Origin of the sequence: Schlesneria sphaerica, assembly GCF_044336245.1 — a bacterium.
Classification (GTDB): Bacteria; Planctomycetota; Planctomycetia; order Planctomycetales; family Planctomycetaceae; genus Schlesneria; species Schlesneria sphaerica.
The window spans coordinates 7,058,842-7,161,244 of sequence record NZ_CP172346.1 but is presented as its reverse complement, the minus strand read 5'-3'; the positions used below and the strand labels follow the sequence as shown (position 1 = coordinate 7,161,244).

The following is a 102,403-nucleotide window of genomic DNA, read 5'->3' as shown; positions in this document are numbered from 1 at the left end:
CCGCCTCTTTTTTTCGCCATTCATGTCGTTTGTTTCCGATATCTCGATCTTTTGAAATCAACCTTACCAGAGGGAACCTATCATGAGCATTCCTACGATCGCCCCTCAGAAGTTGTCCGATCTCATCGACTCAGGCGCTGCAGTCGAGTTGATCGATGTGCGGACGCCAGTCGAGTACCGCGAAGTCCATGTGAGCAGTGCCCGGAATGTCCCGCTCGATCAGTTGAACGCCGCACAGTTCGCTGCTGGTCGCAGCGACACAGCACCCCTGTACGTCATCTGTCGGTCGGGCAGTCGTGGCAAGCAGGCGTGCGAGAAATTACTGGCAGCGGGGTGCACGAATGTCGTGAACGTCGAGGGGGGCACGCAGGGTTGGGAACAGGCGGGCTTGCCTGTGATCCGCGGGAAAAAAGCCATCTCCCTGGAACGTCAGGTTCGCATCGCGGCGGGACTCATGGTGCTGACGGGATCAGTCCTGGGGTATTTCGTCAGCCCGTACTGGATCGGGCTGTCCGCGTTCGTCGGAGCAGGGCTCACCTTCGCAGGGATCACAGATACCTGTGGCATGGGCATGCTGCTCGCCCGGATGCCCTGGAATCAACTGCCCAAGTCCTCACCGACGGAGGTAACAGGTAGCGGGGCCGCGTGTGCCCCACCGAAAAAGTGCTGCGGATAACTGGCCGCATAACTCGAGTCACACGTCACAGCCTCACTTCGGAAGGACGAAAATCATGCTTCTCAAGTACTTCTACGACAAATCGTTGGCTCACGCGTCTTACATGGTTGGCTGTCAGCGAACCGGTGAGGCGATTGTGATTGATCCCGGCCGTAACGTGGAACCCTATCTCGAAGCCGCGGCGGCTGAAGGTCTGCGGATCACCGGATCTGCTGAAACACACATTCACGCCGACTTCGTGTCGGGTTCCCGAGAACTGGCCGACCGCGTTGGTGCGAAGCTCTACCTCTCCGACGAAGGTCCCGCCGACTGGAAGTATCAGTTTGCGGATCAACACAACTCACAACTCGTCAAAGATGGCGACGTGATTCGGGTCGGCAAGGTGAAGCTGGAAGTGCTGCACACGCCCGGGCACACCCCGGAACACGTCTCCTATGTGCTGACCGACGAAGGGGGTGGAGCAAATGTCCCGATGGGAATCTTCACTGGCGACTTCGTATTCGTCGGCTCGATTGGTCGCCCGGACCTGCTGGAGACGGCGGCAGGCGTGAAAGGGAGTGCCGAGACCGGAGCAAGACAGCTGTATCACTCGATGCGGAAGTTCCTCGATCTGCCCGACCATCTTCAGGTCTGGCCCGCGCACGGGGCGGGTAGCGCCTGCGGTAAAGGACTGGGCGCGATTCCCTCCAGTACGGTCGGCTATGAGAGGCTGTTCAATCCCGCCTTGCAGTTCAAAGACGAGCAGAAGTTTGTGAATTACATCCTGGCGGATCAACCAGAGACGCCGTTCTACTTCGCGGTGATGAAGCGGGTCAACAAAGAGGGGCCGGAACTGGTGCGAAACCTCACACCGATGAAGTCTCCCGCGGCCGATCTGCTGCCGAAAATCGCTCGGAGCGGACAGACGATTGATGTCACGCCCTCCGCGGAGTTCGCCGCAGGCCACGTTCCCGGCACGATTAACATTCCCTTAAACATGCTCGCTCAATGGGCGGGGTTTATTGTGGACTACGAGAAACCGCTGCACCTGGTTGCCCAGCCCTCAGCGTTGCCCGAGGTCCTGAACAGGCTCCGTTCGATCGGGATCGACAATGTCTGTGGTTCGTTCGATGCGGCCGCAGGGAAAGCGGCGGGCCTGCGGACCGAGTCGTACCGCTCCGAAACTCCAGACCAACTGAAAGAACGAATCGCCAGCGGGGAGGTCAAGCTGTTGGACGTGCGTGCGGCGACCGAGTTCCAGGAGGGACACATCGCCGGTGCCGAGCACCGATTTCTGGGCAAGTTGCTGCGTGAGATTGAGACCATCGACCGCACACGTCCAGTCGTCGCGCAATGTCAGGCCGGTGGACGCTCGGCGATTGCGACGAGCATCCTGCAACGGGCAGGCTTCGACGTGACCAACATGTCCGGTGGATACAACTCCTGGCGGAGCGCCGGACTGCCGGTGATCCGGTTGAATTGAGACGAGGCGTACGCGCAGTGATCTCCCCACCCATTTGACACTCCCGGTCAAGGAGCGAGCTCATGAACACAGAACGACACAACAGGGTGCTGGATTCCAGCACCATTCCCACAACCACGCAAGCGACCTGCAAAACAGGGAGCTGTCGGACGGGTATCTGTTCCCCGTGCCTGATTGTCTGGGGGCTGGCAATCGTCTGGCTGATCGTGAACGCCCTCTGGGAGAGATTCCAATGACGAACACAACGGAAACAGCCCGCAGTACGGAACTCCGAGAAGCGAATTCCTGCATGACACTGGGCGCTGGGTTGGGAGCGATTGCAACGGCCCCCCCCTCATGGCCGGGGTGCCCTGTCCACTCTGCGTCTTCATCGGCCCAGCTCTCTTCGGATTTGGTGTCTGGAAACGGATCGCCTCCCCGAGAGGTGCATGTGGCGAGTCGGTGAATCATCCGTCGGCTCCCGTCGAGTCGGAGACGGTCAGTCAAACAAAGAACGCGTGAGCGGAATGTTGACGAGAGTCAGGAACACATTATGGCACCACTGAGCTTGATCTTCGGAGCGGTGGTTGGCCTCTCACTGGGGCTGACCGGTGGCGGCGGGGCGATCTTCGCGGTTCCGTTGCTGGTCTATGGACTCAACCTGAATCCACGTGAAGCAGTCGCGATTTCGCTGGCAGCAGTGGGGGCAACGTCTTTCATTGGCTTTCTTCATCGGTGGAAACTCGGAGAAGTCGAACTGCGGACCGGACTGCTGTTCGCCATCGCCGGAATGGTCGGTGCCCCCCTGGGAACCTGGATCGCCAGCCGGATCCCCGAAGCGATTCTTCTGTTGGCCTTTGGGGGCTTAATGGTGTTCGTCGCCATGCGACTCTGGCAACAGGCATCCCATCCGGTTCTTCCTCCCGCGGTTTGTCCGGTTCCGGATCAAGAGGATGGCCCCACGTGTCGGCGGGATGCAACCGGGGCATTGATCCTGACCTCACGATGTACCGTGCTGCTGCTCATCGTGGGGGTGCTGACGGGAATCCTGTCGGGACTCTTCGGAGTCGGGGGCGGATTTGTGATTGTCCCTGCCCTGGTCCTGTTCAGCGGCATGTCCATCCATCGCGCTGTCGGTACGTCTCTGATGGTCATCGCCCTGGTCAGTGTGTCCGGCGTCGCTGCTCAAGCGTGGGCTGGTCGGGTGATCGATCCGGTCGTGACAGCGTTATTCGTCGCTGGTGGGATCGCCGGGCTGTTTGCAGGTCAGCGGATCGGTCGGCGATTGTCCGGTCCCACGCTCCAGAAAGTGTTTGTAATCGCCATTCTCGCCGTCGCCGCGTTTGTCATCGTGCGAAACCTCATTGCCTGACAATCGAAACAGGAGCCATGCGATGTCCAAAATCATTCACCATCAGATCATCATTGTCGGCGGCGGCACAGCAGGTATCACCGTCGCCGCACAGTTAACGCGGGACTGGTTCCGTCGCCTCGACGTGGCCGTCATCGAGCCGTCCGACACGCACTATTATCAACCGCTGTGGACGATGGTGGGAGCGGGACTGGCGAAGAAAACGGTAACCGAACGTAGGGAAGGGTCGGTGATCCCGCGCGGCGTGACCTGGCTCCGGGATGCAGTGGCAGAGTTCTTTCCCGATCAGTACATGCTTCGGACTCGGGATGGCAAGACGATCACCTATGACTGGCTGGTCGTGGGAGCGGGCATCCAGATCAACTGGGACAAGATTCCGGGTTTGAAGGAATCAGTGGGCAAGGGTGGAGTCTGCAGCAACTACTCGTATGCAACCGTCGATTCGACCTGGGAAGCCATTCGCTCGTTTCGGGGAGGCAATGCCGTGTTCACCAATCCCTCGGGAGCCGTGAAGTGTGGGGGAGCGCCGCAAAAGATCATGTACCTGGCTGACGACCGATTTCGCGAGGCCGGTGTCCGGGACAAGACGAAGATTACCTTTGCGTCGGCACTGCCACACATTTTTGCGGTCGAACCGTATCGAGCCACGCTGGAGGAGGTCGCGGCCCGCAAGGAGATTGACTGCCGATTCCGCCACGAACTGGTCGAGGTCCGGCCGGATTCCAAGGAAGCGGTGTTCAAGAACCTCGATACGCAAGAACAGCTCACTCTTCCGTATGATCTGCTGCATGTTACCCCGCCCATGGGGCCGCCCAAGTTCATTGCCAGCAGTCCGCTGGCTGACAAGGAGGGTTGGGTGGATGTGGACAAAGATACGCTGCGACACACGCGTTTCGCCAACGTGTTCGCCCTGGGGGATTGCAGCAATCTCCCCACCTCGAAAACCGGCGCGGCGATCCGCAAGCAGGCTCCCGTGGTCGTGACCAATCTGCTCGCCGCCATGCGCGGGAAGCCGTTGTCCGCGAAGTACGACGGCTACACGTCCTGCCCGCTCGTGACAGGCATCGGCAAGCTTGTCCTGGCAGAATTCGATTACCGCAAGCAACCTGCCGAGACCTTTCCGATCGACCAGTCGAAAGAACGCTGGAGCATGTGGATTCTCAAGCGTTATCTACTTCCCATTTTCTACTGGCATGGCATGCTGAAAGGTCGCATGTAGATCGATGAGCACCTTCATTCTTGTCGTACCTGATTCATGCACCGGGGAAAGCCGCCGATGGACCGTCACGAGCACTGGAATTCGATCTACCGAACGAAGAGCGTAGCTGACGTCAGTTGGTTCGAGTCGGACCCTCAGGTCTCTTGGGAACTGATCAGCTCGGTTTCTTCCACGCCGGGTCGTGTCATTGATGTGGGAGGCGGGGCATCACGACTGGTTGACCGCCTGGTAGCCAGTGGCTTTGAGTCTGTGACCGTTCTCGACATTTCGGAGATCGCGCTCGAACGCGCCAAAGCCAGACTTGGGAAAGCGGCTTCGCACGTCCATTGGATTGTGGGCGACATCTGTCAGATCGCACAGCTTTCACCCTGCGATGTCTGGCATGACCGAGCTGTCTTCCACTTTCTCACGGAACAGGAAGATCGACGAAAGTACGCAGCATTGGTCACTCGGACGCTACGGATCGGCGGCCACCTGATCATCGGAACATTCGCCGTTGATGGCCCTGCCAAATGCAGCAGCCTGGAAGTCTGCCGATATCATGCAGCCTCACTGGCTCGCGAACTGGGACCGCGATTCAAGCTGGTACGAGAACTGACGCACCAGCACATCACTCCGACGGGTAAGCCTCAGCAGTTCTTCTTCGGCGTGTTTGAACTGCTGCCGCAAATGGACGACGTCCCGGTGACATCGGAACAATCTTCGTGATTGGTCGGGAGAAAGTGTAAGATTTCAAAGTCCGCGTGTTTCTGAATGGTTCGGCTAACATTCAGCGGGGTGAGTGATGAGCGAAGAAGGGGAGGCGGGCTCATGTCTACTGTTAGCATACGGTATATGATCAACGATGTTCCCGCCGCGATTGAATTCTACACGCGGCACCTCAAATTCATTCTCGAACAGGATGCGAGCCCGGCTTTTGCTTCTGTAAGCCGTGATGGGGTACGGCTGCTGCTGAGTGGGAAGGCGAGTTCCGGGCGACGGGCCATGCCCGATGGTCGCGAGCCGGTGCCGGGAGGATGGAACCGGATTCACATTCAAGTCGAGGATCTCGCCGCTGAGGTTGCTCGGCTGCGTGCTGCCGGCCTGAATTTCCGCAACGAGATCATCACCGGGCCAGGCGGTTCGCAAATCCTGCTGGATGACCCCTCAGGTAATCCTGTGGAACTATTCCAGCCTGCGAAGCCGAAATGAATGGATTGCCAACGATGGTCTCTCTCGTCCCGATTCCCGCGATGAGGCGGTTGGTCTGTGATTGAAAGTGGCTGCCTCTGCCGCTTTGTCGCAGCGGTGCGAGCGGCGAACGTTCCTGAATGAATCCTTCCCCAATCCCTCGGATCGGAGGCTCTTGCCTGCTGACAGACCACCGGTCACCGGCTCCGCCGAACACAGCGGGTACATCGAAACGAGAGCGAGGGTGCCAAAGGTCCATACTACGAAAAGCCCACAAACGGAAAAAAAAGGGCTGAACCCCGGAACTCATCTCCGACGGGGTGCTTTTCCCCGTGGATTCCTCATCAACCGTGTCATGGAGCGCCACTCTGACCTGATTCGGAATCATGCGAGAAAAATGTCGAGTACGTTTGCTCTGCTGGACGGGTTCCAGATCACCTCCGGTTTTGGGTTGGATGGGAATGAGACTCGTGCTTCATCGAGTGCGTCAACAGGAGATGCTGTGTCTCTCTTGATTTGATCCCTGTATTACTGCTGTTGTCTGATCGGTGTTGCTCCGTGGCTTAGTTGATTTGCTTGAAGCGAGTGAGGATGGCAACTGCTTCGGGAAGGACGGCACGCAGCGTGTGCCTGCGACTTTGGCTGACCTTCCGCTCATTCACGGGGAACCTGCTCACCTCTGCGGCCCAAGGCCCATCCTGTCGCCATCGATATGACCACGAAACACGGCATCAGATAGACGAGCAGGATACCGAGTCCTATATTCGCTCCTCCTCCTTCACCCGGCAGTCGAACCCAGATGTCGTACAGAAACAAGCAATGAAACAGCGCGATGGGAATCGCTGCGCCGATCGCCGCTGCGATCGCCTTTCTCGTACACCGTTGATGGGAAACCAACACGATGAAGAACAGCAGGGCGAAGGGGGCAGTGTAAAGCACAGTTGCAAACGTTGACTCGGTTTGCAGTCTGACGACGAAGGCAATTATGCCCAGCGACAGAATCATCGCCATGTGTGTATCCTGCACAGAATCGGTCGGGATGTTTTTCGTCGTCATGATTGTTTCAGAGTCAGAAAAACTGGCAGCCTGTGATCACACCGTTGACACAGATTGCTGACACGGATCTAAGACGAGTGAATTCCCTGTCCCTTTTGCTGCTGTCGTTTTCGCCTGATCCGTGGCACCTGTCTGACAGGGCCAGCGCGTACTAACTCTTGATTCCCATTAGTGTTTTGAGCATCACGTTATCATCCCACCCACATCTTCTGCGGTTCATGGCGACGCTTTTCTTGTTTTGCTGTTGCTTGAGCAGCGAAAGAGTATGTCGGTTGAGCCACGCCATGTTCTCCCGAAGTTGCTTTTCTCGGATGCGGGACTCGTCTTCTCGATACGTGACATCCAAGGTCCAGTGGCAACTGTTTTCAATCGACCAATGACTGCGAACGGCCTTGGCAAAGCACTTCACTCCCAAGGGGAGGCTACTGATAAAATACCGGATGTCGACGGTTTCCTGGGCGGATTTCAAAATCGTAGGCATCAGACAGCGAGTTCGGGCGTGACGCAAGTTGTTTGATGGAAGAGTTCTTCTGCTCTCCCTGCTTTGATCCATGCTCGGATTCGGATGATCGTTTCCGCGTTCTCCCGTAGCCAGTAGACGGCATTGCTTTTGACACGCAGGTTGATGACGCGACGAACGGCGCTCTCGATGGCACCACTGCCGATCGGCAGCTGGTGATCGCGCGCATGAGAATAGTCCATGCGACGATTAGTCAGTCCGTTCGTGATGAAATAGTTCAACCAGGTCTTCTGGTCTTTCGTCCTGTGCGAGCCCAGTAGCGATCGAATCTCATCGACCACTGCCCCGATCTCTCCCCGCCAGAGGCGTTTCTTTTGAGTCGTCAGCCAGCGCGACTTGCGACTTCCCGTGAGCGACTTACTCTCGGCAATCTTGCCCAGGTATTCCATCGCGTGCCAGAAGTCGATCAATTGCTGGACCTTTTCCTCAAGGAGTCCCAGCGACTTGATCAGCTTGGGGATCCGCCGCCAGATCCAAGTGGCGCCATCCGCCACGAAGAGGATGCGAGCGGCTTCCGTCAAGTCGAGCCCCCGCAGGTAGGCCAGCAGTAATGCGAACAGTTGGTCACACGAACCCATGGTGCCGTCAATGACGGGGGCGAAGTCGCTCGCCATCCGGCCCTCTTCATCCACGGCATAGATGATGAAGAGTCGTGGTTCACGCCATTTCGGTGAGAATCGCTTGCGCCCCTTCTTCGTTTTGCCTCGACGTCGCTCCCGCAAACGGACACGCCCCCCATCCATCGACACCACAATCCGTCGGCCCGACACTGTTCCCGTCGCGGTCATTGAACCGAGGTCGGTCATTCGCCGAAGTAATTGGCCCATTCCCGCAGTCACCGTTCGCAGTTGGTTGACGGAGATGCTGATCCCTTCTTCGGCGAGCATCGTCACCGCCTCATCATAGGATCCCAGCAGTGCCGCGGCTTTCGCCATCCGCGTGCGGATTTGTGGGGTGTAATGACCGGCAATCCCCAGCAGCATCAGCATCGGAAACAAACCCCGACGACTGTTCCCACCCGATTGGCAACGGTGGTAATACGTCACCATGAGTGTTACGGCGACGTTACCTGGAAGATGAACTTTCTTCTGGCGAATTCCCTGAGAATGGTAGGTCCTTGGCAGTGACTTGATAAACTGCCGTTCCTTCAATCGCAGCTCGCAAGAGTGAGTTGCCCGAATCAAGTGAAGACCCAGGCGGAGCGATGCCAACTTTCTGCCCAGGGCGGCATACTGCTGCTCACACTTCGTCACGTCGGCAGCGGAGAGGAGATCGACAGTCATCCCCCAATCCCGCAGTTCTGCTTCGACGACACTCGCCTCCGCTTCCAGTCGTTGATATTCTGCGTTCATCCGTGAATCGCTCCCTGAAAAAACGTTGTGGTAAACGCTCTTTACAGCGATTCACGGACTTTCTCATACCCCAATTTCTTGTCCATCAATTCCCGACAATTTCAGAATCCGCCCCGGTTTCCTTGCCTCCACGATCGACCATCGAGATGACCGCCCCTAACGTCTTCAGTGACGCCCAGCGATCAGCACCCGCAAGAACATCTGGAATGGGGAGTTGCACATAGGTACGTGTCTCGGTGCGACCATGTCCGGTCTCCGTCGTTGTGTGCCGACGAGCGTCCACATCGGCAAAATCCGTTTGCATCTGTTCTTCGAGATAATCCGTCGCTGCCTGGTACAAGGATCCTTGATTCCCTTTCAGAGCGAGAACATAGTCGGCCTTCGCCGCAATGATCTGTTTGGCGATCGCTGTCTGGGTTCCCATGGCGTCGATCGTAATGATCGCGCCTCGGAGATCGACGAGTTTCAATACCTCGGGAATCGCCGTGATTTCATTCGACTTCTCGTCAGTCGCGACTTGCCCAAGGCTCAAGCCCATTTCGCTGGCCCAGATGCTGACAGAATGCAGAGCCCCCAACCCCTTCTTCCGGTCATGGCTGCGGCGTAATGTTTTGCCGTCAATCGCCAGCAGCAATTGATCATGATCCAGAACCTCCGCCGCTGCGGCCCGTAAGGCCTCCAGCCATTGCGTGAAGCACGCCTGAAAGGCGCCGGGGTTCAACGACATCAGCACTCGACGAAAGACATCCTTGCGAGGAATACCCTGCGGCAAGTCGAGCAGACCCAGCAGGAAGTCCTTCTTCAGTTCTGCCCATTCCGCGATTCCCGTAGGGCCACTGCAACCACCCAGCACGGCCATGATGGAGATCACGATGACACTCACGAGGGGATGCTTCTGATTGATGGAAGAACGAGGATCCTCGAGCTCCGCGAAATACGGAATGATTTCATCCAAGCTCAGACGAACGCTACCAGAGTCTTTCTTCGCCATGATCCACCTTAATGCCGCAGCTCGCTTCTTGTCGCAAACAATCGCATCAAGGTATGATGATTAGACCCCTGGCGCAACTTACCCCATCTTACCTATTTACCGCCGAGTGAGCGCTGGCCCTGACCTGTCTGACCCCTGATTAAATTTCTTTTCATCTCATCTGGTCGTTAGTTAAACCACGCCGCAAAACCAAAAAACTGACCACGGAAGACGCGGCCCAGGTTCTCCCAGGTTTCCGGTGTCGAGAGGGGTCCCCGTTCGAGGTAGGGCCGGACACCCGATCCCTGAATCAGCAGTATGAGATCAAAATCTCGCGGTTCGGCAAAGACGCGTTTTAGATTGATGCCTCGTGTTCCTTCCGGAATTTCGCGGTTCCCGCCGAACACTGATGCGTAGTCCCGCCAGAAGGGGACGAGTTTGCGACCTTCGAGGAGTTCTTCCATTTCGATCAGGACGGCGTGCCAGCCATCAATGATTTCGCGGGTCACCGGAATCCGCAGTACTCCCTTTTGTTGGGGGTTTGGTAACCATTCGCGATCGTCATCGGTCTCGGCCTGAATCAGAGCCCACGATTCGCGCGACATTCGAATCATTTCAAGCAGGTGTTGTCGCGCGGATTCCATCCGGGGGGGCTCTTTCAGCGGCAGGTTCAGCAAGTGGATGGCGGTGATGAGATCCATGAACTGCCAGGTCTGGTCTTTACCTCCGACAAGATCCAACGGTTCGGTAATAGGCTCCGAGGAAATGTGTCGAGGGTAGATCAACTGTCCCACATGATCAAAGAGGCGCTGATGATCGTAGGCCAGGATCATGTCGCAGAACGCGGCGATAAAATGGCAGTAACCCCGCAGCCATAAGACGTCACCATTATCAAACGCGACGGAGAGATCGGGAAGGGCCGCAATGGGACCTCGTTGATTGACCGCGTTAAACAGCTGCAAAAAGGTGGTCTGGTCCTCTTTCTTTCCGCTGCCAATCAGGTCTAATCGGATCGTGTTCAGGTCGAGTTTCAGTTTGAATTTCTGCTTGAGATCGACTTTCGCCAATTCCGCTTCCGCCTCGATCAAGCGTCGTTGGAAGTCGGCGATAATTTGTCTCACTTGTTCATACCGGACCTCGTCCGGTTCTAGGTTCACCGGGACGCGCAGCCGGAGGACTGGCAGATTCCGGATGTTGCCACTCATCGCCCCGAAGCGGTATTGCTCCTGTCCCAGTTTTTCGATCGCGGAAAGGACCTGGACGACACCCAGACCGAAACGTGCTTGAGCCTCCTCTGGCTCGGCCTTCAAACGCATTTCCAGATCCGCCTGAGCCGCGGCGAGGTGGCCCTGTTGCAGTTGGGCATTGAGCGAGCCCGAAAGATCTTCAGCGCCGAAGACGAGCGACTCGCTTGCAAGCACGCTCAACAGCAGAAAAGAGACCGGCCACAGATATCTGGTGTGCAACATGACGAATTCCAACCGAGAGGAGAATCGAACGACTCAGCAGGTAACAAGTCCCAGGTAGATTAAGCGGTTTTTCAATTCCTTGTGACAACTGTTACCTTCGCCAACTGAGCCGAGTTTGCGTCGAGTTGAACTTTCTTCAAAAATCGAGCGGAAGCCTCGATTCTAGATGTACGTCTGCGCACAGTTACAGGAAACTGCTATCCCCAGAACGCTACGGCGATTTTGCTTCACCAGCACCACAATTGATGCGAAGGTGCAAGTTACTTCACACCCACCGGGACACTGCTTTTTCTACATCGCACCCACACAAAATAGGCTAATCCCGCATTCGACTTTTGTCGCAAGTGTCCCCGCATCCGCCGCAAGTCATCGGCCGAAAGCCAGGTCGGAACAGTAGAGTTCCCAGATTCATCAAATGGCCCAACCAATGCGGGGAATCTGGCAGCCACGTTTCCAAGGAAATTTCAGGAGCGGGCACTGTGCGACCGACATCAACAGGAGGGAATACGGAGCCCTGCATAGCCTGCCCCCATCGAATCGCCGAGAGCGCTCCCTGCCTTCAGGGCGGACAACGATCCGCCGTTGCCATTCTCCGGGAATGCCGTTGGCCGTGAGCCAAAACTTTTTTGGCGAACGGAACACAGAACCGACGATCGGGGGGAGGGCGGTCAAGTCCGGCGGGAGTGGAGGGCACAGGTCTGCACAAGTGAGGCCCTGCGAACGCGGAAGACGGGTAGGTGCTGCTCCCGTCAGACTTGACGGGCCGGGGGAGCACCCACAAACGTCTGAACAAACAATTGCACCGTCAGGTGTCCAATTAAGACGAAGCCGTCTGCACCAGAGGGCGGCAGGGGTTTACATCGGCCTTGCGACCGCGGCGATAGCGCGCAGTCGCGGCCTTGGGTGAGGTGCCAGAGCAATTGCGGATTAAGTGGCACTTGCCTTAGGCATGGATCTCGTCAAAATCCTTCAATAATCACAACAGTCTCAAATCTCACGAGCATCAGGACTTTTTTGACGTCGTAGGTGGAGCAAACACCGTCGATTGGACGCCTCACTTGCTCCGCGTAACGAATCGACGATTTTGTCAGGCTCCTGCCTCTATCATGAAAGTTCGCGGCTTCGCTTTTAGAGAGTCGATATCGAACTCTCTGAAGACATCGCCCATGAGCGTACGATCCAGCAAACACCATGGAGTTGTTTTTTCCATCCCGTTTGCTTTCACATTCCTGGCTATGTGGCTCATCAAAACTCCCCAACGAGGGCTGAGCTGTCGGTGGCCCCGAGACGATGCTGTGCAATTGCCACCGACCACATAACGGTCGAGCAATCGGTCAGACCACATTATCAATTCCACCTTCTGCTTTGGCTTCAGGATAGGAGCTACTCGCTTTCGAATATTGGAGACTAAATTGTCGATCGTCTCGAGTTTTTCGGGTGCTTTGGTGTGAAGGACCACCTCCTTCGGTTGTGGGAAGCCTTCCGGTCGCACAAATGCCGCTTCGACGAATGCGACGGCAAAGTCTGTATCGTTTCCTTCGCCTCCCAAGATATACGGTGTTACAAGCCACAGGAACTCAGAATGAAGAGTAAGCTTCCGCAGCACGAGGATCTGCTTATCAATTCTCATTGGCAATTTTGTTTGCGAGGACACACCACGCCAGAAGCCGTTATCTGAGACTTCGTCAAGATTTCGAATCGCAGGGCTTACTCGTCGAAATCGCTCAAAAATAGGCTTGCATGCAATGATACGGTCAATTGATTCTACGGAGTTGGACGTGAGGGCTTCCATGACCCATGAAGCATCGTCAGTTGGCGATCCGGGCGAAGAGGGGCGAGCTACTAGCAAGGATTCGAGCTCTTGCAAGAAGCCCTGAACCAGATTTCTCGCTGGATGATCTTTATTTGCCTTGTTTTTCGCCCAGTTTTGCGCTTCATGATACCAATGGCCTTCACAGAGATTTGAAATCACAATCCGGCAAGGATTGTTTCGAGGAAACAATTCCCTTGCCATTTCGCATAATTGCTCTTGCCATCGATGAGCGTCAGCATGCGATTCTGCTGAAAAGACTGATGGAGTAAAAGAGAATTCACTCAGCATCGGAATCCCCTGTGGTGAATCGCTCGTAGAAGTCGATCTCAAAGAAATCGTCTGGCCACGGAAGAACGAAGTGCCCGCCAGAATCAACCTCGTATTTCCGAATTCTTGTGTGCCCTTCTTCTTGTGAGACGTGATAGACGATCAGGTCGTCGCTTGCCAATTCAAAGCCGTCGGGAGCACAGCGTCGTGATGTTTCTCGAATTCTCCGCAGCACGCGGAGAATCAGGTGTTCGCTGTGCGTTTCAATAATTAGTTGATTGTTCGGCCGACCGTCTTCATCTTCACCGACCGAATCAATGAATAAATCCCCAAGCTTTACCTGAAGGCGTGGATGCAAATGAAGTTCGGGCTGGGCGATGGAAAGTAGTTTGCTACTGAAGTTAACGCAGGCAACAACTACCGGGACAAGCTGTGAAACTCCAGTCCCAACCTGCGAAGGAGGCAAGTTCGTTTCACTTGCCTTCGTGCCACCGTATTTCGTTGGAATCGGTCGAAGGGTGACATCGCGAGCACTGGACGAACTTAGCTTGTCGGCGAGCAGCGGATCATCCCTCGAAGCGTCCCACTCCGAGGCAGATAATATGAGTCGTTGCACAACCTCAATTCCGGTGTCGAGCTTGTCGGATCCCAGCCAGTCGTTGATCTCATCAAGTTGGTCCTGCTTCAAATATGCCAACTGATCCCAGGCGGCCTGCCCATTTAGCCAGTCATCACGCCCAGGCGAAGGCTGAGGACGAAAAAGCGGCGAAGGAACGATTCGCATCGGTCCCAAGCGCCTATGGTTTTTCAATTCGTTATCAACTGCCTGCAGCGATGCGGAAATTGCGATGTTGAGACTTAGAGCGAGCGGTCCATCGCCGTCATCAAGTCTCGTTCCGTCAGGATTGTGGCAGTATCCAGCGACAAGGGGAGGTTCAGTGGGCAATGGAAGGATTTGGTATGCACTAACCGAAAAGCTTCTCTTTCCGGCGCGCTTGACGGAATCGGATAGCACTGGATGGTCGGTATCGACCTGCCATTCAAATTCCGAGATTGTACCGTCAGCGACACCCGGACCGGAGATTTTGACAAGTTCGCGTCCATTGACTCCGAGGGACACTTCGCGAATTGCAGCAACGGGCACCAATGTGTTTTGCGAATACGCCGATTGTTTCTGAATCGTGACTAGTACCGTCAAACTCGTCGCATCCTCCGTTCCACCAAGCCCTCCCATGGAAAAGAACGATGGCATTTTTGCGTCAGCGATTCCCGCACGCGTCGCTTTTTTGAAGTCTGAAGTGTAAGTAAGAAAGTCGCTGAAGTAGTCGAAGTCATCCTCGTATGAATGAATCGTGATACCCAGAGTAATCTGCCGACTCCAATCCTGCCCATGAATGACGTTGTCTATACTTCCAACACGTTCCGTTAGGCGGCGTTCAATTGACTTTCCGCGTCGTTCGTGCCTTTCGAGCAGAATTTCTTCCAGAACATTGATTGCATCGATAACCGTACTCTTGCCTGCCCCGTTCGTACCAAATAGGAGAGTAAGAGGCCGGAGTTCGATCTCCACTCGCTCACTGATCCCTTTGAAGTTTTGAATAATGACCCCAGAGATCATTCTATGAAACCTTTTGTTTGATTCGGGCACTGTGCTCGATTGGGAAGGGCAGCATGGCAAAGTTTCTGCGTCGCGGCGGATCATAGCCAAAAACGTCGCGATGGTTAGCGAAACCGAGAAGATTTCGTGCGGATTTCATTGGTCCATCCGGTTTTGGTGTGGGTTTGGTAGGATTTTTCAATTTCCGAGCGGGTGAGACGATGCAGGATCGGGAATTGTATCAGCAGATCTTGGGGTTAAGAGTCCCTGGACGGTGTCTAGCGTCACCTTGAATATTGAGCAGTTACGGGTTGAAGTTCATGTCGAGCATCCTTCGGGGACGCGGTTTTGCTGTCCGGACTGCCAGCAAGAGCTGGGCTGCTATGACCATACCGAAGAGAGTCAGTGGCGACATCTGGATAGTTGTCAGTTCAAGACGATTTTATTAGCCCGGATTACTCGCGTTGAATGTCCCGTTCACGGTGTGAAACAAGTCCGCGTCCCGTGTGGGGGAATGTCTATGGGGACATTGCTCGTTTGCAGTGAGCGGCGGCATGGTCGGTCGGTGCAATGCCTTCTCTTGCGCCTGTCGGGCTGCTTCCTGGTAATGGATTACGGCCGGGCGGCACCAAAGAGAATCGGCACAGCCGGGCGCGGGTTGGGGTGCGGATCCGTTTTTGCGCAGATTCCTCAGCAGCACCTGTCATTGCTGGATCCGTCAGAAACGATCGCTTAATCTCGAGGGATGCGCCGTGCGGAACTCGTGTGTCAGGCGAAGACTCGCGATGCTCGCTGCCGTCGTTGTTCTGGCTCGGCTGATGTGACCGCGTGGGAGCACGATCGGATGTGGTGGGCCTGGGAAGTGGTGGAACCTCCGCCGTACTCCGCGACCGGTGGAAGACTGGTCTTGGATCTCAAATCCAGCTTGGCCGGAGCTTCTTTGAGCTGATGAGATCTCCGAATCCGCTCTCCTCGCAGAAATTGCTTTACCTTTCAGCGTAAGGAGCGAAGTTGGCTCTTGTCGTCATCGGCGGAAAGTCTTGGTCGTGGCGGCAGACTGCCATCTCCACGACGTCGCGGGCGTGTTGAGTGCGGTGGGGAGGCTGGAATCGACTCGGCAGTGAAAAAATTCAGAAAATTCAGCCGGTCAATTTACCGGCTTCGAGACGTATGAAGGTGACACGCTTAATAACTTTGATTGGGTGCATGAGGGTGAATTGAGCAACTGTCCGAAAGATTGACGGTTTGAGAGTTCTGATTGTGGCGGAATCTGCGGAATCGATCGACGTCAGGGACCGGCACGAGGAATTCGTGACGCTGCTGATGGCTGCCCATGACAAGTTGCTCGGATATCTGATGTCGCTTCTTGGAAGCTGGCACGATGCCCAGGATGTTTTGCAGAACTGTAGTCTGCTGATGTGGAGGAAATTCGACACCTACGAACCGGGAAGCAATTTCGTGGCGTGGGCCTCAACGATCTGCCTGTACGAAGCGAAAAACTTTCGACGACATGTCGCGCGTTCACCATTGAAGTTCGACGATGACCTGCTCGCGACTTTGGCCACAGAACGAATTGCGGATCTGGATCTGCAGAAGCGAAGGATCGCCGCGCTCGAATTGTGTCTGAACAAGTTGGGCAAATCCGAACTCGAACTGTTGCACGCATCGGCGAAAGAATATGGCGGCATTGTCCAGATGGCTGCACAACTGCAGCGAGCCCCCCGTACGCTCTATAATAAGCTGGCCGTCCTCCGGCGTCGCCTGATGGAATGCGTCCAGCGAAGACTTCAGGAGACTGTACGATGAAGCCCGAACAGCAAAAGCGGCTCATCGAACTCTTCGACGCGTCCTCGCTGAAGAGAATCGCGGATGACGAACACCAGGAATTACAGGACGTGCTGCGTAGCGACCGGGAAGCACGTGAGCTTTGGTTTCTCTATCAGGACGTGGAACTGGGGCTGAAACGCTTTACACAGATCCAGGGGACGATCGACGGGCAGCATAGTGTCTCTCCGTCCGAACGAGATAATTCGAGCAGCACAGAGGCTGTGACCGAAGGACATTTGCGAACGAATGTTTCTCAAGTATCGCGACTCGGCACGCGTCGTTTGATCTCAAAAACTCTGCTGGTGGCCTGCGTGGGATTGGTCACAATCGCAATCTACATAGGGAGTCATTGGGCCCATCTGGAGCCTGCCGATCGGGGTCGAATTGCGGGGGCATTTCCAGGTTCATTTACGGTCAAATCACCGACCCACAATGCCACGTTCACGGTGCCCAGCGAATCAGGCAAATTGATCGCGCTGCACTTTCTGCTGAAGTCAGAATGCCCCTTTTGCCTGAAGCTGACGCACGACTATTCCCTGCTGGCTCGTTCGGAACAGGACGTCGTTCATCTGTTTGTCAAACCGGACAGCGACGAAGAGATCAGGGAATGGGCCGGAAAAATCAACCTTCAGGACCTCGACGGTCCCCCCGTCATTTACCGAGACCCGGATGCACGACTTGCCGACGAATTTCAGATTCCTGACGGCTACCAGTTTCACGGTCAGTCGATGCACTACCCGGCACTTGTACTGCTCGATCGGTCAGGCCATGAGTTATTCCGCTATGTGGGGAAGGACAATACCGACCGCATGCAGCCGGAAGCCTTTGTCAACAGACTCTCGATGGTCACAGGCCAAGAATGAACCGAATGATGCGAGGATGATGCGCGAGACGACCATCGGACGCAGGGATTGTATCTAAGGAACGGGAGATTCATTCATGACAGCTTATAGCCGTTACCTTGTTGCAATCCTCTTCGTCTTTGGGGTTCAAGGAGACCTGATCTCCGGGGAAACCCCCGATGCATTTCCGCATCTGGTTCCTCAACGCCTGCTCGGCCTGGTTCATGCGCCGGAAGTTCGTCAAGAACTGAAGTTGTCGGCAGAACAGGTCGAAGACCTGGAAAAACTGCTTCGTGAACTCGATCTCACATGGTTTCGGTCCCGCAATCTTTCTCCCCAGGAACAACATCCCGTCGTGCACGAACTGGAACGAAAGGTGTGGGAATGGTTCGGAAAATCGACATCCGAATCACAACGCCAAAGATTGCAGCAACTGGAGTATTACGCTCAGGGGACCCGGCTTCTGCTGCGACGTGACGTGGCCAATCAGATCAGACTCTTCACTTCTCAGCAACAAAAGCTGGCTGAGTTAGCACGCGTGACAGACGAAGCTCAGATCGCTCTGGGGCGGACTCTGGCTGGTGACCCACAAATCAAAAAGTTGCAGGCGAAAGCCGACAAGGCTGCGAAGTCGGAACGCGATGGGATTGCAAAGATTCTGCGACCAGAACAGCAACAGCAACTCAGGTCGTTATTAGGTGATCCCTTTGATCCAACCCGCCTGAGAAGGATCTACGCGTTGGCTCCCGAGTTCGTGCCGGTCCAACACTGGATCAACTCGAGCCCACTGACGATGCAGGAACTTCGTGGCAAAGTCGTCCTGGTCCATTTCTATGCGTTTCAATGCCACAACTGCCACGCCAACTTCCCCGTTTATCAGCGATGGCAGAAAGAGTTGACCGGGAAAGGAGTGGTCCTGATCGGCATTCAAACACCGGAAACGAAGCGAGAACGAGACACAGATGCCGTGACGAATGCAGCGCGTGAACGCGAATTGATGTTTCCCATCCTGATCGACCTGGATTCCGCAAACTGGAATGCATGGGGTAACACGATGTGGCCTTGCGTCTATCTGGTGGATAAGCAGGGCTATATTCGAATGTGGTGGGCGGGTGAGCTGAACTGGAAAGGGGCGACTGCGGACAAAACGATCGAAGCCGCCGTCGAAGCCCTGTTGAAGGAAGAGTGATGGCGGGGATTGAGTCAGCGTCGACAGTAGCCTTCGCTCAGGCGTGATTTCGATTCTTTACCCATTTCAAACAGAAAAGCAGGTGACACCGGTGTCCCAACACATGAGAACTCATACGCTTGTTGCTCTCGTACTCGTATTGAGCAACATGGCAAGTGCCGCCAACCCCAAGGACTTTACCCTTTACTCGCCGACTCATGACAAGACATTTCGATTGTCTGAACACAAGGGCAAGATCGTCGTCCTGCACTTCCTGCTCAAGACCGAGTGTCCCTTTTGTCTGAAATACACCCACCAGTACGCGGAGCTGGCCGATAAGAACCCGAATGTCATTCACCTGTTCCTGAAACCCGACAGCGACGCAGAGATCAAAGCCTGGGCGGAAAAGCTGGATGCCGAAGACCTGTCGAAGCTTCCTGTCATTTATCGCGACCCCGATGCCAGCCTGGCAACGCAGTTCGGCATCGCCGACGGATACAAGTTTCACGGGCAAACGGTCCACTATCCGGCACTCGTCGTACTGGACGGGAATCACGAAGAGCTTTTCCGCTACGTCGGAAAAAGCAACGCCGACCGCCTGAAAACCACCGACTTCGTCAAAAAACTAGCCGGTACAAAGGGACCACAGACGGAAGCGATCCAGAAGGACTGACAGTCCGATTCGAACTCTTCCAGAATGAAAATTCTTCGACTTGTGGGACAAATCGCAGAACCGCTGCCTCCGCGAATTTTCTGAATGGTTCAGCTAACATTCAGCGGGATGAGTGATGAGCGACCCGCCTGCGAAGCGGAAATGAATCGATTGCCAACGATCGTAGTTCTCGTCTCGATCCCCGCGTAGAGACAGTTGCTCTGTCATTGTCAGTGGGTGCATCGGTACCTATATCGCGGCGTTTCGCGCTGCGAACGATTGAGTGACCCATCCGATTCTCACCGCTATCGAACCCGCGTCGGAACGGGCACTTCAAGGTCAATTTGCTGATCGTCCTCATTCCAAGTCAGGCGCAAAGGTGACCGGGCAGGCCTGCGATAATCACCGGGCCACGCCAAGTAAATCTCGCCAGCAGATTCGACGGTGAATCTGTAGTCCCCCGCTTCCAGCGAAGCACCTTCCAGCGAACCACTCTGACGTAATTCGAATTGGCCGTCGTGGGCAGAAATGGCAAAGGCGACAGGCGTTTCGTCGACGCTGTCCTCATCATTCATGCGATAGATGGAAATGTGAACATCGCCCACTACGTCACCTCCCGCATGGATGATTCCCGGGGTGCCACCTGGGATCTCGCGGGGTTTTCCGCAACCGGAAATCAGCAGGCCCCAGGTGATGACCGCAAACCGCAAACCTGTTTTCATAAGACAATTCCTCAGATTGAAAAACACGCTCCAACAGTCCTGCTAGAACTCGCCAACATTCTCTCCGCCATTGCGTGAGAACAGGGCTCGCCAGACGCTGAGGTCGATGCTGTTGGACACGAACCGGACACTGCCGTCGGCCAGTGAAACCTGGGTTCCGCCGGCATGGGCACTCCGGCTGCTCGAAAGCAGATCGCCGTGGAACGAGATGTCTGGATTCTTGCTATTCGGAGTGAAAAACCCGTTGACGAGCGTGTGAAAACTCGTTGTCCGAATCCATGATCCCGCTCGGGTGCCCAAATATCCCGTAGCTGCAGTCGCGGCGAGGTCTTCTGCCATGCGACCACAGGGTGAACCACCCCCACCGGCCCGTCGCATCTGTCGTTGAGGATCTGTGAAAACGGTGGTTGAGACCGTGTCTCGTCCACCAAATAACGTCTCGGCCATAAAAATGGTATTGCTGGTTCCGTCCGTGATGTCACGAAATCGCGTGCTCACACCGCGCCAGAAGAGCCCGTTGGGTGCCGGAGTTGAGGTGGCGCAATAGTTCAGATTGTCTCCGGAACCGACATTGACCATGTAGTTCGTTCCAACCCACTCCACCCCACTATCGACGAGGACGGGATTGCCACTGTCAGATGGGCAGAGAAAGACCTCAAGCCGCCGATTCTGAATCCCCTGCAGAGCAGGGTTAAGTACGGTGTTCGGTCCACTTCCCAGCATTAAAGGGAGATTGAAGTTGATCAGGTTGCTGAGGTTGCCCTGGTCGATATAGGGAAGTAGCTGAGCCTGGGCGGAATAGCCGGTGCTGTTGGAAGAAATCAGCGGAAGGACGCGGTGAGAACTTTCGTAATTGTGCAGGGCCAACCCGAGTTGCTTGAGGTTGTTGCGGCACTGCGTGCGACGCGCTGCTTCGCGAGCCTGCTGGACCGCTGGCAGCAACAGAGCAATCAAGATTGCAGTGATCGCAATCACGACCAGCAGTTCGATGAGCGTGAATCCGTGCAGATTCCGCAACCAACGGGGACGAGTCATACCAACCTCCTAAGAAATAAAAACATCTGAGGGCGGCTCGGAGTGGTCCACCATAAGTCACGATTCGCCATAGACACCCCGCCGTCGAAATGATCCTATCGCCCCAAAATCGCTTTTGCAACTCTTGTGCATTTAGATTTCATATGCACATACATTGCATCTTGATTTCGTTGTCGTTAAGCTCCGGCATGAAATAAGTCGGCAAGCGGCCAGCAAGCTTTTTGTTCGTCCTCATCCGTTCGGATTGGCAATGCCGACGACGGAAGCCGACGAAGAGGCCTCATGAACGTAGTGCAGATAATGACATTTTCAGTCGTCGTTCCGGTCGCCCCGAGGATTAAGGGGTAGAGAGCGACCGCGGGCTGGCGAACCTCCTTTGTTCTACCGACGGGGTCAGGGGACGAGGCCGCGCACCGCGCTGCAGTAGTTCCTCAAGCCGGGAATTCCGACTCGCACTGGCCGCCCTCAATGAAAATCTGCTTCCGGCCCTAAGCAGCCCTGCGCCTTCACATGCAACCCATAACGTTAATCCTGGAGAACTACTCGATGAGATCGAATCTGCGAAGTCAGCGCGGCAAATTGACGGGCTTTCTCGTGCTGACGGTGATGTCCACGTTCTGCATTGCGTCGAGCACAGCCGCTTCAGGCCAGCCGGAGCCCATGACACGGATCGTCTGGCAGGATCGGGACAGGAAAACGCTGATGTGGGGAGATCTGGTCAAAGCCGGAGCGAGCCTGATCCTCAAGCCGGGAGGGCCTGTTCATGGTTTTCCCAAGCTTGACAAGGAACGTCACGAGCTGGTGCAGATGGAGCGCATTGGAAATTTCTTGCTTGTCGGTGTACGGGATGATGATAGCGGGCAATTTCTCAGCGGGTGGGTCGCAATTGATCTGGGGGTTGACGAGATGCCGCACGGCGATCATTCCGATTTCACCTATCGCAGTCCCCCGCAGGTGCTGGCCAGTGTACTCGACCAGTCTCAGGGAAATCCGGCCCACCTCTATGTCTACGACAAGGCGTTTTACCTGGCAAATGACAGTCTGTCCGGTTACACGCGGCTGACTCCCGCACAGTTGACGGGACCTGCCGACCAGCGGAAGGGAACATTTCATCGCGGCGGCGGTGCGCACATCACACTGGCCGCGGTTGATCACAAGGTGGGATATGGAACGTGGATCCCCGGCGGAGGTCCCGATAAGGGCCGAATCGATGTTTCGGATCTGACAAAAACCGGCGACGACTCAATCGCTTATACATTCCATCTGCCTGTTGGCGGACTCCATGGTGCGGTTGCCAACTCTGGCCGGATCTTCTTCGCCCCATCCGATGGTGTGTACTGGGTCGATGCCGACCTGGAGCTGAAGCAGAAGGCAGAGACGGTCGTCATCAATCACCTCTCTCTGGGAAAAGACAAGGATTCCGATCGCCCGTTGCGAACCGGGGCGTTTACAAATCATCGGAACTGGGTGCTATTTACGACCGGCGCGTTGGAAAACTCGGCTCTCTGCCTGCTCGACGCCGCGGCTCCTCAACCCGCGATCGTCACGTTGCCGATTTCCGTATCGGATGGGCTTTCACTGGTCACGCCAGAGGCCTTCGCAACGGCCGGAGGAAAGCGCTATGCCTTTGTATTTCAGAATCGAAAAGAAGGTGCCGTCCAAGAGAAGCTGACAATTGTTGATCTCGATCCGAATGGAGACCGGGACTTTGCCGATGCGGCGATCTCGAAAACGATTGATGTCGGTCCCAGCCGTGTAGAAGGACACTACGGACATCACACGATCAGTGTAGACGATGATGCGAAGTTTGGATTGATCTCGAATCCCGGCAGCGGTGAAGTGTGGCTCCTGTCGCTGGCTGAACTGAAGATCGTCGGCAAATACAAAGTGGGGGGGATGCCAACCAAGTTGATCGTTGTCGGCGGAGAAGAGAGCAAGCACTGAGGGGGCTTTCCGCTCGCTCTAATGAAGCAGGCTGGGAGAGGGACGAGGAATCCAGCAACGGAAGTTCCGCTCAAAAAATCGCGGGGTTACGCATCTCAGCTCACAGCCTGCTGGGACCGTGGACAGGCTCCGATGCCGCCCCGACAGCACCGGGGAACTCGCATTACTCAAGGGGCCTGCGCCGGCTGCTTCAACAGCTGTCAGCACCTCCTGCAAGCAGAGTGTCAGAATTCGGACTCTCTCTATTTTTAGGAATTGGCACCCAGTTCCTGCCTCTCCACTTTGTGAATGTGAAACGAAACCAATGCTGTGGACGATTGCCAGAAAGGAACTGAGCGAACTCGGGCGCGATCGCTCCGTCGTGGCTGTACTGGCAACCTATGTGATGATGTTGTCTATCAGTTGTGCGGTGTCTCAATGGATTTGGGCAGAACGAGCCTCTGCCCAGGCGTCACGGCAGTACGCGGCGCGCGAGGACTGGCTCAACCAGCCGACGCAAAGTCCTCACCAGGCCACTCATCGTGGGACCGTTGTCTATAAATGCCCCTCTCCCTTGGCAGGGGTCGATTCCGGTGTCGCCCCCGAACTGGGAACAGAAATTCGGCTGGAAGCTCATCAGCGCCACGAGACGGTCAATTCGGCGAGAGATAACCACGTCAGAATGCTGCGGCTCGATTTTATCACGCCTGCGTTGTTGCTGCAGGGGGTATCGCCTCTGGTGATCATTCTGATCAGCCACGGTCTCATGTCGCGCGAGCATGAGCAAGGGACCTGGGGGCTTCTCGCCAGCGTCGGCCTGACTTGGCGGAAGGCCGTGTTTGGCAAATGGTTGGCCGTGTATTGCGTCGCGGTTGGACTGAGTACTCCCGTCCTGCTGACGTTAATTTCAACGGTAATCTGGTCTCCGCGAGGAATCGAGATGTCGTCACAGGAGCTTGCTGTCCGTGCGGCTGCTCTCTACGGATCGAACCTGCTCTACCTGGCAGGTTGGTGCGCGGTCGGCACGGCATTATCGGCTCGCTTCTCTGCAGGGACATCGTTCGTGCTGTTGATCTCGTGCTGGGCAATCTGGACGCTCATCCTGCCACGTCTGGCAGTCGACCTGGCCGATTCGCGTTTTCCACTTCCCGACGAACACAGTCTGCGTGATTCCCGTGCTACGGCAGTGCGGCAGGGGTCCGACGGCCGTCATTCCCTGCAGGAATTCAATGCGGCTCTCGAACAGGGCCTGCTTCAGAAATACGGCGTAGCGAAGTTGAGTGACTTACCGATTGACCTCCGGGCGGCTCGCCTGCTGGCCGGTGAAAAGTTTACGAATGCACTGGACGATCGGGCAGAGAGACAGATCAGCGAAATTTTTCAGCAGCAGTATCGCGTTGTCGAAGACCTGGTCTGGTTCTCTCCTTACCTGTCAATCCGGTCGATTTCTTCCGCACTGGCCGGCACAGATCGTGGTCATCACGACACCTTCATCAACGCGGCCGAGCAATATCGCAGGGCATTCGTTGAGTCGATGAATACTGCGGAAATGGAACGGCAATTTCCTGGAACTGATGCGGCAGCGGCAAGAGCCTTTTGGAGTCAGGTGCCTGAGTTTCAACAGCACTTTCCTTCTGCAACAACTGTCCTGAGCGCCCACCGTCGGTCATTGGCAGGACTGTTCTTCTGGTGTCTCGCGCTGGCGATGCTCGCGTTACTGCTCCCACGAGGGGGACTGTCTTGAAAGTTTTCGCTGGCATTACGACCGAACTGAGACGCGAATGGCATCTGGCGGTCTCAGACCCCGCTGTACCGGCAACTCTGGGCGTGGCAGCGGTGTTGACATTGCTGGCCCTGCTTTCGGGAATGCTGCGCACTCAGGAACGATGGGAGCGGCAACAGATTCTCGAGCAGGAAAACGTGCAACTGCGTGCTTTTTTGGAGTCCGCTTTTGATGACGATTCCACTTCAAACAGGGAACTAAGCGGGCTGACGCAGGCTCAGCAGGATCGTCGGTCAGAGTTGCAGATGTCTGCCAGATCCGCCGATCTTCTGAGATTCACGGGAGGCCATTGGCGTGCAATGCTTCCCCCTTCCGTGCTGGCAGGGCTGTCGACTGGTGCCAGTGGCGAATGGCCCGATCATTACGACCATGCCGGATCTTCAATCACTGTCACGGTGTCACGAACGATGCGCACCAGTCCCATCCTCGCCGCGGTGGGAACATTTGACCTGACGTTACTGATCGGTGCCATACTCCCTTTGGCAGTGATCGGCCTGACTTACAACGTGGTTACTGCAGATCGGGAACTGGGGCGCTGGGATCTGATTCGCTCGCAGGCGACATCAACGTTCCGGCTCGTCGTCATACGCAGTCTCATCCGTGTTACCGCAATCGCCTTGGTCGTGTTCTTGTTGACGGTCTGCTGGATTCTCATCGCCCCCGTCGGCGACGTTGATCGGGTCGCGATTAGAAACATTGCTCTCTGGGGCGGGTGGCTGTTTGTTTATCTTGCCTTCTGGGGGGCTTTGGCGATCCTGGTCACTTCCTTCAAGCTTTCGTCATCCGGAAGCGGATTGCTGCTGTTGCTGTGTTGGTACGTGCTGGTCCTTGCGGTTCCATCCGCTGTGGAGCATGCGATCAATACTCGCTTTACACTGCCACGTGCTTCGGATCTCATCGCCATGGAAGCCGACGTCAGAAAGCAGCTCGAACAGGATGTGGACGTCGTCTGGGCCGAATTCCTGCAACGCCATCCTGGCATCACGCTGGACGAGGACGATCCTCAACGGAAATTCGTGCTGCGTGATCTTGCTCTGATCAAGGCCATCCGGACTGAAGTCCATCAGAGAACGGAAGAGTACTTTCTTAAATTTCGGCAGCGCGAAGAGCAATTAGACCTCTATCAGATGCTCTCGCCGCTGCTCGCCTGGCGGACAGCGGCTGATCAATGTGCAGGAACCAGTCTGCGCCACTTCCTGGGGCTGGCACGTGAGACAGCTGCATTTCACGATCGTTACCTCAGTCATTTCGAGACTCTATCGCTTGAGGGTCGCGAGCTGATGCTGACAGATATACGAGGACTTCCGAGGTTCCAGGTCAAGAATCTTCCGTCGCAGCTGGATCAAGCCTCCTTGCTGTTGTCGGCAACAACTCTGTTGCTCTGGACCGTGATGGGCGGTTGGACGAACTGGCAAATGATGCAACGAAGTGACCGAAATTAACTGTAGAAAATCCAACATGCTGGAAGCCCGAGAACTCACCAAAGCCTATCGCTCACATGTGGCGCTGAGCCAACTGAATCTGTGCATTCTACCGGGCGAAGTCTTTTGCCTGCTGGGCGCCAATGGCGCTGGCAAATCGACCACCATCAAACTGTTCCTGAATTTCATCAGCCCGACTTCTGGTGAAGTAAAGATCAACGGCCTCAATCCCCGGGCCCATCCCGCACAGACCAGATCCTGGCTCGGCTATATTCCAGAACAAGTCTCGCTGTATCCTCGCCTGTCAGGGATTGAGAATCTGAGATATTTTGCTTCCCTGGCGGGAGAAAGCAACCTGCACCGTCAGCGACTATCAGACGCATTGAAACAAGCGGGGTTGCCTGAAAGTGCGATCGATCGAAGAGCAGCCGATTATTCGAAGGGAATGCGACAAAAAGTCGTGATCGCCCTGGCACTTGTCCGTCGCGTTAAGGGCCTGTTACTGGATGAGCCGACCTCAGGGCTCGATCCTCAAGCGGCACACGAGTTCTCGCGAGTCCTGCGTCAATTGAGCGACGAAGGTGTGGCAATCCTGATGGCCAGTCATGACCTCTATCAAGTTCGCCAGCTCGCCTCACGAATCGGCATTATGCGACAAGGCGTTCTCGTCGAAACATTCCAGTCAATGGACGTCAGTCATTTAGAACTGGAGCAACGGGCACTGCAGTTGATGAAATAACGCAGTTGATTTGCCAAAAGGCGCATCGCTTAATGGATTGAGGCTCGTGAGTCATCCAGTGGGTCGGTTGGATGACCAGATGGCATTGGAAATTCAGTCGGCCGGTTTGTCGTCAGTCTTTTGAGTCTGGACGATGGGGTCGATTCCCCACCAGAGCAGGGCACCAACGATGACGATGGCGCCGGCGACGGCCAGGCTCATTTTCCAGCCAAGAACTTCGCCGTAACGTGCAGCGAACAGGGCTCCCAGCCAAGGAGTGATATAGGGCGAGATTGTTCCCCCCAGGTTTCCGACGGTATTCATCAGGCTGCCAGTGATACCGCCATAACGACCGCCCAATTCCACGGAGGTTGTCCAGAACGGGCCTTCGCAGGCTCCGATCAAGGCGGAAGCGATCGCCAGTGAGATAAAAGTGAGTTGAGGATCGGAGGTGATGAGGCCCAATTCGAATACGGCCCCGCTGGCAATCATACCGATGACGGGAACGATGGCCCGCCTGAGCCGTGGCGAAAGCGATTGCGGAACCAGGTCCGTAAGCCAGCCACCGCAGACCATGCCGATACCCATAGCACCCGTAATGATCGTCGAGTAGTCGCGAGCAACAGACTTGTCCAAATGTTGAATCGTCTCGAAGAAGTATTGAATCCAATAGAAGAACAGATATTGGAAGTAGCCGTACGCTCCGTAGCTCAGTGCGATACAGATGACACTGCGCTGCAGCAGGACCGGGGAGATCTTTCCAAGCGACATGGTCGGACGCTTCGTTACTGCCCGATGAGCATCCGTGTTCTTGTTCGGACGTGTGCTCAGTGTCCAGATGAGTGTCACGATCAGCGTGACAAAGCTCGAGATAATGAGGGCCGTTGACCAATCGAAGTTGTCAATCATTGATCCCATCACACGGTAGGTCGATGCGATCCCAATGATCGCCCCGAAGGTGACCAGCCCGTTGGCGAAAGCCCGAGATCGGGGGGCGACACGTTCACACACCATCGCTGCGGACGCGGGATGTAGAGGAGCATTGAAGATTCCAAGGGCTGAACGGATCACAACGAGACTCGTCCAAAGAGCGAGCGCGTCGCTTTGCAGAGCAGACACTGCGGCATTCAGTCCAACGAAGACGACGGAGCCAAAGCCCCAGAACATCAGGGCGGCGCGAGCCCCATATCGATCGATTAACCAGCCACCAGGCAACATTGCCAGCGTGTAAGAAAGCAGGAACGCAGAATAGACCAACCCCATCCTTTCCGGGGTGAGCCCATATTGGGGAATCAGCCGTTCGCTGCCGATGACAGAAATGCTGATGCGATTGAAGTGTCCGCAGGCGACAACCAGCATGAGCAGTGGAACTGTTCGACGCAGACCATCATTCGTCGCCGTGGATTCTGTCAAGGTTACAGTCCAATGGTCGTCACCCGTCGCGGCCTGATAAGCCGGAACGGGCGCGACATAAGGTTAACGGCAAATTCTGCGGCACTCCATTCGAGGGTTCGGCGCGACAGGATCCGATCTGCCGCGATGATCCGCAATCATGCTCGTTGCTCAGGCTGGCAGCCAAAGTGACTCAGCACATTGTGCATCAAGTTCGACCAACTCGGGTCGCTTGCAAGTGTTGAGCCAGAGTTAATCGAACCGGAATGGAAGACGTTACCTCCACCGGGTCGGTCCCACAAAATCATTTCGGCAGCCGCGGTGAGCGGAGGCAGTTTGTCGGGCATCACAAGCCGTTGGAAATAGTCCCAGGCGAACGCGATCTTTTTCGGATCGGCAAAGCCATCCGCGAGTAACGTCATTCCCGCGGGATCTTCTGTGGGTTGAGTGCCGCCGTGAGGCGCTGCTTCGACCAGGTATTTGGCCATCGTTGAAACTCGCACGTCCCCTTCGTGACCGATCGGTTGTGGGAACGGCTTGCCAGGTGTACCGCCGAACGTGTCTCCGGCCTTCAGGTTCAGCGGTCTTGGTCCCTTGAAGAGGAAATGGTCAGGATTTCGGACGACGTAAGGACCGACGCCGGGCCAGCCAACCCCTTCGAGCGAGAAATATTCCAGACCGAACAGACGCCACGCCGGGAAGCCGCATTCTCGTGACATGCCGCCGCGCTGGCCGTCATGGCTGTGCCAAAGCTCGCCCCGTCGTTCGGCCGGAATCGCTGAGCCCGGTGCGTCACACTTACGACACTCCATGACAGTCGTATCTTCATTGAACGACACGCGCCAGAAGGCGGTATTCCCGGACAGGACAACGGCGTTGCCTCCCCGATCGAGATACCGGCCCATCGCGTTCATGGCTTCAAACGACCAGTATTCACTATGCCCGACGACGAAGACCGCCTGATATCCGTCGAGCAGATTCGGATCGAGATGCAGTTCGGCATCCGTCAAGACGTCGTACGAGTAGCCCTGCGTTTCCAGCCAGACCTGAGTAAATCGGTCCTGCCGACTCAGATGGCTATAGTCCCACTCTTCAGGCCCCATCAGCACGTACGGACCGACAACCGGCCAGGGCATGCGGAAGCCGAGTTGATAGGTTCCCTGTCCAGCACGATGAGGTCGATAGAAGCAATAGGCTGGAGGATCACCTTCACTGTTGGCAAAACCATTATTTCCGATCGACTTCTTCAATCCCTTCCAGCTGGGGCTGAACGACGTGGCTGAATAGGCCTTCCAGCTATTCGTTGCGCAGATGAGAGCGATGGGGGCTTTCGCGCGCGAGGCAGCCTTGTTCACAATGAAGATGGTGTGATAGAGCCGCTCTTCGCCGTCCAACTGAAAGCGGATCCGTCCGACATACATCCCCGAGCGCGCTGTCGCCGGTATGCGATACTCATGCGACACATCCCATCGGCAGTCGAACAAGTCGTCGGACGACAATCTGAGGCCATGGCCTCGCTTGGGATCTTTGAACGGATCATAAGTTCCGAATCGCTCGACGGCCGCATTGAAGCTGGGGCCGCCAATCATCCACGTTCCAAGATTGACGATGCGAGCATTTCGTCCGTGTCCACTCGAATCCGCGACCAGATCGCCACGTTCTTCGTCTAAACGCCAACACGCCAGCAGTTCCGATCCGGTTGGAGCGGTCAGGCCTTGCGCCGCCACACGCGACGCGATCTCAGCAGCGGTAAGCGACTTTCGATAGAGTGCGGGCATCGCGATATCGGCATCGAGCAGGGCCGACGCGCGCCCGTTCTGGCCCGAGGCACCGACCCGCAGCGGCGCCGTTCCCGGACGGAACGTTCCCGAGTGCTGCCACTCACTCACTTTTACGCCATCGACCCAAACCTGCTTTGTTTTGCCGTCGTACTGGGCGACAACGTGGTGCCATTTATTTTCGAGCACCGAACTGGGAGTGTTGTCGGGATAGGATTTCAGCCCTTCCGGGTTAATCACCATCTTAAGTTGATCCGGCGGGGTCGTATGAAGTTTTTTCTCGTCGTAGACACCACCATCGCCCAGATAAAACCCCAGTGAGCCATCTTCGTTGACGAACAGTGCAAACCCGCAGGCATCTGCGTCGTCGAACTGGCTGACGATTGCCTGCCGCTCCAGGGTTCGCCACCGCTTGATCCACAGTTCGATCGCGAATTCCGACAACTCTGTTTTGGCATCCAGCGGTTTCTCGACCGCGAGATAAGATCCGGTATGGATCGCCTGCACGGCTGCAGGAGACGAACCGAAGCTGTGAAGCACCTGATCACGGGACGGGCTATCAACATCCGTCCCCAAGCGACAGACCTGCAATTCATAGGGATAAGAACTGCTCACGTGGAAGCGGATGATTTCGCCCGCAGCAACATTCACTTTGTCCGTATAAGCATGAACCCCGTCCACGATCTGTGCTCGATGAGGCGGAATCGCTTTCGATTCGGCTTCACGTTTTGGCTGCGAGGCCGCCTGTGCGGCATTTCGCTCTGTTGCGTTCAAGCCGGCTGACGCCAGGACACTGCTCGCAACGGCGAGGAACTCACGACGCGTTGGATCGGACATTCGTTGTCTCTCTTAGTGAGGAATTCAAAAGTCAGAAGGTGTAACTGTGGTGGGATTCGTGGCCGTCAGGATGCGGAGAGATCAGCAGGATTCCGCATTAGGAGATCGATTGGATTGCAACATCAGGTAAGAATTCCATCAACAATCTCACCATGCACATCGGTCAGGCGAAAATCGCGCCCGGCATAGCGATAAGTCAAACGCTTATGATCCAGGCCGAGCAGATGCAGGATCGTGGCGTGGAGGTCATGCACATGAACCTTGTCCGCCGTGGCGAAATATCCATAGTCGTCCGTTTTCCCCCATGTCAGCCCCCCTTTGACACCGCCACCCGCCAACCACATGGTGTAGCCGTGCGGATTATGGTCACGACCATCGGCTCCTTCACAGGTGGGAGTACGGCCAAATTCCCCCCCCCACACGACTAGCGTGTCGTCCCAAAGGCCTCGCTGTTTCAGGTCCGTCAACAACCCGGCGATCGGTTTGTCGATGGCATGCGTCAATTGAGTATGATCTTCCTTCAACCGGGCATGAGCGTCCCAGCCGCTGAGGTTGCACTGCACGAAGCGGACACCACGTTCGGCGAATCGCCGGGCGAGTAGACATTGCGTGCCAAACTCGGCCGTTGCGGGATCCTCGAGTCCATACAGTGCGTGAGTCGCTTTTGATTCCTTCGTCAGATCCTGCATCTCTGGTGCTTCGGTCTGCAATCGGTAAGCGAGTTCGAAGGAAGCGATACGTGCGTCCAATTCGCTGTCAGGCCCGCGTGAAAGAGATTGGCGGTGGTCCATGCCTGCGATCAGTTCGATCTCCATCCTCTGAAGATCGCGGCGAGCACTGCCGTTACCGATGAAGGGGATTTGGGCTTCTTGTGGTTTCAGTCCATAGTATCCCAGGGGAGTGCCCTGGTACGCGGCGGGAAGAAACGCCGATCCAAAATTGTTCGCCCCGCCTTGCGAAAGATCCTGGCAGATCGTGACGTAACCGGGGAAGTTCTGGTTTTCTGTTCCCAATCCGTACGTGATCCACGATCCCATACTGGGGCGAACAAAGGTGTCGGTTCCCGTATGCCATTCCAGCACGGCACCTCCATGACGGGAATTGGAACAGTACATCGAATTAATCATGCACAAGTCGTCTGCATGACGCGGCAGTTCAGAGAACAGGGAACTCATCCACATCCCGCTTTCACCGTGACGTTTGAAGTCGAACGGCGTACCAACGAGATTTCCCATGCGATTGGGGAATGAGACGACTCGGGGGCGACTCTCGGCGGGCAACGGCTTTCCACTGTCTCGGGTGAGGAACGGCTTGTAGTCGAACGTATCCAGATGCGATGGACCGCCGAACATGAACAGCATGATCACCCGTTTGACGCGTGGGGTGAAATGAGATTCTTTCGGCGCAAGAGGGCCCTCCGAACCGGATGCCTTTTCGGCCAGCATGGCGGATAGCGCTAGACCACCAAATCCAGCTCCCATGCCCGACAACATATCACGTCGAGACCAGACAGGCTGGCAAGGTATTGAACGAGGTTGATGCTTCATGTCTGGTTCTCCGTGACTCTTGCTATGTCAGCCAATGCATCTCGGAAGACGCGAGAGAGTTTTGAATTGAGCAGAGACTTTGGATTGATCGAGAGTTCATCATCGTTTTCAGCAGCCTGCCAAGCAGCAGTCGCGGTGACATGTTTCTCGGTTCAGCGGGTAAGTTTGAGAATGAGGTTCCGTTTAATTGATGTAGATAAATTCGTTGGAGGAGAGCAGTGCACGACAAAGCCCTTCCCACGCAAGTTTGCGCCGGTCTGCTTCGGATTCCGTCCGTAGAGAGCCTGCTAATTGATACTGTGTCAAAAACCGGGACCACTGCTCTAGCTCGTCATCATCCGCAGCACGGCAGAACAGTCGCTGGCAGAGCTGCTGCAAACGATCGCGATCGGATGGCAGAGGTTCCGCGGTGATGGTTTCGCCCAGCTTCCGGGCCGCCTGATGGACGAGTTCCCCATTCATCATGAAAAGGGCCTGTGATGCGACGGTTGTCGTCGCCCGATCTCCGTTCAGGATTGCAGGGTCCGGGTAATCAAACGCCTGGAATACGTCATAAACAGCTCCCCGCAACACCGGGAGATAAACACTGCGACGAGTCGATTGGTAAAGTTCAGGCTTTCGGGCAAGTCCCCCGAGAGACAGATTCTGGAACGGCGTTGATTCCATGGCCGGTCCCCCCATGCCAGGGTCAAGTAACCCACTCACCGACAGCAGCGAATCACGCAGCACTTCCGCTTCCATTCGCTGTCGCGATCGATGCCACAACAGTCGATTATCGGGATCGAGCTGAGCTGCTTGCTCATTCCTGGCGGTGCTCATCTGCCAGGTCTTCGACAGTAGTATGTGACGATGTAATTTCTTTAACGACCAGCCCTCTGCGATGAACTGGCGTGAAAGAAAGTCGAGTAGCTCGGGATGACTCGGGGTCTCGCCCAGCTTGCCGAAGTTATCAACGGTGCGGACCAAGCCCTGTCCGAAATGCCAGCGCCAGACGCGATTGACCAGGACGCGAGCGGGAAGGGGGTGACTGTCGCTCGTCAGCCATTTCGCGAGTTCCCAGCGTCCGCTCGCTGATGCGGTGATCGGAAGTGTTTCATCGCTGGCAAAAATCGATGGAAAGCGGCGTGGGGCCGCGGCGCCGCGTGTCAGATGATTTCCTCGTAAACGGATTTCAAGGTCACCGATCTCTCCTTCCGTGACGGCCATCGCTTTGGGAATGAGGGCATATTCTTTCCACACCTTATCGAGTAGGTTGGCATGTGCCGTTCGCTCTTCCGGAGTCATCACGAGCGTATTACCATTCACAAGCGCATTGTCATGGCGATCAGCAATCTGCTCTAAATCTTCCAATCGCAGCGCCGCTTCTACACTACCTAGTCCCGTGGTATTCCATTTGGAATCGACGCGGAATGTGATCATCGTCTTAGTGCTGTTGAAGATCCCGGCCAGAGAATAATAGTCACTCAGCGAAAGTGGATCATATTTATGGTCGTGACAACGTGCACACCCCATTGTCAGTCCCATCAAGACACGGCAGGTGGTATCAAGTTGTTCGTCGACAATGTCGAGTTGCTGTTTGATAGGATCGTCCTCAGCCAGCATTTTGGGACCGATCGTCAGAAACCCGGTCGCGACGATCAATTCATCACGCTTCGACGGGTCACTGCCAGCCAGAATGTCTCCGGCTAACTGCTCGTGAATGAAACGATCGAAAGGCTTGTCCGTGTTAAACGAACTAATGACGTAGTCTCGATATCGCCAGGCATCGGAGTAAGCGAGGTTGTCGTCCATTCCATTACTGTCAGCGTAACGCGCCACATCCAGCCAGTGGCGTCCCCAACGCTCTCCGTACAAGGGAGGCTCCAGCAGGCGGTTCACCACGTGCTCGAATGCATCAGGTCGATGATCATGCAGAAACGCATCGACTTCCGCAGGGGTCGGGGGGACGCCTAACAGGTCGAGAGTGACTCGGCGCAACAGCGTACTTTTGTCGGCACCGGCGGCAGGCTTTAGCCCGGCGACATTGAGACGCGCCAGGACGAAACGATCAATCGGAGAGGCCGACCACTCAGCATCGCCAACTTCGGGCGGATCGACTACTCGAATCGGCTGAAATGCCCAGAACTCGCGAGCCTCTTGATTCCACTGATCTGGTTCGTCAGTGGCCTTTGCGGCAGCAACAACCTTCGCCGATCCCGGCCAGGGGGCTCCCATTTTGATCCACGCTCCGAGAGCATCGATCTCGGCTTGTGGCAGCTTCTTCTTCGGAGGCATTGCCACGGCGCCGTCGTGCTTCACCGCAAACATCAGCAGGCTTTGCGACGGCTCACCTCGCGTCAATGCGGGGCCCGATAGCCCCCCCTTCAGTAATCCTTCCAGAGAATCGACCCGCAGGTCCGCTTCTCCCTTGCAGGAATCAGGACCGTGACATTCGTAGCAGTGCTCAACCAGCAAAGGCCGAACTTTTGTTTCGAAGAATCGAAGACCAGCCTGGTCCTGGCTCGGCTCGCCGATGGAGTCTTCTCCGCGAACAGAGGCACTACTGATCGCCGCAAGTAAGATAATGATGTAAGGGGTAATGCACTTCATGTAACGCCTCCGCAGCGAAGCTGGGATTACTGTCCGATCGTTCCGAACGTTTTTCGCAACTGCAGTTGCAGAGACCGTTCGCAATGATCACGCATTGCTGCTTCGGCTGCATCGACATCGCGAGAACGAATTGCTTCCACGAGCTCCGCGTGCGTGCGGTTAGGGATGGGCAGGGCGTCGTCCTGTGCTTCGTCAATCGCGAGCAACCGTACGAGATGACATGACTTGAGCGCGATTGGCAGTGATGGGATGCCCGAGTTTTCTGCAATCTGCAGATGAAACAGCAGGTCTTTCTGCCGAGCTTCAGTGAGATTTTCTTCCACATCCACCAGGCGATCGACTTCCTCTGCCATCGCCTGCAGTTCGTCGAGCTTGCGGCTTCCAATCTGGACCGTACAACGGCGAATGGCCTCACATTCAATGGCGATACGCAGAACGTGCTGACTTCTGACGGTTTCCGCGTCGAACCGCTTCACGCGTGCGCCGTAGTTCGGCTCGAAGTCGACAAGCTGTTCGTGAGCCAGCTCGCGCACGGCTTCCGAGACCGCGGCGACCGTCACACCCAGCGATTTGGCGATCGGTCGCAAGGTCAAATGGGTTCCCGCCGGAATCCGACCGTCCAGAATCTGTTCGCGCAGATCCAAAAATGCCTGCCGAGATTTGGTCAACGCTTCGACCGGAAATTTACTTGTCATCTACAACCTCCCGATCGCTATTTCTTCAATTGAAACTGCTGTTCGAAAAACTCGAACGTCGCCTGTTCGGCCTGATGCAAATGGGCCCCTGTCAGTCCGTGTCCGCCTCCTTCGATGGGAACCAAGTGTGTCTCGACCTCGGCCGACAACAGACGCTCGTGGATCCAGACAGACTGTACGAACAACACGTCCTGATCCGCTGTCCCATGGACCAGCAGCGTTGGCGCTGCGTTGGGAGTGACCCAGAACAGCGGACTGGCACGCACATGCAGTCGTCTCGTCTGAGCGGTCAGGTCCGCTCCTAGAAACCCTTTAAATGCTTCTGGCGCTTCTTTCCAGACACCGTATTCACGAGTGAAATCACTCGCCTGCGCCCACGCTGCGACGCAATTCACCTTGCTCGACTGATCGAGATGTGTGTGATCGCCGACGAACTCCTGAACGTCATTGGTAACCGCCAGGAACTGAGACAGATGCCCCCCCGCCGAACTTCCCATCGCTCCAATTTTGTCTGGATCGAGTCGATATTCAGCCGCATGAGCGCGTAACCAGCGAATTGAGGCTTTGCAGTCATAAATATGCGCTGGCCAGCGATGCTTTGGTGACAACCGATAGTCGATCGTTGCTGCAGCGAAACCGCGTGCCGCAAACTTTCGACAAAGGTCGTCATAGTCCTCACGGCGTCCCCCGGAAAATCCTCCTCCGTGAATGCAGACGATGACAGGAAAGGGGCCGTCCCCTGAGGCAGGTCGCGCGAGATTTAGCTTCAGTGTTTCGTCAGCCACCGTGGCGAAAACAATGTCGGGAGTCCACCTGACCTGTTCGTTCTCTGCCGACAGCCCAGAGCGGCTGAGAGCGAATACCGCTACGATGCAGGTAATGAGCCGAAATTTCAGCAACGAGTAGCAACGCCGTCGCATGATGGTACCTTAACGAGGGGGAGGGGCGAGCAGGCCCATCGAAGTCGCACAGCGACTGATCATCTGATGGCCAAAGGCATCGATTTGACGAGCCAGCCGATGCCGCACAGGCTGTTGATCGAGTGACCAGCGCCGCGCCAGGATCTCACGCGATGCCGTCACGAAATGGTTAATCGATTTCTCAAGGTACACCAGCGTCGGCAGGATTTCGTTGTAGACCGTCGTCGCTTCCGCTTCGCGTCCCGCACGGAAATGGTCATAGATACGGGACGTACGATCGACCGTTTCCATGCCTGGAATGATCCCGACAGCACCGGCTCGCAGTTGGTCGATCATGTCGAGTCCGGCGCGCCCGACGAACAGTTGGAAGACACCGTTCGTCTCGTTCATGAGTCGCGACGTGACCTCGGGAGTGTCTTCCGTCTTCAGCACGGTGACATTCGGATGTTGGCGATGAAGTGACACCAGCCCGGCTGGTGTTAACTGGATCCCCAGGTAGATCGCCGCATTCTGTACGGCGATGGGCAGGGGAACGGCGTCCGCCACGGCACCGAAAAATCGCAGCAATTCCAGCTCAGAAACGTCACTGACAGGCGGGGGTTGAAGGATCAGCCAGGACGCGCCCAACTCGGCAGCGTAGCGTCCGAATTCGATCTGACCGCGCACGGTGTTCTCACCGATGGTGACGGAAAGTGGCAATCGGCCGCCGAGAGACTCCGCCACAGCGGCCAGTGTCTCAAGCCGTTCCGCGGTCGACAACTTGTTGACTTCGGTCCCTAATCCCATCACACCGAGACCGTGGCAGCCACAAGCCACAACCAATTCCACTTCTCGTCGCATGATCTCAAGATCGACACGATCGTCAGGCAGATAGAATGGCAACAGCATCGGATAGATGCCATGGAATTTATCACTCACGAACGGAGATCCTTTTTACTTGAGCAGAAATTCGGCAATCGCTGCTTCATTGAGTTCCACACCCATGCCGGGCTGATCAGACAAGGTAATGTGCCCGTCGTGGGCAACCGCATCTCCGACGAACAGCTCGGACAGAAACGTGTCGCCATCACGGAAGTCGGGGGGCAGGTATTCCGACAGAGGTGAATTGACGTGCGACATGATCAGATGCTGGTTGTGGTAATTCTGCGAATGAGGCACGACCGGCAACGAATAGGCCGCAGCCAGAGCCCAGACTTTTCTCGCTTCGGTCACGCCGCCAACGCGATTCACATCCAACTGAACATAGTCGACGCAACCGCGCGTGATCAGTTCCTTGAACCCGTAACGAGTAAACTCGTGCTCACCCCCAGCGATCGCCGTGGTCGTTGAGTTGCGAATCCGAGCGTACCCATCGAGATCATCCGGGGAAATCGGCTCTTCGACCCAGGTGAGATGGTAATCCTCCAGCATGCGGATCATTTCGATCGCATACTGAGTCGTCCACCCCATGTAGGCGTCCCCCATCAGATCGATGTCGTCGCCAATCGCATCGCGAATGGTGCGGACCAGTTCGGCATTCTTTCTCATGCCTGGTCGACCGTCCTGAGGGCCATACCCGAACCGCATCTTCATTGCCGTAAATCCGGCATCAACATATTGGCGAGCGGAACTCGCCAGCCGATCCAGATTCTTGTCGGCGTAGAGCGCACTCGCGTAAGCGCGGATCCGTTCCCGCGTTTTACCACCGAGCAGGTTGTAGACCGGCTGCCCCATGGCTTTACCGAGGATGTCCCAAATCGCGATATCAATACCGCTGATGGCCTCGAGAATCAGGCCCTTGCGGCCGATGTTCAGCGTTGATCGATACATCAGCTCCCAGTTGAGCTCGGTATCGAATGGATTTCGACCAATGATGAGCGGGGCGAGCAGTTGCTCTACCGCATCCGCCATCGCCAGGGAACCGAGTCCGATCGCGCCGAGACCATACAGGCCGTCATCGGTCGTGACGCGCACGAGAACGTGGAAGACGGGATCACGTCGCAGATCAATAGGGACATTGAACACCCCCGCGCCACGCTCCCTGTTGCTCTTCCCCTCGTCATAGAGCAGATCGAGCGAACTGGTACACCACCATTCGAACGATTCAAAGTCCGGCTGCCTGATCCGCAGCGCCTCAACTCGTGATATTCGCACTCTTGCCACCACAATAAGAATTTTGTTCGAACAGTGTTTGAACATATCCTAAAAAACTTTTATGCGATGTCAATCGAGCGGGGGCAACGACATTCCCTTGTTTTGTCAGGCGCAGTTCCCTCGCGTCCCGTACTCGTTTAGTGGGGAGCAAACTCTCGACGGCAGCAGAACGGAGAAAGCAGGCCACAGGTATCAAGTTCCAATGGATCAAACGACGCGTTTCCAGATACATCTGCGAGCAAGCATCAGCAGTCCTCACATCCTGTTCCCTTGTCGCTCGCTTCAAGCTTGCCCCTCGTGCTCGTGAAGCGGAATCCGGTCGCCCGCTTTGAACTGTTCGAGTCTGCGAAGCTGAAATGCTCGGCTTGTCGACTATGGTATGTTTCGTCCCGCTACCCGCGATGAGGCTGAGGCATTGTGACTGGCACAGGGTGCATCGGCAGCTTCGTCGCAGCGGTCCGCGCGGGGAACGTGCATGAATGAATCCATCCCAGATCTCTCGGCCAACACATCGTCCGCAGGATCACACCCGCAACTGAAACGAGAAGTGGGCGTTCTCGGGGCCACTATGATGGGCCTAGGTTCGATTATTGGTACGGGAATCTTCGTGAGTATCGGGATCGCCGCCGGTGTTGCGGGTCCCGCCTTCATCTTGTCGATTGCGGTCGCCGCGTTGGTCGCAGCCTGCAACGGCCTCAGTAGCGCACAGCTCGCGGCCAACCACCCGGTGAGCGGCGGAACTTACGAATATGGCTATCGCTGGCTGCATCCAAGCCTCGGTTTTATCGCCGGCTGGATGTTTCTCTGCGCCAAGACCGCCTCGGCGGCGACAGCGGCGTTGGGATTCTCTGGCTATGTTCTTCATGCACTTGGTCAGAACGAATCCACCTGGCTGGTTCCACTTGCCTTAGGAGTGGTGACTGTCGTGACCGTTCTCGTCCTGAGCGGCATTCGCCGATCGAGCATCTCAAACATCGCAATTGTCTCTGTGACGTTGATTTCCCTGATCTACTATGTGATCGCCGGATTGCCGTCTGCATTGGCGTCAGGAACGACTCACCTGACTCCCTTTTTTTCACCGTTGTCCGACACGGCGTCCCCCGTCTCCGGGTTTCTGCAGTCATGCGCATTGATGTTCGTGGCCTACACCGGCTATGGAAGAATCGCGACATTGTCAGAGGAAGTTTACGAACCCCGTCGCACGATTCCGCGGGCCATCATCGTTACGCTTCTGGCTTCGATGGGACTGTATCTGGCCGTGGGTTGGGTGAGTATGGCCTCCGTCGGAGTCGACCGATTGGCCGCAGCCGGAACTTCCAATGCCGCTCCCCTGGAGGTCATCGCTCGACAATTCGACGCTCCATATGCTTCCCTGGTCGTAGCAGCAGGAGCCGTCACGGCCATGTTCGGGGTATTGCTGAACCTGGTTCTGGGGCTGTCACGCGTTGTCCTCGCCATGGGTCGGAGGAGGGATATTCCCTCGTTCTTCGCCCGCGTCACCCTCCTCGAGGCGACACCCTATCCCGCCGTGATTCTTGTCAGCGTGCTAATTGCAGCTCTGGTACTGACTGGTAATATCAAAACCACCTGGTCGTTCAGCGCCTTCACAGTGCTGATTTACTATGCCATTACGAATCTCGCTGCGATTCGATTGACGGAAGACGAGCGACTATATCCTCGTTGGATTTCCTGGCTGGGACTATTGTCATGCCTCTTCCTCGCCTTCTGGGTTGAGCTCCGAATTTGGCTGGTCGGTTTGGCACTGATCACCGGCGGCGTCGCCTGGCATTGGGTGGCGGCACAATTGAAACGCCGAACCGCCGAACGTGACGGGACAATTTGAGGGACTCTTCGAGGCAATTGCAGAGCACAGAGAACTCGACTTTGGAGACCGTCGCCGGCGTGCAGTTGCATATTGCAGCCGGATTGACTTGAGTAGAGTTTATGTTCAGCAGGAAACGATTCTGATTCTCGCTGTTGTCCTGTCGGTTGACCATCAATCTTTTTGATCGGGAGACATGATCCGCTATGGCCACTCATCAGAACGAAATCAAGAGACGGGAATCTGCAGCACGCGCCGCCATCAAACGCGCCTACGGTACACCTGACGATGAATTCGGAGCAACGCTGTTCGTGTCACATCATCTGGAAGAATTGGATCCCTCATACTGGACATCTCATTTTTCTACGACGCGACCAAATGCGCAGCAGATCCTGGAAGCTCTGGTTCTCCGGTCGCATTGGGGCGGAGACGATGAGATCGATATGTTTGATTTCACACTTCCGGGCGAAGTGACAGACTACGCCGTCTGCGTCAGTTTTGATGAGTCGGGAAAAATCATTGAGATCACCATGGAAAGTTGATGCGATCCTCGTGAGCGAAAACCACCACAGTCGGTCCGACTTGCGCTGGCGGGCCTGATCTTCGACGTCGCGTCGGTCCGGGACAACATTAAGCGGGAACATACGTCAGTCTGATCGTGCCGTCGCCCATTTCTTCACATGTGACGAAGCGGAGCGGTGGACGCGGTCCTGCAAAGAAGGGTTTGCCGTTACCGAGTACAACAGGGTGCAAGTAGAGGCGATATTCGTCGATCAGGCCGAGTTCAGTCAGGCTTTGGGCCAGATTCGGTCCGGAGACAGAAATCTCGCCGGTGTGTCGAGTTTTGAGCTCGCGCATGACGGTCTCCAGGTCATCTGAGACGAGCGTGGCATTGGGACCGACGGACTTCAACGTACGCGAGACCACCCACTTCGGTTGCCTGCGCCAGACGTCAGCGAATTCCTGTTGATCAGAACTCCACTCTGACCGGTCTTCGTCCCAATACCGCATCAGTTCATAGACATGCCGACCATAGACACTCCCGGTCAGACCTCGAACGTGCTCTACCCAGTGACGAAAAAGCACGGGACCGGTTTGCATTTTCATGTGGTCGACGTAGCCGTCCAGGGACTGGTTCATTCCGTAGACAAATTTCGCCATGACTTCCCCCGGGGAACAACTCGAAAATACTACACTATTCAAACCGCGTCGGGCCAACTCAAGATTCCCCTGGTCTACAGGTCGAGAGAAATGGCTTGAGACTGATGATACGATACAGTTCCCGCAGCGATTTCAAGTTCACCGGCGCGAAAGCCTGGTATAGGTCGTGATCGAGCGGCTCACCAGTCTGTTCTCGTCTTTACGTGAGCAATCCGCCAGATCTGAATTCCGGTTTTCGTGTCTACCGTAAGTCGTGGCGCAGGCACGAGTCCACTGGAGCCAAACTGCTGACAGGAACCTTTCACGTGTACCATGGCGTAGCGTGTGTACTGAGTGATCCGATCGGTATATTCCTGAACGCGGAACTTTCACTTCAGGTCGCGGTCTTTCCTGCACGGTCTGGCCGCCATTTGCAACCAGTCTCGCCTGAGTGTTCAATGGTGTCTCCATGTCGAGGAGACTTGTTTCCGCGACATCGCTGACTCTCACCCATTTCACCTAATCACCGTCTCAACGTCTGAAACGACCGCCCCAGGGAAAGGAACGCGGCAGATATGAAAACGCTACGTCAGATTATTTCCGGTGTGCACCCGCACTGGGTTGGTGACGGGTTTCCTGTCCGGAGTCTGTTTTCCTATGCCGAGAGCGACCGGTTCGATCCGTTCCTGCTGCTTGATTACGCCGGTCCACACCACTTCGCGCCGGCTGAAGCCCCTCGTGGTGTCGGGGAGCATCCGCATCGTGGATTTGAAACCATTACGATCGTCTACCAGGGGGAACTGGCTCATCGCGATTCGTCGGGCAGCCAGGGGGTAATTCAGGCAGGGGACGTGCAGTGGATGACTGCCGCCGCGGGCGTTGTCCATGAAGAGTTTCATAGTGAGCGGTTTACGCGCGATGGTGGTACACTGGAGATGGTTCAGCTCTGGCTTAACCTTCCCGCGAAGGACAAGATGTCTCACCCGAAGTATCAGGGCCTGGTCGATTCAGAGATTCCCCGCGTCCTGCTGCCGAATGAAGCCGGCACCGTACGGGTGATTGCGGGGACCTTTCAGGGGACTCGCGGTCCCGCGCAAACATTCACCCAGGTCAACGTCTGGGACGTACAACTGGCTGACTCGAAGCAAGCCGAGTTATCGCTGCCTGAGGGGCACACCTCACTGATGATTGTGCAGTCAGGCGTTCTCCGTATTGACGGCCAGCCCATCCACGCTGCGGAACTGGCCGAGCTTGAACGGGCTGGAAGCGAAGTTCAAGTTGCGGCGGAATCAAGCGCTCGACTGCTGGTGTTGACGGGGGAACCGATCGGTGAAACGGTCGTCGGGCAAGGGCCGTTTGTGATGAATACGCGAGTGGAAATCACTGACGCGATTCTGGACTACAGAAATGGACGAATGGGGCACCTGACTTGACGGCTGAATTGCCGTGACGTTGTGTATCGCGAAAAACCAGGCGGATGGGAAAGCAGGAGAGGATTCGATGAGTCGACGATCAGCGTTAGCGCTAACAATGGTGGCGTTGGGGTGCGTCTCAGGCTTTGTCGGGGTCCTGTTGAACGCGAAGGATGTCCCGCAAGACAAGCCACGATCAGATTCGGAAACACATGTAGACGGATCTGTCCTGCCGTTTCCACCGACACCCTCTGCTTCTACCGCCGGACTGACGATTCAGGATTCGCTCCATAAAAAGAGAGTCGAACCGAAGCGCCTTTCTGTCGAGGCACCGAATATTCTGATCATTCTGATCGACGATGTGGGCCCGGGGACTCCGTCCACTTACGGTGGCGAGGTCAACACACCGACGCTCAGCCGCGTGGCAAAAAAGGGAATTTCCTATAACCGGTTTCATTCCACGGCGATGTGCAGTCCGACGCGGGCATCACTGCTCTGCGGGCGGAATCACACTCGCGTGGGGAATGGTCAGATTGCGGAGTTCGCGAATGATTGGGACGGGTTTAGCGGATTGATTCCTCGATCATCGGCGACCGTCGCCGAAGTGCTTCGGTACTACGGTTACAACACGGGTGCATGGGGCAAATGGCACAACACGCCGGCGCAACAGACATCGGCGAAAGGCCCGTTTGATAACTGGCCAACGGGATACGGATTCGAGCACTTCTACGGCTTTCTGGCTGGCGAAGCATCACAGTACGAACCGAACCTGATGCGGAATACCACGGTCGTTAACCCTCACGAACTGCACCGAAAGGACTACCACCTCACGGATGACATCGCCGAGGACGCCATTGGGTGGTTACAGGAGCAACAGGCACTCGCCCCCGACAAACCGTTCTTCATGTACTGGGCTCCTGGTGCAGCACATGGACCACATCAAGTCGCGAAGGCGTGGGCTGATAAATACAAAGGAAAATTTGACGACGGCTGGGACGATTACCGTGAGCGAGTGTTCGCCCGACAGAAAGAACTGGGCTGGATTCCGCAGGACGCCCGGCTCACCGCGCGGCCCGAGACCCTCGCCGCGTGGGATTCAATCCCCGACGACGAGAAACCATTCCAGCGGAGACTCATGGAAGTCTTTGCCGGATTCGCTGAGCACGCCGACTACAACGCGGGACGTGTGATCGATGAAATCGAAAAGCAAGGGAAGCTCGACAATACGCTGATCTTCTACATCTGGGGTGACAATGGGTCGTCCGCCGAAGGCCAGAATGGCACCATCAGCGAATTGCTGGCCCAAAACGGTATTCGTACTGAGGTTTCCCAACATATCGATGAGCTGGATGAACTCGGCGGCCTTGATGCACTCGGCTCGGCGAAAACCGACAACATGTACCATGCTGGCTGGGCATGGGCGGGCAGCACTCCGTACAAATCGACGAAGCTGGTCGCAGCACACTTCGGAGGGACGCGTCAGCCCCTGGCGGTGACGTGGCCCAGGAAGATCGCGCCGGATGCCAAACCCCGTCCCCAGTTCCACCATGTCATCGACATCGCTCCGACAATCTACGAATTGACTAATATCGTTCCCCCCCGGGTAGTCAATGGTGTACCGCAGGATGAGTTTGATGGAATCAGCATGGCATACACCTTCGCCGATTCGAAGATAAAAGGGCGGCGGACGACCCAGTTTTTCGACATCATGGGGAGTCGTGGAATCTACCATGACGGCTGGTTCGCCTGTACGTTCGGTCCCCGCACCCCCTGGATTCCTGGATTGCCGAAAGGAATTGACAAATGGACCCCCGAATCGGATATCTGGGAGCTTTACAATCTGGAGGAAGACTGGACTCAAGCCAATGATCTGGCGGCGGACCTGCCAGAGAAAGTCGCTCATATGAAGAACATGTTTCTTGTCGAGTCGACTCGAAACAAAAACCTGCCGATCGGAGGGGGCTTGTGGACGATGGTCATGCACCCCGAAGACTTGCCGATGAGTCCCTTCCACAGTTGGACGTTCAACGGTCCTTTAACTCGCATTCCCGAAGCGACGGCTCCCAAGCTGGGAGCACTTCCCAGCAATGTTGTCATGGTTGTCGATGCGCCAGAAAACGCCGAGGGAGTCCTCTACTCGATCGGAGGCTTCGCGGGGGGCCTCACCTGTTTCGTGAAGAATGGTCACCTGCACTATGAATACAACTTGTTCATGATTGACCGCACCCGCATCAAGTCAGAAGCGAAATTTCCGGCAGGGAAGGTGAAGGTCGAGGTCGAGTCCCGACTGACGGCTCCTCGCCCCGGTTCGCCGATGGATGTGACACTCAAAGTGAATGGCAAGACGGTGGCACAAGGGCGCGTACCACAGACGGCGGCTGTCGGCTTTACCGCGAATGACTGTCTCGACATTGGTGTCGACTATGGCTCGCCAGTGTCGAAGGACTACTACGACCACGCTCCGGCAAAATTCAGTGGGACTGTCGAGAGAACAACTTTCGAGTATGTGAAGGAGTAAACAGGCTGAACCGCTGAGCCCTGAGGAGACAACGGGAAGCTGCCCAGGACTCATGTCCCCTCGATACCTCCGCTTGAATTGTGAGGAAGGTGCCACGAAAGGCGGATAAACGGAATGTGGCATTACAGTTGCCGCAAATCTGCGGAACCGTAGCTCCATCTTCCCTGAAAACGCCCCAAAGGCACGGGGCCGCTTCTGAGAAGCCTCGACCGCACTTCCAGCAGGAGGGACCGCCCCGTGACTGATGAACACAAACGCCCGGCCTCTTCGACGATTGCGGTGGTGTTATTGTGGTTACAAGGAGTCTACTTTGCTGTGTTCGGCGTCTGGCCGCTCATCAGTATACGGACGTTTAAACTCGTCACCGGTGAGAAGACCGATCACCTTGTAACAGGGCTGGAGGCCGACCACTGGCTCGTCATGACTGTTGGATTGCTGATCACTTCGATCGGTCTGGTGCTGATTCTGGCGGCCTGGCGTCGTCGCGAATCTCTGGAAATCGTGTTCCTCGCGATGGCGAGTGCGATCAGTCTGGCCGCAATCGACTTCATCTACGTGACTCGAAGCGTGATTCTTCCGATTTATCTCGTCGACGGCGTCATTGAGATTGCGTTTCTGGCCGGCTGGATCGCGTATATCGTAACGCGGTCGCGCCAATTCAGAACAACCGGGAGCCAGGATAGTTCCGCATGATCATTCGTCTGAGTAGAAACAGAACGATGAGATTGACAGCTTTCCACCAGAGAAGCCATGAGGTCAGGATCCATGCTTCAATGACGTCCGAGATTCCGAAGAGGACAAAAGAAAGTGCGTAGGGCACCTCCATTGGCGAGCGCCTGTGAATCTCCCAGCGACGAAACACAAGAACGGCAAAAATCAACCAGGCCGTCGCTTCGACGAAGTTGAAATAGTGGCAAGCAATTTCACTCAGCATGAACGGACTGCCGGGTGGGCGTTCCCATCGCCACCATGTTTCCGACCATAAGACACGCAGTAGATCGATTGGTAGCATGCGGCCCTTCCCATCATTGAGCAGGTGGAACCTGCGATCAGCGCTGACCGTTTCGACCTTCCTGGTGAATCGAGCGGGAATTGGAGGGTACGAGGAACTGCGAATCTGCGGAAGCTCAGTCAAATTCTGCTCGTGCGATCAGTAGCGAGCATGTCTTTGTTCCCTTAAATTCACCGCATCCACATCTCAACTGTCAGTCGACACAGAACCTTCGATGACAACGTCGCAGGAAAGGGGCCACATCATGCGCGCGCGAATTCACTGGACTGCTCTCCTACTTCTGCGAACCTGCCTGCTATGCCACTGTGTCCCAAAGGACGCTCAAGCACAGCCGAAGAGCGACGCAGTCACACCAGGCGAAGCACGAGCAATCGCGAAAGAGGCGTACATCTATGGCTTTCCGCTGGTGGACAATTATCGCGTCCTGCACTCGTATTTCGTGGACCGCAACAGTGGTGAGTTCAAGGCTCCCTGGAATCAGCTCCATAATGAAACTCGCGTTTATACACCCGATGATAAAGCTATCCAGACTCCTAACTCGGACACCCCTTACTCGCAATTGGGTACCGATCTTCGCGCCGAACCACTCGTGATCACCGTCCCCCCTGTGGACAATGGCCGATACTACTCGCTTCAATTCATTGACGCTTACACGTTCAACTTCGCCTACGTCGGCAGTCGCTCAACCGGAAACGGCCCCGGTCGATACCTGCTCGCCGGCCCCAACTGGAACGGTGAAAAGCCGGAGGGGATCGACGCCATCATTCGATCAGAAACCGAAATTGGCTGGATTCTGTATCGAACGCAACTCTTCAAACCGGACGACATTGATGAAGTCCGTAAAGTACAGATGGGGTACAAGGTCCAGCCCCTCTCCTCCTATCTCGGCAAGCAGGCTCCGATTGCGACTAAGTTGGAATTTGCCCGGCCCCTGACAGCCGAGCTTCAAAAAACGTCACCAGAGTTTTTCCAGATACTGAACTTTGTCCTGGGGCTTTGTCCTACAAATCCAAGCGAACGGGAACTGATGGCCCGGTTCAGTAAACTGGGAATCGGTCCAGGTGGAACCTTCGATTCTGGAAAGCTCTCACCGGAAATCCGAAACGGTGTTCAACAGGGGATGGTCGATGCGTGGAACGAGTTTCTTCAGTATAAGAAGGAACAGATCGATACGGGGGAACGAACGGCCGCTGACGGCTTCGGAACTCGGGAATTTCTGAAAAACAATTACCTGTCGCGCATGTCCTCCGCCGTCCTGGGAATCTATGGAAACTCGAAGGAAGAGGCACTTTACCCGGCCTATTTTGTGGATGCCGGCGGGAACAAGTTGGACGCTTCAAAACACCGTTACGCTCTTCGGTTTGCTCCCGGCGAGTTACCCCCCGTGAATGCGTTCTGGTCCCTGACGATGTATTCGTTGCCGAAGAGCCTGCTTGTCGCCAATCCCCTGAAGCGTTATCTGATCAATTCACCGATGCTGCCCGACCTGAAGCGGGATGCTGACGGCGGAGTGACCCTCTACCTGCAGCACGACTCACCGGGTAATGAAAAGGAATCCAATTGGCTGCCGGCTCCCGACGGAGAGTTTTTTTCCATTCTCCGTTTGTACTGGCCGAAGGAAGAAGCCCTCGCCGGCCGCTGGAAGCAGCCACCTTTGCAGCGTATAGGAGGCGAAGGAACCACGGCGGTGACGGGCACGATAGTGACGGTAGACAACTTCGTCCGTGCAGAGAGCGACGCGTACTTCGCCGCAACGATTAAGGGGTATAACGCACTGGGGCAATTCAGTCACAATCGTGTCCCCACCCCCATCGACAAACAGACTGTCGTTCGAATGAATCGCGACACGCTCTACTCTGCAGCCGTGTTCGATCTGGACGCTGGTCCGGTAAAAATCACGCTCCCGGATGCAGGAAAACGATTCCTTTCGATGCAGGTTATTAATCAGGACCATTACACCCCTTTCGTCGCGTACGAGCGGGGATCTTACACGCTGAACCGTGAGAGCATGGGGACCCGTTACGTCCTGGCTGCGGTACGTATTCTCGCCGACCCTTCAAACCCTGTTGATATTCAGGCCGCGACCCAGCTTCAGGATGCCATTAAGGTTGAACAGGCGAGCAAAGGTACGTTCAAGACAACCGAGTGGGACGAGGCCAGTCAGAAGACCGTTCGCGACCTGTTGATCGCGCTCGGTTCACAGCTTTCCGATACTCGAGGAATGTTTGGCACGAAGGCCGAAGTGCAGCCAGTAAGGCACCTCATCGGGAGCGCAATGGCCTGGGGCGGGAATCCCGACAAAGACGCGTTCTATCTCAATGTCACACCGAAAGAGAACGATGGTAAAGTCGTTTATCGAATGACAATCAAGGATGTTCCCGTCGACGGATTCTGGTCGATCAGCGTGTATAACGCCGAAGGCTTTTTCGAGGCGAATAACCAGCAGGCCTACACGATCAATAACGTGACTGCCAAGACTAACGCGGATGGCTCAGTCACTGTCCAGTTTGGCGGCTGCGAGGGGTCGATGCCGAACTGTCTGCCCATCACACCAGGCTGGAACTATATGGTCCGCCTCTACCGTCCACGGAAAGAGATCCTCGAAGGCAAATGGAAATTTCCGACGGCAGAACCGGTTCGGTGATTCGCTTGCCTGAAGCCCAGGAAAATCGGCATCTGCTTCGAATTCAGTGATTTTTGGTTGCCCCTGCCGCAATCCACTCGTGTTCATGCCCTGGTTCCGGCAGCGTGCGTCCTCCTTCGATGGCGAAGCGTGCGGGGCTATTCTGGATGACGACAAGGATACGGGAAGCAGGAAACCCTGTGACGCGGGTGGCTGCATCCGCAATGGCCGCCAGCAGCTGGGAGGTTTCTCCATCAGGGTGCCCGGTTCGAACCCATCCTGTAATCAATAGTGGTTGAGCCGGCTGGCCGTCGGTGAAGACATTGTCTGCGGCAAGTTCATTGAAGACGACATTGACGTAGCGACCGGGGACGTGGTTGATCGCCGAATGGATACGCGTGACTTCCGCGGCCAATGCGCTTTTCAAGTCACTCGAAAGCGTTCCAGCGGCGATGGTGCAGTGGTAGATCGGCATGGAAACCTCCCTTTCATGATGAGCCAGGAAACTGAAGTCGAGTGCCCTGGTTCAGTCGAGTGATCGGATGAACTCTGTTCGACGTCTGGTGACTGTCCTCCCAATCAACGGAAGAATCGGCGCAGTTACCGGAAGCAGATTAAGAAGGCGAAGCTCAAGCCAAGCAGTTCCGTCGCAGCACTGACCCAGCCCGACAACTCAGCAAGAGCTTCGCCACGTTCCCTGGCATATTTCAAACCCCGTTTCAGAACGAGAGTAGCGGACACGTTGACGACTAACCCAGGTGGGGAAGCTGGGGTTTCGTGGGGACGACAATCACAGTGGGACCTTCTACATCAAGAGCCATCCGAAATTCCCTCGCCAGTTCTTCCGTGGTCTCGACATTGATGCCGCGGCATCCGAACCCCGTTGCCAGTGACGCGATATCCAGCCCCGGAAGATCCAATCCGGGAACGTGCGGGGTCTTTTCGAGGAGTGCGAACGACTTGAGGATCGCGTACTCACCATTTCGGAACACCACGAAGATGATGGGCAACTTGTGGCGCGCCGCAGTCCAGATCGCCTGGACAGAGTACTGAAACGAGCCATCACCGATCGTCGCGACGATGGTCCGTTTGATGCCCTTCTCACGGTCCCCCAGCGCCACGCCAACTGCTCCGGGCACACCCCAGCCGATTCCACCACTCCCAGTCGCGAAGAAACTACAAGGGCGTGTCGTGGGTAGCCAGTTGAACTGGTCGAGCAGGGTCGAGGTGGATTCCATCACCAGTACTGCATTAGCTGGCTTGACCTCGCTCAAGACTTCGTACACCGCGTTTGAGGTGAGGGGGGCGGTGGCGTGACCTTCTTTGCGACGCTGCCGGAGGAGAGGTCGAGGAGGCACGCGGCCCGCCGCCACCTCCACCAGCAACGTCAGCTCCTTTAGAGCGATGCCAACGTCACCCACCAGACTCGCGCCGACAGGTGCAACAGCACTCAGGTGCGGATCCGAAGTGATCTGCAAGAGTTCCACCCCTTCTGGCAGGTAGTTGCCGGCCACATAGGGATAGTAGCGGAAAACCTGGGCACCCATGGCCACGACGAGGTCGTATTGGCCGATCACCTTCTCAACGTCGGCAATCGTGAGTGGCAATGGTCCCGCATAGAGCGGATGGTCCTCGGGAAACGACACGCGGTCCGATAGTGCGCTGCCGTAAACGGGGACCTGTAACTTCTCAGCGAATTCGATTCCCGCTGCCCAGGCGCCGGCCCGATCAATCTCAGGCCCGTACAGCAGCATGGGGCGCTGCGCGGCGTTGATCTTCTCAGCGAATTGAGCCAGTCGCGCAGGATCCGGGGCGACTCGGTCGCTCACCGTACGGACGGCGGCCGGCCCGAGCGCCGGCTTGTCCCAATCGTCCATCGGTATCGAAATGAAAACCGGTCCTTGAGGGGGCTGCATGGCAACGGCGTAGGCCTGCATGAAAGCCCCGGGGACATCTTCGGCGCGCGCCGGCTCAAAGGCCCATTTGACCCATGGCTGAGGCAGTAGCGTCGCGTTGGGGTTATTGAGGTAAGGATCGATCAGTGACATTTCACGGGTCTGCTGGCCGGCGGTAACGATCAGCGGAGTATTTGAACGGTAGGCGGCAACCAGACTTCCCATGGCATTTCCGGTTCCGGCAGCAGTGTGCAGGTTGACCAACGTCGGCTTACCGGTCGACTGAGCGAATCCGTCCGCCATTGCCAATGCAGAGGCTTCCTGAAGTGCTAACACATAGGTGAAGTCGTCCGGGAAGTCTCGCAGAAACGATTGTTCTGTCGAACCGGGATTACCAAACACGGTTGTCAGTCCCAGCTCTCTCAGAAGATCATAAGTCGCGTCATGAACTGTAGGTCGTCCGGTCATTTGTTTCCCTTTCGTAATGAATGAAGCACCACCTGCTGAATGACGAGTCAGATCTGCGGCAAGGCTGATAGGACATTGGCAGTCAGTCGTCTGCCCTTCACGAAAGCTGACTGAAAGACTGCGTTGGCCGTGGGTGTTGCCAATTCGCAAAGGGTGTACCGCGTCGGCTACGGGGCGCCGGAATCCGCAGGTTGTCTGCACGATTGCCTTGTTTTTCCACATTTCGCACGCGGAAGGGATGTTCACATTCTGGATCAGTCCTCAGGCGTGACCAGTGATTTAGCTGGTTGACCAATAACTTGCCCACGCCTGCGAGCAGGGCTGGCGTCCACCCTCGAAGGAACGCTCATCAGTTCTCAGTGGTCCCAGCAGCGATCTTCAGAAATTGCCCTGGGAAGAACGGCCCTGAATTTCAGAGAAAATATTCTCAGAAAATTCTGGAGGCCGTGTCACAAATGGTCTCGCTCGTTCGTCCTTGTTGCAGTTGAACAAGACCATAGTTCTTTCAGGAAGGAATCATGACATGGTTCGCAAAATCTGGATTACGGCACTGGGAATCGGTTTGACGGCAAGCGGGTATGCGATCGCAACCCATGAAGGCCATGAGCATGGCACCGTGAGGCCTCTGGCGGCCTGGGACATCCAGGAAAAAATCGACGGCAAAGTATCAAAGGGGACCGCGGCTGAGGTCACTCTCGAGCCGGGTCAGGCAGGGGCTGCTCACCGCCACCCGGGACCCGTTCTGGGCTACGTCCTGGAAGGGGAGTACGAATGGGCCATCGACGACCAGCCGCCCAAAGTGTTAAAAGCGGGTCAGACTTTCTATGAGCCTGGCGGATGTCTGCACCGCGTTTCGAAAAACCCGGGCAAGTCGAAAACACGCGTTCTGGCATGGGTCATCCACTCGCGTGATGCGAAGGATCTGGTCATTCCGGAATAGCGGATCGAGGGCACAGCATGACTGAAATGAATGAGCTTCGTTCGCGGTTAATGTCGATAGCATACCGCATGCTCGGAAGTGTGGCCGATGCCGAGGACGCCGTGCAGGACGCCTTTCTGCGTTATCAAACAGCAGGGGGCGTGTCGTCGGCCGAAGGGTTTCTGATCAGGACGACAACTCATCTTTGCATTGATCGCCTACGCGACAGGAAACGACGCGCCTACGTCGGACCCTGGGTTCCCGAACCTGTCGCAACACGCTTCGAGCAATCGGACTCGGTCCTGGCGGAGTCATTAAGTCAGGCCTTCCTGCTACTGCTTGAACGTCTGACTCCCGACGAACGGGCCGCGTTTCTGTTGAGAGTCGTTTTCGACTACGAGTACTTTGAACTGGCCGAGGTCCTGGGAAAATCCGAGGACGCAGTTCGGCAACTCGTCAGCAGGGCACGGAGCCGATTGGGACTGGATGGCAATAAACGGTACGCCGTGAAACAGGCCAAAGCGGACGAACTCGCAACCCGATTTATCGACGCCTGTCGGACAGGGGATGTCAAAGCTGTCGAGGCGATGTTATTCGAGAATGCCGAAATCCATTCCGACGGGGGAGGAAAAGTGTCAGCCGCACGAGTGGTCATTCGAGGCCGCAATCCGGTTGCTCGGTTCCTGATCGGTGTCTTCCGCAAACGGTGGATGCAGAACGTTCACTCTACCACGGTGAATGGCGAACCCGGACTCGTCTTTCGGGATAGCGAAAACATTGTCTCGGTGTTGTCCCTGCAAATCGATGAGGCTGTTCAGGCCGTCTACATCACCGTCAACCCGGACAAACTTGCCCGCTGGGAGACGGCTCAAATTCAATAACGAATTCCAACCAGGAGAAAGACATGAAAATTATCGTTGTGGGAGGCAGCGGCCTCATCGGAAGAAGACTGATTCCTTTGCTTCGTGATCAAGGTCATGACGCACAGCCTGCGTCACCATCGACAGGGGTGAATACGCTAAGTGGTCAAGGACTCGATGAAGCACTCAACGGGGCGACCGTCGTCATCGATGTTTCAAACTCCCCCTCGTTTGAGGAGGATGATGTCATGCAGTTCTTCACTGTTTCCACGCGGAATCTGCTTGCGGCAGAAGCTCGAGCCGGGGTCACTCACCATGTGGCACTTTCGGTCGTCGGAGCTGATCGGATCCGTGACAGTGCCTACATGCGGGCCAAAGTGGCTCAAGAAAAATTGATCCAATCGAGCCCCATCCCTTTTACGATTCTGCGAACCACACAGTTCTTCGAGTTTCTGGGGACCATCGCCGATCAAAGCACGGCAGATCGCGTGATTCGGTTACCGAGCGCACCGATGCAGCCGGTTGCAGCGAATGATGTCGCGGAAACCCTCGCAGACATTGCGACAGGCCCTGCTGCAAATCGAATTTGTGATCTGGCAGGCCCCGAATCGCTTTCCATTGCCGAATTTATTGAGCGATACCTCCTCAGTAACGGCGATAACCGGACCGTGATTCGGGATGATCACTCGGGATACTTCGGCGCACACCTCGATCAACTTGGTTTGGTTCCTGAAACGACGGAGCGCATTGGACGTACTAACTTCGATGAATGGCAAAACCGCCAAACGAAGCTGGAGTTTGCGACGAAGTAGGTTTGAACTCCAGCAACACGGAATGCGAAACCCTGCCCATCATTCCTGAAAAATCCAGCATTCTTTTGTCACAGTCCTCCTGTCCGCGTGTCGAAGTGGGCAGGAGGACAAATTCATGTCGAAGCTACGCGGAAAAATCGCACTCGTTACAGGTGCGTCCAAGGGGATCGGTGCGGGAATTGCGAACGAACTCGCTCGCCAGGGGGCGTCGGTCGTGGTGAACTACGCGACTGACAAGGAGGGGGCTGACGCCGTCGTACAGGCGATTACCCGAGCGGGAGGAAGTTCACGGGCGGCCCAGTGTGATCTCGCTCGTGAAAGCGATGTCATACGTATGTTCGATCAAGTGAGGGATGCTTATGGAAGACTTGATATTCTGGTGAACAACGCCGGCGTCTATCGGAGCATGCCGATCGAGGCGCTGACCGCCGAAGAATTTCTTCGCCAAACCAGTGTGAACGTACTCGGGCCGTTGCTGACGATTCGTGAGCCTCTTCGTCTGTTCACGGATCAAGGGGGAAGCATCATCAACATCGGCTCAAGGGCCTCCACGTCGTACATCCCTGGATATGTGATCTACAGTGCCGCAAAAGCTGGCCTGGATGCGGTGACGGGAGTCCTGGCGAAGGAACTCGCTTCAAGAAACATCCGGGTGAACTCTGTGAACCCCGGCGCCACATTGAGCGAAGGAACGCGTCAGGCGGGGATGTACGGAACCGGAAGCGACTTCGAAAAAGAACTTATCGCCATGACGCCCCTGGGGCGTATCGGCACGCCGGAAGACATCGCACGGGTCGTCGCCTTTCTCGCGTCCGAAGACGCCGCTTGGTTGACGGGAGAGCATATCACGGCTTCCGGCGGTCTGTGACCCGACCAATCAACTTAATCCTGCATCCCATTCTTGTAAGGACGACCGACATGCCAGCCTACATCGTGTTCACTCGAGAGAAAACGCTCGATCAGACTGAATTGGAAGCCTACTGGAGTAAGGTCGCGACCACGCTCGAAGGGGTCCCGCTGAAGGTTCTCGCAGCGTACGGTCCGCATCAATCACTGGAGGGCCCCGACGTGGAAGGGGTCGTCATCGCCGAATTTCCATCGATGTCGGAGGCGCGGACATGGTACGAAAGTCCCGCCTACCAGGAGGTAGCTAAGCACAGACATCGCGGGGCAATTTATCGAGGAGTGATCGTAGAAGGCGTGCAGTAATGAGGGTCGCGTGAAACCCTCCGCAGTCTTCCACCCGGTTTCCCCTGTTGCCCCAGGAAGAGGGGCCAGTCGAGAAATGACAGACCGAGGATGTCACGTCGAGTAACTTCATTGAGCGTCAATGTCGGGCAGCGAATTCGAACGGCCAAAGCCTCAAACAAGGTCGCCTTAGACCTGCCACGCAATCTGATCTCCTCACCATCAGGAAAACAAAGCCTTGCATAATCCTTTTGCGGAAGTCGTCGACGAATCGACCGATGAGGACCTGATCCAACAGGCAATAAGTGGAAGTCGATCGTCGCTGGAGAAGCTGGTCCTTCGCCATCAGGCCTGGATCTACAACATCGCCGTGCGGATGGTCTTTCACCCGCAGGACGCAGAAGAAGTAACACAGGAAGTCCTCATCAAAATTCTGACGCACCTGAGTACCTTTCGGGGGAAGAGTCGATTTCGGACGTGGCTTTACCAGATCACGACGAACCACATCCTGAACATGAAGCGACGGGGAGCGGAGCTTCCGACGCAGACGTTTTCAAGCTATGCAGCTGCGATTAACGAGGTTCCCGATCTGGATCTTCCTGACCCGGAGAACGTGCCGGTGGATGTGCCTCTGCTGGTCGAAGAGGCGAAGCTGGCGTGCACCACGGGAATGCTGCTCTGCCTGGATCGACATCAGCGCCTGGTGTTCACCCTGGGAGAAATCTTCGGCGTGAGCGATCAGGTCGGCGGTGAAATTCTGGAATTAACCCCCGCCAATTTTCGGCAATGTCTGTCTCGTGCACGCCGCGATCTCTATCACTTCATGAATCGCCAGTGTGGACTGGTCAATGCATCCAATCCCTGTCGCTGTCCCAAGAAGACAAGGGGCTTCATCGAGGCGGGTCACGTCGATCCGAATAGGCTTCAGTTCGTACCGTTTCGGGCTCAGCAAATTCGAGATGCCGCCGACGCAACGGCCCAAGTCATCGATTCTGCAGTTGAGCAGCTATCTGCAGAACTGTTCCGCAGTCAGCCGTTTCTTGAGCCGAAAAGCCAAATCGACTGGCTGCGCAAGTTTTTGGTAACCAGCGAGCTTTGCGACACCCTGAACCTCAATTGAGGATGGGAACACCTTTAGGGATCCCGGCGCGGACCGGTCATTCTCCTGCCAACTGCCGCTTCACCATGAAATCAACCCAGACAGGAACATACGGCGGGGTGCAGCCTTTCGAGACCGGCCAATCGCTGTAGAGTCCAATTTTTTCACCGATGACGATGGTACGACTGCGAAGATCGGCGTGATGAATGCCGATCGCCGCCAGCGTGTTGTTCATCGTCCACTGAACCTCGGGCCGGGCTTTCGGCAGTTCTTTCTCGATTCGGTCGAGCAAGGCCGTGAGGTCGAAGTCGGCGGTTCTTTTGTTGATCCGGCTGGCAGTGAGATTCCATCCGGCGCGGGCGGCCCAGGGGTCTTTGGCCGTCATCCACTTGAGACGCAGTTTTTCCTTGTCGGGATGTTCCGGGACGATATAGGCATTCAGCCAGTCGGCCACTTGCGAACAGGTGACGGATCGGGTCAGGCGATCGAGTTCACTCATGGAGATTGACTTGGGCTTCATGATGAGCGTCGCGAGAAGTTGCGCATCCACATTTCCGGTCTCCCACAACTGAAGCCCAAGCTCGTGGTCAGTTTTGATCTTCTTCGCGATCGCTCGAATATCGCCAAGCTTCACCCCGAATTGATTATCGGGAGCCCCATTCTTCTTGTTATGGGCACGACGGGCCTCATCACCCATCGATTTCAATTGCGCGAGGACGTCGCTGATGTCCATGCTCACGAGCGGTTCTCCATCGAGTACCAGGGGAAGGATCACGTGGCAGCATACCCTGTTTTGCCCGATAGCACCTACCCCCACGCACCTGCTGCGCCACGTCGTCATTCAGACCAGCACATGCCCCACATTACTGCCGCGACTGAAGTGCACTGATGCTCTGGATGCACAGAATGAGCATCAGCATGCCCGGCAGCATAAAATCAAACTTGGTAAAGAAGAGATACGCTGCGATACCGGAAGCCACCGCCCCGACTTTCAGCGCGATACCGGTCGGATCCCGGAATCGCATCGCGATGCAAAGGGATTCCAGCACATGTCCTCCGTCCAGCGGCAACACCGGGATCAGATTGAACAGGCCCCAATACAGGTTCTGGATCCACAGGAAATAGAGAACCGATTTGAAGTAGAAATCCGCGGTGTCCGGCAGCGGCTCGAATTGCAGATGATACAGGACTTCACGGTGCGACACGTGCATGATCTTTTCGGCCAGTATCAAGACACCGAGAAGCAGAAATCCTGCGATCGGTCCCATGAGCGAAACGGCGATCGACTTCCAGAGAGAATAACGACGAGTTTGCTGGGAGAGGGCTACCCCGCCACCGAAGAACATCACGATCTCGGTGGGCCAACCGAACGATTCGGCTGTCAGCGCGTGTCCCAATTCGTGAACCAGGATGGAGACGAAGGCGGTGCAGACCCAGATGAAGATCAACTGGTTGGTTGGCAGTTCGGAACCAAACAGAATTGTTCCCAGCCAGAATGTGGGATGAACACGAATTGGAATCCCAAATGCCACAAGTCGCACGTCAAAGGGTGTAGCGCCGATTCCAAACATGAGGTAGGTCATTTCCTAAAGAGAATTCTGCTTGTCGACGGGGATTCTAGCCGCAGCGACAATTGAGGCAAACCGCTATCGGACGCTAGGATGGCAGTGCCATGATTCCGGCCCGCACTTCCACATGACTCAACATCCGAAGGAAAGACCGATGCGATTCCATCAGGTTCTGTTCTCGATTTGTATCAGAAGCGTTTTCGCGGCCACATTATTTATGGGCCGTTGCGATTTTGCCGGGCGAGCCTGTGCCGCCGAACCGATCGTCCCCGCCGACGCCAAGTTAGAGAAACTCTTTGAAGGAAAGGCGCTGACGGAAGGAGTCAGTGTGGCACCGGACGGAACGGTCTATTTCAGCGAGATCACTTTCTCACACATTTCTCGCGATGAGAAGGGGGCGATTGCCGCCGGCTACATCTGGAAACTTGATCCCTCGACGGGGAAGACCACCATTTTCCGCTCACCCAGCGGCATGTCCAACGGTATCAAGTTCGATGCTCAGGGAAACATGATCATTGCTGAAGGAGCTGACTACGGCGGTCGACGTGTGATCCGGACAGACATGAAGACGGGCAAAAGTTTCATCATTGCGTCGAGTTACGCCGGTCGCCCGTTCAATTCACCGAATGACGTCACGATCGACGAAAAAGGTCGAATTTACTTCAGCGATCCACGGTACGTCGGTCACGAACCGGTAGAGCAGTCGATTATGTCCGTCTACCGGATCGATCTTGATGGCTCAGTGCACCGCATCATCACCGACGCCGGAAAGCCGAACGGCGTAGCCGTCTCACCCGATCAAAAGACATTGTACGTGGTCACCAATGACAACGGCTCGTTCGCTGTTGAAGGGGCAGGGAAGGGTGACGTGTCGACCGAAAAAGTCGCACTCCGCAAAGGCTCGATGGCGCTGCTCGCTTATGACCTTTCAGAAGACGGAACGGCCAAGTTTCGTAAGACGCTGGTTGACTACGCTCCTTATGACGGACCAGATGGAATGGTCGTGGATCAGGACGGAAATCTCTACGTCGCAGTCCGTGCCGAAAACCGTCCGGGAATCTGTGTCTACAATCCGGAAGGGAAAGAACTTGCCTACATCCCCACCGAGGTTCCTACAAACGTCGGCTTCGGACGGGGGAACGAGGCAAAAACGCTTTATATTACGGCCGGTACCAGCCTCTACCGAATTCGGGTCAATCGAGCTGGTTACCAGTTGCCCGCCCGCTAGATCGATCCCTTGCTCGTGAGTAACTGTCTGCCGCTGCCGTTGGCGTGATCGCCCCCGTAACTCATTGAGACTGCCCGAGGGGTCTTCCCAAATTTTTTTCTTAAGTGGGGAACTTCCCCTCGAGGAAATGCGTCTCATCGGGACCTTTGCGGGGAGGGTGCGCCAAGGCTGTGGCCGATAGGCACGGAGATGCCGTTCAGATCGCTCTTTCAGCGCGTTGACATGACTGCAGTCAGCGCCCTCGTCGCACCACACTTGTTGTCCGACAGTGATTCGACGATAACATCCATTGGCGGTGAGATGTCTCGCCAGGGATGGAGTCTAGAACGACAGAGAAGAGGGATCGCACATGGGCGCCGCGAGCGATGTGTTTCGTGTAGAGACATCGGGAGGGACGATCATTATCTCTCCCTTTGGTGACATCAACAGCTTCACTTCGGACCTTCTTTCCGAAGCGGCAGACATGATGACGCGCTTAATCGAAGCTCATGAGTCCCCCATGCTGGTAATCGACCTGGCCGGCGTCCCCAGTTGCAGTTCTGTCTTCATGTCATTTCTTTTACGTTGCCATAAAGCAGTCAAAGCACGCAGTGGCGAAATGGTCCTCAGCGGTGCCAGTCAAATGTTGCGGGAACTACTGGCGCTGACCCGTCTCGATACAGTCTGGGCCGTGTATCAGACGCGCCAGGAAGCTTTAGATGCTGTTGATGGATAATTTTTATGAGTTCTGATTCTACATCGCCAATCGGGCCGGATCCGGTTGCGCCCCTTGTCAACGAGAGTTACGAAGCCGACGCTCGAGCGACATTGGTCGCAGAGATTAAAGAGACGGCCGACAAGTTAAATCGCGATCAGGCGTCACGCGGTGACCTGAAGATTCTCAGTCGCGCACTGAAAGAACTCCGGTACGCCTTTAAAGTTTTCACCCCTTACCGCAACGTGAGAAAAGTCACGGTGTTCGGCTCTGCACGCACTCCACCGTCTCACCCGGACTTCCAGGACGCCCTCGAATTCGGCAAGCAAATGGCCGACCTGGGCTGGATGGTCGTCACAGGGGCAGGGGGCGGAATCATGGAAGGAGCCCATATCGGTGCAGGGACCGCCATGTCGATGGGGGTGAACATCATGCTTCCCTTCGAACAGGAAGCGAATCCCGTCATCAACAAAGATTCCAAACTCGTCACCTTTCGCTACTTCTTCACGCGGAAGCTGATGTTTGTGAAAGAAGTCCACGCTGTGGTGCTGTTCCCCGGTGGCTTTGGAACAATGGATGAGCTGTTTGAAGTCCTGACGCTGGTTCAAACCGGCAAACGAGACATGATGCCGATCATCTGCGTCGAACATCCTGGAGGGACCTACTGGTCCAACTGGCTCGAGTTCGTGCGGACGGAACTGCTGGACCGACAGTTAATCAGTCCTCGTGATCTGTCACTCGTGAAGCTGACGGATGACGTCAACGTCGCTGTTCAGGAAGTCGCCAACTTCTACCGGAATTACGACAGCATGCGGTACATTCGCGATGTACTGGTACTGCGAGTACGAAAGCCGGTGACCGATGATTTGCTGACTCGACTCAACGACGAGTTCTCGGACATTGTGTTCGGCGGGAAGATTGAACGGACAGATACGCATTCGTTTGAAATGGAGGACACCGACACACGTGACCTCCCCCGAATCGCTTTGCGATTCAACCGCCGTGACTCGGCCCGCTTGCGAGAGATGATTGACGTCATCAATCAAGAACCCTGATTGAACTCATCCCTCAGGTGATTTAACGGTTTGCACGTGCGCCTTACACGATCAGGCCCGAAATGCCTTGCGGTCATTTCGGGCCTGAATCGTTTCTCGCTCCTGCGGTCACGTACCGATAGGCCGGATGGTGCCGTGCGTTGCTCCGTCACCATGGTCAGGCGTCCGGGACTAGCGGAACTGCTTCATGATCAAGGCGACCGTGAGCCCACCATAGGCGAGCGAACAGAGGAGCAGCCCGATCCGCCGCCACATCGCCGGACGTAATTCTTTTGGTAGAAAACGCGTATTCACTCGCAGAATCTGCAGTGCCGCGATCGCCATGATCGGACAGGCGATGACACCGAGCACCTCAAACAGTTGCAGTACCGTTCCGACGCGAACGGCGAACAAGGCCCACGCAGTCAAAACAAGCAACAGAACCGCATAGACCCGGCTGGCTGGCCACTGACGTACCCGCGGAAACGCAACAAGACTGATGTCAGAGACCATGCGGACCAGCACATCGGTGTTGCCCAGGTGCGTGGAAAAGAGAATCCAGAACCCATTCAGCAGTGCAAGGTACCAGAACCCGGACCAGAGCTTCTCGGCCATATAATGCGCCTGGAAGGTGCCGGCTGCCATCCCGGGAAGCTCAGCATCTGCGGGAATGAGTGCAGCAGCCAGGTTGACATTGAGAAACATGCCCAGCAGACATCCGAACGCCCACAATGCGACCTGGTCGAGTACCGAATACCGCCACCAAACCTTCCACCGGCGAAGGTTCTCCGTCGTGACGGGGAATGTTGTTCCAATCGGTTTGACCCCGCCATGTTCGCCAGCGAGAGCACTGCCGAACATTCCCGACAGGGCCCCCATTCCAAATCCCTTATCGCGGAACCAGTTGGAGATCGCGAGATTACCGAGCCCTCCTGATCCCGCCGTCGCCGCGAACGTCGCCAGCAGCACCAGGTCCACATTATTGTTTCGTGGTTGCAGCCCCACAAAGCCTTGAACCGTCGCCACCGATTCTGACACAGGTACAAATATCGCGTTGACGACGATGAGAAAGCTGAAAATGAAGACGATCATCATCCACGACAATCGCTCCAGAACTCGCTCGATCGATTCTCCTGACAGCAGGAGCAAGACAGCGAGGACGATGACACCGGTGGAGATCATGTGCTGAATCCACACGTCATTTGGGCCGTTGGGTAATCGTCCCATGATCGCAGCGAATAAGACTGCTCCGCATGCCGCCGCCAGGGCGGGGGTGGCAAGCTGCGCGACACCAATCAGAATGTAGAACCACCCCCAGAACAGCTTTCCAGGCTGAAGCCGCATAAAGCCGGTAACAATCGGTTCGCCGGTATAAAGCGTGTACCGCACGGCTTCGAGGTTGAATATCGTCTGGAGAATGACGGCTACAGTGGCAATCCACAGAATTCCCCGGCCGAACTCTTTCGTGGCCAGGGGCCCGGCGATCCATTCACCCCCTCCAATGGCTGCGGCGAGAAGAATGGCTCCCGGACCAATTGTCCGAAAAAGATTGACGAGACCGAATGGCAACGGTTCAGGCAGGTCGGCCCGTTCCCAGGCGGGCAGGCACCCTGGATTGATCTCGTCGATACGTCCGTCTTGCGATGTCTCGGAATTCACGGGGTAGTTGCCTCCAGTTTGCCTTCGCGCAGTCTGAATTAACGTGCAAGACTTTACCGATCGGATGATCGCAATCCCAGTCATCTGCCCGATTGCAAGCGACGATTTATCAGACTGAAGGCAACGGAAGCGGTCATTTCGCGAGCCCACGATTGCGAACTGACCAGATCAACAGGCCCCCTGCAGTCGTGAAGCCATGGATGCGCACTCGACGCTTCCTTTCGACGTCGAAAGACCGGTTTTTCTCACTCGGCAGAAAGTTTGCCGACAGCGGAATCGAGAGGGGAAAGGTTCCCCGAACCGGGAGCTGGATTCGGTTGTTGCTGCTTCTCTGGAGTCGACAGGTTCCTACGTGTGACAGGCCGAACCAGTCGACGCCAGAGAATCCCCGCCAGGCGGTTCAAGTCGAGATTAAGTGCCCCGGAAAGCTGGATGAGGGAGCACATTGACCAGACGGATGCTTCGGGCCAGTGACAGATGTAACGAGGAACAAATCGAGGTCGGAACCGACTCTTAAAGTGGTATTCGCCCGGCATGTCGAAAAAGAGAGACGCGTAGTTGAAACCAAATTGAAGACAGCGCCGGATGATCCAGCTATCCCCTTCCAGTTTCTCGGTCCGTACAGCCGGACACAGGCATAGCGAAACGGCCCGCACCCCTTCTTGCTTCAGATGTTCAACAGCCTGCTGCATCAGAAAGGGGACCACTCCCCGGGGTGCATCCAGCCGCCGACGATATGTATCGATGGCGTATTGCTTGCCGGCGTCGTAGGGGAGACAAATGAGAAAACCTTCGATTCGCCCCACCCCGTGATCTGATCGAGCGACGAAGAGGCGGCGGCGGCCCCAACTTTGTGGCGTCACACTTCCATTAAAGAACGTCACGTCGCTTCGCTGCGGCTTGATCGACAGGCATTCGTCTGCAATCGATTGAACCTCTCTCAGCAATTCGGCCCATGCCGAAGGCGTAAAGCTGTCGTGGCAACACTCGATGACCGACAGCCCCTTCCGCCGACAGAAATTGGATTGTCGCCGAACCCACTCAAAATCACCTCCCCCCCATGTCAAGCCGGGAAGATCGAGGATTGGTTCTTCGCCCCACTTGGTGACTTGAAAACCAGATCTTCGGAAGAGTTCAAGGTTCGAATCCGCGACGTTGTAAAACGTCGCCTGATACCGCTTCCGCTCGAGGAATGCCTTGAATTCGTTTAACAGAGCAGGGTGTTGTGATGCGGGCCCGAGAAGCCCTCCCTGAACATGTACGAAACTACCTAACCGGACGTACACGATGACTGCGGAACCGTTTCTCAGCCAGAATTGCCTGAGGCGCCCTTCTGTGGCGAGATAGCTGTCATACGCCTGACCGTATTGAAACGCGATCTCTTCCAGGCGCCCCCGTTGATTCACTGGCGTATGCAGTTCGCAGGAGAGTTGAGTCAAGATCCAGTGTTCCTTACCGATGTGGTAATAAACGAACGGATGCCGGACTCGCGCCCGACATCACGTTCGATGGACTTCCCAGATCGAGATCTTCAACCAAAGATCGCCGAAACGAATTTCAAAGGTCTTCCGTTCTGGGAACGATATAAGGTGACCGATATTCCCGGGTCAGCATCTTGTTCGCCTCATCGGCATGAGGTCCCGTAAAGGTCTCTTCAGGCGTGATTGACAGCCGAGGACCAACCGTGATCTTGGTGGTCTCAGTGTCGATCTTGTTGTCGATCAGATGCTGTCGGAACCGATCGAGTGTTTCCAGCGCTTCCGAATCGCCACTCAATTGGCCAGCCAGTTCCTTAACGGTGTGCGGCGAACCAAGTCGGTAAGAAATGTTACCGACGTGGCACATGGCACTAGAGAAATGGCCCTCCTCGATGTCTGCGTTCAAGTCTTCGTGTTTTCGGCTGCGCACGGCATCGATGAAGTTGGCGAAATGGAACCGGTCATTGCCCCCCTGGAACTTAATTCCGGTTGGTTTTCCTTCCAGGTTCAGCACAACACCGCCGTTGTAGCTGGGAACAACCATGATCCCTTCGGTTCCGTAGAAGATGACACCGACACTGGCGTCTGTCATCTTCTTTTCCCCACCTTCTTCGTAAGGATACCCGTATTTTTCGGTCTTCAGTCCACGCACTTCAAAGACGAGGCGTTTTCCATTGGCGAATTCGTGGATCGAAACCTGCGTATTGGCCGTTTCGCCCGCATCTTCATAGCCCAGTCGACCGCCGTAGCTCAAAACGCTATTCCCGATGTTCGCTTCGCCAAGACCCCAGCGAGCGATATCCATCTGGTGAATCCCTTGATTCCCGAGATCTCCGTTGCCGTAATCCCACATCCAGTGCCAATCGTAGTGCAGTGACTTGCGGTCGAGTGGTTTGATTTCGGCCGGACCGGACCACAAATCGTAGTCGACGCTGGCAGGAATATCGTAGTTTCCTTTTGGACCGATCGAACCACGGGGCTTGTAGCACAGCCCGCGAGCCAGTTTGACTTCTCCAATCCCCCCACGGTGGATGAAGTCAATCGCCTCACGCATCCCGGGGTTGGAACGGCTCTGAGTTCCCGTCTGGACGATCCGTCCGTACTTCCGGGCAGCCTCGACAACGCGGCGTCCCTCGCTGACATTGTGACTGACCGGCTTTTCGACGTAGACGTCTTTTCCGGCCTGAATGGCCCAGATCGCAGCGAGTGAGTGCCAATGATTGGGGGTGGCGATCGACACGATGTCGATACTCTTGTCTTCAAAACACTTTCGCATATCGCTGAAGACGGCCGGGCGATGACCGGTCTTTTTCTCGATTTCGTCGGCACGGTTATTGAGCACCGTTTCGTCGACATCAACCAGGGCAACGATCTGACAATCGTCTCGTTCGCCGAATCCAGCCAGGTGCGCACCACCGCGCCCCTTGATGCCTACCACGGCAACTCGAAGTTTCTCGCCCTTGGGTGCATCGCCCTGGGCGAAGCACCTGGTGGAAGCCGAACCCGCCAGCGTCATCGCGGCTGTGGCAAACATCGACTTTTCAAGAAACTCACGGCGCGAAACATTCGTCATCGTTGCGATCCTCTTGGGAAATGCGAAAGGGTCAATTCAGCAATTCGCTAAGTGGATAGTTTAAGCGTCGACTGATGCAACCCGCAACCTGACGAAATCGCTCATCTCACCTTGGACGAGTGAAGTTCGCCGCAGGAAAACTTGTCCTCTGCGAAAGGGTCTTTCTGTTTCGATTTGCCCCCCGACATCGACTGACAACCGGCAAGGCAAACCAGCACCAAACAAAGAGGAATCCAGCGCTGTGCCCGCAGGAAGTGTGCAATTCGTCGAGGTTGCTGCCGCGTCATTTTGAGTCCTTTCAGTGGATTAACGGTTCGGTTCGGGCCGATCCGCGGTTTCTATGGTCGACGAAAGTTGCGATTGAAGATTTCAGGGTCAAACGCATCGAACGGCTTCAGGGGAGTCGCTTTTGCTTCGCTCGACTCTGCTCCTAATTCACGGGGCCGTGTCCCTTTGGAAGCAAGTGATTCCGAAGAGTCTCCTTCGACCTCCAGATCTGTCGCTGCTGCTGGTGCTACATCGTCATCGTCTTCGGAAACGTCATCGCTCACGGATGAAGATTTCAATACGTCGGCTTCATGAACGACCTGAGCAATTCGTTTAGTGGATCTTCTTTTCGACTTGAATCCTGCCATGGAAGCAGGCTGATCGCTGTCACGCGCGTCGGGATTTTTCTCTCTGGCGACAGCAGCGGCCCAGGCTTTCAGAAGTTTCATCTGTTCCGCAGCGGCGGGTCCGACGAAAATCGTTCCCCGTCCCCCGTGGCTGGCTCGAGTCGGTTCCAGCAAAGGGCTGCGAGCGACATCGTCCAGATCCAGTTGCTTCAGAACCTCTGCCAGATTTTTCTCGGTCGTCTGACGCGAGCCATTGCCGCCGATCCGGGCCGGGTATAGACGAAACTCGCTGGCAGTGGTCACGCCATGGCAGGAAGCATTTCCACACTTATTCAGCAGCAGAGGCTGAATGCGGGAGGTAAAGAGAGTCGCCGACTCCTTGGACAACCCGCCCAGTGACTCGGCAGCCGGTTGCAAAAATCCTTCTGATGATTTTCGCGGTGACGTTGTCGGAAGTCCCTTGGGAGGGGTATTGATCCGAATGGTATCCGTCAGACGCTGCAGAAACCGCCGGGCCTGTTCATTCTCAGGATCGGCTTTCAAACATTTTTTGAGCTCATCCTGAGCTTCATCGTACAGCCGATGAGAAACACACCACGTTGCGAGGTCGATATGCGTAGCGGGTGTAGGATGCACGACACTGTCGCGAAGTTTGCGATATCCTTCGTTGAGGTTGTCCACAACGAACTGCACTTCGTCGTTCCCGATCTGAAGCCGCCCGTTAGGTTGTTCGACGAGATATCCACCACCATTTCGACTGACGATGCCCGAGAGAATTCTCCCTGTGGTTAGCATCACAAGTCGCTCGCGCGGCTCGTCGTCGTCGGCGGAAGCGGCGAAGAGCTCTGCCCGTGCAGCCAGACGGAAGAATCCGGCACACAAAAGCAAAGCGACAATCCACCGCGCAGCAACTGCGCCAGGAATCCGGTGAGGAACCATGTGATTGACTTGTGAAAAATTGACAGGACTTGGGGGAGAGGGTCGGACCGTAGCAAGTCATCAAAATTCGGTCAATGCGAGTCTCTCCGAACCCTCGCGTGAGGCTCTCCGAACTCTGCGTATGCCTGACACAGGTAAGCCACCCGCTCTGCCTGCAGACAAGCAGTCTCAGCGACTACCAGACAGCATGCCTCTCGGCGGAAATTCCCCGCTGTCGCCTCGACCCGTCTCAGACGAACCACGCGGTGCGAATCTGGAAGCAACTCACCTCATTCCCCCATCCTCGGCCTGCCCGACCAGAGAGTAATCTCAGCTAATCCCTTTTGCCTTACGGGGACGGACTGCTTTTCCCGCGCATTGCGCTGCGAACCAGCGCGGAATCAGACGCGGACCATGACTGAGCAACGAATTCTTCAAGCCATCAACAACCAGACTGCGTTTCCGATCGAGGCCCGCCAATGCAGTCTTGACAACGTCGGCCGCCGTTCGGGGCTTACCCAGTGCTGCTTCCGGCGCAACGGCTCGGTCAAAGAGTTCTGTCGCAGTGGTTCCGGGACACAGTGCCATCACGCAGACGTTTCTGTCACGACATTCTTCCCAGAGCCCGATCGAGAACGAAATGACAAAGGCCTTGCTGGCGGCATAAACAGCGAGGAACGGAATCGGTTGGAATCCCGCGACGGAGGCGACATTGATTACTGCCCCTTGCTTGCGATTCAGCATTCCAGGGAGGAATGCGTGCGTCAGTGAGGCCACGGCCGCGACGTTCACCATCACTTCGTCGTGATCCCGCTGCGGATCGATCGCTTCGAAATGCCCATGTGTCATAAATCCGGCGTTGTTGATCAGCAGATCGACGGAAAGATCTCGTTCGGTCACCGCACTCACGATTCGGGAGGTGGCGTCGGGCTGGCTCAGATCAGCAGAAATCACGGTTGCCTGGACCGGATAAAGGCCCGTGATTTCCGTGGCGAGTTTCTGCAGTGCTTCTTCTGAGCGAGAAACCAGAATGACCGACATCCCCTTGGCCGCAAGAGCCTTTGCAAACTCTTTTCCGATCCCCGATGACGCCCCTGTGATCAGCGCTGTCTTTCCCTGATATTGAAACATCGACTTCGCTCGCTCCTGTCAATTCACAACAACGCTTCTGTAAAAACGACACCCTCATTGAAGTGAGAAGGGGGGACAAGTTCCGTCGATGCCCTGCGGTTCCCGCAGTGACCTGGCAGGTCTCGGCAACAACTTCTGCGGATTTTGCCCCCGGCCTGCTCGTGGCGACCGCGCGATTGAACACATGCCCTATCTCGTGAAGCCGTGCCCTCGTCGAAGTCGCTTAACTTCTGCCGCAGCAACGCCCACTGAATGGGAGGTCGGACAAGTTCACGATCTTCCGGTTCTCTTCAGGGTTTGTCAAAGAGGACGAATAACGCCCTGTCAGCTAGCTCGATCGCTCACGCTCAGATAAAAACCGACGCGGAAATTGATCATCGCAAGACAAGATATCAGCCAGCTTGACTTTGGCGTCTACTGGCCTGCCCGACCACGCCCCGTTACTGGACGTGCCCTCCTGCTTGGCGGTCTCGATACTCAAACACTTCCGGCCGTGAAAAGAGGTTCGATCACTTCGCCTGTATTCAAGCGGACACGGCGCCCCAGGCGGTCATGAACTTCGGTTTCCAGCGGGACGCCTAGTGCCTGATAAATTGTGGCACCGATGTCATTGGGAGTGTAACGCCGGGACGTCGGGTAGGAGGCCGTGGCGTCCGAGCGGCCGATCACCTGACCCCCTTGTACGCCCGCCCCCGCGAACAGGCCGAAGAAACAGGGGCCCCAATGGTCGCGTCCCTTTGTGCCGTTTATCTTGGGCGTTCTTCCGAACTCGCTGACGACAACGACGAGTGTTTCCTGCAACAGGCCACGGGACTCCATATCGTCGAGCAGCGCGGAAATGCCTTGATCGAACGGCGGCAGCAGATGATTCTTCAGTCCTTCACAATTGTTGTCGTGAGTATCCCAACCATTCAGATTCACCTGAACGATGGGAACGCCAGCCTCAATCAGCCGCCGCCCCACCAGCAGTGACTGACCGCCGATGTTGCGGCCGTACTGATCTCGCACGCTGTCCGGGATCTTCTTCATGTCGAAGGCTTGAGTCAGGCGGCTGGACGACAGCAGGTCGTAAGCCATGTGCTGACTCTTTTGCAACAGCCGTGACTGGCCAATATCGTCGAACGTACGCTGCTGGCGATTGACTTCATCCAGCAGCGAAAGCCGCCTTCCCAGGTGAGCTGCATCGATCCCCTGTGCGAGCGTCAGCTCCGTAACACGAAAATCCGGTTGGTTAGGATCGCCGTTGACGAACCAGGGATCGTGCGAAGCTCCCAGAAATCCCGCGAGCTGACCCGGCCAGACAAGCGGGCCCGCCTGAAGGAAGTTCGGTAGCGTCACTCCACAGGGAAGTCCTTCAGGGGCTCGCTGCAGGTACGACAAAGCCGCTGCATAGTGAGGCCAGTCCTCGCGAGAAGCACTCTTGTCGAAGAAGCCACCGGGTTGTTTCTCACCCGTCGTGATGTGGTGAGCTGACTGTGTATGATTGTTGTCGTCATGCGAGAAAGACCGCACGACCGCGTATTTGTGGGCGCGTGAGGCCAGTTGCGGCAGATGCTCGCAGATGGAATAACCGGGTATCGATGTGGCGATCGGCTTAAACTCGCCCCGAATCTCTAGCGGAGCCTCCGGTTTCATATCGAACGTGTCGATATGGCTCATGGCTCCACTGAGAAAAACCAAAAGAACAGATTTTGGCTTCTGATGGGAGTTCCCTTCCGCGGCTGCAGCGGCTTTCTCACGACCGGCCAGGATCGACGTTAAACCGACTCCGAACAGGCCGGAATATCCCGCCTGCAATAAGCCGCGGCGCGTACACTGACCCAATGCCTGATCCAATGACTTCATCGGTTCTCTCAATTCACTGTTCTGGATGACATAATCGCCGCCCGTCAGTCTAGAGGACCAGATACGACAGTTCTATCCCATCCGCGACGGCTCGTGACTTTCGTGACCCCAAATTTGTTTTCCGGCGAACGAAGCAGTGGTCGTGCCATGTTTCGTGCCATGTTGGCAGTCACCTGGTCAGTCTTTCTGATCGATCATTCAGGCCAGCTCCGGGAAACTCCTGATCGCATTCGATTTCATTTGATCTCAGCGATTGTTAGCTTGCCGGTGGGGATCTCTCCGGATCCATGCCGCAGTGGAGCGTTAGGTTGCGACGGGCAATTTCAAACGGTCCACTTCCCTCTGCTATGAGCAATTCATTTATTCAACCGATTCGGACGCACAGGAGGCCGTTGAATGAGTTCGATGCGATGGATCATGGTTCTGGGCTGTTTGTTGATATTGGGTTCCTCCCCTTCACTTCGTGCGAAAGATTCCTCGACGGAAGACGCCGCGATTGAATCGACCACAGACCGGGTCGGCCGAACGCGGGAAGATGCAATCGTAACCCCGGTCAACCAGTTGCTGACCCCGTTCGGACGGCAGGTTGAGTTGGCTGGACTTCGGCCTCAGGCCCTGGCACTGTCTCCTGACGGTGCATTGCTGGTCGCATCCGGAAAATCGAGTGAACTGATCGTCATCGCCCCCGAATCAGGACAAATCCTGCAGCGAGTCCTGTTCCCGAATGAAGCACAGGAGCAACCGCCCGCCGATGTTGTTTCGCCCAACATTCTTGCTCCAGATCGAGGGGGTCAGGTCAGCTTCACCGGCCTGATCTTTTCTCCAGACGGTAAGCAAATTTTCCTCAGCAATGTGAACGGCTCGATCAAGGTCTTCACCGTGAGTGAAGCGACGGGGACGGAAGCCCCCAGCGTCAAGGCATCGCATACAATTCCGCTGCCCCCCGCCAATGCACCGCGACGCCGTGCCGAGATTCCCAGTGGATTAGCCATCACACCTGACGGATCGAAGCTTTATGTTTGCGGCAACCTGTCGAACCAGTTGCACGAAATCGAACTCGCGACTGGCAAGACACTTCGCAGCATCGAGGTGGGGGCCGCTCCGTATGACGTGGTTCTGGCCGGTCACAAGGCCTTCGTCAGTAATTGGGCCGGACGACGCCCTGGCCCCGACGACCCCAAGGGGCCTGCGGGCAGAGGAACAGAAATTCGGGTCGATCCCGTTCGCCACATCGCCAGCGAAGGCTCGGTCAGCATCGTGAAGTTGAATGGCGAACCCGAGACAACGGAACTGGTTGTCGGTCTGCACGCGAGCGGCCTGGCAGTCTCTCCGGACGGTCACTACGTCGTCTGTGCCAATGCAGGAAGCGACCATCTCAGCATCATCGATGTCGCTGAAGAGAAAGTGATTGAAACGGTCTGGGCCAAGGCCAAGCCATCTGATCTGTTCGGAGCCTCACCCAACGCAATCACATTTCATCCTTCAGGAGAGACCTTGTATGTCGCGAACGGCACCCAGAATTCGATTGCCGTCATCGAATTCGATCCGGAGGACAAAGGAGAGACCCATCTGACGGGCCTGATACCGGTCGGCTGGTTTCCCGGTGCCGTGGTGTTTGATCCACATCGGAATGCCCTTTACTGTGCCAACATTAAAGGACTGCCAATGGCACCGAAAAAACAGGCGGGAGGGGCCGAGGGCTACAATACGCATCATTATCATGGGTCACTCTCGCTGATGCCATTGCCGGACGACGAGCAACTGACGCTGCTGTCGGAACTGGCAGCTCGAAACATGCGCCGAGGCGCGATCGCTCAGGCGGCTCTCCCCGCGCGTCCCGATCAACTGCCTCGGCCGGTTCCAGAGCGGATCGGCGAACCGAGTCTGATTAAACATGTCGTGTACGTCATCAAAGAAAATCGGACGTATGACCAGGTCTTCGGAGCACTCGACAAAGGAGTCGGCCGTGCAGATCTCTGCATCTTCGGTGAAGAAATCACTCCTAATCAGCACAAGATGGTGCGTGAGTTTGTCCTGCTCGACAATACCTACTGCTCTGGAATTCTGAGTGCCGATGGACACCAGTGGAGCACCACGGCATTCAGTACGGATTACATGGAGAAAAGCTTTGCCGGGTTTCCCCGGAGCTACCCCGACGGGATGGGTATCGATGACATTGACGCGATTGCTTACTCACCCGCCGGCTTCCTCTGGGACAACGCTTTGGCCCATGGCATCTCGATTCGGAACTACGGCGAATTCATGATGCCGAAGGTCCGCTGGAGCGATCCTCAGAAGAAGGGGGTTCCTGACTATCTCGCCTGCTACCGAACTTGGAAAGGGGAGTCAAAGGAAGTCATCTTCGAAAGCGAACCCGGGATCGAATCGATCCGCCCGTTCTCACCGACAGATTACGTCGGTTGGGAGATGGCCGTCCCCGACCAGTACCGGGCAGACTTCATTCTGAAAGAGCTTGAAAAGTACGAGGCCGAAGGGACGTTTCCACAGCTCGTCATTATCTGCCTTCCGAATGATCACACCAGCGGAACGTCGCCCGGATCGCCGACCCCCGCCTCATGTATGGCGGACAACGACCTGGCGTTTGCCCATATCGTAGAGGGTTTAAGTCGTTCGCGTTTCTGGAAAGAAATGGCCATTTTCGGAATTGAAGACGATCCTCAAAATGGCTGGGATCACGTCAGTGGCTACCGCACGACGGCCTACTGCATCAGCCCCTACGCCAAGCGAGGCGAAGTCATCAGCACGCAATACAATACCACAAGCATTCTGCGAACGATGGAACAGATTCTCGGGCTGCCGCCGATGAACCAGTTTGATGCCAGCGCCACGCCGATGTTTGACTGCTTTACCGAGACTGCCGACTTCACTCCTTTCACCGCAGTTCCGAACAAGGTGCCGCTGGACCAGATGAACCCGAAACCGAACGCGATTCGAAATCCCATTCTGCGGGATGACGCGATCGAGTCCGCCAGTTTGAATTTCCGCGAGATCGACAAGGCGCCAGAAGATGTTCTCAACCGCATCCTCTGGCGATCACAGAAAGGAACAGAAGTCCCGTATCCAGAGTGGGCAGTGACCCTGGTCGAAGATGATGACGACGACGACTAAAATCGTCCCGTCCAGGTGTGGTGCCTCCAGAGCGGACGAACGGTTGCAGGTTCGGACCAAGCTTCACAGCAACTTCTCGATTCGGGCACCACTCATGCAGAAATGAACGAGTTGAGAGGGGAGTTTCCGTAGCCAAAAGCGAGCGGCCACGCATTCGCACGTGATGCTTATCTCAGATCGAATGGTCCTCCCGGCAGAAATTGACGTGGGCGGTCGGGCCTGATGCTTCCCTCAAATGATATCCGGGTTTCTGATGCAGTTACCCTCTCGGATCTGGCCACGGGATGAGAGTGCGGATGCGGGCTGGAATTGCGTTTCCATCCAGTCCGTCCCATTGGCGGAGCGATAATCCCTGCGTCACCCAAGCTGAACTTCGTGCGTGACTTCTCTGAATGCTGTTACGAAAGATGAGTTATGGGCATCAGCCTCTCGAAAATCCCTCGCGCGTTTCATCTCCCTCGGGTCCACTGGGATCTGGTCCGGGACTGGGTTGAGCAAAATGTCCCCGTCGCTGAACGGACCCGTGCGTGGTCAACGCTGGCACACGACTGGCTCGAGAGTATGGATCAGGCGCTGGGAGGTGCCTATCGCACAATTCACTCAGACAAGTTGATTCTGTTCGCGCCGGATGATCTTGAGGAAGCGGTTTCTCTCTTTGATCTGTCGGAGTCAAGCCTGCAGGAGATGTCAGCGCTACTCGGGAGACTGGCTCGCCAGAGCCAGACAGGCCCGCTCGTGATCATTCTGTTCGGGGACGATGATGCATACTGTCGCTACGTCTCCCCTTTCGATCCCACGATGGAATCGGTTCGATCAGGCGGAGTCTGTATTCGTCACGATTACGTGCACGTGGTACTCCGTCCTCAACCCCTCGACGATTTGCAAAGGACAATGCTGCACGAGATTGCGCATGCCTGCTTAAGTGACCACCATCTACCTGAGTGGCTGGAAGAAGGGATTACACAACTGGCGGAAGAAGCAGCGGTCGCTCCGTGGGCCCGGTTTTCACTCAAACCAAAGGAGATCGCGGATCTCAGGAAATACTGGCGCGAACACTCGTTGAGTCAGTTCTGGTGGGGAAGCGGGTTCCACACGCCAGACGAAGGACAACGCCATTGCTACGAACTGGCCCAAGCCATTTTTCGTCAGCTTGTCGCGGACCATCAGGAAAAGCTCCCCGAATTCCTCGCGGCGGCGAGCGCTGAAGACGCAGGAGAATCCGCGGCTGAGGAAATTCTGGGGGTGGACCTGTCCAACCTGGCGGCTCAGTTCCTGGGAGCAGGCTCGTGGAAGCCCGTACCGGCCCACTCCGACCAGTTTGTAGCGAGAGGGGCCTATTTCCTGGAGCAGGGCCACATCGCCAAGGCATTTTCAGACTTCGATCGGGCGATTGAGCTGAACAAGGGATCGTCACAAGCCTTTTTCCATCGCGGAGTGGCCTTCTATCAGATTGGCCAGATCGCAAAGTGCATCTCGGACTACGAGCGATCGATTGCCCTGAATTCAGTCGATTTCAATGCGAGAAACAATCTCGCCTGGATCCTTGCAACCTCTCCTCAGGATGAATTCCGGAACGGGAAGCGGGCTGTCGAAATCGCCACAGAAGCCTGTGAACGCGTCGGTTATTCGCAATGGTTCTGCCTCGGTACGCTTGCGGCAGCCTATGCCGAGAAAGGTGAGTTTGAACTCGCCTGCAATTTTGCCGAGGAAGCTCTGGAACATGCCCCCCCAACGGACGTAGCCGATTGCCAGGTGCGACTTCAACACTACAAGACCGGAAAACCCTGGCGCGAACTCAAACCCGGTGCTCCGTATCGCAACGCGTGAAGAGCTTCACCGGCCACGGGACAGTCGGACATGAACGCGGTCAGGCCGTTCGCCCGGCAAGTCCCGATCACCGCGTTATTGCGGCGACCTGGACGGCAAGGCACAAAACGCGTGATGAACATTCCATCGGACCACCGCCGCCGCGTAGGGAACTTCCGTGGAGGGTGTGCCGTAAGGCATTCCGTTCCCTCGGTAACCGTTTCATCTGCGACGACTAATCCGCTACGGCCAGGACCATTCGCGGAGACCTGACAGAACCGAGGCGGTCAAGGTCCCTTTCTGCGGCCGCGAGGCACCCGGCTGTTGTTCTGTGGGTCATGATAATCAACGGGACAATCGGAACAGCCTTGGATTCGTCGTCGACTTCGGGGGCTTCCGGCTGAATCACGGTTGCCAGACTGATGCCATGTCGGCCCAGAATCCCGGTGACTTCAGCCATGACATTCGGGCGATCCTCTACCGACAAGCGCAGGAAGTAACGACTTGAAGCCGCATCCCCGTCGATCAGAGGGAATTCGGGCGTGTCCCGCCAGAGATCCAGTTGAGCAAAAGTCAACTGCGCCCGGCCAATCGCCAGGTCAATGATGTCGGCAGTCACTGCAGAGGCCGTGGGAAGCTGGCCTGCGCCACGTCCAGAATACCAGACGTTCCCAACGACGTCTCCTTCCAGCAGGATCGCGTTGAAAGGACCATGAATCTGCGCCAGAGGCCGATCGTTCTTGATCAACGTCGGACGGACACTCATCTCCAGCTTTCCATCGACCAGTTTCACACTGGCAAGCAGCTTAATGACATACCCCATGTCCTTGGCATGCTTGATATCGACCTGTTCCAGCTTGTCGATGCCCGTGACGTGGAATTCCGAAGCCGTCACTTTGGTACCAAAAGAAAGCTGCGCCAGGATCCCAAGTTTCTGCGCCGCATCGGTTCCATTGACGTCAAGAGTGGGATCCGCTTCGGCATACCCCAGCTTCTGCGCGTCCTTCAGGGCGTCGTCGTACGATTGTCCCCGAAATAACATTTCAGAAAGGATGTAGTTGGTGGTCCCATTCAGGATCGCCTGAATCCCCATGATCTGGTTGGCAGCCATCGATTGCCCGACCGCGGCGATAATCGGAATTCCCCCGGCGACGGCCGCTTCGAAGCAAACGGTTCGGCCAAAACGCTTTGCAGCAGCGAAAATTTCATCGCCATGCTCACAGAGCAGGGCCTTATTCGCCGTCACCACGTCTTTGCCAGCCTCCAGCAAGGCGAGGACAACTTCCTTGGCGGGGTGAATCCCCCCCATCAGTTCCACAGCGACCTGAATTTGGGGATCATGGATGACCGATTCGATTTGATCGGTGATAACCCCTTGCGGCAGATCAATTTCCCGCGACCGATGGAGGTCCCGAACAACGGCTCGGCGGATTTCGATAGGTCTGCCCGCTCGTTGTCGAATCCGGTCGGGATGTTGAGTCAAAATTTTGGCGACGCCGGTTCCGACGTTGCCCAATCCGATAATGCCAATTTGCAAAGCCGAAGTCATAAAACGCTTTCCGAACTTGTCGTTTCTCACGCCACCCGTTAAATCGAGCGTCGAAGAACGGTTCTCTCATTGCCAGACGCGATAGATGACGCATCCTAATCGCCGACTTGAGGGATTACCAATACGACAAAATCATGAATACACGAATATCACTCCCGCCAGCACGAAACACGCCCCCGGTACCGCGGACTCTGCCGGTGGAACGGACTCACGGAACGAAGATGTCGGAAACGGCTGTCAGTATCGGAGCGGTCACGTATCTGAACTCAAAACCGCTGGTGGAAGGATTGGCAGAACTTCTGCCCGACACCAGGATCCACCTCGATTTTCCCAGCCGTTTATCGGACTATCTCGATTCGGGCTGCCTCGACGTAGCCCTGGTTCCCAGTATCGAATATTTTCGCGGGGGTGACTACGAGATCCTCTCGGATGCCTGTGTGGCCGCCCATGGTCCCGTGTTAAGTGTGAAGCTGTATACACGCGTCCCGTGGGGAGAGATTAAGTCCCTGGCTCTCGACGAGGGCTCCCGGACCAGTGCGACGCTTGCCCGGATCATGCTGGCGGAACGACACGGCGTTCTGCCTAAGCTTGAACCGCTGCCGCTGAATCATCAGACGCAAGACACGACAGCGGATGCCATCCTGCTGATCGGTGATCGTGCCATCCTTCCTCCGAATGAACCCTTCCTCAATACGTGGGATCTCGGCGAAGAATGGCTGGCCTGGACTGGTCTTCCTTTTGTGTTCGCCATGTGGCTGTCAAATCGCCGCCAGCAGCTTCCGGCCGGGGATGTCGACAAGATCCAGCAAGCGCTTTGTCAATCACGTGACTGGGGTGTTGAACGGTTACGCGAGATTGCAGAACGCGAAGCACAGGCGCTGGGACTGACATTTCCGACGACCTTCAATTACCTTTCAGAGAATCTGCACTTTCACTTGGGGAATGCAGAGCGATGTGGATTGCAGACGTTCTACGAACTAGCCACCGGACTGGGGCTGGCACCAAAAGGTGCAAAGCTCCGTTTTCGAAGCTGAATGCGATTCCCTGGTCAGAACGGGGAAATGGCGGCGACTGTAGACGGGTAACAAGATTGCGGGACGGGAATTCCCGATCGCGGAAGCGTCCGGGTATCGAGAACCACGCAAAGGCAGAATGAGTTGAGCGTCTCGCGCACAGGAAACCACGTGCGGGAGAGGGATTAAACCCATCCGGGCGAAAGACCGCCCTTGATCGAGACGACCAGACCGCAAGTCAGAAACTTTATCGCGGAAGAAAGGGATCATGTGTCAGCTGAAGTAAATCGATTGCTTGAGAAGGCCGTGGCGGGGCAACGACTCACACCCGAGGAAGGGCTGAAACTTCTCGAGTCACATGACCTGGTCGCGATCGGTGAAGCAGCGAATCAGGTGACGCGACGCCGGCATCCAGAGCCCTTCCGCACTTTCAATATCGACCGCAACATCAATTACACCAATGTTTGCTCGGCGGTCTGCGACTTCTGTGCATTCTTCCGGAAACCCAAGAGCCCTGAAGGCTACGTTCTCGACAAAGAAACCATCTTCAAGAAGATCGAAGAAACTGTCGCTCTGGGGGGGGACCAAATCCTGATGCAGGGGGGGATGAACCCCGACTTGCCGCTGGAATGGTATGAAGATCTGTTGCGGTCGCTCAAAGAGCGATTCCCCCAGGTCAATCTGCACTGCTTTTCCCCTCCTGAAATTCACGCAATCCACAAACTGACACGCCTCCCGGTCAAAACCGTGCTGGAGCGACTGAAGGCGGCTGGATTGGGAAGTCTGCCCGGAGGTGGGGGCGAAATCCTGGTCGATCGAGTTCGTAAGGCCATGACGCGCGGTAAATGCCTGACCGACGACTGGCTGAACGTCTGTCGTGAATGGCATCTGCTGGGAGGCAAGGGGTCGGCCACGATGATGTTTGGACACATCGAGACATTGGCGGAACGGATCGAACACCTTGAGCGACTGCGACAACTTCAGGACGAAACCGGCGGCTTCACCGCCTTCATCTGCTGGACATTCCAGCCGGACAACACGGAAATGGCTCACATTTCACCCGTGGGTTCGTATGAGTACCTCAAGACTCAAGCCGTCGCGCGGTTGTACCTGGACAACTTCCCGAACATCCAGTCATCCTGGGTGACCCAGGGCGAAAAAATTGGTGGGCTGGCCCTTCATTTCGGGGCGAACGATATGGGTTCGCTGATGATCGAAGAAAACGTGGTTGCCGAAGCGGGAACAGTGCACCACCTGACCCTGGAAACGATCAAGCGCCTGATTCGCGATGCGGGATATATCCCTCGCCAGCGAAATGTTTACTACCAGTACATCGATGAAGAACCGGCCGCCGTCGCGAACAAAACCTCAGAACTGCTTCCAGTCCTGAGGTAAAACACACAGGCGACTCACAGGTTCTTTGCGAGCGGCATCTCGGATATGATGTGGTCCGGATACCTGACAAAGAACCTGCCTCGAGAAGCCTCATGCAATCTCAATATACCGTCCTCGCACGTCGATTCCGGCCCCAGACCTTTACTGAAGTCGTTGGGCAGGAACGAGTTGCTCAGACACTGCGCAACGCCATCCAGGAAGGTCGGGTTGCCCACGCCTACCTGTTTACAGGCGCTCGCGGCGTCGGCAAGACGTCTATGGCCCGCATTTTTGCGAAGGCCCTGAACTGTCCTTTCCTTAAAGACGGCGTCCCCTGCAATGAGTGCGAGCAGTGCCGTGGGATTTCGGTGGGACAGGACGTCGATGTTTCTGAAATCGACGGCGCGTCAAACCGCGGGATCGATGACATTCGGTCGCTGCGCGCCAATGTGAACGTCAAGTCGATGAGATCGAAGTACAAAGTGTACATCATCGACGAAGTCCACATGCTGACCAAAGAAGCCTTCAACGCGTTGCTGAAGACGCTGGAAGAGCCGCCTCCGATGGTCAAGTTCGTCTTCTGTACGACAGAGGCGAACAAAGTCCCGGACACCATCCTGTCGCGTTGTCAGCGTTTCGACTTCGGAACGATTTCTACCGATAATATCACGATGCGCTTGCGACAACTGGCCGAGGCGGAAGGCTTTCAGGTTGATGAAGCGGCATTGGAACTAGTCGCCCGCCGAGCTGCAGGATCGATGCGAGACAGCCAGTCTCTGTTCGATCAACTGCTGGCTTTCGGATCAGAACATATCACCAGCGCGGATGTGCATCGCCTGCTGGGGACGGCACCTGACGATCGTCTGACGGGCCTGGTTGATGCGTTGATTGAGCGACGGCAGGACGAAGTCCTGATCCGACTTGAGCATTCTGTGAAGGAAGGGGTGCAGCTCGAGGCGTTTACAGACCAGTTAGTGGCCTACTTCCGCGATCTGATGGTGGCCGCTTGCGGCGCCGCAGAAGTTCCCCTCTTGAGTGTCGGGGATGACAGCCGCGAAACGATCAACCGGCAGGCCAGTGCCTGGGGACTTCAGACGATTGCCGCCGCAATGCAGATCCTGGCAGAGGCCAAGGCACGGATGCAGCGAGTCTCATACGGACGCGCGCTGGCGGAACTGGCGCTCGTTCGCATCTCGTTTCTGGCCGACCTGGACCGACTGGACACTTTGATTGCGCAGCTCAAGGGAGGGCAGGGGGTTCCCCTTCCGCCAAGGACGACTAGAATTACTGCTGAACGCCCTGCCAGTCCTCCCGATCGGCCTCTTCTTCCGCCTGGCCCAAAATCAACCAATATTGGTCCCGCGGAAAAAAAAAATGACTTGAACCCGCCCAAGGTGGAGAGTCAGCCACCAGCGGTGGCAGAAGTTACAACGGATGAAGCCGTACAGACGCCTGCGGTCCTCGAACTTAAATCCGGTTGTGAAAAAGAGTTGCAATCATTGATCGCGGACCGTATGAATGATATTGTCGGTGCATCGGTCCGGCGAATCCCATCAATAGCAATTATTGGGCCAAACACATTGGAGTTTTGCGTCCCAATCAACTATGATTTGGATCGGAAAGCGTTAGACCGACCTGACACAGTCAATCGGCTTGAGGCCATTGTTGCAGAATTAGTTGGTCAAAAGGTCCGGATTCTGTTCCGGACAGGCGAAGCAGTGCAAACCGCAGCCAAACCAACTGCTGCAGTCGCGGCCGTGAGTCGAAACCAGGTGATTGACGAGCCAGAAGACCCATATATCCAGCAAATCACAGAAGTCTTCGGGGTCAAAAGCTGGAGCGTCAAAGAGTTGGTTGCGGAAGCTACAGACGAACGAACTGAGGATGCACCGGAGTAAGAACAATGTTCAAGGAACTTGGCCAGATCGCTTCGCTGATGAAGCAAGCGCAAGGAATGCAGGGCAAGATCGCCGAGACCAAAGAGCGATTGGCGAATCTGCAGTGCGACGGTGAGGCGGGGGCGGGGATGGTTCGCGTCACTGTCGCCGGCACGATGCGACTGATCGAATGTAAAATTGATCCCAGCCTGTTTAAGTCGGGTGATGAAGAGATGGTCGAAGACCTGATCGTTGCCGCGGCCAATCAGGCTTTTGAGAAGCTCATGCAGAAGCAGGCGGAAGAGATGAGCGCCATCACCAGCGGAATCAATCTGCCAGGAATGGGCGACGCGTTCTCCGGTATGGGATTTGGCAAGTAACCGGGTGGTCGCGTGACGTCGAAGGAGTGTGATTGAATGGCCAGAGGTGAGGAGCAGGCACGACATCCCTATGGTTCTGCCGTCGGGAATCTGATCGAGCGACTTGCGACCCTGCCAGGTATCGGGCGCAAATCAGCAGAACGTCTTGCGAATTATTTGCTCGACTGCGGTGAAGAGGAAGCCAATGCGCTCGCCGAAGCCATCCGTCAGGTCAAATTGATGGTTCGTCCCTGTCGCATCTGCTTCAACCTGACTGAGGGTGACACATGCGCCATTTGCAATGATCCACGACGCGACCAGCACACCGTTTGCGTGGTGGAGCAGCCACGCGATCTGCTCGCTCTGGAAGCAGCCTCGATCTTCCATGGGGTGTATCACGTTTTGGGAGGTCGACTCGCCCCACTCAATGGAATCGGGCCTGATGACCTCAACATCGCCGCACTCGTGAAACGTGTCCGGCAGGGGGGGGTCACCGAGATCTTGATGGCAACCAACCCGACACTCGAAGGGGATGGAACCGCGTTATACATCTCGAATCTGCTCGCGAATGACCCGGTCAAAATTACGAGGCTCGCCCGAGGAATTGCCTCGGGCAGCGTGCTGGAGTTCGCCAACCGAGAGATGCTGGCGGACGCCATTCGGGGCAGACAGTCATTCTAGAACGAATTCGCTGACAGGGTTTTTCAGGGCATGCTTTGAAGGAGGTTCGACAAAAATTGAAATGACAAACGCCCTAGAAACGCAGACAGCCCTATCCGAAAGCACGACGTCGGGAAGGCGGAAGTCGCAACAATGACCCTGAATCCACGCGATTCTCAAGTCATCCTGTCGTTGACTGCCGCTGCCCCGCAGACACTCTGCCAATCGATTGAGATCACAAAATGCAGTTGAACTTCTCACATCAGATGAAGATGAGCCAGCAAATGAAGCTGGCTCCTCGCATGATTCAGTCGATGGAAATCCTCCAATTGCCGACCATGGAATTGGATGAGCGCATCGAGCAGGAACTGGCTGAAAATCCCTGCCTGGAGATGCGGGCGGCCGATCGCGACGCGCCCGATCTACAGCACAATATTGCCGAGGCACGGGAAGAAGCATCTGAAAAGAACATTGCAGAACAGGAACTTCAGGTCGACACGGCTCATAACAACGAAGCCGACTTCGAACGACTGCTCGAAATGTCGCAGGAGTGGCCTGAAGACAACTACACGTCGGGCAGCAAACCTTCGTCCAACCGCATGGAAGAGGATGGCGACCGACAACATGACATGATTTCCAATGTCGCGGAAAAGCCGCAATCGCTGCATGAGTACCTGCTCGAGCAGTTCGGCTTTTTCAGTGTCCCGGCGGAAATACGCGATTTCGGTCAGTTTCTAATACAAAATCTGGATCCCAATGGCCGACTTCCCAGCAGCCTGCCCGACCTGATTCAAACGTATGGGAAGTCCATCGCCGATGTCGACGCACAGGCCGCATTGCAATTGGTCCAGCGACTCGACCCTCTCGGATGTGGTGCCCGTGACGCGAAGGAATGTCTCCTTCTTCAGCTCCGCGACGATATGCCCTACCGAGATGTCCTCGCCACTCTGATCGGCTCACACCTTGAGGACGTGGCTCAGAATCGCCTGCCTCTGATCGAACGCCGAACCGGCTATTCAATTGAAACGATCAAAGCCGCAATTGAAGAGTTGCGGCACATGAATCCCTTTCCAGGACGAGGTTTTGAAGCTCGGCCCGCTCAAGCCGTGACGCCCGACGTGTTTGTTGAACAGAACGGCGACAACAAGTGGGTTGTTCGCGTGCTCGACGAGTACACTCCCCGCCTGCGAATCAGCAAGCATTACCAGCAGATCCTTAGAGACGGCACCGACCAGAAGACCAAAGAATACATTAAGCGAAAAATCGACTCGGCCAAATGGCTGATCGAAAGCATCGAGCAACGACACAACACGCTCAAGCGGGTCGCGCAATCCATTGTCGATAAACAGACCGCATTTCTCGAATATGGTCCCGAAGCGATCGTCCCGTTGAAAATGCAGGAAATTGCAGACGTCGTCAAAGTCCACGTGACCACGGTCTCTCGCGCAGTCGACGACAAGTGGATCCAGACACCTCGTGGACTTTACCCGCTCAAGAAATTCTTCGGCGGGGGGACGGTTACGGAGAGCGGCGAGGAAGTTGCCTGGGACATCATTCGCATCAAGCTCAAAGAAATTGTCGACAACGAAGATAAAAACGATCCACTGAGCGACGATGCACTGGTGGATGAGCTGGCAAAGTTTGGTTACACCCTGGCACGTCGAACCGTCACCAAGTACCGCAAAGCACTTGATATTCCTTCTTCACGTCAGCGTCGCGCGTACTGAATTGTACAGGCACTCGAACATCCCGGACGGCCTGAAGTACGAATGCCATACCGTGGGGCAGGGGAGCGTTCGCTTCCCGCAGAGCGGCGGTGCTGGGGTTTGGAGTGCGAATCGAACGTCTCTGTTTCAGTCCCTGTTGAGGGGCGCGCGACCCATCATCACATCGGGCTGAGAAGACAGCGGCCGGGAAAACGGTTCAGCAACTCCCCTTTAACGAAGCGTGTCTGGCTCTGCTGACGACGCGGTAGCGCTTCCGCACGATCAGGCAGCGCTACTGTCGACCGTGAAATCACGACCGTGTTATGACTGAGCGGGCGCCGCTACGACCACTGGCCGGCGAGTGCTGAGAACCAGGATGGCGAGGCCGGTGACAACCATCACGGACGCCGTGAGAATCCACTTCGCTGGTAGATGTTCCTGCGTCTCCGTACCGATACCCAGGGCAGTCAGCTCTCGGGTAAATGAGGACAATGACAGAAGCAGGCCATTATGTAGTGTGTGCAGCAGCATTCCGGGGTACGTGCTTCCCGTCCGCACACAGATCCAGGCCAGGATCAGTCCCAGAAAACAGGTGGGTACAAATCTTTCAAACATCAGTGAGTTCATCGCGATCACGTGAAACAGACCGAACAGACAACTCGAAAGTAAGACCGCCAGCACTGTCGACATTCCGGTGCGGAGGGCTGTCAGCAGGTAACCTCGAAAAAACAACTCTTCACAAATCGCCGGCACTAGAGCGGTGGTGACAAGTTTGACGGGGAGGGGAACTGCATCCAGAGCAGCCTTAATTTGCTGGAAGAGTTCGTGCATCGCCTGGAACTGATCCGGTGCAATCGTCTGTAACTCGAGTTCGTAGGCAAAGGGCCACAGCGACAGTCCAAGCAAAGCGGTGGCCACGTAGGTAGCGGCGGGGGCCCCCTTCAAACGGAAGCCTCGCCGCCAGTCGACGCCGGTCCAGCGTGCCAGCAGCAGCGGCCCGATTGCGAACAAGGCAATTGTCAGGACGGCGTTCCCAATCAAGCGGCCTTCAATCCACTGAACGAACAGTCGGCCGGGAATCCCTTTGAGAATCAAAAATGCAGGAAACATGACCGCCAGACAGAACATTGCTTGTGACAGTGACGCCGCTGGTCGGCGAGTGCGCGGTCGGCGGATCAGGTCTGCCCAATTCCCTTCGCTACCGTACAAGACTGCGTCCGTACCAAAAATTCTCGCTGCCGCGGCCAGCGCAACAGCTGAATAGAGGACGGTCGACAACAGGGTCGTCAACACCCAGATCGATTGAACCCGACCATCAAAAATGTCCCGCGCCAGAATCACGATGTTGACCAGGGGTGTGACTGACGTCCAGCCTGTCATCTCCATTCCAGGCAACAGACACAGAACGCCCGGAGCCAGCGAAACCAGCATGACAGGGATCAGATAGGCCTGCGCTTCTTTAAAACTGCGAGCAAAGCTAGTCAGAATCAGAATGACGGACGCAAAGAAGCCGGCGAAGACCACCAGAAGTCCTAATATCAGCACGAGCATCCGCAGAGTAATTCCACCGCTGCCAAACAGCAGTTGCTCCATCCCCCCCGCATAGGCTGTGATGACCATGGAAACCAGGTTCGCCACGGCCGTCAGCAACGCGACTGTCAGCACAGCAATGAACTTGGCAAACAGCAGTTCGTGCCTGGGGACAGGAGCAGAGATGAGAGCTTCCATTGTCCCTCGCTCACGTTCCCCTGCGGTCAGATCGATCGCGGGATACACCGCCCCCGTGACCGTCATCAGGATCAGGATCAGTGGAATCAACGTCGCGATGGAAAACGGCGCCGCTGACTCTTCCGTAGCAATCGGTTTGAGCGATGTCGTAACCGGGAGTTTCAGCGGCGGATTCTGCTCGCGGAGTCGCTTCAGCACCAGCATCTCATTCGCCAGGTGCATCCGTTCTTCCAGTATCCGCCGCGCATCGAGGCTGTAGGGAGATTCTGCCCGGTAACTTAGCTCAAATTTCCAGGGGCCCTCGTCCCCCCCTTCCTTCAGGCGGACCCCGACATCGGCGGTTCGGTCTGCAACCAATGCATTGACGTCCACAGTCGCCGACTTGTCATTAGACACCATGAATTGCCAGATGGGATCATCGATCGTTCCCGCCGGACGACGATTCAGTGGCACAACTTCGCCGGACTGCTCCGATTGCAGCATTTCCGATTCGTCGAACAGTCTACGGAAGATGCGGGCGTCTTTTTCGGCCGCGAATGCGACTCGGTATTCGGTGGCATTTTTCTTCGCGGCCTGTGTGAACAACAGCTTCTGGAACGTCACCCCCAAGAGGGGATAGATCAGCAGGGGCATGCCGACCAACGTGATAATGGTGCGCCGATCGCGCAGGATTTCCCTCAGTTCCTTCTGCGCCATTCGCCACCAGCGCAGCGACGAGGTCGACTCCGGTGCTCGTGACCTCCGAGACTCAACGGTCATTGCGGGTTTCCTCGTTCAGTCCGGTCCCGATCTGATCGGGCTGCTTCATCAGTTTCAGAAACATCTCGTACAAGCTCACACTGCCAGTCGCCGCCTGAAGTTCAGGGAAGGTTCCTTCGTACCGCATCGAACCCCGATGAAGCAGTCCCATCCGATCACAGATTTGCGACGCTTCATCCAGCCGATGGGTGGAAATGACGACTGCTTTCCCCTGTGCACGAAGATGGCCGATGTACTCGAAGATGATATGAGTCCCGACGACATCCAGACCGCGGGTCGGTTCGTCCAACAACATGATCGGGGGGTCGTGCATCAATGCACGAGCGAGCGTGACGCGTTGCTTCTGCCCGGTACTGAGTGTGGAACAACGCTGGTCCAGAAAGCGGCGAAGATCCAGCAGGTCGGCCAGCGACTCAAGTCGATCACGTGCAAAACGTGGTTCCACACTGTAGAGATCGGCAAAGAACAGCAGCATTTCCCGGGGCGTCAGCCACTGGTAGAGCCCTGCACTTGCGGAGACAAGTCCGATACGGCGTTTCACTTCATCCGGATACTGTGTCACGCGGAAGCCGTCAACGATCGCATCGCCGCCAGTAGGCTGAAGCAGTCCCAGAATCATGCGAAGCGTGGTCGTTTTTCCCGCTCCGTTCGGCCCCAGTAAACCGTAGACCTCACCCGCCCGAACTTCAAACGACAACCGATCAACGGCAGTCAAAGTCTTGCCGCTGGAATGGAATTGGCGAGTCAATTGATTGACGGTAATCATCGGCTGTCCGCAGAAGAGATGGCGGGGAACGCAAGATCATACCGCGAGATGGAAGCCTAAGCGAACGTCCAAAACAGTCGAATATTGAAGATTGTCTGTTTGGGAATGCGGTCTGCGCAGATTCTGCTCGTCTGTTCCGCATGGACGCAGCGAGTTCCTTCCCAGAGCCGGCAGAAAGCAGGGGTACGACGAAGTTTGAATCTGCAGTGACAAAATGTCTACCTGTACTCGTACCGGCACCAGCCAATTGCGAAGAGCCCGGTGTCTCTCCCTGCAACATCGCCCAGTCAGGTCCTCCGCACTCTGATAATATAAGGACAAACCTTTTCCCGCGGGGTGACGTCCCTGGGGGATACCTCTGCGAAAGCGGGGGCGCGAATCAATCAAAATATTCTGATCTACGCTGGCACAGGCGCTTTCAAATCGGTTTGATGCACGTCTAGAATTGATCCCGATTTGCCATTCGCCTGCACTAGATTTCGCTCGAAGGTTGCCAGAGCATGATGACTCACGTTCGTCGGTTGATTCTCGTTGTGCCACTTCTGATGGGGATGGACGTCTGTCTCGCACAAGAGGCTGCCTCCCGACTTGCCTCTCAAGCCGTCGTTCATTTTACATTCGAAGAAACGAGCGGAGCTGCTGAGGATCGGGCAACCGTGGGGCATGGGCACGACCAGGGATCGGTGATGAACGAGCCCGTCCGTGTCCCCAGTCCCTTCTGGAATCAGCAGGGGAAGAAGGCGCTGCAACTCGACGCTGCACGGCAGCAGTTCATCGAAATCGCCGACAGCCCTGACGTCGATGCTCCCGTCGGTATTACTGTCTCGATGTTTTTCGTGAATCTGACCGATGCCGCCGAACCGAACTATCATGGCTTGTTCGCAAAACGAGGCACAGCGGACGGTCAGTTTTCGACAAACTATGGCATTAACTTCCAGATGCCCGCCGACAATTTCCAGGTGTACATCCACGATGGCACGGATTATCGGGTTGCCAGCTACAGTTCGAAAGCGGCGGTACCGATCCGCAAGCTGACCTACATCACCGCCACGTATACGGCAGGAGATGCCCCGGGTGAAGACGCCGACACCGATGCGGATGACGTTCGAATCCAGTATTTCGTCAACGGACAGCCACTGGTCCCCAAAGGGGTCTCCCGCGGGATTGTCATTGGTCATGAAGCATGGACGCTGGACGTCAATCTCGCAGGATTACTCAGCAGTCTGCCTCTGACGATTGGTCGAAGCGAAGTCCATGGTGAGTACACAAGCGGTGTCATCGGTGACGTCCGCATCTTCCCCCGCGCGCTGTCGCCAGAGGAAGTCAAACAACTGTTCGTCGAAGTGGCGGGGAATAACGTCGATGAGCTTATCGCCGCTGATCGTCCTGCTCCCGCCGCGTTGCCGGCGATTAAGAGCCTTTCGCAACCGGGCCTCGAAATTGGTCACACAACACAGCTGATCGTTGAAGGAAGCAATCTGGGGCCTGCACCGGGCGTGGCATTTCCTTTACCGGAAGTTCGTTTTGACATCGCGAAAGAATCGACGCCCGAGCGACTGGTTCTGAATGTGACTGTCCCTTCCAAGACGGTTCCGGGGTTGTATCCACTCTGGGTGAAATCCCAAGTGGGAATGAGTTCCTCAACAGTACTCGCCCTTGATCGGCTTCCCCAGGTTCCGTTAGCGAGTTCCATCGATCAGCCAGCGACATTGCCCGCGGCGTTCTTTGGAACGCTCTCGGGTGGGCAGCAGCAGACGGTGTACTTCGCCGGTAAAACTGGGGAACGGATCGTCGCCGATGTGGAATTGAAGCGGTTGGGGGGAGCCGCCAATCCCGTTCTCGAATTGAAGTCACCCAAAGGTGCTCCGCTCACAATCGGCTGGGGACAAAGCCCACTCCGTCGTGACGCACGGATCGAGTACACGTTAACGGCGGATGGCATCTATTCCATCGAGCTGCACGATTTGGCCTTCAATGCTCCCGGTTCAAGCGTTTTTCGGCTGAAAGTAGGTGACTTGAAACTCGTAGACGGTCTCCTCCCTGCCGCTGGTTCTCTCGGCAAAATGGAAGTGGAGCCCATCGGTCCTGGTTTTAGCAATTCAGTTCGAGTACGGGGTGAGCTGACTGCACCCGCAGAAAGCAGATTTGGACTCTTCTCGATTGACTCTGATTTATTGTTCTGCGGAAGCCTCCCCGCGATGGGATTGAGTCAGGGGACCGAATATGCCGAACCTCAAAGTTCTTCGGGTGATCCGCTGCCTCCCATCGCTGTCGACTTCACTCAGACAGACCACCCTTCCGTAGGAATTAGCGGCCGGGTGGCACAGAAGCGAGAGATGGATCGTTTCACGCTCAATGTGATTCCCGGTCAGAAACTCCGATTTACCTTACTGACCGACACACTCGGCTCCACTTTGCAGGGAGAGATGAGCATTGTCGACGGTGCCGGCGGTAATCTGCTGGCTCAGACAAGTGATCAGCCCACGAGCGGAGACCTGATTCTGGATTACTCGATTCCGCAGGGAACCAATCAAATCCAGCTCAGGATTCGAGACCTGTTCGGGAGAGGTGACCCGCGGGCATTCTATCGAGTGGTCATTGAACCAGCCGACCTGCCTCGGTTTTCTCTTCAATTGAACACTCCCACCGTCAACATCCCCGAAGACGGCTCGGCCATCATCGAATTGCAGGTTAATCGCGCTGGGTACTTGGGGCCTATCCAGCTCAGCGCCGTTGGAGACGATTCCGTCACGATCTCGCCCAGTCAGATCGTTGCCAACCACCAGGGGAAGATGCTGCTGCGACTTGTGCGAAGCGGGTCGCGACAAACTGCACACCCATCCCTCCTGAGAATCGTCGGTGAATCAGTTGACCTGTCGCCGCCGATTCGCCGGACGGCAACACTCCAGACCGGTTCGCTGGCACCAGCATTCGCAGACACTTTGGCAGTCGCAACCACACCAGCATCAGGACTGTCTGTTGAACTTCAACACCTGCCGAAGGTCTTGTATCGAGGAACGACCATCGATCTTCCGGTCAAAGTCCAGCGAAGCCGCGAGCACGCAACAGCAACGCTGCCCGTCCGGCTGTCACTCGACTCGACGGAACCAGCCCGCAGACGCGATCCCAATAACCCTGCTGCGGGAACATTCCCACAAGTCTCGATCGCACCCGCATTTCTGGACTCCAGCGACGACCAGACCGTGGTACTGAAGTTATCCGTACCAATGGATGCGGTGGAACCGGCCATCAACTTTACCGTTCGAGCAGAAGCCACACCTCACGCCTACTCAGACAGGGTTACCGCAACCGCGTTCTCCCAAACATTTCTTGCAGAAATACAAACGGGTGTCGCTCCCAAAGTCGACGAAGCGACTCTTTCCGTCGTGGGGGAAACAGATCATCGAATCACCGGAGTCCTTCAGCGAGCAGCCGGCTTCACCATGCCCGTCGAAGTCGCCCTTGGTGGACTTCCTGCCGGTTACACGGCACAGACGGCCAATGTGCCCGGGAATGAAGAGACGTTTTCGGTCGTCGTTCGGGGGCCGAAAGTGACTAATCAGACCGATCTTCCCAACGTCAAACTTCGCGTGACTACTGCAGGCAACCTCATAGTCCCCGAAATCCCTGTCAACCTGCAGGCGGTCCCCTAGACGAAGAATCGACGCCGCAGGACGATACTGGGATGGGTTCATCCGAATCCAGAAAGTCTTCCCTTTAGAACGAACCTGCCGGACTACAGCGAAATGAGGACACGAAATGAATCGAGGCCGCACCGCACTGTGACCCCTAAACCGCAGTGGGACTTACAGCATCCGCAGGAAACATTAATTCTGGTCATTGTCAGCGTTCTCGACGTGGTAATGACGTACCACCTGCTGACCCGGGGAGATGGCGGGTTCGTCGAGTCCAATCCGTTCGCGGGCTACTTCCTCGATCGGTGGGGCCTCAAGGGGATGGCCTATTTCAAGGCCGCGATGACACTACTGGTCTGTGTGATCACCCAATTCGTCGCTCGACACAACTCGAAGCTCGCCCGACAGGTGCTTGAAGTGGCGACGTTCATTGTCGGTCTGGTAGTGATCTACAGTGTCTGGCTTCATTTTCGACATCGGACCATTCCGATCGAAATCGACACTGAAGTCGCTTTCTTCGTCGTTCGGCAGTGGGCCTGAAAAAATCATGACGTGATCGAGGCAAGTCGGCCAAGACTTGTCTACGATGTGCCTTGGTCCAACATCGGATTTCCCCCTTTGAATTACTCCCCAGTCCATTTCGATCCGAATCAGGAGTCGCTTCGATGAACCGTCGTCTTGCCAGTGCTTCCCTTTTTCTCGCCTGTATCGTTTCTGCAGTCCCGGCGATTGCCCAGGAGGCAAACCGTCCTAAGCCATTGAAGGCCCTGTTGGTGACCGGTGGCTGCTGCCACGATTATGCGGGCCAGAAAGACCTGCTCAAGAAAGGAATCGAGGCCCGAGCCAATGTGGAAGTGACTCAAATTCATACTGATGACACGAGCACCAAAGCCCGTTTCGACCTGTATGACAATAAAGACTGGTCCAAGGGTTACGATGTGGTCCTGCACGACGAGTGCTCGTCTGACGTGACCGAACCTGAGTATGTCGAGAATATTCTGCGAGCTCATCGAAATGGATTGCCCGCCGTTAACCTGCACTGTGCCATGCACAGCTACCGGCTGCCCGGAAAGGATGACTGGTTCCAGTTCGTCGGAATTCAGTCGTCAGGCCACGGCCCCCAAAAGCCAATCGAAGTGACTTTCGTCGAACGCGACCATCCGATCACAGTGACACTGCAAAACTGGACCACAATTAACGAGGAGCTCTACAACAACCTGAAACTGTTCCCCACGGCCAAGCCACTGGCCCGTGGACGTCAGGACATCGGCACCAAGGTGGACGACTATGTCGTTGTCTGGACGAATCAGTACGGGAAGGGCCGCGTTTTCAGCACAACACTGGGTCACAATTCTGAGACGGTCGGTGACGATCGATATCTCGATCTCGTCACACGAGGCTTGCTGTGGTCCTGCGACAAGCTCAATCCCGAATACCTGCAGCCACTGGTCACGGTGAAGAAGAAATAGGCGAAGCAGGATTTTACCAGGGTCCACAGGCGTTCGACTTTGCGCGCCTGTGGACTCACTTTCCGGATGTCAATCCAGTTGATTCCGCACACTGCGAGTCGCAAATTTGCTGTAACTCATTTCACAATCGACCATAACAATCACGTCACCACGACTCGCGATCGGTGAACAACAGTCCCATCAGCTGCCACCGATCTCTGGAATCGTCGTCTCGCTCCGGTGGCACAAATGTTGTCCGCAAGGCTATTCTTCACAGAATATTAACGACGATCCTGTAGCCTCTCGAAGCAGTTAGGTTTGAAAATAGGGGCGGGTTCGACGACATTTCCGCTCACCAGAGTGTTTGCGTATGGAGAAGTCAGGATGAAATATTGTCAGATGAGCTCGCGAGTGATCATGACGGCGACCCTGGTCGTTGCGATGGGTCTATTCGCCGGATGTGAAATCAAGAAGGGTTCATCGACGGGTGACACCAACGATTCCGCTTCCTCCGCAGGGGGAACTGATTCCGTGACGAGCGCCGGTGATGTGAAACCAGCGACGATCAGCGCTGAAGGATCGAGCACCGTCTACCCGATCTGCCAGGCCTTTGCCGTCGAGTTCGAAAAGAAAGCAACTGGAAATGCCGTCAGCGTCGGCCGTCAGGGGACCGGCGGCGGATACAAAAAGTTTCTCAACCGACAATCGGATATCTGGAACGCTTCACGGACGATCGCACCAAGCGAAGAAGACGACCTGAAGAAAAAGGGAATTAACTTCATCGAGTTACCCATCGCTATCGATGGCATCGTCATCGCTGTGCACCCCCAGAATGACTGGTGCACGCAATTGACGATTGGTCAACTGAAGCAGGTATGGGAACCCGACAGTCAGATCAAAACGTGGAAAGACCTGAATCCAGACTGGCCCGCCGAACCAATGGTTCTGTTTGGTGCGGATACAGACTCAGGAACGTTTGAGTACTTCACCGAAGAAGTGAATGGGAAAAAGAAGGCCACCAACACTCGATATACGCCCGCCGCAGATGACAATGTGCTGGTTCAGGGCATTTCCAGTAATAAGTATGCACTGGGATATATCCCCTTCGGATACTTTGTCGAGAACACGGATAAACTGACACCTGTCGCACTCTCTGCAACGAAAGAGGCAACTGAGACACCCCTCCCATTCGTCAGCCCATCCGTCGAGACAATTTTGAGTGGTGAGTACACTCCTTTGTCCCGTCCGCTGTACATGTACGTCAGCACTGAATCGCTGAAGCGCCCGGAAGTGGCCGAGTTTCTGCGATTCGCATTGTCCGAAGAATCACAGCCACTGATTGAAAAACGAGGCTTTGTCCGACTACAGGATTCTGCTCGTCAAAAATCGATCGAAACGCTGGAGAATGCGCTGAAAGAAGTTTCAGCGGGGAAGTAGCAGAACGGTTCTTCCCAACCGAGAGTGTTGATCATGCTGACGCATGATCAACACTCAATTGATCTGGAGATTTTCAAGGTGTCCGGCTCGCAAGAGGAAAAGCCCGTGTCCAATGGTGGACCGACTCGACAAGTAAGAATCACGTCATTGCGACGCCAGTTTTCGTTGAGGCACGCCCGAGAGCAACTCATTCAATTGGCATTGTTCTGCTGCGCATTACTGTCAATTCTGACAACGCTCAGCATCATCTACGTACTGGTATCACAGTCTCTGTTTGCCATCCCCCCCGATACCGCGTTCTTTCAGGACGTGAGTTTTCGGGAATTCTTCACCGAAACGCGGTGGACGCCACAGTATGCGGAAGAGCAGCGTCACTACGGAATTATTCCACTCGTCTGCGGGACACTGTTGATCACGGGAATCTCTGCCGTGATCGGTCTGCCCATGGGGCTGATGATTGCCATCTACCTCAGCGAGTACGCTTCCCCCGCCTCACGTCGATGGGTCAAGCCCGCCCTGGAAATCCTGGCAGGTGTCCCCACAGTGGTCTATGGATACTTCGCTCTCCGATTTCTCACCCCGATTGTCATAACACCCCTATTCCATGATCTATTGGGATTGTCGGTACTGGGTAAGAATGCCCTTGCGGGTGGAATCGTCGTTGGCCTGATGATCATTCCGATGGTGGCGTCACTCAGCGAAGATGTGATGCGATCGGTTCCAGATAGTCTGAGAGAATCCGGGTACGCACTGGGAGCAACAAAATTCGACGTCAGTGCGAAGATCGTCGTGCCCGCAGCCCTTTCAGGGATATTCGCCGCCTTTCTCCTCGCACTCTCGCGCAGTATTGGCGAAACGATGGCTGTCACCATCGCCTCCGCAGGATTCGCGAATCTGACATTGAATCCCTTAAATCAGATCCAAACCATGACGTCGTTCATTGTCGATGTCATGACTGGCGAAGTTGTGACGGGTTCGACCTTGGAGAAAAGTCTTTATGCTGTCGCATTAATGCTGTTTATCATCACGATGCTCATGAATCTGATTTCTCAGTGGGTCCTCTCGCGTTATCGGGAGGTCTACCAATGAGTCTGCGAAATGACTCGTACGAGCGTCTGCTGAACCGTCGGCACACCGTTGGTTTCATGTTTGAATGGCTCTGTCGTCTCGCCACTCTGGCGGCACTGTCGTTCCTGCTCGTGTTGATCGGGTCAATTCTGGTAACGGCGTTCAGCCCGGGACGAGGCAAGGGCCTTGCTCCGGTGACTCCCCAAACCAAGGCTCCGTTCACCGAGTCAGCGCCCGAATTAGTCTTCAAGGTCAGCAATGTTTCTGGTGGCGCATTCGAATTGAAGGACCGTCCGGGTCATCGCGTGACTGCCTTTACCAGTTCAGATCTGCGCAACGGAGTTGTCCAGTTCAATCACGATGGTCGTCGCGCAGCACCTGCATACGACTTAAAGATTTCGACGGCGTCGGATTCCGACACAGATTCCGTCGCCTACACGAAAGTGGGTACTGGGAATTTTCCTGACGACCCCCGGGTTCCTGTTGTTGGTCCACCTCGCTCACCTAAACCGTGGGGCTGGCTCACCTGGAAGTTCCTGACTTCCGGAAATTCTTACGAGCCAACAGAAGCCGGTATCATGGTAGGACTTTGGGGAAGTATCTGGCTGATCTTTCTCACCGCCTGTATGGCAGTCCCGGTCGGCGTCGGCGCAGCGGTGTATCTGGAAGAATATGCAAAGCCCACCATACTGACCCGGTTCATTCAGTTGAACATTTCGAATCTGGCTGGTGTGCCATCGATCGTTTACGGGATCCTGGGGTTTACCGTATTTTCCCGGATGTTCGGCATTTTCGACAAACAAGCGACGTATGTTTCGCTCAAATTGCCCGGAATGAGTTCCATCGACATCACACTGCCGCTGGGACCGGTGCTGTTATCCGGTGCCTGTACGTTAGCGCTGCTGAGCCTTCCCGTTGTGATCATCACTTCACAAGAAGCGCTCCGGGCGATTCCTGCTTCACTGAGACACGCTGCCTACGCACTTGGGGCCACGAAGTGGCAGACCATGTGGCATCAGGTGCTTCCCGCCGCGTTACCAGGGATTCTGACGGGTGTTATCCTTTCCCTGTCGCGCGCGATTGGTGAGGCAGCCCCCCTGGCTGTCATCGGCGTCGCAGCGCAGTTGAGTTACGCCCCGGGGCGAATCACTGGATTAGGGGACGTGCTGCAACACCCCGACAAGTTGATTCGTGCACCGTTTGATCGATTTACCGCCCTGCCAATTCAGGTTTACAGTTGGGTCAATGAGGCGGCCCCCAATTTTGAGCACGTTGCCGCGGCCGGTATTCTGGTCTTGCTGGCAACGCTTCTGTCCATGAACGGAATCGCCATTTTTGTCCGGCAGAGATATCAACGGAAGATTCAATAATTGTAATTCTTAGCTGTAATCCGTCTTCCTTGTTACTCAGACCGCCGCGATCATGAGATCGATTGACCCTAAAAGATGACTAACTTCCATGGCTCTCGTTAAACAATTCACACAGTTTGTCGAACCGGCAGGGAGCCCTGCGGGGGCGGGAACCCAGCCCGTTGACCCTATTCCCAAGATTGAAACACGGGAAATGAGTTTCTTCTATGGGACGAAGCAGGCACTTTACGACATCAATCTGAAGATACAAAGCCGCTCTGTGACGGCATTGATTGGGCCTTCAGGTTGCGGGAAGAGCACGTACCTGCGGTCGCTGAACCGGATGAATGACATCGTGGAAGGGACCCGCGTCACGGGGTCCGTACTGCTTGACGGTGAAGATGTCTACGATCGCGAAGTTGATGTCGTGTCGCTCCGTAAACGCGTCGGCATGGTCTTTCAGAAGTCGACTCCCTTTCCGAAATCCATTTTCGACAACATTGCCTTCGGACCACGAATCGCAGGCCTTACCAAAAAGTCGGAACTGCAGGGAATCGTTGAGCGGTGTCTGAAGCAGGCGGCACTTTGGAACGAAGTCAAAGACCGCCTCAAGGACTCGGCAATGGCTCTATCGGGCGGCCAGCAGCAGCGTCTGTGCATCGCGCGGGCTCTGGCAACAAACCCCGAAGTCCTGTTGATGGATGAACCGGCTTCGGCGCTCGATCCGGCATCCACCGCCCGAATCGAAGATTTAATCTTCGAGCTGAAACAGAATTACACGATCGTGATCGTCACCCATAACATGCAGCAGGCCGCTCGTATCAGTGAAACAACGGCCTTCTTCTGTATGGGACGGCTGGTAGAAGTGGGACCGACCGAACAACTCTTCAGGAATCCGACACAAAAGGAAACAGAAGATTACATCACCGGCCGATTCGGGTGATGAAAGACCCCTTGATGGGGGTTCGTAGAGGTGAAGATGAAAGACCGATTCTGCGGGACGTAGATACCACAAATACTGTCGCATCATTACCGGAAGAGTGGATTCGCGGGCCCCAAATCTCAGGTTTAACAGAGAATTGAGACCGACTGCATAAAATCCAGCGTCAGGGCGAAGTCCGCAAGCAATCCCCGACTTGGCCTGAGACATCGCAAACTACTGCAGTGACTTGAGCATTAATGGCATTCATCGTGTAAACAGGGCCTTACATTGCCGTTCGAAAACGGACCGGCAAACCACCGTCGGTCGGTGAGATAAATCGCGTTTTTCAGTGATGGAGGTAGGAGCCGTGTCGATCCATTTAATTCGAGACCTTGATAATCTCCATCGCATGGTGCTGACGATGTGTGCTCGCGTGGAAGAAATGATCCACTCGGCCGTGGAAGCACTCCATCGCCCAAACTACGAACGTGCGAAACAGATTATGGCTGCCGACGACGAAGTCGACCGAATGGATGTCGCTGTCGAAGAAGAATGCCTGAAGCTGCTCGCCCTCCATCAGCCTGTCGCCATCGATCTCAGGCGGATCACCACTGTCCTCAAAATCGGTGGCGAACTTGAGCGGGTGGCAGACCTGGGTGTGAGTATTGCTGAGAGAGCTTGCGGAATCGCAAGTTGCGCGGAAATCTCTGTACCCGATAATATGAAGCATATGTCGCGGCAGGCGCTCGACATGCTGCACCGCAGCATTGACGCGTATGTGCACCTGGATGTCCGGACGGCACGCGAAGTCTGCCTGCAAGATGAATCGATTGATAATTTGAACAGGGTCATCATTGAAGAACTGAGTCGCCTGATGCAATCGCGACCCGATCTTGTTGAACCGGCCCTGCATATGTTTTCCGCATCTCGCCAGATCGAACGAATCGCTGACCACGCCACGAACATCGCGGAAGACGTGGTCTATCTGGTACAGGGCGAAATCATTCGGCATCGGAATCGATTTTCGACGATTCCTGAGAGGTCCAACAACGATATCACATGAGCAAACAAAAAATTCTGATCATTGAAGACGAACGTGCTCTGCAAGAGGTTCTGTCTTACAACCTCGAGCGTGAGGGGTTTGAAGTCGCGCTGGCCTCGGATGGGCAGGATGGACTTCGTCGTCTTCGTTCTTTTGAGCCTGATCTGGTCCTGCTTGACCTGATGTTACCGGTAATCGATGGTCTGGAAGTCTGTCGACAGTTGCGTGCCGACACAAAGACTCAGGGAATTCGCGTCATCATGCTCACCGCTCGTAGCGAAGAAGTCGACGAAATCGTGGGCTTCAATATGGGCGCGGACGATTACGTCACAAAGCCGTTCAAAGTGAAGCCGTTGATTCACCGTATCAAGGCACTGCTGCGACGAACGGGAACCGACCGGCAGAATCGAGATGTTATTTCGATTCACGGAATTGAAATCGATCGCGTCAATCACACGGCAAAAGCACGCGGTCAACTGTTGGACCTCACTCCCACCGAGTTTCGACTGCTTTGGGCACTCAGCCGTTCAGCCGGTCGTCCGTTCGGACGGAATGAACTGATGGACCACTGCCGGGGCGAAGATGCGAATGCGCTGGAGCGGACGATCGACGTCCACGTCCGGTCGCTCCGTCAAAAACTTCGGGACCTGGGAGACGTCATTGAAACAGTCCGCGGGGTCGGTTATCGCTTCCGCGCCGAGAATGAACCGAGTCCTGCGGCAACGGAATCCAACGAGCCGGCCGAGTAACTCGTTCGGAAGTTCGCTATCGGATCCCCGCAGAGTATCTGACCTAACCAGATCGCCGTGCGTTGTCGGTCGACCAGATCACAAATGGGCCTCTTCAACCGAGAAACAGAACGGCGAGGTGACTCAACTGGTGCCACGCGCAGACATCTCGTCCGCAGACGAGAACACACCCTGAGATCTTGTCCAGTCGACCTTGGCAGCTTCACTTGGGGGCCGTACGCAGTCTCATAACTCAAGGTTGCCAATTCGTTATCAGAGAGTATAGTTCCTTATGCGAAGGAGGAACGACGCATGCCCTCAACGTCCGACCTGGTTTCTGAAGATGCCGCCACCGACCAACCCTGGCTGGGAACAACAGTCCCAAGCTTGCTGCCGGCAGCATGGGACGAGATTGAACGCCATAAGTGGATTGAAAGCGAGAAAGCTCGACGCGATGTCGGGCAGGCTGCTGTAGCTGACTGGTTGAAACGCTTCTGGTGGAGATTTTGCCGCTGGCGACGAATCGAACACGTAGAAGGTGTCTGTCGCTGGTACGAATTTTCGCATCAGGATTTTGCAAAACTGATGCGGCCCATCTTCGAAAATGACCGGCTTATGCTGGTCATTCTAGAACTGATGAAAACCGATCGTCGCCGCGTGATGAACGATCTTGAAGTCATCGAATGGGCACGTGATGCGGGTGTTCCGATGGAACGCGTGATCGAGATTCTGACAGAGATTCACATCAATGTCGCTCGTCTCGATCCCCCCGTCGAATGGGTCCGCCGAACTCATGCGTCTCTTTCCAACTTGACCCTCGACTCTTAAGTGGACTCAATGGGCTGGTATCAAACGCAGTTAAAGTTGCCCCCGTTCCCGCGCGGTTTTCATCTGATTACCGACCACGTCTACAGGGCGATTCCGAACATCCACTCCGTCAAAATCGGCCTGTTGCACGTCTTCATCCAGCACACGTCAGCCTCATTGTCGATCAACGAAAACGCGGATCCCGATGTCCCGCGCGACCTCGAGTCCTCGTTCAACGCGATCGCCCCTGAGAGCTTTCCCTATGTGCATACGTGTGAGGGGCCGGATGACATGCCAGCTCACGTGAAAGCGTCGCTCCTGGGCAACTCACTGCTAATCCCCGTCACCGACGGCCGATTGAATCTTGGCACCTGGCAGGGAATCTATCTTTGCGAGCACCGTAATCATGGTGGATCGCGATCATTAATCCTCACTCTTCAGACCTGACCGACCACGGCGGTATGACAGACAGAGCCGCTTTTCCGTCCTTCACGGTGGAATCGCCCCGGCAGACACGACCGGCGCAAATCATTCAGCTTGCTCGCACACGCTGCAGCGGGTGATACGCTTTATTCACCGTTTCGAATAGAGTGTCACAAACCGCCCGTAAGTTGGCCGGATCCCCCTACGAACGGGTCCCTCGGGACCGCTTTACCCAGATAGAGAATTTGCCGCGATTGCAGATCGGAGTCAGCTTTGGACATTGATACGGTCCTTCCCTCGAAAGCGCTGACAGTCAGCCAGTTGACTTCCCGCCTCAAAGGAGTGATGGAAAGTACGTTCCCGCTGGTCTGGGTCAGCGGAGAAATTTCGAACTGCAAACAAGCGAGTTCCGGACATGTTTACTTCACACTGAAGGATGAGGGGGCACAGCTATCGGCGATCATGTGGCGCGGAGCCGCTTCCCGATTGCGATTTCAGCTTCGGGACGGTCTGAAGGTTCTCGCGGCAGGCCCCATTCAGTTATACGAGACACGAGGCCAGTACCAGTTGATTGCAGAGCAACTGGAACCCCAGGGAGTTGGGGCGCTGGAACTTGCTTTTCGGCAGCTCCAGCGGAAACTCGATGTAGAGGGCCTGTTTGATCCAGAACGCAAACGGCAGTGGCCGCTGATCCCGCGACGAATTGCCTTAATCACCAGTCCCACCGGTGCTGCGGTCAAGGATATGCTCCAGGTGATTACGCGTCGCTGGCCACGAGCGAACGTCGTGATTGTCCCGGTTCCCGTGCAGGGTGCAGACGCGGCACCTCAAATTGCAGAGGCCCTGAGGCGCGTGCATCTCATTCCCGATGTGGAGGTTGTCATCTGCGGACGGGGGGGAGGAAGTCTCGAAGACCTTTGGGCGTTTAACGAAGAAGTCGTGGCACGCGCCATCTACGACTGTCAAATCCCCGTCATCAGTGCCGTAGGTCACGAAATTGACGTGACGATTGCAGATCTGGTTGCCGATAAGCGCGCGCTGACGCCGAGCGAAGCAGCTGAACTGGTCGTGCCACTGGAGTCCGACGTCAAAGAGCTGCTTGAGCGAGTTCGACATCGACTGACAACAGCGCTTCAGTATCAGGCTCAGCGAGCCCGGTTTCAGGTTGAAAAACTACAGGACCATCGCAGTCTCTCCCGGCCCTACGATCGAATCCGTGAGCTGCAATCGGAAGTTGACGATCTGGACGAACGTCTCCGACGATCCATGCGCGGGCGTATCGACGTGGCACGTCAGGAATTGAGCAAGATCGCCGCTTCGTTGACGGCACTCAGTCCGCTGGCCGTCCTGGAACGCGGATACTCCCTGACCAAGCGACTCGCGGACGGAAACCTGATCCGGGATCTGAGTACTCTCTCTCCAGGCGATCGCATCTCGACACTGTTCTCAGGGGGAAGTGTGGTGAGCGAAGTGATTCAGGTCGAATGCGACGAGGATTAATCACGTCAGGCATCCGTCTATACCGACTCCGGCAGCCGTCTCTGCAGGCTTTTCCGCCTGAGATCGTGTTCGCCCTGCAAGGGTCCCGGTCGTCTCGCCAGGAAGCTCATTCAGGTCTGCTTCAGTAACGTTGGAGTCGACTTGATGCCACGGAATCGATTCGTCGGCAAATTCGATAGCTTCGTTTTGCTGCTGCAGAAATTGCCGAAGAACACAGAAATCGCAGCAGGCATCTCTCTTCGCCTCGGCCGATACCCACAAGGGGCATTCGCTTCGGAAGTATCAGGCAGAACAGGGATCGAGTCATGTCTCAAGCGACCATTGGCCAGTTATCCGGCCATCACAACTCATTTCGCCGCACGGCGACTTGGGCAGCAATCCTGCTCGTAACGATTCTGACGAATGTTCCTCAGGCTGACTGTGCCGAACTTGATTCTGTATTCCGATCGGATTTCAAAGCCGCCCTCGCAGAAGCCGAAGAGAAGAAGCTTCCTCTGCTGATCCATTTCTATGCAGACTGGTGCATGCCCTGTAAGCGAATGGACCGGGAAGTCTTTAGTGCGACAGACGTAAAAGATTTGCTGCAGACACGGTTCATCGCGACAAAAGTCAATTCCGATCAGCGACAAGACCTCGTCCGACGGTACGGCGTGGAAACCCTGCCCAGCGATGTCATCGTCGATTCCCAGTCGGGCCGCGTTCTGGCACTTCACGCAGGGTTTCAGGATCGTAACGGTTATGTGGCCAATATTTCCAAAGCAGAAGCCAAGTTCACCCGAGCACACGCTGGTGAAACTCTGGTCCTGAAATCCACTCCTGCCGCCGTTGAAACAAAGGGAGCGAGTAGCACATCGTCTGGCGGGATCGAACTGGGTGAACCTAAGCCGATTATTGGGCTCGCCGG

General features: G+C 55.8%; 84 protein-coding genes and 1 pseudogene (1 of these 85 cut by a window edge). 53 read left to right on the top strand and 32 right to left on the bottom strand.

Translation table 11 applies throughout. The features are described from left to right. Window positions 1–82: 82 nt before the first annotated feature. The 7 genes from ACGY09_RS25655 to ACGY09_RS25625 all read left to right on the top strand — a co-directional run bounded on the left by ACGY09_RS25655 (window position 83) and on the right by ACGY09_RS25625 (window position 5,899). Entirely contained in the window at window positions 83–676 is a 594-nt protein-coding gene (locus tag ACGY09_RS25655; protein ID WP_397569993.1) for a rhodanese-like domain-containing protein, read from the top strand. A 55-nt stretch (window positions 677–731) separates the two neighbouring features. Beyond that, entirely contained in the window at window positions 732–2,138 is a 1,407-nt protein-coding gene (locus ACGY09_RS25650) for a rhodanese-like domain-containing protein (RefSeq protein ID WP_397569992.1), read from the top strand. A 62-nt stretch (window positions 2,139–2,200) separates the two neighbouring features. Continuing rightward, window positions 2,201–2,374, top strand: coding sequence for a hypothetical protein (locus ACGY09_RS25645; RefSeq protein ID WP_397569991.1), 174 nt, complete (start codon window positions 2,201–2,203; stop codon window positions 2,372–2,374). A gap of 296 nt (window positions 2,375–2,670) precedes the next feature. Beyond that, entirely contained in the window at window positions 2,671–3,489 is an 819-nt protein-coding gene (locus ACGY09_RS25640) for a sulfite exporter TauE/SafE family protein (protein WP_397569990.1), read from the top strand. A 22-nt stretch (window positions 3,490–3,511) separates the two neighbouring features. Continuing rightward, window positions 3,512–4,708: an FAD-dependent oxidoreductase gene (locus ACGY09_RS25635; protein WP_397569989.1), complete on the top strand. Its 1,197-nt coding sequence runs from the start codon at window positions 3,512–3,514 to the stop codon at window positions 4,706–4,708. Window positions 4,709–4,765: 57 nt separating this feature from the next. Then, window positions 4,766–5,416, top strand: coding sequence for a class I SAM-dependent methyltransferase (locus tag ACGY09_RS25630; protein WP_397569988.1), 651 nt, complete (start codon window positions 4,766–4,768; stop codon window positions 5,414–5,416). Between the two features lie 102 nt (window positions 5,417–5,518). Beyond that, complete coding sequence (locus ACGY09_RS25625) at window positions 5,519–5,899, top strand: VOC family protein (RefSeq protein ID WP_397569987.1); 381 nt, start codon at window positions 5,519–5,521, stop codon at window positions 5,897–5,899. A 633-nt stretch (window positions 5,900–6,532) separates the two neighbouring features. Here the strand turns inward: ACGY09_RS25625 and ACGY09_RS25620 are convergent. The 7 genes from ACGY09_RS25620 to ACGY09_RS25590 form a co-directional block, all read right to left on the bottom strand. Next, a complete protein-coding gene (locus ACGY09_RS25620) occupies window positions 6,533–6,889 on the bottom strand; it encodes a hypothetical protein (RefSeq protein WP_397569986.1) in 357 nt (118 codons plus the stop codon). Between the two features lie 196 nt (window positions 6,890–7,085). Next, entirely contained in the window at window positions 7,086–7,415 is a 330-nt protein-coding gene (locus ACGY09_RS25615; protein WP_397569985.1) for an ISAs1 family transposase, read from the bottom strand. Then, window positions 7,415–8,806 carry a hypothetical protein gene (locus ACGY09_RS25610; RefSeq protein ID WP_397569181.1) on the bottom strand — a complete coding sequence of 464 codons (1,392 nt, stop codon included), beginning with the start codon at window positions 8,804–8,806 and terminating at the stop codon, window positions 7,415–7,417. The genes ACGY09_RS25615 and ACGY09_RS25610 overlap by 1 nt, the downstream gene beginning before the upstream one ends. A gap of 85 nt (window positions 8,807–8,891) precedes the next feature. Further along, on the bottom strand, window positions 8,892–9,797 hold the full coding sequence (locus ACGY09_RS25605; protein ID WP_397569984.1) for an ISAs1 family transposase: 906 nt from the start codon (window positions 9,795–9,797) through the stop codon (window positions 8,892–8,894). A 167-nt stretch (window positions 9,798–9,964) separates the two neighbouring features. After that, entirely contained in the window at window positions 9,965–11,245 is a 1,281-nt protein-coding gene (locus tag ACGY09_RS25600; protein ID WP_397569983.1) for a hypothetical protein, read from the bottom strand. A 1,087-nt stretch (window positions 11,246–12,332) separates the two neighbouring features. Then, window positions 12,333–13,346 (bottom strand): hypothetical protein, encoded by a 1,014-nt coding sequence (locus ACGY09_RS25595; protein WP_397569982.1) that lies wholly within the window; start codon window positions 13,344–13,346, stop codon window positions 12,333–12,335. Next, window positions 13,336–14,973, bottom strand: coding sequence for an AAA family ATPase (locus ACGY09_RS25590; RefSeq protein ID WP_397569981.1), 1,638 nt, complete (start codon window positions 14,971–14,973; stop codon window positions 13,336–13,338). The genes ACGY09_RS25595 and ACGY09_RS25590 overlap by 11 nt, the downstream gene beginning before the upstream one ends. 223 nt (window positions 14,974–15,196) lie before the next feature. Between ACGY09_RS25590 and ACGY09_RS25585 the strand changes: the two genes are divergently transcribed. From ACGY09_RS25585 to ACGY09_RS25565, 5 genes are all read left to right on the top strand, one after another. Continuing rightward, entirely contained in the window at window positions 15,197–15,658 is a 462-nt protein-coding gene (locus ACGY09_RS25585; protein WP_397569980.1) for a transposase family protein, read from the top strand. A 509-nt stretch (window positions 15,659–16,167) separates the two neighbouring features. Further along, entirely contained in the window at window positions 16,168–16,728 is a 561-nt protein-coding gene (locus ACGY09_RS25580) for a sigma factor (protein WP_397569979.1), read from the top strand. After that, window positions 16,725–17,612 (top strand): peroxiredoxin family protein, encoded by an 888-nt coding sequence (locus ACGY09_RS25575; protein WP_397569978.1) that lies wholly within the window; start codon window positions 16,725–16,727, stop codon window positions 17,610–17,612. Before ACGY09_RS25580 ends, ACGY09_RS25575 begins: the two co-directional genes overlap by 4 nt. A 76-nt stretch (window positions 17,613–17,688) precedes the next feature. Beyond that, the gene (locus ACGY09_RS25570; protein WP_397569977.1) at window positions 17,689–18,780 is read left to right on the top strand and encodes a redoxin domain-containing protein; all 1,092 of its coding nucleotides are present in this window, start codon (window positions 17,689–17,691) and stop codon (window positions 18,778–18,780) included. Between the two features lie 103 nt (window positions 18,781–18,883). Then, window positions 18,884–19,432: a peroxiredoxin family protein gene (locus ACGY09_RS25565; RefSeq protein WP_397569976.1), complete on the top strand. Its 549-nt coding sequence runs from the start codon at window positions 18,884–18,886 to the stop codon at window positions 19,430–19,432. Window positions 19,433–19,716: 284 nt separating this feature from the next. Here ACGY09_RS25565 and ACGY09_RS25560 read toward each other — a convergent pair whose 3' ends face one another. Both ACGY09_RS25560 and ACGY09_RS25555 read right to left on the bottom strand, forming a co-directional pair. Further along, window positions 19,717–20,133 (bottom strand): hypothetical protein, encoded by a 417-nt coding sequence (locus tag ACGY09_RS25560; protein ID WP_397569975.1) that lies wholly within the window; start codon window positions 20,131–20,133, stop codon window positions 19,717–19,719. 42 nt (window positions 20,134–20,175) lie between these two features. Next, window positions 20,176–21,168, bottom strand: a complete 993-nt coding sequence (locus tag ACGY09_RS25555; protein ID WP_397569974.1) for a DUF1559 domain-containing protein — start codon at window positions 21,166–21,168, stop codon at window positions 20,176–20,178. A 546-nt stretch (window positions 21,169–21,714) separates the two neighbouring features. Between ACGY09_RS25555 and ACGY09_RS25550 the strand changes: the two genes are divergently transcribed. The 4 genes from ACGY09_RS25550 (at window position 21,715) to ACGY09_RS25535 (ending at window position 27,034) form a co-directional block, all read left to right on the top strand. Next, window positions 21,715–23,112, top strand: coding sequence for a hypothetical protein (locus ACGY09_RS25550; RefSeq protein ID WP_397569973.1), 1,398 nt, complete (start codon window positions 21,715–21,717; stop codon window positions 23,110–23,112). 304 nt (window positions 23,113–23,416) lie between these two features. Next, entirely contained in the window at window positions 23,417–24,835 is a 1,419-nt protein-coding gene (locus tag ACGY09_RS25545) for a DUF3526 domain-containing protein (protein ID WP_397569972.1), read from the top strand. Then, on the top strand, window positions 24,832–26,316 hold the full coding sequence (locus ACGY09_RS25540; RefSeq protein ID WP_397569971.1) for a DUF3526 domain-containing protein: 1,485 nt from the start codon (window positions 24,832–24,834) through the stop codon (window positions 26,314–26,316). Before ACGY09_RS25545 ends, ACGY09_RS25540 begins: the two co-directional genes overlap by 4 nt. 16 nt (window positions 26,317–26,332) lie before the next feature. Continuing rightward, window positions 26,333–27,034, top strand: a complete 702-nt coding sequence (locus ACGY09_RS25535) for an ABC transporter ATP-binding protein (RefSeq protein WP_397569970.1) — start codon at window positions 26,333–26,335, stop codon at window positions 27,032–27,034. Window positions 27,035–27,127: 93 nt separating this feature from the next. On the opposite strand, the gene ACGY09_RS25530 is transcribed toward ACGY09_RS25535, so the two are convergent. From ACGY09_RS25530 to ACGY09_RS25495, 8 genes are all read right to left on the bottom strand, one after another. Further along, window positions 27,128–28,426: an MFS transporter gene (locus ACGY09_RS25530; protein ID WP_397569969.1), complete on the bottom strand. Its 1,299-nt coding sequence runs from the start codon at window positions 28,424–28,426 to the stop codon at window positions 27,128–27,130. A 137-nt stretch (window positions 28,427–28,563) separates the two neighbouring features. Next, window positions 28,564–31,020, bottom strand: a complete 2,457-nt coding sequence (locus ACGY09_RS25525; protein ID WP_397569968.1) for a N,N-dimethylformamidase beta subunit family domain-containing protein — start codon at window positions 31,018–31,020, stop codon at window positions 28,564–28,566. Window positions 31,021–31,142: 122 nt separating this feature from the next. Next, window positions 31,143–32,567, bottom strand: a complete 1,425-nt coding sequence (locus tag ACGY09_RS25520) for a DUF1501 domain-containing protein (protein WP_373652149.1) — start codon at window positions 32,565–32,567, stop codon at window positions 31,143–31,145. 183 nt (window positions 32,568–32,750) lie between these two features. Then, window positions 32,751–35,156 (bottom strand): DUF1553 domain-containing protein, encoded by a 2,406-nt coding sequence (locus ACGY09_RS25515; RefSeq protein WP_397569967.1) that lies wholly within the window; start codon window positions 35,154–35,156, stop codon window positions 32,751–32,753. A 26-nt stretch (window positions 35,157–35,182) separates the two neighbouring features. Continuing rightward, the gene (locus tag ACGY09_RS25510; RefSeq protein ID WP_373652151.1) at window positions 35,183–35,851 is read right to left on the bottom strand and encodes a GntR family transcriptional regulator; all 669 of its coding nucleotides are present in this window, start codon (window positions 35,849–35,851) and stop codon (window positions 35,183–35,185) included. A 17-nt stretch (window positions 35,852–35,868) separates the two neighbouring features. Then, window positions 35,869–36,771: an alpha/beta hydrolase fold domain-containing protein gene (locus ACGY09_RS25505; protein ID WP_397569966.1), complete on the bottom strand. Its 903-nt coding sequence runs from the start codon at window positions 36,769–36,771 to the stop codon at window positions 35,869–35,871. Window positions 36,772–36,780: 9 nt separating this feature from the next. Continuing rightward, window positions 36,781–37,689: a dihydrodipicolinate synthase family protein gene (locus tag ACGY09_RS25500; RefSeq protein ID WP_397569965.1), complete on the bottom strand. Its 909-nt coding sequence runs from the start codon at window positions 37,687–37,689 to the stop codon at window positions 36,781–36,783. A 15-nt stretch (window positions 37,690–37,704) separates the two neighbouring features. Further along, the gene (locus ACGY09_RS25495; RefSeq protein ID WP_397569964.1) at window positions 37,705–38,904 is read right to left on the bottom strand and encodes an enolase C-terminal domain-like protein; all 1,200 of its coding nucleotides are present in this window, start codon (window positions 38,902–38,904) and stop codon (window positions 37,705–37,707) included. A gap of 475 nt (window positions 38,905–39,379) precedes the next feature. Between ACGY09_RS25495 and ACGY09_RS25490 the strand changes: the two genes are divergently transcribed. Beyond that, window positions 39,380–40,747 (top strand): APC family permease, encoded by a 1,368-nt coding sequence (locus tag ACGY09_RS25490; RefSeq protein WP_397569963.1) that lies wholly within the window; start codon window positions 39,380–39,382, stop codon window positions 40,745–40,747. A 185-nt stretch (window positions 40,748–40,932) separates the two neighbouring features. Further along, window positions 40,933–41,268 (top strand): DUF2004 domain-containing protein, encoded by a 336-nt coding sequence (locus ACGY09_RS25485; protein ID WP_397569962.1) that lies wholly within the window; start codon window positions 40,933–40,935, stop codon window positions 41,266–41,268. Between the two features lie 88 nt (window positions 41,269–41,356). Here the strand turns inward: ACGY09_RS25485 and ACGY09_RS25480 are convergent, their stop codons facing one another. Next, window positions 41,357–41,887 (bottom strand): dihydrofolate reductase family protein, encoded by a 531-nt coding sequence (locus ACGY09_RS25480; RefSeq protein WP_397569961.1) that lies wholly within the window; start codon window positions 41,885–41,887, stop codon window positions 41,357–41,359. A gap of 554 nt (window positions 41,888–42,441) precedes the next feature. On the opposite strand from ACGY09_RS25480, the gene ACGY09_RS25475 reads away from it, so the two are divergent. From ACGY09_RS25475 to ACGY09_RS25465, 3 genes are all read left to right on the top strand, one after another. Continuing rightward, entirely contained in the window at window positions 42,442–43,299 is an 858-nt protein-coding gene (locus tag ACGY09_RS25475) for a pirin family protein (RefSeq protein WP_397569960.1), read from the top strand. Between the two features lie 67 nt (window positions 43,300–43,366). After that, window positions 43,367–45,796 (top strand): arylsulfatase, encoded by a 2,430-nt coding sequence (locus ACGY09_RS25470; protein WP_397569959.1) that lies wholly within the window; start codon window positions 43,367–43,369, stop codon window positions 45,794–45,796. Window positions 45,797–46,033: 237 nt separating this feature from the next. Further along, window positions 46,034–46,489, top strand: coding sequence for a hypothetical protein (locus ACGY09_RS25465; RefSeq protein ID WP_373652160.1), 456 nt, complete (start codon window positions 46,034–46,036; stop codon window positions 46,487–46,489). Here the strand turns inward: ACGY09_RS25465 and ACGY09_RS25460 are convergent. Then, the gene (locus tag ACGY09_RS25460) at window positions 46,455–46,808 is read right to left on the bottom strand and encodes a hypothetical protein (protein ID WP_397569958.1); all 354 of its coding nucleotides are present in this window, start codon (window positions 46,806–46,808) and stop codon (window positions 46,455–46,457) included. The genes ACGY09_RS25465 and ACGY09_RS25460 overlap by 35 nt on opposite strands. A 244-nt stretch (window positions 46,809–47,052) precedes the next feature. On the opposite strand from ACGY09_RS25460, the pseudogene ACGY09_RS25455 reads away from it, so the two are divergent. Both ACGY09_RS25455 and ACGY09_RS25450 read left to right on the top strand, forming a co-directional pair. Then, a pseudogene (locus ACGY09_RS25455) lies at window positions 47,053–48,471 on the top strand (DUF1254 domain-containing protein); the annotation flags it as partial. 24 nt (window positions 48,472–48,495) lie between these two features. Beyond that, on the top strand, window positions 48,496–49,452 hold the full coding sequence (locus ACGY09_RS25450) for a DUF1254 domain-containing protein (protein ID WP_397571911.1): 957 nt from the start codon (window positions 48,496–48,498) through the stop codon (window positions 49,450–49,452). Window positions 49,453–49,495: 43 nt separating this feature from the next. Here ACGY09_RS25450 and ACGY09_RS25445 read toward each other — a convergent pair whose 3' ends face one another. Both ACGY09_RS25445 and mdlC read right to left on the bottom strand, forming a co-directional pair. Beyond that, window positions 49,496–49,906 (bottom strand): tautomerase family protein, encoded by a 411-nt coding sequence (locus ACGY09_RS25445; protein ID WP_373652162.1) that lies wholly within the window; start codon window positions 49,904–49,906, stop codon window positions 49,496–49,498. 274 nt (window positions 49,907–50,180) lie between these two features. Further along, complete coding sequence (gene mdlC / locus ACGY09_RS25440; RefSeq protein ID WP_397569957.1) at window positions 50,181–51,794, bottom strand: benzoylformate decarboxylase; 1,614 nt, start codon at window positions 51,792–51,794, stop codon at window positions 50,181–50,183. Between the two features lie 523 nt (window positions 51,795–52,317). Between mdlC and ACGY09_RS25435 the strand changes: the two genes are divergently transcribed. From ACGY09_RS25435 to ACGY09_RS25410, 6 genes are all read left to right on the top strand, one after another. Then, on the top strand, window positions 52,318–52,734 hold the full coding sequence (locus ACGY09_RS25435; RefSeq protein ID WP_397569956.1) for a cupin domain-containing protein: 417 nt from the start codon (window positions 52,318–52,320) through the stop codon (window positions 52,732–52,734). Between the two features lie 17 nt (window positions 52,735–52,751). Continuing rightward, complete coding sequence (gene sigJ / locus ACGY09_RS25430) at window positions 52,752–53,594, top strand: RNA polymerase sigma factor SigJ (RefSeq protein ID WP_373652165.1); 843 nt, start codon at window positions 52,752–52,754, stop codon at window positions 53,592–53,594. A 23-nt stretch (window positions 53,595–53,617) separates the two neighbouring features. After that, window positions 53,618–54,385, top strand: a complete 768-nt coding sequence (locus ACGY09_RS25425; RefSeq protein ID WP_397569955.1) for an SDR family oxidoreductase — start codon at window positions 53,618–53,620, stop codon at window positions 54,383–54,385. A gap of 115 nt (window positions 54,386–54,500) precedes the next feature. Further along, window positions 54,501–55,253, top strand: coding sequence for an SDR family NAD(P)-dependent oxidoreductase (locus ACGY09_RS25420; RefSeq protein ID WP_397569954.1), 753 nt, complete (start codon window positions 54,501–54,503; stop codon window positions 55,251–55,253). Between the two features lie 50 nt (window positions 55,254–55,303). Continuing rightward, entirely contained in the window at window positions 55,304–55,594 is a 291-nt protein-coding gene (locus tag ACGY09_RS25415; RefSeq protein ID WP_397569953.1) for a DUF1330 domain-containing protein, read from the top strand. Between the two features lie 217 nt (window positions 55,595–55,811). Further along, window positions 55,812–56,693, top strand: a complete 882-nt coding sequence (locus ACGY09_RS25410) for an RNA polymerase sigma factor (RefSeq protein WP_397569952.1) — start codon at window positions 55,812–55,814, stop codon at window positions 56,691–56,693. A gap of 37 nt (window positions 56,694–56,730) precedes the next feature. On the opposite strand, the gene ACGY09_RS25405 is transcribed toward ACGY09_RS25410, so the two are convergent. Next, window positions 56,731–57,405, bottom strand: coding sequence for a DNA alkylation repair protein (locus ACGY09_RS25405; protein ID WP_397571910.1), 675 nt, complete (start codon window positions 57,403–57,405; stop codon window positions 56,731–56,733). Window positions 57,406–57,535: 130 nt separating this feature from the next. Continuing rightward, on the bottom strand, window positions 57,536–58,255 hold the full coding sequence (locus tag ACGY09_RS25400; protein ID WP_397569951.1) for a metalloprotease: 720 nt from the start codon (window positions 58,253–58,255) through the stop codon (window positions 57,536–57,538). A 139-nt stretch (window positions 58,256–58,394) separates the two neighbouring features. On the opposite strand from ACGY09_RS25400, the gene ACGY09_RS25395 reads away from it, so the two are divergent. The 3 genes from ACGY09_RS25395 to ACGY09_RS25385 all read left to right on the top strand — a co-directional run bounded on the left by ACGY09_RS25395 (window position 58,395) and on the right by ACGY09_RS25385 (window position 61,217). Beyond that, window positions 58,395–59,468 carry an SMP-30/gluconolactonase/LRE family protein gene (locus tag ACGY09_RS25395; RefSeq protein WP_397569950.1) on the top strand — a complete coding sequence of 358 codons (1,074 nt, stop codon included), beginning with the start codon at window positions 58,395–58,397 and terminating at the stop codon, window positions 59,466–59,468. A gap of 349 nt (window positions 59,469–59,817) precedes the next feature. Further along, window positions 59,818–60,183, top strand: coding sequence for an STAS domain-containing protein (locus ACGY09_RS25390; protein WP_373652173.1), 366 nt, complete (start codon window positions 59,818–59,820; stop codon window positions 60,181–60,183). A gap of 5 nt (window positions 60,184–60,188) precedes the next feature. After that, entirely contained in the window at window positions 60,189–61,217 is a 1,029-nt protein-coding gene (locus tag ACGY09_RS25385; protein WP_373652174.1) for a TIGR00730 family Rossman fold protein, read from the top strand. A gap of 171 nt (window positions 61,218–61,388) precedes the next feature. Here ACGY09_RS25385 and ACGY09_RS25380 read toward each other — a convergent pair whose 3' ends face one another. The 6 genes from ACGY09_RS25380 to ACGY09_RS25355 form a co-directional block, all read right to left on the bottom strand. Next, a complete protein-coding gene (locus ACGY09_RS25380) occupies window positions 61,389–62,855 on the bottom strand; it encodes an Nramp family divalent metal transporter (protein ID WP_397569949.1) in 1,467 nt (488 codons plus the stop codon). Between the two features lie 245 nt (window positions 62,856–63,100). Beyond that, window positions 63,101–64,294: a phosphatidylglycerol lysyltransferase domain-containing protein gene (locus ACGY09_RS25375; RefSeq protein ID WP_397569948.1), complete on the bottom strand. Its 1,194-nt coding sequence runs from the start codon at window positions 64,292–64,294 to the stop codon at window positions 63,101–63,103. A 118-nt stretch (window positions 64,295–64,412) separates the two neighbouring features. Beyond that, entirely contained in the window at window positions 64,413–65,906 is a 1,494-nt protein-coding gene (locus ACGY09_RS25370; protein ID WP_397569947.1) for a Gfo/Idh/MocA family protein, read from the bottom strand. Between the two features lie 338 nt (window positions 65,907–66,244). Next, complete coding sequence (locus tag ACGY09_RS25365) at window positions 66,245–67,459, bottom strand: hypothetical protein (protein ID WP_397569946.1); 1,215 nt, start codon at window positions 67,457–67,459, stop codon at window positions 66,245–66,247. Window positions 67,460–67,768: 309 nt separating this feature from the next. After that, entirely contained in the window at window positions 67,769–68,569 is an 801-nt protein-coding gene (locus ACGY09_RS25360; protein WP_397569945.1) for an SDR family NAD(P)-dependent oxidoreductase, read from the bottom strand. Window positions 68,570–69,046: 477 nt separating this feature from the next. After that, entirely contained in the window at window positions 69,047–70,414 is a 1,368-nt protein-coding gene (locus tag ACGY09_RS25355) for a DUF1501 domain-containing protein (protein ID WP_397569944.1), read from the bottom strand. Window positions 70,415–70,810: 396 nt separating this feature from the next. Between ACGY09_RS25355 and ACGY09_RS25350 the strand changes: the two genes are divergently transcribed. Further along, window positions 70,811–73,543 (top strand): beta-propeller fold lactonase family protein, encoded by a 2,733-nt coding sequence (locus ACGY09_RS25350; protein WP_397569943.1) that lies wholly within the window; start codon window positions 70,811–70,813, stop codon window positions 73,541–73,543. A 414-nt stretch (window positions 73,544–73,957) separates the two neighbouring features. Continuing rightward, entirely contained in the window at window positions 73,958–75,370 is a 1,413-nt protein-coding gene (locus tag ACGY09_RS25345) for a hypothetical protein (protein WP_397569942.1), read from the top strand. A gap of 214 nt (window positions 75,371–75,584) precedes the next feature. On the opposite strand, the gene ACGY09_RS25340 is transcribed toward ACGY09_RS25345, so the two are convergent. Next, window positions 75,585–76,898, bottom strand: coding sequence for a homoserine dehydrogenase (locus tag ACGY09_RS25340; RefSeq protein ID WP_373652183.1), 1,314 nt, complete (start codon window positions 76,896–76,898; stop codon window positions 75,585–75,587). Window positions 76,899–77,119: 221 nt separating this feature from the next. On the opposite strand from ACGY09_RS25340, the gene ACGY09_RS25335 reads away from it, so the two are divergent. The 6 genes from ACGY09_RS25335 to rpoN all read left to right on the top strand — a co-directional run bounded on the left by ACGY09_RS25335 (window position 77,120) and on the right by rpoN (window position 83,908). Beyond that, the gene (locus ACGY09_RS25335) at window positions 77,120–77,932 is read left to right on the top strand and encodes a menaquinone biosynthetic enzyme MqnA/MqnD family protein (RefSeq protein WP_397569941.1); all 813 of its coding nucleotides are present in this window, start codon (window positions 77,120–77,122) and stop codon (window positions 77,930–77,932) included. A 249-nt stretch (window positions 77,933–78,181) separates the two neighbouring features. Further along, a complete protein-coding gene (gene mqnC, locus ACGY09_RS25330; protein ID WP_397569940.1) occupies window positions 78,182–79,306 on the top strand; it encodes a cyclic dehypoxanthinyl futalosine synthase in 1,125 nt (374 codons plus the stop codon). A 92-nt stretch (window positions 79,307–79,398) separates the two neighbouring features. Next, a complete protein-coding gene (gene dnaX / locus ACGY09_RS25325) occupies window positions 79,399–81,183 on the top strand; it encodes a DNA polymerase III subunit gamma/tau (protein ID WP_397569939.1) in 1,785 nt (594 codons plus the stop codon). A gap of 5 nt (window positions 81,184–81,188) precedes the next feature. Then, window positions 81,189–81,542, top strand: a complete 354-nt coding sequence (locus ACGY09_RS25320) for a YbaB/EbfC family nucleoid-associated protein (protein WP_373652187.1) — start codon at window positions 81,189–81,191, stop codon at window positions 81,540–81,542. Window positions 81,543–81,578: 36 nt separating this feature from the next. After that, a complete protein-coding gene (gene recR, locus ACGY09_RS25315) occupies window positions 81,579–82,202 on the top strand; it encodes a recombination mediator RecR (RefSeq protein WP_373652188.1) in 624 nt (207 codons plus the stop codon). A gap of 221 nt (window positions 82,203–82,423) precedes the next feature. After that, a complete protein-coding gene (gene rpoN / locus ACGY09_RS25310; protein WP_373652189.1) occupies window positions 82,424–83,908 on the top strand; it encodes an RNA polymerase factor sigma-54 in 1,485 nt (494 codons plus the stop codon). 300 nt (window positions 83,909–84,208) lie between these two features. Here the strand turns inward: rpoN and ACGY09_RS25305 are convergent, their stop codons facing one another. Both ACGY09_RS25305 and ACGY09_RS25300 read right to left on the bottom strand, forming a co-directional pair. After that, window positions 84,209–86,374, bottom strand: a complete 2,166-nt coding sequence (locus ACGY09_RS25305) for an ABC transporter permease subunit/CPBP intramembrane protease (protein WP_373652190.1) — start codon at window positions 86,372–86,374, stop codon at window positions 84,209–84,211. Beyond that, window positions 86,364–87,140 (bottom strand): ATP-binding cassette domain-containing protein, encoded by a 777-nt coding sequence (locus ACGY09_RS25300; RefSeq protein WP_373652191.1) that lies wholly within the window; start codon window positions 87,138–87,140, stop codon window positions 86,364–86,366. Before ACGY09_RS25300 ends, ACGY09_RS25305 begins: the two co-directional genes overlap by 11 nt. Window positions 87,141–87,640: 500 nt before the next feature. Between ACGY09_RS25300 and ACGY09_RS25295 the strand changes: the two genes are divergently transcribed. The 13 genes from ACGY09_RS25295 to ACGY09_RS25235 form a co-directional block, all read left to right on the top strand. Continuing rightward, complete coding sequence (locus ACGY09_RS25295; RefSeq protein ID WP_397569938.1) at window positions 87,641–90,793, top strand: LamG domain-containing protein; 3,153 nt, start codon at window positions 87,641–87,643, stop codon at window positions 90,791–90,793. Between the two features lie 93 nt (window positions 90,794–90,886). Beyond that, window positions 90,887–91,315: a DUF5658 family protein gene (locus ACGY09_RS25290; protein WP_373652193.1), complete on the top strand. Its 429-nt coding sequence runs from the start codon at window positions 90,887–90,889 to the stop codon at window positions 91,313–91,315. 125 nt (window positions 91,316–91,440) lie between these two features. Then, window positions 91,441–92,244: a ThuA domain-containing protein gene (locus tag ACGY09_RS25285; protein WP_373652194.1), complete on the top strand. Its 804-nt coding sequence runs from the start codon at window positions 91,441–91,443 to the stop codon at window positions 92,242–92,244. Between the two features lie 363 nt (window positions 92,245–92,607). Then, window positions 92,608–93,660, top strand: a complete 1,053-nt coding sequence (locus tag ACGY09_RS25280) for a PstS family phosphate ABC transporter substrate-binding protein (protein ID WP_397569937.1) — start codon at window positions 92,608–92,610, stop codon at window positions 93,658–93,660. Between the two features lie 33 nt (window positions 93,661–93,693). Next, a complete protein-coding gene (gene pstC, locus ACGY09_RS25275) occupies window positions 93,694–94,749 on the top strand; it encodes a phosphate ABC transporter permease subunit PstC (RefSeq protein WP_373652196.1) in 1,056 nt (351 codons plus the stop codon). Further along, the gene (gene pstA, locus ACGY09_RS25270; RefSeq protein ID WP_397569936.1) at window positions 94,746–96,098 is read left to right on the top strand and encodes a phosphate ABC transporter permease PstA; all 1,353 of its coding nucleotides are present in this window, start codon (window positions 94,746–94,748) and stop codon (window positions 96,096–96,098) included. Before pstC ends, pstA begins: the two co-directional genes overlap by 4 nt. Window positions 96,099–96,276: 178 nt before the next feature. Further along, window positions 96,277–97,020, top strand: a complete 744-nt coding sequence (pstB, locus tag ACGY09_RS25265) for a phosphate ABC transporter ATP-binding protein PstB (protein ID WP_373653792.1) — start codon at window positions 96,277–96,279, stop codon at window positions 97,018–97,020. 346 nt (window positions 97,021–97,366) lie between these two features. Then, entirely contained in the window at window positions 97,367–98,062 is a 696-nt protein-coding gene (phoU, locus tag ACGY09_RS25260; RefSeq protein ID WP_373652198.1) for a phosphate signaling complex protein PhoU, read from the top strand. Then, window positions 98,059–98,790: a response regulator gene (locus ACGY09_RS25255; RefSeq protein WP_397569935.1), complete on the top strand. Its 732-nt coding sequence runs from the start codon at window positions 98,059–98,061 to the stop codon at window positions 98,788–98,790. The genes phoU and ACGY09_RS25255 overlap by 4 nt, the downstream gene beginning before the upstream one ends. Before the next feature lie 291 nt (window positions 98,791–99,081). Then, window positions 99,082–99,597: a hypothetical protein gene (locus tag ACGY09_RS25250; protein WP_373652200.1), complete on the top strand. Its 516-nt coding sequence runs from the start codon at window positions 99,082–99,084 to the stop codon at window positions 99,595–99,597. 9 nt (window positions 99,598–99,606) lie between these two features. Then, window positions 99,607–100,023 (top strand): secondary thiamine-phosphate synthase enzyme YjbQ, encoded by a 417-nt coding sequence (locus tag ACGY09_RS25245; RefSeq protein ID WP_397569934.1) that lies wholly within the window; start codon window positions 99,607–99,609, stop codon window positions 100,021–100,023. A gap of 249 nt (window positions 100,024–100,272) precedes the next feature. Continuing rightward, window positions 100,273–101,499 (top strand): exodeoxyribonuclease VII large subunit, encoded by a 1,227-nt coding sequence (gene xseA / locus ACGY09_RS25240; RefSeq protein WP_373652202.1) that lies wholly within the window; start codon window positions 100,273–100,275, stop codon window positions 101,497–101,499. A gap of 305 nt (window positions 101,500–101,804) precedes the next feature. Then, window positions 101,805–102,403 carry the 5' portion of a thioredoxin family protein gene (locus tag ACGY09_RS25235; protein ID WP_397569933.1) on the top strand. 352 nt of this gene lie beyond the right edge of the window, so the window shows 599 of its 951 coding nt (coding positions 1–599); the start codon lies at window positions 101,805–101,807; the stop codon falls past the right edge of the window.

Coding starts and splice junctions, on each gene's coding strand:
- ACGY09_RS25655 (WP_397569993.1), top strand. CDS start 83: ATGAGCATTCCTACGATCGCCCCTCAGAAGTTGTCCGATCTCATCGAC.
- ACGY09_RS25650 (WP_397569992.1), top strand. CDS start 732: ATGCTTCTCAAGTACTTCTACGACAAATCGTTGGCTCACGCGTCTTAC.
- ACGY09_RS25645 (WP_397569991.1), top strand. CDS start 2,201: ATGAACACAGAACGACACAACAGGGTGCTGGATTCCAGCACCATTCCC.
- ACGY09_RS25640 (WP_397569990.1), top strand. CDS start 2,671: ATGGCACCACTGAGCTTGATCTTCGGAGCGGTGGTTGGCCTCTCACTG.
- ACGY09_RS25635 (WP_397569989.1), top strand. CDS start 3,512: ATGTCCAAAATCATTCACCATCAGATCATCATTGTCGGCGGCGGCACA.
- ACGY09_RS25630 (WP_397569988.1), top strand. CDS start 4,766: ATGGACCGTCACGAGCACTGGAATTCGATCTACCGAACGAAGAGCGTA.
- ACGY09_RS25625 (WP_397569987.1), top strand. CDS start 5,519: ATGTCTACTGTTAGCATACGGTATATGATCAACGATGTTCCCGCCGCG.
- ACGY09_RS25620 (WP_397569986.1), bottom strand. CDS start 6,889: ATGGCGATGATTCTGTCGCTGGGCATAATTGCCTTCGTCGTCAGACTG.
- ACGY09_RS25615 (WP_397569985.1), bottom strand. CDS start 7,415: ATGCCTACGATTTTGAAATCCGCCCAGGAAACCGTCGACATCCGGTAT.
- ACGY09_RS25610 (WP_397569181.1), bottom strand. CDS start 8,806: ATGAACGCAGAATATCAACGACTGGAAGCGGAGGCGAGTGTCGTCGAA.
- ACGY09_RS25605 (WP_397569984.1), bottom strand. CDS start 9,797: ATGGCGAAGAAAGACTCTGGTAGCGTTCGTCTGAGCTTGGATGAAATC.
- ACGY09_RS25600 (WP_397569983.1), bottom strand. CDS start 11,245: ATGTTGCACACCAGATATCTGTGGCCGGTCTCTTTTCTGCTGTTGAGC.
- ACGY09_RS25595 (WP_397569982.1), bottom strand. CDS start 13,346: ATGCTGAGTGAATTCTCTTTTACTCCATCAGTCTTTTCAGCAGAATCG.
- ACGY09_RS25575 (WP_397569978.1), top strand. CDS start 16,725: ATGAAGCCCGAACAGCAAAAGCGGCTCATCGAACTCTTCGACGCGTCC.
- ACGY09_RS25570 (WP_397569977.1), top strand. CDS start 17,689: ATGACAGCTTATAGCCGTTACCTTGTTGCAATCCTCTTCGTCTTTGGG.
- ACGY09_RS25565 (WP_397569976.1), top strand. CDS start 18,884: ATGAGAACTCATACGCTTGTTGCTCTCGTACTCGTATTGAGCAACATG.
- ACGY09_RS25560 (WP_397569975.1), bottom strand. CDS start 20,133: ATGAAAACAGGTTTGCGGTTTGCGGTCATCACCTGGGGCCTGCTGATT.
- ACGY09_RS25555 (WP_397569974.1), bottom strand. CDS start 21,168: ATGACTCGTCCCCGTTGGTTGCGGAATCTGCACGGATTCACGCTCATC.
- ACGY09_RS25550 (WP_397569973.1), top strand. CDS start 21,715: ATGAGATCGAATCTGCGAAGTCAGCGCGGCAAATTGACGGGCTTTCTC.
- ACGY09_RS25545 (WP_397569972.1), top strand. CDS start 23,417: ATGCTGTGGACGATTGCCAGAAAGGAACTGAGCGAACTCGGGCGCGAT.
- ACGY09_RS25535 (WP_397569970.1), top strand. CDS start 26,333: ATGCTGGAAGCCCGAGAACTCACCAAAGCCTATCGCTCACATGTGGCG.
- ACGY09_RS25525 (WP_397569968.1), bottom strand. CDS start 31,020: ATGTCCGATCCAACGCGTCGTGAGTTCCTCGCCGTTGCGAGCAGTGTC.
- ACGY09_RS25520 (WP_373652149.1), bottom strand. CDS start 32,567: ATGAAGCATCAACCTCGTTCAATACCTTGCCAGCCTGTCTGGTCTCGA.
- ACGY09_RS25515 (WP_397569967.1), bottom strand. CDS start 35,156: ATGAAGTGCATTACCCCTTACATCATTATCTTACTTGCGGCGATCAGT.
- ACGY09_RS25510 (WP_373652151.1), bottom strand. CDS start 35,851: ATGACAAGTAAATTTCCGGTCGAAGCGTTGACCAAATCTCGGCAGGCA.
- ACGY09_RS25505 (WP_397569966.1), bottom strand. CDS start 36,771: ATGCGACGGCGTTGCTACTCGTTGCTGAAATTTCGGCTCATTACCTGC.
- ACGY09_RS25490 (WP_397569963.1), top strand. CDS start 39,380: ATGAATGAATCCATCCCAGATCTCTCGGCCAACACATCGTCCGCAGGA.
- ACGY09_RS25485 (WP_397569962.1), top strand. CDS start 40,933: ATGGCCACTCATCAGAACGAAATCAAGAGACGGGAATCTGCAGCACGC.
- ACGY09_RS25480 (WP_397569961.1), bottom strand. CDS start 41,887: ATGGCGAAATTTGTCTACGGAATGAACCAGTCCCTGGACGGCTACGTC.
- ACGY09_RS25475 (WP_397569960.1), top strand. CDS start 42,442: ATGAAAACGCTACGTCAGATTATTTCCGGTGTGCACCCGCACTGGGTT.
- ACGY09_RS25470 (WP_397569959.1), top strand. CDS start 43,367: ATGAGTCGACGATCAGCGTTAGCGCTAACAATGGTGGCGTTGGGGTGC.
- ACGY09_RS25460 (WP_397569958.1), bottom strand. CDS start 46,808: ATGCTACCAATCGATCTACTGCGTGTCTTATGGTCGGAAACATGGTGG.
- ACGY09_RS25445 (WP_373652162.1), bottom strand. CDS start 49,906: ATGCCGATCTACCACTGCACCATCGCCGCTGGAACGCTTTCGAGTGAC.
- mdlC (WP_397569957.1), bottom strand. CDS start 51,794: ATGACCGGACGACCTACAGTTCATGACGCGACTTATGATCTTCTGAGA.
- ACGY09_RS25435 (WP_397569956.1), top strand. CDS start 52,318: ATGGTTCGCAAAATCTGGATTACGGCACTGGGAATCGGTTTGACGGCA.
- sigJ (WP_373652165.1), top strand. CDS start 52,752: ATGACTGAAATGAATGAGCTTCGTTCGCGGTTAATGTCGATAGCATAC.
- ACGY09_RS25425 (WP_397569955.1), top strand. CDS start 53,618: ATGAAAATTATCGTTGTGGGAGGCAGCGGCCTCATCGGAAGAAGACTG.
- ACGY09_RS25420 (WP_397569954.1), top strand. CDS start 54,501: ATGTCGAAGCTACGCGGAAAAATCGCACTCGTTACAGGTGCGTCCAAG.
- ACGY09_RS25415 (WP_397569953.1), top strand. CDS start 55,304: ATGCCAGCCTACATCGTGTTCACTCGAGAGAAAACGCTCGATCAGACT.
- ACGY09_RS25405 (WP_397571910.1), bottom strand. CDS start 57,405: ATGGACATCAGCGACGTCCTCGCGCAATTGAAATCGATGGGTGATGAG.
- ACGY09_RS25400 (WP_397569951.1), bottom strand. CDS start 58,255: ATGACCTACCTCATGTTTGGAATCGGCGCTACACCCTTTGACGTGCGA.
- ACGY09_RS25395 (WP_397569950.1), top strand. CDS start 58,395: ATGCGATTCCATCAGGTTCTGTTCTCGATTTGTATCAGAAGCGTTTTC.
- ACGY09_RS25390 (WP_373652173.1), top strand. CDS start 59,818: ATGGGCGCCGCGAGCGATGTGTTTCGTGTAGAGACATCGGGAGGGACG.
- ACGY09_RS25385 (WP_373652174.1), top strand. CDS start 60,189: ATGAGTTCTGATTCTACATCGCCAATCGGGCCGGATCCGGTTGCGCCC.
- ACGY09_RS25370 (WP_397569947.1), bottom strand. CDS start 65,906: ATGACGAATGTTTCGCGCCGTGAGTTTCTTGAAAAGTCGATGTTTGCC.
- ACGY09_RS25365 (WP_397569946.1), bottom strand. CDS start 67,459: ATGGTTCCTCACCGGATTCCTGGCGCAGTTGCTGCGCGGTGGATTGTC.
- ACGY09_RS25360 (WP_397569945.1), bottom strand. CDS start 68,569: ATGTTTCAATATCAGGGAAAGACAGCGCTGATCACAGGGGCGTCATCG.
- ACGY09_RS25355 (WP_397569944.1), bottom strand. CDS start 70,414: ATGAAGTCATTGGATCAGGCATTGGGTCAGTGTACGCGCCGCGGCTTA.
- ACGY09_RS25350 (WP_397569943.1), top strand. CDS start 70,811: ATGAGTTCGATGCGATGGATCATGGTTCTGGGCTGTTTGTTGATATTG.
- ACGY09_RS25345 (WP_397569942.1), top strand. CDS start 73,958: ATGGGCATCAGCCTCTCGAAAATCCCTCGCGCGTTTCATCTCCCTCGG.
- ACGY09_RS25340 (WP_373652183.1), bottom strand. CDS start 76,898: ATGACTTCGGCTTTGCAAATTGGCATTATCGGATTGGGCAACGTCGGA.
- ACGY09_RS25335 (WP_397569941.1), top strand. CDS start 77,120: ATGTCGGAAACGGCTGTCAGTATCGGAGCGGTCACGTATCTGAACTCA.
- dnaX (WP_397569939.1), top strand. CDS start 79,399: ATGCAATCTCAATATACCGTCCTCGCACGTCGATTCCGGCCCCAGACC.
- ACGY09_RS25320 (WP_373652187.1), top strand. CDS start 81,189: ATGTTCAAGGAACTTGGCCAGATCGCTTCGCTGATGAAGCAAGCGCAA.
- recR (WP_373652188.1), top strand. CDS start 81,579: ATGGCCAGAGGTGAGGAGCAGGCACGACATCCCTATGGTTCTGCCGTC.
- rpoN (WP_373652189.1), top strand. CDS start 82,424: ATGCAGTTGAACTTCTCACATCAGATGAAGATGAGCCAGCAAATGAAG.
- ACGY09_RS25305 (WP_373652190.1), bottom strand. CDS start 86,374: ATGACCGTTGAGTCTCGGAGGTCACGAGCACCGGAGTCGACCTCGTCG.
- ACGY09_RS25300 (WP_373652191.1), bottom strand. CDS start 87,140: ATGATTACCGTCAATCAATTGACTCGCCAATTCCATTCCAGCGGCAAG.
- ACGY09_RS25295 (WP_397569938.1), top strand. CDS start 87,641: ATGATGACTCACGTTCGTCGGTTGATTCTCGTTGTGCCACTTCTGATG.
- ACGY09_RS25290 (WP_373652193.1), top strand. CDS start 90,887: ATGAGGACACGAAATGAATCGAGGCCGCACCGCACTGTGACCCCTAAA.
- ACGY09_RS25285 (WP_373652194.1), top strand. CDS start 91,441: ATGAACCGTCGTCTTGCCAGTGCTTCCCTTTTTCTCGCCTGTATCGTT.
- ACGY09_RS25280 (WP_397569937.1), top strand. CDS start 92,608: ATGAAATATTGTCAGATGAGCTCGCGAGTGATCATGACGGCGACCCTG.
- pstC (WP_373652196.1), top strand. CDS start 93,694: ATGCTGACGCATGATCAACACTCAATTGATCTGGAGATTTTCAAGGTG.
- pstA (WP_397569936.1), top strand. CDS start 94,746: ATGAGTCTGCGAAATGACTCGTACGAGCGTCTGCTGAACCGTCGGCAC.
- ACGY09_RS25255 (WP_397569935.1), top strand. CDS start 98,059: ATGAGCAAACAAAAAATTCTGATCATTGAAGACGAACGTGCTCTGCAA.
- ACGY09_RS25250 (WP_373652200.1), top strand. CDS start 99,082: ATGCCCTCAACGTCCGACCTGGTTTCTGAAGATGCCGCCACCGACCAA.
- ACGY09_RS25245 (WP_397569934.1), top strand. CDS start 99,607: ATGGGCTGGTATCAAACGCAGTTAAAGTTGCCCCCGTTCCCGCGCGGT.